This window comes from Micromonospora sp. TSRI0369 (genome assembly GCF_001905625.1).
Lineage (GTDB): Bacteria > Actinomycetota > Actinomycetes > Mycobacteriales > Micromonosporaceae > Micromonospora > Micromonospora echinospora_A.
In genome coordinates this window covers 406,622-521,964 of the sequence record NZ_LIVU01000004.1, presented here as the reverse complement: position 1 = coordinate 521,964, position 115,343 = coordinate 406,622, and the positions used below count along the sequence as shown (strand labels likewise).

92 protein-coding genes, 4 tRNA genes and 3 pseudogenes (1 of these 99 cut by a window edge) are annotated in these 115,343 nt (G+C 71.8%); 72 read left to right on the top strand and 27 right to left on the bottom strand.

Going from position 1 to position 115,343, the window contains the following annotated elements; translation table 11 throughout:
* Positions 1 to 1,401, bottom strand: partial view of a glycoside hydrolase family 10 protein gene (locus AMK25_RS15350; protein ID WP_073829031.1) — the 5' portion only. It extends 264 nt beyond the left edge of the window; the window shows 1,401 of its 1,665 coding nt (coding positions 1–1,401); it begins with the start codon at positions 1,399 to 1,401; its stop codon lies beyond the left edge, outside the window.
* A gap of 272 nt (positions 1,402 to 1,673) precedes the next feature.
* On the opposite strand from AMK25_RS15350, the gene AMK25_RS15345 reads away from it, so the two are divergent.
* Positions 1,674 to 3,167, top strand: a complete 1,494-nt coding sequence (locus AMK25_RS15345; protein WP_073829030.1) for an amino acid permease — start codon at positions 1,674 to 1,676, stop codon at positions 3,165 to 3,167.
* A 91-nt stretch (positions 3,168 to 3,258) separates the two neighbouring features.
* Here AMK25_RS15345 and AMK25_RS15340 read toward each other — a convergent pair whose 3' ends face one another.
* The 5 genes from AMK25_RS15340 to arfA are packed head-to-tail and all read right to left on the bottom strand — an operon-like array spanning position 3,259 to position 8,956.
* Positions 3,259 to 4,275 (bottom strand): glycoside hydrolase family 43 protein, encoded by a 1,017-nt coding sequence (locus tag AMK25_RS15340; RefSeq protein WP_073829029.1) that lies wholly within the window; start codon positions 4,273 to 4,275, stop codon positions 3,259 to 3,261.
* Positions 4,272 to 5,096 carry a carbohydrate ABC transporter permease gene (locus tag AMK25_RS15335; protein WP_073829028.1) on the bottom strand — a complete coding sequence of 275 codons (825 nt, stop codon included), beginning with the start codon at positions 5,094 to 5,096 and terminating at the stop codon, positions 4,272 to 4,274. Before AMK25_RS15335 ends, AMK25_RS15340 begins: the two co-directional genes overlap by 4 nt.
* A 10-nt stretch (positions 5,097 to 5,106) precedes the next feature.
* Positions 5,107 to 6,069: a carbohydrate ABC transporter permease gene (locus AMK25_RS15330; protein ID WP_073829027.1), complete on the bottom strand. Its 963-nt coding sequence runs from the start codon at positions 6,067 to 6,069 to the stop codon at positions 5,107 to 5,109.
* 6 nt (positions 6,070 to 6,075) lie between these two features.
* A complete protein-coding gene (locus AMK25_RS15325) occupies positions 6,076 to 7,407 on the bottom strand; it encodes an ABC transporter substrate-binding protein (RefSeq protein ID WP_073829026.1) in 1,332 nt (443 codons plus the stop codon).
* Positions 7,408 to 7,444: 37 nt separating this feature from the next.
* Positions 7,445 to 8,956 carry an arabinosylfuranosidase ArfA gene (arfA, locus tag AMK25_RS15320; protein ID WP_073829025.1) on the bottom strand — a complete coding sequence of 504 codons (1,512 nt, stop codon included), beginning with the start codon at positions 8,954 to 8,956 and terminating at the stop codon, positions 7,445 to 7,447.
* 150 nt (positions 8,957 to 9,106) lie between these two features.
* Between arfA and AMK25_RS15315 the strand changes: the two genes are divergently transcribed.
* Positions 9,107 to 10,111: a LacI family DNA-binding transcriptional regulator gene (locus AMK25_RS15315; protein ID WP_073829024.1), complete on the top strand. Its 1,005-nt coding sequence runs from the start codon at positions 9,107 to 9,109 to the stop codon at positions 10,109 to 10,111.
* 139 nt (positions 10,112 to 10,250) lie between these two features.
* Here the strand turns inward: AMK25_RS15315 and AMK25_RS15310 are convergent, their stop codons facing one another.
* From AMK25_RS15310 to AMK25_RS15300, 3 genes and pseudogenes are all read right to left on the bottom strand, one after another.
* Positions 10,251 to 10,976, bottom strand: coding sequence for a BON domain-containing class I SAM-dependent methyltransferase (locus AMK25_RS15310; RefSeq protein ID WP_073829023.1), 726 nt, complete (start codon positions 10,974 to 10,976; stop codon positions 10,251 to 10,253).
* A gap of 701 nt (positions 10,977 to 11,677) precedes the next feature.
* Positions 11,678 to 11,929, bottom strand: a pseudogene (locus AMK25_RS15305) (hypothetical protein); the annotation flags it as partial.
* 38 nt (positions 11,930 to 11,967) lie between these two features.
* Positions 11,968 to 13,605, bottom strand: coding sequence for an ABC-F family ATP-binding cassette domain-containing protein (locus AMK25_RS15300; protein WP_073829021.1), 1,638 nt, complete (start codon positions 13,603 to 13,605; stop codon positions 11,968 to 11,970).
* Positions 13,606 to 13,690: 85 nt separating this feature from the next.
* Here AMK25_RS15300 and AMK25_RS15295 point away from each other — a divergent pair, with 85 nt between their 5' ends.
* From AMK25_RS15295 to AMK25_RS31920, 6 genes are all read left to right on the top strand, one after another.
* Entirely contained in the window at positions 13,691 to 14,461 is a 771-nt protein-coding gene (locus AMK25_RS15295; RefSeq protein ID WP_073829020.1) for an ROK family protein, read from the top strand.
* 87 nt (positions 14,462 to 14,548) lie between these two features.
* Positions 14,549 to 14,911: a tetratricopeptide repeat protein gene (locus AMK25_RS15290; RefSeq protein ID WP_073829019.1), complete on the top strand. Its 363-nt coding sequence runs from the start codon at positions 14,549 to 14,551 to the stop codon at positions 14,909 to 14,911.
* Positions 14,912 to 14,970: 59 nt separating this feature from the next.
* The gene (locus AMK25_RS15285) at positions 14,971 to 15,225 is read left to right on the top strand and encodes a Smr/MutS family protein (RefSeq protein WP_013288724.1); all 255 of its coding nucleotides are present in this window, start codon (positions 14,971 to 14,973) and stop codon (positions 15,223 to 15,225) included.
* Between the two features lie 375 nt (positions 15,226 to 15,600).
* Positions 15,601 to 15,918 (top strand): hypothetical protein, encoded by a 318-nt coding sequence (locus AMK25_RS32200; RefSeq protein WP_073829018.1) that lies wholly within the window; start codon positions 15,601 to 15,603, stop codon positions 15,916 to 15,918.
* A gap of 139 nt (positions 15,919 to 16,057) precedes the next feature.
* Positions 16,058 to 27,508 carry a LamG-like jellyroll fold domain-containing protein gene (locus AMK25_RS31925; protein WP_143194741.1) on the top strand — a complete coding sequence of 3,817 codons (11,451 nt, stop codon included), beginning with the start codon at positions 16,058 to 16,060 and terminating at the stop codon, positions 27,506 to 27,508.
* Positions 27,508 to 27,915: a hypothetical protein gene (locus AMK25_RS31920; RefSeq protein ID WP_073829346.1), complete on the top strand. Its 408-nt coding sequence runs from the start codon at positions 27,508 to 27,510 to the stop codon at positions 27,913 to 27,915. Before AMK25_RS31925 ends, AMK25_RS31920 begins: the two co-directional genes overlap by 1 nt.
* A 123-nt stretch (positions 27,916 to 28,038) precedes the next feature.
* Here the strand turns inward: AMK25_RS31920 and AMK25_RS15265 are convergent, their stop codons facing one another.
* A complete protein-coding gene (locus tag AMK25_RS15265) occupies positions 28,039 to 28,749 on the bottom strand; it encodes a hypothetical protein (RefSeq protein WP_073829016.1) in 711 nt (236 codons plus the stop codon).
* Positions 28,750 to 28,857: 108 nt separating this feature from the next.
* On the opposite strand from AMK25_RS15265, the pseudogene AMK25_RS33230 reads away from it, so the two are divergent.
* Positions 28,858 to 29,043 (top strand): annotated as a pseudogene (locus AMK25_RS33230) (NAD(P)-dependent oxidoreductase); the annotation flags it as partial.
* 153 nt (positions 29,044 to 29,196) lie between these two features.
* On the opposite strand, the gene AMK25_RS15260 reads toward AMK25_RS33230, so the two are convergent.
* A complete protein-coding gene (locus AMK25_RS15260; protein ID WP_073829015.1) occupies positions 29,197 to 31,593 on the bottom strand; it encodes a M28 family peptidase in 2,397 nt (798 codons plus the stop codon).
* A gap of 368 nt (positions 31,594 to 31,961) precedes the next feature.
* Here AMK25_RS15260 and AMK25_RS15255 point away from each other — a divergent pair, with 368 nt between their 5' ends.
* The 7 genes from AMK25_RS15255 (at position 31,962) to AMK25_RS15225 (ending at position 40,618) form a co-directional block, all read left to right on the top strand.
* A complete protein-coding gene (locus AMK25_RS15255; RefSeq protein WP_241826366.1) occupies positions 31,962 to 33,098 on the top strand; it encodes a PP2C family protein-serine/threonine phosphatase in 1,137 nt (378 codons plus the stop codon).
* Positions 33,099 to 33,118: 20 nt separating this feature from the next.
* Positions 33,119 to 34,861 carry a sensor histidine kinase gene (locus AMK25_RS15250; RefSeq protein ID WP_073829345.1) on the top strand — a complete coding sequence of 581 codons (1,743 nt, stop codon included), beginning with the start codon at positions 33,119 to 33,121 and terminating at the stop codon, positions 34,859 to 34,861.
* Positions 34,858 to 35,310: a response regulator gene (locus AMK25_RS15245; RefSeq protein ID WP_073829014.1), complete on the top strand. Its 453-nt coding sequence runs from the start codon at positions 34,858 to 34,860 to the stop codon at positions 35,308 to 35,310. The genes AMK25_RS15250 and AMK25_RS15245 overlap by 4 nt, the downstream gene beginning before the upstream one ends.
* A complete protein-coding gene (locus AMK25_RS15240; protein ID WP_073829013.1) occupies positions 35,303 to 36,112 on the top strand; it encodes an inositol monophosphatase family protein in 810 nt (269 codons plus the stop codon). The genes AMK25_RS15245 and AMK25_RS15240 overlap by 8 nt, the downstream gene beginning before the upstream one ends.
* Before the next feature lie 184 nt (positions 36,113 to 36,296).
* The gene (locus AMK25_RS15235; protein ID WP_073829012.1) at positions 36,297 to 37,334 is read left to right on the top strand and encodes a hypothetical protein; all 1,038 of its coding nucleotides are present in this window, start codon (positions 36,297 to 36,299) and stop codon (positions 37,332 to 37,334) included.
* A 60-nt stretch (positions 37,335 to 37,394) separates the two neighbouring features.
* Positions 37,395 to 38,927 carry a fused MFS/spermidine synthase gene (locus AMK25_RS15230; RefSeq protein ID WP_198937551.1) on the top strand — a complete coding sequence of 511 codons (1,533 nt, stop codon included), beginning with the start codon at positions 37,395 to 37,397 and terminating at the stop codon, positions 38,925 to 38,927.
* A gap of 71 nt (positions 38,928 to 38,998) precedes the next feature.
* Positions 38,999 to 40,618: a serine/threonine-protein kinase gene (locus tag AMK25_RS15225; protein WP_073829010.1), complete on the top strand. Its 1,620-nt coding sequence runs from the start codon at positions 38,999 to 39,001 to the stop codon at positions 40,616 to 40,618.
* Between the two features lie 73 nt (positions 40,619 to 40,691).
* Here AMK25_RS15225 and AMK25_RS15220 read toward each other — a convergent pair whose 3' ends face one another.
* Complete coding sequence (locus tag AMK25_RS15220; protein WP_073829009.1) at positions 40,692 to 41,360, bottom strand: potassium channel family protein; 669 nt, start codon at positions 41,358 to 41,360, stop codon at positions 40,692 to 40,694.
* Positions 41,350 to 42,684: a TrkH family potassium uptake protein gene (locus AMK25_RS15215; protein ID WP_073829008.1), complete on the bottom strand. Its 1,335-nt coding sequence runs from the start codon at positions 42,682 to 42,684 to the stop codon at positions 41,350 to 41,352. The genes AMK25_RS15220 and AMK25_RS15215 overlap by 11 nt, the downstream gene beginning before the upstream one ends.
* A 106-nt stretch (positions 42,685 to 42,790) precedes the next feature.
* On the opposite strand from AMK25_RS15215, the gene AMK25_RS15210 reads away from it, so the two are divergent.
* Positions 42,791 to 43,930, top strand: a complete 1,140-nt coding sequence (locus AMK25_RS15210; RefSeq protein ID WP_073829007.1) for a glycerophosphodiester phosphodiesterase — start codon at positions 42,791 to 42,793, stop codon at positions 43,928 to 43,930.
* A gap of 366 nt (positions 43,931 to 44,296) precedes the next feature.
* Here the strand turns inward: AMK25_RS15210 and AMK25_RS15205 are convergent, their stop codons facing one another.
* Positions 44,297 to 44,524 (bottom strand): GntR family transcriptional regulator, encoded by a 228-nt coding sequence (locus tag AMK25_RS15205; RefSeq protein WP_073829006.1) that lies wholly within the window; start codon positions 44,522 to 44,524, stop codon positions 44,297 to 44,299.
* 276 nt (positions 44,525 to 44,800) lie between these two features.
* Here AMK25_RS15205 and AMK25_RS15200 point away from each other — a divergent pair, with 276 nt between their 5' ends.
* The 9 genes from AMK25_RS15200 to AMK25_RS15160 all read left to right on the top strand — a co-directional run bounded on the left by AMK25_RS15200 (position 44,801) and on the right by AMK25_RS15160 (position 53,961).
* Positions 44,801 to 46,006, top strand: coding sequence for a substrate-binding domain-containing protein (locus AMK25_RS15200; RefSeq protein ID WP_073829005.1), 1,206 nt, complete (start codon positions 44,801 to 44,803; stop codon positions 46,004 to 46,006).
* Between the two features lie 3 nt (positions 46,007 to 46,009).
* Positions 46,010 to 46,753 (top strand): ABC transporter ATP-binding protein, encoded by a 744-nt coding sequence (locus AMK25_RS15195; RefSeq protein ID WP_030502915.1) that lies wholly within the window; start codon positions 46,010 to 46,012, stop codon positions 46,751 to 46,753.
* On the top strand, positions 46,753 to 47,487 hold the full coding sequence (locus AMK25_RS15190; protein ID WP_073829004.1) for an ABC transporter ATP-binding protein: 735 nt from the start codon (positions 46,753 to 46,755) through the stop codon (positions 47,485 to 47,487). Before AMK25_RS15195 ends, AMK25_RS15190 begins: the two co-directional genes overlap by 1 nt.
* Positions 47,484 to 48,374, top strand: coding sequence for a branched-chain amino acid ABC transporter permease (locus AMK25_RS15185; protein ID WP_073829003.1), 891 nt, complete (start codon positions 47,484 to 47,486; stop codon positions 48,372 to 48,374). Before AMK25_RS15190 ends, AMK25_RS15185 begins: the two co-directional genes overlap by 4 nt.
* Positions 48,371 to 49,480 carry a branched-chain amino acid ABC transporter permease gene (locus AMK25_RS15180; protein ID WP_073829002.1) on the top strand — a complete coding sequence of 370 codons (1,110 nt, stop codon included), beginning with the start codon at positions 48,371 to 48,373 and terminating at the stop codon, positions 49,478 to 49,480. The genes AMK25_RS15185 and AMK25_RS15180 overlap by 4 nt, the downstream gene beginning before the upstream one ends.
* A 135-nt stretch (positions 49,481 to 49,615) precedes the next feature.
* Positions 49,616 to 50,371 carry an SDR family NAD(P)-dependent oxidoreductase gene (locus tag AMK25_RS15175; protein WP_073829001.1) on the top strand — a complete coding sequence of 252 codons (756 nt, stop codon included), beginning with the start codon at positions 49,616 to 49,618 and terminating at the stop codon, positions 50,369 to 50,371.
* 80 nt (positions 50,372 to 50,451) lie between these two features.
* Complete coding sequence (locus AMK25_RS15170; RefSeq protein WP_073829000.1) at positions 50,452 to 52,572, top strand: RecQ family ATP-dependent DNA helicase; 2,121 nt, start codon at positions 50,452 to 50,454, stop codon at positions 52,570 to 52,572.
* A 98-nt stretch (positions 52,573 to 52,670) separates the two neighbouring features.
* Positions 52,671 to 52,901 carry a heavy-metal-associated domain-containing protein gene (locus tag AMK25_RS15165; RefSeq protein ID WP_073828999.1) on the top strand — a complete coding sequence of 77 codons (231 nt, stop codon included), beginning with the start codon at positions 52,671 to 52,673 and terminating at the stop codon, positions 52,899 to 52,901.
* Positions 52,894 to 53,961, top strand: coding sequence for a hypothetical protein (locus AMK25_RS15160; protein ID WP_073828998.1), 1,068 nt, complete (start codon positions 52,894 to 52,896; stop codon positions 53,959 to 53,961). Before AMK25_RS15165 ends, AMK25_RS15160 begins: the two co-directional genes overlap by 8 nt.
* Here the strand turns inward: AMK25_RS15160 and AMK25_RS15155 are convergent.
* A complete protein-coding gene (locus tag AMK25_RS15155; RefSeq protein WP_030502923.1) occupies positions 53,958 to 54,377 on the bottom strand; it encodes a helix-turn-helix domain-containing protein in 420 nt (139 codons plus the stop codon). The genes AMK25_RS15160 and AMK25_RS15155 overlap by 4 nt on opposite strands.
* Positions 54,378 to 54,569: 192 nt before the next feature.
* On the opposite strand from AMK25_RS15155, the gene AMK25_RS15150 reads away from it, so the two are divergent.
* A complete protein-coding gene (locus tag AMK25_RS15150) occupies positions 54,570 to 54,998 on the top strand; it encodes a hypothetical protein (RefSeq protein ID WP_073828997.1) in 429 nt (142 codons plus the stop codon).
* A gap of 8 nt (positions 54,999 to 55,006) precedes the next feature.
* Here the strand turns inward: AMK25_RS15150 and AMK25_RS15145 are convergent, their stop codons facing one another.
* Complete coding sequence (locus tag AMK25_RS15145; protein WP_073828996.1) at positions 55,007 to 56,155, bottom strand: class I SAM-dependent methyltransferase; 1,149 nt, start codon at positions 56,153 to 56,155, stop codon at positions 55,007 to 55,009.
* A 180-nt stretch (positions 56,156 to 56,335) separates the two neighbouring features.
* Positions 56,336 to 58,006 (bottom strand): DEAD/DEAH box helicase, encoded by a 1,671-nt coding sequence (locus tag AMK25_RS15140; RefSeq protein ID WP_073828995.1) that lies wholly within the window; start codon positions 58,004 to 58,006, stop codon positions 56,336 to 56,338.
* A 285-nt stretch (positions 58,007 to 58,291) separates the two neighbouring features.
* On the opposite strand from AMK25_RS15140, the gene AMK25_RS15135 reads away from it, so the two are divergent.
* A complete protein-coding gene (locus AMK25_RS15135; protein WP_073828994.1) occupies positions 58,292 to 58,978 on the top strand; it encodes a ferritin-like fold-containing protein in 687 nt (228 codons plus the stop codon).
* A 46-nt stretch (positions 58,979 to 59,024) separates the two neighbouring features.
* Here AMK25_RS15135 and AMK25_RS15130 read toward each other — a convergent pair whose 3' ends face one another.
* A complete protein-coding gene (locus AMK25_RS15130; RefSeq protein WP_030502928.1) occupies positions 59,025 to 59,252 on the bottom strand; it encodes a DUF3107 domain-containing protein in 228 nt (75 codons plus the stop codon).
* A gap of 65 nt (positions 59,253 to 59,317) precedes the next feature.
* The gene (locus AMK25_RS15125) at positions 59,318 to 59,956 is read right to left on the bottom strand and encodes a TetR/AcrR family transcriptional regulator (RefSeq protein WP_073828993.1); all 639 of its coding nucleotides are present in this window, start codon (positions 59,954 to 59,956) and stop codon (positions 59,318 to 59,320) included.
* Between the two features lie 149 nt (positions 59,957 to 60,105).
* Here AMK25_RS15125 and AMK25_RS15120 point away from each other — a divergent pair, with 149 nt between their 5' ends.
* From AMK25_RS15120 to AMK25_RS33080, 6 genes and pseudogenes are all read left to right on the top strand, one after another.
* Entirely contained in the window at positions 60,106 to 63,138 is a 3,033-nt protein-coding gene (locus tag AMK25_RS15120; protein ID WP_073828992.1) for a hypothetical protein, read from the top strand.
* 38 nt (positions 63,139 to 63,176) lie between these two features.
* Positions 63,177 to 64,175, top strand: coding sequence for an alpha/beta fold hydrolase (locus tag AMK25_RS15115; protein WP_073828991.1), 999 nt, complete (start codon positions 63,177 to 63,179; stop codon positions 64,173 to 64,175).
* A gap of 5 nt (positions 64,176 to 64,180) precedes the next feature.
* A complete protein-coding gene (locus AMK25_RS15110; protein ID WP_073828990.1) occupies positions 64,181 to 65,050 on the top strand; it encodes a DUF3152 domain-containing protein in 870 nt (289 codons plus the stop codon).
* Positions 65,051 to 65,129: 79 nt separating this feature from the next.
* Entirely contained in the window at positions 65,130 to 65,975 is an 846-nt protein-coding gene (locus AMK25_RS15105) for a DUF3152 domain-containing protein (RefSeq protein ID WP_073828989.1), read from the top strand.
* A gap of 41 nt (positions 65,976 to 66,016) precedes the next feature.
* Entirely contained in the window at positions 66,017 to 67,264 is a 1,248-nt protein-coding gene (gene moeZ / locus AMK25_RS15100; RefSeq protein WP_192900125.1) for an adenylyltransferase/sulfurtransferase MoeZ, read from the top strand.
* 130 nt (positions 67,265 to 67,394) lie between these two features.
* Positions 67,395 to 68,264: pseudogene (locus tag AMK25_RS33080) on the top strand (hypothetical protein); the annotation flags it as partial.
* Between the two features lie 1,237 nt (positions 68,265 to 69,501).
* Here AMK25_RS33080 and AMK25_RS15090 read toward each other — a convergent pair.
* Together AMK25_RS15090 and proB are read right to left on the bottom strand one after the other, a co-directional pair.
* A complete protein-coding gene (locus AMK25_RS15090; protein ID WP_073828987.1) occupies positions 69,502 to 70,743 on the bottom strand; it encodes a glutamate-5-semialdehyde dehydrogenase in 1,242 nt (413 codons plus the stop codon).
* Positions 70,744 to 70,817: 74 nt separating this feature from the next.
* A complete protein-coding gene (proB, locus tag AMK25_RS15085) occupies positions 70,818 to 71,975 on the bottom strand; it encodes a glutamate 5-kinase (protein ID WP_052165740.1) in 1,158 nt (385 codons plus the stop codon).
* A 13-nt stretch (positions 71,976 to 71,988) separates the two neighbouring features.
* Between proB and AMK25_RS15080 the strand changes: the two genes are divergently transcribed.
* From AMK25_RS15080 to AMK25_RS15070, 3 genes are read left to right on the top strand one after another with little or no spacing between them, the layout of a single operon-like run.
* Positions 71,989 to 72,303: an MGMT family protein gene (locus AMK25_RS15080; protein WP_073828986.1), complete on the top strand. Its 315-nt coding sequence runs from the start codon at positions 71,989 to 71,991 to the stop codon at positions 72,301 to 72,303.
* Positions 72,304 to 72,335: 32 nt separating this feature from the next.
* On the top strand, positions 72,336 to 73,709 hold the full coding sequence (locus AMK25_RS15075; RefSeq protein ID WP_073828985.1) for an MFS transporter: 1,374 nt from the start codon (positions 72,336 to 72,338) through the stop codon (positions 73,707 to 73,709).
* A 32-nt stretch (positions 73,710 to 73,741) separates the two neighbouring features.
* Entirely contained in the window at positions 73,742 to 75,220 is a 1,479-nt protein-coding gene (locus tag AMK25_RS15070) for a pyridoxal phosphate-dependent decarboxylase family protein (protein ID WP_073828984.1), read from the top strand.
* A gap of 49 nt (positions 75,221 to 75,269) precedes the next feature.
* Here AMK25_RS15070 and AMK25_RS15065 read toward each other — a convergent pair whose 3' ends face one another.
* Positions 75,270 to 76,199, bottom strand: coding sequence for a hypothetical protein (locus AMK25_RS15065; protein WP_073828983.1), 930 nt, complete (start codon positions 76,197 to 76,199; stop codon positions 75,270 to 75,272).
* A 170-nt stretch (positions 76,200 to 76,369) separates the two neighbouring features.
* Here AMK25_RS15065 and AMK25_RS15060 point away from each other — a divergent pair, with 170 nt between their 5' ends.
* Together AMK25_RS15060 and AMK25_RS15055 are read left to right on the top strand one after the other, a co-directional pair.
* A complete protein-coding gene (locus AMK25_RS15060) occupies positions 76,370 to 76,930 on the top strand; it encodes an NADH-quinone oxidoreductase subunit B (protein WP_073828982.1) in 561 nt (186 codons plus the stop codon).
* A 36-nt stretch (positions 76,931 to 76,966) separates the two neighbouring features.
* Positions 76,967 to 78,283, top strand: a complete 1,317-nt coding sequence (locus tag AMK25_RS15055) for a DUF2252 domain-containing protein (protein WP_073828981.1) — start codon at positions 76,967 to 76,969, stop codon at positions 78,281 to 78,283.
* Between the two features lie 31 nt (positions 78,284 to 78,314).
* Here the strand turns inward: AMK25_RS15055 and AMK25_RS15050 are convergent, their stop codons facing one another.
* Positions 78,315 to 79,361 carry a glucose 1-dehydrogenase gene (locus tag AMK25_RS15050; RefSeq protein ID WP_198937547.1) on the bottom strand — a complete coding sequence of 349 codons (1,047 nt, stop codon included), beginning with the start codon at positions 79,359 to 79,361 and terminating at the stop codon, positions 78,315 to 78,317.
* Between the two features lie 102 nt (positions 79,362 to 79,463).
* Here AMK25_RS15050 and AMK25_RS15045 point away from each other — a divergent pair, with 102 nt between their 5' ends.
* Both AMK25_RS15045 and nuoH read left to right on the top strand, forming a co-directional pair.
* Positions 79,464 to 80,300: an NADH-quinone oxidoreductase subunit C gene (locus AMK25_RS15045; RefSeq protein ID WP_073828979.1), complete on the top strand. Its 837-nt coding sequence runs from the start codon at positions 79,464 to 79,466 to the stop codon at positions 80,298 to 80,300.
* A complete protein-coding gene (gene nuoH, locus AMK25_RS15040) occupies positions 80,300 to 81,262 on the top strand; it encodes an NADH-quinone oxidoreductase subunit NuoH (protein ID WP_064446633.1) in 963 nt (320 codons plus the stop codon). The genes AMK25_RS15045 and nuoH overlap by 1 nt, the downstream gene beginning before the upstream one ends.
* Before the next feature lie 150 nt (positions 81,263 to 81,412).
* On the opposite strand, the gene AMK25_RS15035 is transcribed toward nuoH, so the two are convergent.
* Entirely contained in the window at positions 81,413 to 82,459 is a 1,047-nt protein-coding gene (locus AMK25_RS15035) for a glutathione S-transferase family protein (protein WP_443189912.1), read from the bottom strand.
* Between the two features lie 94 nt (positions 82,460 to 82,553).
* On the opposite strand from AMK25_RS15035, the gene AMK25_RS15030 reads away from it, so the two are divergent.
* The 9 genes from AMK25_RS15030 (at position 82,554) to AMK25_RS14990 (ending at position 91,855) form a co-directional block, all read left to right on the top strand.
* Positions 82,554 to 82,976 (top strand): ester cyclase, encoded by a 423-nt coding sequence (locus tag AMK25_RS15030; protein WP_073828977.1) that lies wholly within the window; start codon positions 82,554 to 82,556, stop codon positions 82,974 to 82,976.
* A 73-nt stretch (positions 82,977 to 83,049) separates the two neighbouring features.
* Positions 83,050 to 83,640, top strand: a complete 591-nt coding sequence (locus AMK25_RS15025; RefSeq protein ID WP_241826364.1) for a NuoI/complex I 23 kDa subunit family protein — start codon at positions 83,050 to 83,052, stop codon at positions 83,638 to 83,640.
* Positions 83,637 to 84,179: an NADH-quinone oxidoreductase subunit J family protein gene (locus tag AMK25_RS15020; protein WP_073828975.1), complete on the top strand. Its 543-nt coding sequence runs from the start codon at positions 83,637 to 83,639 to the stop codon at positions 84,177 to 84,179. The genes AMK25_RS15025 and AMK25_RS15020 overlap by 4 nt, the downstream gene beginning before the upstream one ends.
* Positions 84,176 to 84,535: an NADH-quinone oxidoreductase subunit NuoK gene (gene nuoK / locus AMK25_RS15015; RefSeq protein WP_073828974.1), complete on the top strand. Its 360-nt coding sequence runs from the start codon at positions 84,176 to 84,178 to the stop codon at positions 84,533 to 84,535. The genes AMK25_RS15020 and nuoK overlap by 4 nt, the downstream gene beginning before the upstream one ends.
* Positions 84,532 to 86,457 carry an NADH-quinone oxidoreductase subunit 5 family protein gene (locus AMK25_RS15010; protein ID WP_073828973.1) on the top strand — a complete coding sequence of 642 codons (1,926 nt, stop codon included), beginning with the start codon at positions 84,532 to 84,534 and terminating at the stop codon, positions 86,455 to 86,457. Before nuoK ends, AMK25_RS15010 begins: the two co-directional genes overlap by 4 nt.
* Positions 86,454 to 87,959: a complex I subunit 4 family protein gene (locus AMK25_RS15005; protein WP_073828972.1), complete on the top strand. Its 1,506-nt coding sequence runs from the start codon at positions 86,454 to 86,456 to the stop codon at positions 87,957 to 87,959. Before AMK25_RS15010 ends, AMK25_RS15005 begins: the two co-directional genes overlap by 4 nt.
* The gene (locus AMK25_RS15000; protein ID WP_073828971.1) at positions 87,956 to 89,422 is read left to right on the top strand and encodes an NADH-quinone oxidoreductase subunit N; all 1,467 of its coding nucleotides are present in this window, start codon (positions 87,956 to 87,958) and stop codon (positions 89,420 to 89,422) included. The genes AMK25_RS15005 and AMK25_RS15000 overlap by 4 nt, the downstream gene beginning before the upstream one ends.
* Before the next feature lie 149 nt (positions 89,423 to 89,571).
* Positions 89,572 to 90,450: a zinc metalloprotease HtpX gene (gene htpX / locus AMK25_RS14995; RefSeq protein WP_073828970.1), complete on the top strand. Its 879-nt coding sequence runs from the start codon at positions 89,572 to 89,574 to the stop codon at positions 90,448 to 90,450.
* 145 nt (positions 90,451 to 90,595) lie between these two features.
* Positions 90,596 to 91,855 carry an MFS transporter gene (locus AMK25_RS14990; RefSeq protein ID WP_073828969.1) on the top strand — a complete coding sequence of 420 codons (1,260 nt, stop codon included), beginning with the start codon at positions 90,596 to 90,598 and terminating at the stop codon, positions 91,853 to 91,855.
* On the opposite strand, the gene AMK25_RS14985 is transcribed toward AMK25_RS14990, so the two are convergent.
* Both AMK25_RS14985 and AMK25_RS14980 read right to left on the bottom strand, forming a co-directional pair.
* Entirely contained in the window at positions 91,841 to 93,205 is a 1,365-nt protein-coding gene (locus AMK25_RS14985) for an MFS transporter (protein ID WP_083664726.1), read from the bottom strand. The two genes, AMK25_RS14990 and AMK25_RS14985, sit on opposite strands and share 15 nt — an antisense overlap.
* A 92-nt stretch (positions 93,206 to 93,297) precedes the next feature.
* The gene (locus tag AMK25_RS14980) at positions 93,298 to 93,792 is read right to left on the bottom strand and encodes a YajQ family cyclic di-GMP-binding protein (RefSeq protein WP_073828968.1); all 495 of its coding nucleotides are present in this window, start codon (positions 93,790 to 93,792) and stop codon (positions 93,298 to 93,300) included.
* 147 nt (positions 93,793 to 93,939) lie between these two features.
* Between AMK25_RS14980 and AMK25_RS14975 the strand changes: the two genes are divergently transcribed.
* From AMK25_RS14975 to AMK25_RS32415, 22 genes are all read left to right on the top strand, one after another.
* A tRNA-Tyr gene (locus tag AMK25_RS14975) sits at positions 93,940 to 94,023 on the top strand.
* A 577-nt stretch (positions 94,024 to 94,600) separates the two neighbouring features.
* Positions 94,601 to 94,810 carry a hypothetical protein gene (locus AMK25_RS14970; RefSeq protein ID WP_143194739.1) on the top strand — a complete coding sequence of 70 codons (210 nt, stop codon included), beginning with the start codon at positions 94,601 to 94,603 and terminating at the stop codon, positions 94,808 to 94,810.
* Positions 94,811 to 94,855: 45 nt separating this feature from the next.
* Positions 94,856 to 95,338, top strand: a complete 483-nt coding sequence (locus tag AMK25_RS14965; protein ID WP_143194738.1) for a hypothetical protein — start codon at positions 94,856 to 94,858, stop codon at positions 95,336 to 95,338.
* A gap of 730 nt (positions 95,339 to 96,068) precedes the next feature.
* Positions 96,069 to 98,597, top strand: coding sequence for a putative bifunctional diguanylate cyclase/phosphodiesterase (locus tag AMK25_RS14960; protein ID WP_073828965.1), 2,529 nt, complete (start codon positions 96,069 to 96,071; stop codon positions 98,595 to 98,597).
* Between the two features lie 95 nt (positions 98,598 to 98,692).
* Positions 98,693 to 98,765, top strand: a tRNA-Thr gene (locus AMK25_RS14955).
* 25 nt (positions 98,766 to 98,790) lie between these two features.
* Positions 98,791 to 98,863, top strand: a tRNA-Met gene (locus AMK25_RS14950).
* A gap of 130 nt (positions 98,864 to 98,993) precedes the next feature.
* Positions 98,994 to 99,161, top strand: a complete 168-nt coding sequence (rpmG, locus tag AMK25_RS14945; RefSeq protein ID WP_013288652.1) for a 50S ribosomal protein L33 — start codon at positions 98,994 to 98,996, stop codon at positions 99,159 to 99,161.
* A gap of 120 nt (positions 99,162 to 99,281) precedes the next feature.
* A complete protein-coding gene (locus tag AMK25_RS14940; RefSeq protein WP_073828964.1) occupies positions 99,282 to 99,728 on the top strand; it encodes a MaoC family dehydratase N-terminal domain-containing protein in 447 nt (148 codons plus the stop codon).
* Positions 99,729 to 99,732: 4 nt separating this feature from the next.
* Positions 99,733 to 100,125 carry a MaoC/PaaZ C-terminal domain-containing protein gene (locus tag AMK25_RS14935; RefSeq protein ID WP_073828963.1) on the top strand — a complete coding sequence of 131 codons (393 nt, stop codon included), beginning with the start codon at positions 99,733 to 99,735 and terminating at the stop codon, positions 100,123 to 100,125.
* A 127-nt stretch (positions 100,126 to 100,252) separates the two neighbouring features.
* Positions 100,253 to 100,325, top strand: a tRNA-Trp gene (locus AMK25_RS14930).
* 214 nt (positions 100,326 to 100,539) lie between these two features.
* Complete coding sequence (gene secE, locus AMK25_RS14925) at positions 100,540 to 100,950, top strand: preprotein translocase subunit SecE (RefSeq protein WP_073828962.1); 411 nt, start codon at positions 100,540 to 100,542, stop codon at positions 100,948 to 100,950.
* 35 nt (positions 100,951 to 100,985) lie between these two features.
* Positions 100,986 to 101,708 (top strand): transcription termination/antitermination protein NusG, encoded by a 723-nt coding sequence (nusG, locus tag AMK25_RS14920; RefSeq protein ID WP_073828961.1) that lies wholly within the window; start codon positions 100,986 to 100,988, stop codon positions 101,706 to 101,708.
* Positions 101,709 to 101,896: 188 nt separating this feature from the next.
* On the top strand, positions 101,897 to 102,328 hold the full coding sequence (rplK, locus tag AMK25_RS14915) for a 50S ribosomal protein L11 (RefSeq protein WP_073828960.1): 432 nt from the start codon (positions 101,897 to 101,899) through the stop codon (positions 102,326 to 102,328).
* Between the two features lie 86 nt (positions 102,329 to 102,414).
* Complete coding sequence (rplA, locus tag AMK25_RS14910; protein WP_073828959.1) at positions 102,415 to 103,131, top strand: 50S ribosomal protein L1; 717 nt, start codon at positions 102,415 to 102,417, stop codon at positions 103,129 to 103,131.
* Positions 103,132 to 103,213: 82 nt separating this feature from the next.
* Complete coding sequence (locus AMK25_RS14905; protein WP_073828958.1) at positions 103,214 to 104,029, top strand: ATP-binding cassette domain-containing protein; 816 nt, start codon at positions 103,214 to 103,216, stop codon at positions 104,027 to 104,029.
* Positions 104,026 to 104,715 (top strand): hypothetical protein, encoded by a 690-nt coding sequence (locus AMK25_RS14900; RefSeq protein WP_073828957.1) that lies wholly within the window; start codon positions 104,026 to 104,028, stop codon positions 104,713 to 104,715. The genes AMK25_RS14905 and AMK25_RS14900 overlap by 4 nt, the downstream gene beginning before the upstream one ends.
* A gap of 316 nt (positions 104,716 to 105,031) precedes the next feature.
* Positions 105,032 to 105,580, top strand: a complete 549-nt coding sequence (rplJ, locus tag AMK25_RS14895) for a 50S ribosomal protein L10 (protein WP_073828956.1) — start codon at positions 105,032 to 105,034, stop codon at positions 105,578 to 105,580.
* Between the two features lie 54 nt (positions 105,581 to 105,634).
* Positions 105,635 to 106,024, top strand: a complete 390-nt coding sequence (gene rplL, locus AMK25_RS14890) for a 50S ribosomal protein L7/L12 (RefSeq protein WP_073828955.1) — start codon at positions 105,635 to 105,637, stop codon at positions 106,022 to 106,024.
* Between the two features lie 572 nt (positions 106,025 to 106,596).
* A complete protein-coding gene (gene rpoB, locus AMK25_RS14885) occupies positions 106,597 to 110,028 on the top strand; it encodes a DNA-directed RNA polymerase subunit beta (protein WP_073828954.1) in 3,432 nt (1,143 codons plus the stop codon).
* 80 nt (positions 110,029 to 110,108) lie between these two features.
* Complete coding sequence (locus AMK25_RS14880) at positions 110,109 to 113,996, top strand: DNA-directed RNA polymerase subunit beta' (protein WP_073828953.1); 3,888 nt, start codon at positions 110,109 to 110,111, stop codon at positions 113,994 to 113,996.
* Between the two features lie 101 nt (positions 113,997 to 114,097).
* On the top strand, positions 114,098 to 114,466 hold the full coding sequence (locus AMK25_RS14875; RefSeq protein WP_073828952.1) for a hypothetical protein: 369 nt from the start codon (positions 114,098 to 114,100) through the stop codon (positions 114,464 to 114,466).
* 331 nt (positions 114,467 to 114,797) lie between these two features.
* Complete coding sequence (locus AMK25_RS32415) at positions 114,798 to 115,169, top strand: hypothetical protein (protein ID WP_198937545.1); 372 nt, start codon at positions 114,798 to 114,800, stop codon at positions 115,167 to 115,169.
* Here the strand turns inward: AMK25_RS32415 and AMK25_RS32540 are convergent.
* The coding region (locus AMK25_RS32540) for a hypothetical protein (RefSeq protein WP_206744913.1) at positions 115,162 to 115,343 on the bottom strand (182 nt) is incomplete at its 5' end. The two genes, AMK25_RS32415 and AMK25_RS32540, sit on opposite strands and share 8 nt — an antisense overlap.

The window sequence follows — 115,343 nt, the reverse complement described above, 5'->3', positions numbered from 1 at the left end:
GCTCAGGCGTACCCCGTCCGCCTCCCGCTGGGCCTTGGTGACCACCGGGAACAGCAGCGGCTTGCGCGGCAGGTGCGTCATGGTGGGCACCAGCGCCGGGCGGGAGTAGTGCTCGGCCGCGTAGATGTCGGTGGCGCCGAGCCGGTTCGCCCGGACCTGAACCGCGGAGAAGTGCACGTTGCCGAGCACCTCCGGGTACGACCGGTTGAGCGTCAGGTGGTTCGACAGCTCCTGCGGGTTCATCCAGAACGACCCGTACGCCGGGTCACCGCTCTTGTAGTCGGCCTGGCCGATGTAGAGCTGCACCCGCGTGCCGCGCACCTGCTCGGCCCACCACGGCACCAGCCGGGCGTAGTCGGCGGCCGGGTACTGGCCGATGTACCAGTAGAGCTGCGGCACGATGTAGTCGATCCACTCCTCCTTGACCCACTTGCGGGAGTCGGCGGAGATGATGTCGTACGACTGCGAGCCGGTGGTGTCCGAGCCGTTCGGGTCGGCCGACGCGTTGCGCCAGATGCCGAACGGGCTGACGCCGAACTTCACGTACGGCTTCACGGCCTTGATCTTGGCGTTCATCTCCTGGATCAGCAGGTTGATGTTGTCCCGCCGCCAGTCGGCCTTGTCGGTGAAGCCCCTGTTGTACGCCGCGAACGTGGCGTCGTCGGGCACCTGGTGGGTGCCGCTCGGGTACGGGTAGAAGTAGTCGTCGAAGTGCACGCCGTCGATGTCGTACCGCTTGACCGCGTCCATCATCGCGGTCTGGACGAACTCGCGGACCTCGGGGATGCCGGGGTTGTAGTAGAGCCGGCTGCCCGCGACCCCGGCGGGCGGGTAGGCGAAGACCCAGTCAGGGTGCTGGCGGGCCGGGCTGTCCGGGGCCAGTTGCGACAGGTCGGCGCCGGCGCCGCCGGGCGCGGGCATGGAGACGCGGTACGGGTTGAACCAGGCGTGGAACTCCAGGTTGCGCTTGTGCGACTCGTCGACCAGGAAGGCCAGCGGGTCCCAGCCGGGGTTCTTGCCGCGTACGCCGGTCAGGTACTCCGACCACGGCTCGTACGGCGAGGGCCAGAACGCGTCTGCGGTCGGGCGGACCTGGACCACTACGGCGTTGTGGTTGAGCTTCTGGGCCAGGTCGAGCCAGGCCAGGTATTCGGCCTTCTGCTTGGCCACCTGGTCCGGCGCGGTCCAGGAGTCCTTGGTGGGCCAGTCGATGTTCGTCACCGAAGCGATCCACATGGCCCGGAACTGGCGCTTGGGGGTGGCCGGGTCGGTGACGCAGTCGGTGGAGGGGGAAGTGGCGGTGCTGGTGTCGTCGGGTGCGGCCTGCGCCGGCGTGCCGGCGACCAGCGCGCTGAGCAGCGCCGCGGCCAGCGCGGCTGCTCCGAGCCGAGTTGCCTTCATGCGGTGCGGTCCCTTCGTCGGGTCCGGGGGGACGATCGGCGGCGGGTGTGCGGCAAGATTCGCCGCACTGTCCACGCCTCCGGTAGGAAACTTTCATCTATCCGTGCCCGGCGCAAGACCTTGACCGGTGATCGATGTCCCCGGGCCGTCCGACTCGGCCGGATCGTGACGATTCCGATACCTGCGGTGCGGGATTGGAGCGGAAAACGGCTGGGTAGCTAGCCGGCGTCAGACCGCCACCGTGGCGGCCACACGGCGGGGGAGGTGATCAGATGTCGGTCCTGCGTACCAAGCCGATCGGGGACGTGCTCGCCCAGGGCGACGCCGACGGAGAGGACGGCAAACCGGGACTGCGGCGCCGGCTCGGCGCTGTCGACCTGATGGGTTTCGGCATCGGCATCGTGATCGGCACCGGCATCTTCACGCTCACCGGTGTCGAGGCGCGCAACAGCGCCGGGCCGGGCGTGGTGATCTCGTTCGGCATCGCCGGCCTGGTCGCGCTGCTCGCCGCGCTCTGCTACGCCGAACTGGCCAGCAGCGTGCCGACCGCCGGCAGCGCCTACACCTACGCGTACGCGACGATGGGCGAGATCGTCGCCTGGATCATCGGCTGGGACCTGCTGCTGGAGTTCGCGCTCGGCGCGGCGGTGGTGGCCCGCGGCTGGTCCGGCTACCTCGCCGACCTGTTCGGCCTGCCCAGCGCCTGGTTCGCCGAGGAGGGCAGCGTCGTCAACCTCGGCGCGATCGGCATCGTGCTGGTGCTCGGCGTGGTCGCCGTCGTCGGCATCCGCGAGTCCGCCCGGGTCACCAACCTGCTCGTGCTGGTCAAGGTGGCGATCTGCGCCTTCGTCATCATCGCCGGGCTGTTCTTCGTCAAGGCGGCCAACCTCAGCCCGTTCATCCCGTCCGCCGAGCCGGCCGGGGCCGGGGACGACGGCATCAAGCAACCGGTCACCCAGGCCATCTTCGGGCTGGAGCCCTCCGTCTTCGGTTTCGTCGGGGTGCTCACCGCCGCCGCGGTGGTGTTCTTCGCGTACACCGGGTTCGAGGCCGTGGCGAACCTGGGTGAGGAGACCCGCAAGCCCAAGCGGGACCTGCCGCTTGGCCTGCTCGGCACGCTGCTCATCTCCACAGTGCTCTACATCGGCGTCTCGCTCGTCGTGGTCGGCATGGTCAAGTACACCGAGATCGACGAGGGTGCGCCGATCGCGTCCGCGTTCCGGGCGGTAGGCGCCGGCTGGGCGGCGGTGCTCGTCTCCATCGCCGCCGTCGCCGGGCTCACCAGCGTGATCCTGGTCGACCTGGTCGCCATGGGCCGGATCGGCTTCGCCATCGCCCGGGACGGGCTCATCCCGCCCGCCATCGCCAAGGTGCACCCGCGCTGGGGCACCCCGTACCGGATCGCCGGGATCATGACCGTCGCGGTGGCGCTGCTCGCCGGTTTCCTGCCGCTGTCGGCGCTGGCCGACCTGGTCAGCATCGGCGCGCTCTGCGCCTTCACGCTGGTCGCGATCGCGGTGCCGATCCTGCGCAAGCGCCGCCCCGACCTGGAGCGGCCGTTCAAGGTGCCGTTCTCGCCGGTGCTGCCGATCCTCACCGCCGTGGCGTGCCTCTACCTGAGCCTGAACCTGTCGGTGGAGACCTGGCTGCGGTTCCTCGCCTGGATGCTGCTCGGCGCGGTCATCTACTTCGGGTACGGCCACCGCAAGAACCGGCTCGCCCGGCGCGAGCACTCGGACACCCCCGAGCCCGCCCCCACCCCCTGAGGCGGGCCCCCCGAAGGAAGGGCCCCTTCTTAACGCCTGGCGTTAAGAAGGGGCCCTTCTACTACCGGAGGCGTTAACAAGGGGCCCTTCCTTACGGGCAGGGCTGGGCGGACCCGGTGGGGCCCTTCACCACCGGCCTGCCGTCCTCCCAGACGATCTCGTCCAGCCACACCTGCCGGCCCGGGTCGGTCGCGCCCTCCAGGCCCGGCGGCCAGGCGTGGTAGAGCAGCCAGGTACGGCCGTCGTGCTCGACGATCGAGGCGTGCCCCGGCCCGGAGGCCACGTCGTTGCCGCGCAGGATCGGGTTCTCCGGCGCCTTCACGCACGGCCCGGCCGGGCTCTCGCAGACCGCGTACCCCTCGGCGTAGGCGCCCTTGTCGTACGCGTTCGCCGCGAAGAACAGGAACAGCTTCCCGTCGTGCCGGTGCAGGAACGGCCCTTCGATCAGCGTGCCCTCCCACGGCTCGGTCTGCCGCAGCAGCTTCGCCGCCGGGCCGGTCAGCCGCAGCCCGTCCGGGGACAGGCGCTGCGACCAGAGCCAGGTGTCCACACCGATCGCGTTGCCGTCGTTCTTCCACAGCAGCCACAGGCTGCCGTCGGTGTCCCGGAACGGGCTGGCGTCGATCGAGCCGCCCAGGTCCGCCTGGCAGACAAGCGGCCGGTCCGAGTCGTCCGCGTACGGGCCGAGCGGCGTGCTCGCGACCGCCCGGCTCAGGCACTGCCGGCCGGAGGCCCGGTCGGCCACCGTGTAGTAGAGGACGAACCGGTCCGGGGCCAGCTGGATCACCTCGGGCGCCCACGTCTTCCCCGCGTCCGCCCAGTCGGGCAGCGTCGGCAGCGCGTCACCGGCCGGCGTCCAGTCGACCAGGTCGGGTGCGGTGAGCACCGGCACGTTCCGGCCGCCGGCGTTTGTGTGGAACAGGTGCCAGGTGTCGCCGACCCGGATCGCCTGCGGGTCGGGGGCGTCACTGCGGACGACCGGGTTGGTGAACACGCGCGCGTCCTCCGGCGTACTCGACGGGGTTGGTGTGCTGCCGCAGCCGGCGACGACCAGCGCGGCGGCCAGGACCGCCGCCGCGCCGCGTCGCCTCGTTCGCCCGGCGGTCATCCCTTCAGGCCGCTGCGGGACACGCCCTGGATGACGTGCCGCTGGGCGAGCACGAACAGGATCAGCACCGGCACGCTGGCCAGCACCGCGCCCGCCATGATGACGGGGTAGTCGGTCACGTACGCGCCCTGGAGCAGGCCCAGGCCCGCCGGCAGGGTCAGCCGTTCCGGGCTGAACAGTACGTACACCGGCCAGAGGAAGTCGTTCCAGTTGGTCAGGAACGACAGCACCGCGAGCGTGGCCAGTGCCGGTTTCGACAGCGGCAGCAGCACCTGCCGGAAGATCTGCCAGTGGTTCGCGCCGTCCAGCACCGCCGCCTCCTCCAGTTCGGCCGGGATGGAGAGGAAGAACTGGCGCAGGAAGAACACCCCGAACGCGCTGGCCGCGCCCGGCACGATCACCACTGTGAGCGTGTCGATCCAGCTCAGCCGCTCGGCGATGATGAAGTTCGGGATGATCAACGAGGTGGGCGGCAGGAACAGCGTGCCCACGATCAGCGCGAACAGCAGCTTGCGGCCGCGGAACCGCATCCGGGCCAGCGCGTACGCGGCCATCGACGCGGTCACCAGCACCAGCAGCGTGTGCAGGGTGGCCGCGAGCATGCTGTTGACGAACCAGCGCAGCACCGGGTTCGCCGTGTTGTCGATGATCTGCTCGTAGCCGTAGGTGGAGAACGGGTTCGGCAGCCAGCCCGGCGGCACCTGCTGCGCGTCCTCGTACGTCTTCACCGAGGTCAGCAGCATCCAGACCAGGGGGGTCACGAAGATCGCGGTGATCAGGAGCAGTACGCCGTAGCGCGCCACCGCGCGTACGTTCCTCATGTCGTCCCCCTCAGTCTTCCCGGTAGCGGAACAGCCGGAAGTTGACGACGCTCACCACCGCCAGCATCAGCGCGAAGAACACGCTCATCGCGGCGGCCCGCCCGGCGTCGTAGTCCCGGAGTCCCTCGTCGACGATCCGCCAGACCACGGTCCGGGTCTGCTCGCCCGGCGCGCCCTGGGTGATCAGGAACGCCTGCCCGAACACGTTCGCCGACGCGAGGATCGTGGTGGTGAAGACGAACAGCATGACCGGGCGCAGCCCGGGGATCGTGACGTGGCGGAACCGGTCCCAGGCGCCCGCGCCGTCGACCTTCGCCGCCTCGTACAGCTCGGCCGGGATGTCCTGAAGACCGGCCAGGTAGATCACGGCGTTGAAGCCGCAGGTCCACCAGACGGTCACGCCGACCAGCGAGATCCAGGCCCACGGCACGTCGGTCACCCAGGGTGTGTCCGAGGGGAGCCCGACCACGCCGAGCAGCCGGTTGACCAGGCCCAGGTTGGCGTCGAGCAGGAACCGCCAGAGCAGGCCGATCACCGCCACACCCAGCACGTACGGGGCGAAGAACGCGGCCCGGAAGAACGTCCGGCCGGGGAACGAGCGGTTGAGCAGCAGCGCCAGCCCGAGCGGGACGACCACCAGCAGCGGTACGGAGAACAGCGTGAAGATCCCGGTGGCCCGGACGCTCGACCACCAGTCCCCGTAGATCGCCGACTCGCTGGAGAACAGGTCCCGGTAGTTGCCGAGCCCGACGAACGGCCGGTTGGGCAGTTGCAGGTCCCACTGGTGCAGGCTGATCCAGACCCCGAACAGGATCGGCGCCAGGCCGAAGACGCCGAACAGGATCAGGTACGGCGCGAGGAAGAGGTACGGCGTCGTGCGGTTGCCGCGTTCCGTCGCGCCCCGGCGGCGGGTGGGCGCCGCCGGGGGCGGCGCGTTCTCACGCGCCGCCCCGGCCTCGATCACGTCCGCCACGGCGGATCAGTTCCCGTACTTCTTGCGGTTGTCCTCGAGCTGCTTGTTCGCCTTGGCCACGCCGTCGTCGAGCGCCTGCTTCGGCGACTTCTTGCCCAGCGCCGCCTCGTTGAAGGCGCTGTAGAAGGTCAGCATGGTCTCGCCGAGACCGGGCGCGGCCGGCGGGAACGCGGCGTACTCCAGCTCCGGGGCGAGCGCGTTGACCTCGGTGAGGCCCTTGAACTCGCTGCTCTCGCGGACCGCCTTGCGGGCCGGCACCTGCCCACCCTTGGCCCAGTCCAGCGAGTGCTGGCTGAGCCAGTTGATGAACACCTTCGCCCCGGCGGTCTTGTTGGCGTTCGCGGAGCGCTGCTTGACGATGGTGAAGTTGTGCGAGTTTGCCCAGGCGGCCTGCTGGCTGCCGATCTGCGGCAGCGGCGCGACGCCCCACTGCACGTTCGAGCTCTTCTTCAGGTCGTTGATCTGCCAGATGCCGTTCCAGTTGAACGCGTTCTTGCCGCTCTTGAACGCCAGGTAGTCGGCGTCCTGGCCGACGTTCGCCGGGGAGTGGCCCTGCTTGATCAGGTCGACCAGCCAGGTGCACGCCTCGACCGCCGGGTCGGAGTTGAACGTCGCCTTCGCCACCTCGGCGTCGAAGAGCGTGCCGCCCCACTGGTGCAGCAGGCTGTAGAAGGTCATGCCGCCGGTGAACTGGAACGGGCTGACCCAGAAGCCCTGCACGCCCGACTTCTTCAGCTCGGTGAGCGCGGCGGTGTACTCGTCCCGGGTGGCCGGGGGCTTCTCCGGGTCCAGGCCGGCCTTCTGCATGACGGCCTTGTTGTAGTAGAAGCCCAGCGGGTGCATGTCCAGCGGGATGCCGTACCGCTTGTCGTTGTAGAGGCCGCCCTTCCAGACGGTCGGGGCGAAGTCGCCCTCGCTCAGCTCCAGGGTCTTCGCCACGTCGTCCAGTTCGGTGATCGTGCCGCGGGCGGCGAACGTGGCGAGCTGGTCCATGTGCATGACCGCGATGTCCGGGCCGTTGCCGCTGGAGACCGCACCGGGGAGCTTGCTGTAGTAGTCCTCCCACTGGTACGTGATCACGCTGACCGCGATGTTCTGGTGCTCGCTGTTGAACTGCTGGACGAGCGCCTTGAAGATGTCGCCGTCGCCGCCGGTGAAGCCGTTCCACAGCTTCAGGTCCACCTTCGGGCCGGTGTAGTCCTTGCCGCCGTTGCCGGCCGCGCCGGAGCTGTCGGAGCTGCTGCCGCCGCCACAGCCGCTCAGCGTCAGCGTGGCCGCCGCGCCGAGACCGAGGCCGAGCCCGAGCAGGCGCCGCCGGCTCATCTCGTTCTGGATCATGGGTACTCCTTGGGGGACGGGATGGAGTATTGCCTGGTCACAGTGCTGGCACGAAGCGCAGCAGGTTCCAGGAGGTGGCCGGCAGCAGCACGGAGGCCCGGCCGCCGTCGACAGTGGGAGTGGTCAGGTCCCGGGGCGTGACCCGCTCCGGGTCCGCTTCGGTGTTCCTGGCGTCCGGTTCGGTTCCGGCCGCCAACGTGGTGTGCGCCTCGGCCCGCAGGCCGGGCAGGCCGCGCAGGTCCAGGTCGAGCGGAAGGTCCTGCGGGCTCCGGTTGACGGCGAAGACGGCCAGCTCGCCGGTCTCCTCGTCGTGCACGGCGACGGTGTCCAGCGCGGGCACGTCGCCGTACCGGCGGGTCTCGTAGGTGGGGCCGGTGGGCTCGGTCCGCAGCACGGTGCCGCGCGCGTACCGGGCGGTCAGGGCGAACGGGTGGAAGATGCTCTGCCGCCAGGCCGGGCCGCCGTTGCGGGTACGGATCGGGGCGATCACGTTGGCGAGCTGCGCCTGGCAGGCCACCCCGACGCGGTCGGCGTGCCGGAGCAGCGTGATCAGCAGGTCGCCGACGACCACCGCGTCGACGGCTGTGTAGTCGTCCTCGATCAGCGCGGGCGCCTCGACCCAGCCGCGCCGGTCCAGGTCGGCCTGGAGGCGGGACTGGTACCAGACGTTCCACTCGTCGAAGGAGATCTTCAGCTTGCGCTTCTGCCGCAGCTTGGCGCCCACGTGGTCGGCGGTGGCGACGACCTCGGTGATGAAGGCGTCCATGTCGACGGCGGAGGCGAGCAGGCTGGCCCGGTCGCCGTCGGAGGGGTCGTAGTAGGTGTGGGCGGAGATGTAGTCGACGTGCTCGTAGGTGTGCTCCAGCACGGTGGCCTCCCACGCGGCGAACGTGGGCATGCCCCGGTTGGAGCTTCCGCAGGCGACCAGGCTGATCGACGGGTCGATCATCTTCATGGCGCGTGCGGTCTCGGCGGCGAGGCGGCCGTACTCGTCGGCGGTCTTGTGCCCGACCTGCCACGGCCCGTCCATCTCGTTGCCGAGGCACCACAGCCGCACCCCGTACGGCTGCTCGGCGCCGTGCTTGCGGCGCAGGTCGGACAGCTGGGTGCCGCCCGGGTGGTTGGTGTACTCCAGCAGGTCGAGCGCCTCGGTCACGCCGCGGGTGCCGAGGTTGACGGCCATCATCGGCTCGACCCCGGCCTCGGCCGCCCAGGTCATGAACTCGTCCAGGCCGAACTCGTTGGTCTCGACGGTCTTCCAGGCCAGGTCGAGGCGGCGCGGCCGGTCGCCGACCGGGCCGATGCCGTCCTCCCAGCGGTAGCTGGAGACGAAGTTCCCGCCCGGGTACCGGACCACCGAGACGCCCAGCTCGCGGGTCAGGTCCAGCACGTCGCGCCGCAGACCCCGCCGGTCGGCGGTCGGGTGCCCTGGTTCGTACACCCCGCCGTAGACGCAGCGCCCCATGTGCTCGACGAAGGAACCGAAGATCCGGCGGTCCGCCGGCGCGACCCGGAACGCCGGATCGATCGTGAGCTGCGCGTTCGGCACGATGCCAACCTCTTTCCAGTGGTGTTGCCGGTGACCGAGGCCACCCCCCTGTCAGTGGTTTCTACAACGTTGTAAGTGCTCGTGTAAAGAGCTCGTTACGTCGTCGTGACGCGGTACAGTGCGGCCAGCGTTCACCGGGAGGACAGTTCAGTGCGGCACAGGCTCAAGGACGTCGCGGAGCGGGCCGGAGTGTCGGTGAAGACCGTCTCCAACGTCGTCAACGGCTACCAGCACGTACGCGCCGACACCCGGGCCCGGGTCGAGGAGGCCATCGCCGCACTCAACTACCGGCCCAACCTGTCGGCCCGCAACCTGCGCAAAGGGCGTACCGGGGTGATCGCCCTGGCCGTGCCCGAACTCGACATCCCCTACTTCGCCGAGCTGGCCCGGCACGTCGTCACCGCCGCCGCCGACCACGACTGGACGGTGCTCATCGACCAGACCGGCGGCGGCTCCGAGCAGGAGCGAAAGGCCGCCAGCGGCATCGGCGACCACATGATCGACGGCCTCATCCTGAGCCCGCTCGCGCTCACCTCCGACGACCTCGCCGCCCTGCACGGCCTGCCCATGGTGCTGCTCGGCGAACGGGTCGACCACGGGCCCGCCGACCACGTCATGATCGACAACGTGGCCGCCGCCCGGGAGATCACCGCCCACCTGATCGGGCTCGGCCGCCGCCGGATCGCCGCGATCGGCTCCCAGCGCACCCCCGAGGGCGCCAGCGCCCGGCTCCGCCTGGCCGGCTACACCGCCGCGCTGGCCGAGGCCGGCATCGCGTACGACGACCGCCTGGTGGCGCCCGCGCCGGCCTGGCACCGCGCGGACGGCGCCGCCGCCATGCGCAACCTGCTCACCTCAGGGGTACGCCCCGACGCCGTCTTCTGCTTCAACGACACGCTCGCGCTCGGCGCTCTGCGCGCCCTGCACGAGGTGGGCCTGCGCGTGCCCGAGGACGTCGCGGTGGCCGGCTTCGACGACATCGAGGACGGCCGCTTCTCGATCCCGACGCTGACCACAGTCGCCCCCGACAAGGAGCGCATCGCCCGCCTGGCAGTCGAACTGCTCGCGGGACGTCTCGGCCCCGACCGCGACTCCCCACCGCGCGAACTGGTGGCCCCCCACCACCTGGCCCTACGCGAGTCCGCCCCCCTCTAAGCCCTCTTTCAGCCCGCCCTCCTCTGGCCCCCTCTTCGCCGCGTCGATCATGAAGTTGGCGGCGATGTCGATCTCCTGGAGTGCCGCCAACTTCATGATCGACGGGGTGGGTCCGGGGTGAGTTCGGCTCGGTCGGTGGTCAGTCGAAGAAGCGGGCCAGGTGGGACGCGGGTGGGGGTGGCGCGTCCGGGGGCAGGGGAGTGAGGTCGGCGAAGATCGACGCACCGTCGCAGCCGACGTGCAGCGGATACCAGCGCGGCGTGCCCGGTGGGCGCTGACCGCAGATGCCCTTGAACGTCTGCACGTCCAGCAGGCGTACGTGGGTCGGGTCGGCAACCGCGTTGACGTGCCGCCACCAGGGACTCATCACGTGCAGCACACCGCCGGGCCGCAGCACCCGGTGGCACTCGTCGAACAGCGGCAGGAAGTCGATCAGGTGCTCGACGATGTGCACGGCGAAGAACACGTCCACCGAGTCGTCGCGCAACGGCAGCGAGCCGGCGAGATTGGCGACCGCGCTCACCCCCGGCGCCGGATAGATGTCCAGCCCCAGGTTGCCCGGCCACTGCTTGGTCGCGCCGCAGCCCAGGTCGACCACCACCGGCGCCCGCCCGGCCACGGCGACCCGGCACCAGACCCCGAGTACGCCCGACAGCCGGCCGATCAGCTCCCGTACCAGCCGCAACTGCGCCGGGTCGGCAACCGCGCCGGTCAGGTGCGCCACCCCCCTGTCGAAGCGCACCTCGACGGTCGTCCCGCGTAGCCGCTCGTCGTGCCGGACCAGGTCGGCCCACGCCTCGGCGAGAAACTCGTCGGTCTGCCGGAGCCGCTCACCCGAGAGCGCGGTCTGCCCCATCGCCACCATGCGCCACCTCCGGCGGCCCGTTACCCCCATTTCGCCCCAATATGCCCCGCGCCCGCCTGTCCTCCTCCACCCCCGCCCCGCCGCCCGCCCGCGTCCCGCCCCGCCGCCCAACCGCGCCCCGCTCCCGGCCCGCCGCCGCCCTCAGCCCTCCGTCGGCCCGTCCGCCCCGCCTGCCGCCCGTGATCAAGGAGTTTGTGTCACCAGAAGACGCCCCCGAGGACACAAACTCCTTGATCGCAGGGGAGCGCCCGAGATCTTGGAAGATTCCGGCCCTCATAGGGGCACTTTCCTTCCAAGATCTCCCGCGACTCGGGCCGCGGCGCTGATCAAGGAGTTTGTGTGGCGTCGGCGGCGTGGATGGACCCGAACTCCTTGATCGCGCGAAAGGTCATCCGGCCCACCCCGTTGATCAAGGAGTTTGTGTCCTTTTCGACGGCTACGTCGACACGAACTCCTTGATCAACGCCGGTCTCGGGTCGGGGTGTGCTCCGATGCCGGGGGCCCCGGACAGGGGCCCCGTCGATCATGGAGTTGTGGCCTGGGCCAAGCTCGCAAAAGGGGCAGGCGAGGGGCCGCAACCGCAAGATCGACGCGCTAAGGGAAGGGCGGGAGGGCAGGGCACGAGGGGAGGAGGGTCAGGGGGATAGGGTTCGGCGGATGGTGCGGGAGCTGCGCATGCGCTGGCGGGGCTGCGTGGCGGCCGTCTTCGGGCGCTTGAGGTGGTAGCGGTGCAACTCGTTGTTGCCGGGCAGCGACGGGTCCTCGCTCATCGCGACCAGTTCCCAGCCCTGGTCACCGGCCCGGTTCAGGTGGGCCAGCGCGGTGTCGCCGTACGGCGTGACGTCGATCATCGAGCCGTCCGGGCCGTACCAGATGAAGACGACCTCGAACCCGAGGTCGGTCGCGGCGGGTTGACGACGGCGGACCAGCAGCGCGTACTCCCACTTGAGCATGCGCTCATTGTGGACCCGCGCGGCCGGGTCGGCACGGATCAGTGTTCGGCGATCCGTCCGTCCGCGACGCGCAGCCGCCGGTTCACGCTCACCACGTCGAGCATCCGCCGGTCGTGGGTCACCAGGAGCAGCGTGCCGGGATAGGTGGCCAGCGCCGATTCGAGCTGTTCGATCGCGGCCAGGTCGAGGTGGTTCGTCGGCTCGTCGAGCACCAGCAGGTTGACGCCGCGGCCCTGGAGCAGGGCCAGCGCGGCCCGGGTCCGCTCGCCGGGGGACAGCGTCGCCGCCGGTCGCAGCACGTGGTCGGCGCGCAGGCCGAACTTCGCGAGCAGCGTCCGCACGTCCGCCGGGGCGAGATCGGGTACGGCGGCGCCGAACGCGTCGAGCAGCGGCTGGTCGCCGAGGAAGAGTCCCCGCGCCTGGTCGACCTCGCCGACCACCACACCCGGACCGAGTGCGGCGTGACCCTCGTCCAGTGGCAGCCGCCCGAGCAGCGCGGCGAGCAGGGTGCTCTTGCCGGAGCCGTTCGCCCCGGTGATCGCCACCCGGTCGGCCCAGTCGATCTGCAGGTCCACCGGGCCGAGCGTGAAGCCGCCTCGGCGTACCACTGCTCCTCGGAGCGAGGCCACGACGGCGCCGGCGCGGGGCGCGGCGGCGATCTCCATCCGCAGCTCCCACTCCTTGCGCGGCTCCTCGACCTCCTCCAGCCGCTCGATCAGCCGGGCGGTCTGCTTGGCCTTCGCGGCCTGCTTCTCGGTCGACTCGGCGCGGTACTTGCGGCCGATCTTGTCGTTGTCGGTGGCCTTGCGGCGGGCGTTCTTGACGCCCTTCTCCATCCAGGCGCGCTGCGTGCGGGCGCGCGCCTCCAGGCCGGCCTTCGTGTCGGCGTACTCCTCGTACTCCTCGCGGGCGTGCCGGCGCGCCACCTCCCGCTCCTCCAGGTAGGCGGCGTAGCCACCGCCGTAGTGGTTGACCTGCCGCTGGTGCAGGTCCAGCTCGACGATCCGGGTGGCCGTGCGGGTGAGGAACTCCCGGTCGTGGCTGACCACCACGGTGCCGGCGCGCAGGCCGGTGACGAAGCGTTCCAGCCGGTCCAGCCCGGCCAGGTCGAGGTCGTTGGTGGGCTCGTCGAGCAGGAAGATGTCGTACCGGCTGAGCAGCAGCGACGCGAGCCCCGCGCGGGCGGCCTGCCCGCCGGACAGGCCGGTCATCGGGTGGTCCAGGCCGACGTCGAGACCCAGCTCCGCGGCGACCTGCCCGGCCCGCTCGTCCAGGTCCGCGCCGCCGAGGTCGAGCCAGCGTTCCAGAGCATTCGCGTACGCGTCGTCGGCGCCCGCCGCCCCGGCGGTGAGCGCCTCGGTGGCGGCGTCCAGCGCGGCCTGCGCGGCGCTCACCCCGGTGCGCCGGGCCAGGAACTCGCGGACCGTCTCGCCGGGCCGGCGCTCCGGCTCCTGCGGCAGGTAGCCGACGGTCGCCGTGGGTGGGCTGAGCGAGACCGTGCCCTGCTCGCGTGGGACCAGCCCGGCGAGGGTACGCAGCAGCGTGGACTTGCCCGCGCCGTTGACCCCGACCAGCCCCACCACGTCGCCCGGCGCGACGACCAGGTCGAGGTCTTCGAAGAGGAGGCGGTCACCGTGGCCGGCGGTGAGGTCCTTGGCGATCAACGTGGCGCTCATCAGGTGATCAAGCCTACCGGCGCGCGCATCCGGATTACCGTGACCCGCGCTCGCGGCGGCACCGATCTGAGGGAGACTCACAGCCGTGGTGACCACACTGGCGATCGACTGCGGTGGCGGCGGGATCAAGGCCTCCGTGCTGGACGCCGCCGGGACCATGCGCGCCCGGCCGCTGCGCGTGCCCACGCCGTACCCGCTGCCGCCCGGCCTGTTCGTCAAGACGCTGCTGGATCTCGGCGCCCGCCTGCCCACGGCGGACCGGCTCACCGTCGGCATGCCCGGCATGATCCGGCACGGCGTCGTGGTGGCGACGCCGCACTATGTGACCCGCTCCGGGCCGCGCAGCCGCGTCGACCCCGACCTGCTGGCCGAGTGGTCCGGGTACGACGCGCGCACCGCGCTGGCCGAGGCGTTCGGCGTACCGGCGCTGGTGTTGAACGACGCCGAGGTGCACGGCGCGGGCGTGGTCGCCGGGGCCGGCTGCGAGCTGGTGCTGACGCTCGGCACCGGGCTGGGCAGCGCGCTGTTCGACGGCGGGGTGCTGGCCCCGCACCTGGAGCTGTCGCACGCGCCGGTGCGGTGGAACACCACCTACGACACGTACGTGGGGGAGCCGGAACGGCGGCGCCTCGGCGACGCGTTCTGGTCCCGGCGGATCCGGCAGGTGGTGGACGGCCTGCGGCCGGTGTTCCGCTGGGACCGGCTGTATCTCGGCGGCGGCAACTCCCGGCTGATCCGGCCCGAGCAGGTGGCCCGGATGGGCGACGACGTGGTGATCGTCCCGAACACGGCCGGAATAGTCGGCGGTGTCCGGGCCTGGGACCTGGTCGGCGGCCGGTACGACCCCACCGCCTGATCTCCGGCCCGTAGGAACACTCGCGCTCGCGCCGGTGTTGTGTCAGCGTCGGACCAAGGTCTGGCGCGACACGAGGAGGTGGGTCGAGTGGATCTTCTGGCGGAGTACCGGCGGGCGACCATGTTCTTCGAAGCGGGTGACGCGACCGGAGCGGCCCGGCTGCTCGAACCGATCATCGAGGCCGAGCCGGACAACTCCTCGGTCCGGCAGCTGCTGGCCCGCGCCTACTTCCAGTCGGCCCAGCTCAACCGGGCCGAGGTTCAGTTGCGCGCGTTGGTCGACCGCGACCCGAGCGACCACTACGCGCACCACGTGCTCGGCCGCACGCTGGAGCGGATGAACCGGCCGGTGGACGCGTTGCGGCACCTGCGCATCGCGGCCGCGATGTACTCGACGAACACCGACTACGCCACCGCCCTGCGCCGGGTGGAGGGCAAGGTCGGTCGTTGACGGATCACGCGGAAGGGCAGCCCGGGCGGGCTGCCCTTCCGCGTACCTAGGATGGGACCGTGAAGCTCAAGCTCGACCTCCACGACATCTACAACAAGGGCCACGACATCGACCGTGCGCTGCGCGGGATCATGGACGAGGCGGTGGCGAAGAAGGCCACGCTCGTGGAGATCATCCCGGGTAAGGGGTCGGGCGCGCTGAAGAAGAAGGTGCTGCGCTTCCTCGACCAGAAGGACGTGAAGCAGCTCTACCACCGGGTCGAGAAGGACTCGAAGAACTTCGGCCGCCTGTTCGTGCACTTCCGCTGGAAGTAGCCCGGTTGCATGTCGCAGCCGAACGCCCGGTTGTGCAACTCAACACCGGCGCGACGGTCAACGGCCGCCCCGAGCAAGCGTCGCTCCGGCTGTGGCGGATGGAAAGAGGGGCGGCGCGATCGGCGGGCGGGCTTCTAGTATCCCGCGGCGGCCTCTGCCAATGGCCGCCTGGCATCGGGAGGGACGATGAAGCGCCGTCGGGCATATGGGATCGCGGCTGGCGGCCTGGTTGTCGCCGCAGTCCTTGGTGTGATCCTGGTAACTGCGGGTGGCGAGGAGAAGCCCCGTAGCCGTCAGTACGGGGCGTTCACAAGCTGCCTTCTGACAGACGAAGCGGGGATCGGCGGGCCTGCCGCGGCCCCTGCCTGGGCTGGTATGCAGGACGCCTCGCTCGCCAGTCTGACGAAGGTCCAGCATCTCTCCGTAATTGGGGAGCAGACCACTGACAACGCCGGAACCTTCGTCGCAAGCATGGTGCAGTCCCGGTGCAACCTGGTCGTTCTTTCCGGTCAAGCGCCCGGCGCCGCCGCGACGGCAGCCTCTGCCCGCTTTCCCGCGCAGCAGTTCGTCGCCGTGGGTGATCAGCCGAGCGATTCGAGGGCGAACGTGACGTGGGTTGCGGGGTCGCCGGATGCCGTTCGCATCAAGGTCCGTGACGCCGTCCTGGACGCGGCTCGCGCAGCGGAGCGCTGATCGATGCGCTAGCAGATCTTGCCGCGCCGGATGTGCCGCCGGAAGGTCAGGTTTGTCGAGCGCTTCGGCTCTGTTCGCCAAGCTCACCGTCCGCAGATGATTCCTCTTCGTCTATGTGATCTGACGGGGAGATCCAGCGATGTTGCGGAACGTGTTCATTGGTGTTCGGAAGAAGGTCCGTGGGAGACGTTCCGCGAGTTCCTGGGTCCGCCGTATCGGCGTCGCCCTCACCTTCACCCTCGCTCTCTCGGTGGCGGTGCCGCCAGGGGCGGTGCCTGCCGACGGCGCATTCCCGCTGTCGTGGCTCTGGTCCTGGCTGCCGCAGCGCGCGGCGTGGTCTGCGCCCGGGTTGGACGGACCGGCGCAGAAGTCGGCAGGCGGGGCAGCAGGGCGCGATCACTACGCATCGACCGCTGAGACCACTGCTGACGGCGGGGCCGGCGGTCCCGCCGGGCACAGTCCCGCCGCGAACAAGGTGGTCCAGGCGAAGGAACCCGGCGTCAAGCGGCAGACGACGCCGCCGATCGCCGACGGCAAGGGCTTCGACTCGGCCAAGAGCCGACGAATCGCGGACGAGGCCGAGGCGAACGCGGATCTCTATCAGAATCCGGACGGTTCGGTCACGCGCAAGCTGCACGAGTTACCGATCAACTACCGTGCCGACGACGGCGCGTGGCGCCCCATCGACCGCACGCTGGTCAGGTCCGGCACGAGACTGAAGCAGAAGGCCAGCCCTCTCGGCATCGACCTGGCCGCGCGTGCGGACGACCCGCGTCTGGTCACCTTCCGCTTCGCCGCCAACCGGTCTATCTCCTGGAGCCTGGAGGGTGCGGCAGCGGTCGCCCCGGTGACTGCGGATTCGGCTGCTCTCTACCGCTCGGTCCTGCCCGAGACGGACCTCCGGGTGACCACGGGACCCCGTGGGCTCAAGGAGGAGTTCGTGCTGCACTCCCCAACGGCAGCGAACTCCTGGGTCTTCCCGTTGACGATGAAGGGTCTCGACGCGACGGTCGAGCCGGACGGATCGATCGCGCTGCGGGAAGCCTCCGGCAAGACGATCGGCTCGATCCCGGTCGGTTCGATGCATGACTCCTTCATGCAGCCCGGCTCGGGGGAGTTCACCATCTCCCGAGCGATCTCGTACGAGTTGATCGACGTGGCCGGTGGCCGAGCGCTCCGGATGACGGCAAGCCGAGAGTGGCTGCAGGATCCGAACCGGGTATTCCCGGTGACTGTCGATCCGTCGGTCACGAGTGGGTACGACACCACCGCGGACACCTACATGCAGTACGGCGACGACGTCAATCACTCCGGAGAGGACAACCTCGCAGTCGGCACCTGGGACGGTGGCACCCATCGTTCCATCTCGCTGCTCGCGTTCCAGAACTTCGGCACGGCGTTCGACTACAAGAATCTGAGTTCGGTCCGACTCAAGCTCTACCTGACCTGGCAGTACAACTGCACCGCGCAAGAGTTCTCGGTGCAGACCCTGACCCAGCCGTGGAATGCCTCAACCGCCCGTTACGGCGGAATTCCCTATGCCGGTCCAGGGCTGGGGACCACGCTCGCCAAGCTGTCACCCAACTCGGCGCGGGCGTGCGGCAACAAGGGTGCCGACCGTTCGATCGGCGACTGGGTCACGGTGGATCTGCCGGTGTCGACGTTCCAGAGCTGGGCGAACGGCGGGGCCAACTACGGTCTCGCCCTGAACACCAATCAGACGAACAGCCCGCAGTTCAAGCGGTTCACCTCACGGGACGGACCCAACCCGGTATTCACGCCGTACCTCGAGTTGACCTACACCGACAACGTGGCGCCTCAGGTCAACTCGCAGTACCCGTCGCACGGGCATACGGTGAACACGCTCACGCCCGAGTTGATGGCCTACGCGGTCGACCCCGACGCCTTTCCCGCAGCGCTCAGCTTCAATTTCATGCTGTACGACCGCAGCGCCAGCAAGATCGCCGAATCCGGCTGGCAGCCGTACATGAGCTGGTTCGTGCCGTCCGGCAAGCTCAAGTGGAACGAGGGCTACACCTGGACGGTCATCGTCAAGGACGGCAATCTGGCGAGCACCTCCCAGAAGTTGCAGTCCTTCGCCACCGCGGTGCAACAACCATTGACTGCCGGCGGAGTCGGCCAGAACGGTGACCGAGGATTCGATCCCAGCACCGGGAATTACACGTTCGCCTCAACGGACGCCTCGGTGCCGACACCCGGGCCGCCCCTGACGATCGCACGGACCTACAACACCCTGTCGAAGCGCCCCGGATCCTTTGGTCAGGGATGGTCGAGCCTGCTCGATATGCGGATCGTCGATCCGTGGTCGTCCATCAAATCCCCACCGCCTCATCTGAACGTGACCTACCCGTCCGGCGAGGAGGTGGCCTTCGGCCGCAATGCGGACGGTTCCTTCGCGCCGCCCTCCGGCCGGTTCGCCAGCCTGTCGCAGCAGCCGGGCGGCGATTACGAGCTGGTGGACAAGGACGGCACCACCTACACCTTCCGGGGCGGCCTGACGGTGCCCGGGCAGTACGACCTCGTCGCGGTCACCGACAGCAACGGCCGTACGTTGCGGTTGAAGTGGACCTACGTGGACACGGAAGGCCGCCCGACCACGATCACCGGCGCCAACGGGCGGTCGCTGCATTTGAGGTGGTCAACGGCCAGAGGGGTGTACCGACTGCTGTCGGTCAGCACCGACCCGGTCGTACCCGGAGTGCCCGATACCGCTTCCACCTGGACCTACGAGTACACCGACACCCGGCTGACGAAGGTCTGTCCACCGACGTCGGTGGACAAGTGCACCACCTACACCTACACCGCGAGCACCCGCTATCCGGCCACGCTCGAGCGCGCCAACCCGCGTGCCTACTGGCGTCTCGGGGAAACCTCCGGTACGACCGCTGCCAACTCGGTGCTGGAGGCGGCCGGTGCCGAGAGCGGCACCTACAACTCGGTGACGTTGGGCCAGGCCGGCGCGCTGGCCGGGTCGACCGCTAAGGCACCCGGTTTCAACGGCACCTCCTCGCACGTCAGCCTGCCCGTGGCCGACATCGACCAGGCCGGCTACAAATCGGTAAGTCTCTGGTTCAAGATGAACGCCGGTTCCACGGCCGGTGGCACCCTGTTCGCCTATCAGACGAACCCAATCACCTCCGGGCCTACGGCTAACTTCACCCCGGCGCTCTACGTCGGAACGGACGGCAAGCTCCGTGGCGAGTTCTGGACGGGCGCCGTCGAACCGATCACCTCCTACTCCGCGGTCAATGACGGCCGGTGGCACAACGCGACGCTCGTGGGAGACAGGACGAGCCAAACCCTCTACCTCGACGGCTTCCCGGAGGGAACGCTCAACAAGCTGTTGGCAGCGCAGGCGAACCCCGCGAAGTACGTCTATGTCGGTGCCGGCGAGACGAACACCTGGCCGGCGCGTCCCACTAACAGCAAGGGCTTCTTCCCCGGCTCGATCGCCGAAGTGGCGCTCTTCGACCGCGCCCTGAGCAGGTTCGAAGTGAGCGAGCTGGAATCGACCAACATCGAAGCGGCCCCGATCAGCACTGTCGTCCGTGCCTCCGGCAACAGGCAGACGGAGGTGCGGTACGACGGTGACAGCGGACGGGTCAACCAGGTCACCGACGAACACGGCGGGGTGTGGAAGATCGGTGCCGGTACACCGGCCGGCTCCTTCCGGATCCACGCCGGCACCGTCCTCGGCGCCAACCCGGCCGACTACTGGCGGTTGGCCGAGAGCGGAACCACCGAGGCCGTCAACGAGGTCAACGGCGGCGTCGCCCGTTACAACTCAGTCACCCTCGGCACCCCCGGCGGGCCGTTCGACGACCCTTCCCGCGCCGACGACAACACCGCCGTGGCGGCGTTCAACGGAACCTCCTCGTATCTCCGGATGCCGGCGAACGACGTGCCTGGCGCCGGTCCGCACTCGATCGCCATGTGGTTCAGGACGCCGGCGGGTCACACCGGCGGCGGCGTCCTCTTCGGCTCGCAGGTGAGCCCGATCGACGACGGTGGCACACCGGCGAGTGGCTGGAGCCCCAACCTGTACGTCGGCACCGACGGCAAGCTTCGCGGCAAGTTCTGGAACGGGAACAACACCCCGATCACCTCCGCAGCGGCGGTGAACGACGGGAAGTGGCACCACGTCGTACTCGCCGCGTCGGACATCAGCCAGACTCTCTACCTCGACGGCATGGCGGCTGGGACCATCGCCGGCGGCCTGTCGTCGTACGGTGCGGTGAACGCTTATGTCGGTGCCGGGCGGGCAGTCGGATGGCCCGCGGCTCCCACCAACGCGAACGGCTACTACAAGGGCGAGATCGCCGAGGTCTCGTACTACCGCGGTCAGCTCACCGCAGCCGACGCCGGCACACAGTTCGCGGCCAGGTCGAACTCGTCAGGTGCCCTGACGAAGACCTACCGGGTGACTGATCCCAGTGACAAACAACTGACCTACGTGTACGACGTCGCCGATCGAAAGATCCAGGAGACGGACGCACTGGGCCGGACGACCCGTTTCGGGTATGACGCCGCGGGCTTCCTCCGTAGTACCACCGACCCGAACGGCAACGTGACCACCACCGAACACGATCCGCGTGGCAACGTCGTCGCGTCGACAACCTGTCAGGATCGCTCCGAAAACCGGTGCTCCACCGTCTACTACACGTATTCCGTCAACTCCACACCCCCGAGCATGTGGAAGGACGCCGGGCCGATCCTGTCGCCGGGAGACTTCGACGGCGACGGTGCCGCGGACGTCATCTATCGCAACAACAGCGACAAGAACATCTACCTGATGCGCGGCAACGGCCGAGGTGGCTGGCTGACCAGCGTTCCCGCCAAGCTCGGCGGGAACTGGGGCGGCCCCGATCAGATCATCGCTCCCGGCGACTTTGACGGCGACGGCAATCGCGACGTGATCTACCACATGGCCGGCGAGAACAACTTCCACCTGTGGCGCGGCAACGGCAAGGGCTGGTGGGCCTCCGACACCTACAAGCTGATTCCGTCGACCTTCGGGGCGACCGCACAGATGGTCTTCTCACCCGGTGACTTCGACGGTGATGGCAAACGGGACATCTTGTTCCGCAAGTCCACGGACAACAATCTCTACCTGGTGAAGGGCAACGGTGCCGGTGGTTGGTTGACGGGCACGCCGATCCAGGTGGGTACCGGCTGGGGATCGGCTCAAATGATCTTCTCGCCCGGTGACTTCGACGGGGACGGCAAGCCGGACGTGCTCTACCGCAAGTCGACCGACAACGGCCTCTACATTGTGAAGGGCAACGGTGCCGGTGGTTGGCTGACCGGCACGTCGGTACTGGTCAGCGCAGGCTGGACGGACGTCGACGCACTTGTCTCGTCGGGCGACTTCAACGGGGACGGCAAGGCGGACGTGCTTCGGCGCGGGAGCACGGACCGCGACATGTACCTCATGCGTGGCAACGGAAGCGGCGGCTGGGCTTCCGGGACGGCGGAGAAGCTCGGCGCGGGCGGCCCCGATCCGCGCAACGACGTGATGCTGACGATGCGCGACGGGCGATCCACGTCCGGCGTCTCCGACGACCGTTACCTCACCACCTTCGGCTACGACGGGCAGGGCAACCGGACGACGGTGCGGGATCCGCTCGGCCGCACCACGGTCACCTCCTACACCGACGGCTCGACGCCGGCAGAGGGCGGCGGAGTGGTGCCTGCCGGACTTCCTGCCACGATCACCTCGCCGGCCGGAGTCCGTCAGCAACTGTTCTACTTCCCCAACGGCGACCTCGCCCGGACGGTGGACGCGGTCGGCAAGGAAGTCCGCTACACGTATGACGGCATCGGCCGGATCACGGCCAAGAAGGAGATCACCGAATCCTTCCCGGCTGGTCTCGAGACCATCTACGAGTACGACCGGCTCGGCCGCGTCGTGACACAGACCGAACCGGCGACCACCAACCGGGTCACCGGTGCCGTGCACACGCCCGTCACCAGCACGGTCTACGACGACGACGGTTTCGTGCTCTCCGAGACCGTCACCGACACCACCGGAGGGGACGCCTCTCGGACCGAGTCGGCCACGTACAACGCGTTCGGGCAACAGGAGACAGCCACTGACGCCTCCGGGCGCACGACGCGGCTGGAGTACGACTCCTACGGCCGCACGATCAAGGAGATCGGCCCGGACGGCGGCGAGATCCTCACGACGTACGACCCGGCGGGGCAGCAACTGACCACCACGCTTCTCGGCTGGACCGGCGACCCCAACGAGCCCCGACCCGCCCAGGATCTCGTCCTCTCCTCGAAGGAATACGATCCGGCCGGGCGGCTCGCCACCGAGACCGACGCGATGGGCTGGGAGACGCGGTACACGTACACCGACAACGGCCTGACGGCGAGCATCACCCGAAAGGATCCGAGCACCGGCGCCACCTTCGTGGTGCAGAAGACGGAGTACGACGGTGCCGGCAATCCGATCACTGTGATCACGAACGGCGGGGCCTCGACCACCGTCAACACCGTCGACGCGGCGAACCGGGTCACTCGTACCGTTCTCGACCCGGACGGACTCAAGCGCTACACCAACTTCGAGTACTCCCTGGACGACCAGGTGGTGAGCGCAGTCCGTTGGGACCCGGAGGCCACCAGGGAGCGTCGCCAGATGTCGTACGACCCGATGGGTCGTCAGCTGAGCGACACGATCTACCTGGGCTCGAACTCGCCCGTCGGCCGATGGACCTTCGACGGCGACGCCGACGCCCGCCTGTCCGACTCCACGGGCAACAGCCCGCTCAGCCCCAATGGTCCAGTCGAGTGGGGCACCGATCGGGGCGGTCTGGTCGACCTTGCCGGCGCGACCACGTTGCGTGCCAAGTCCCCGGTGGTCGACCCGGCGCGCAGCTTCACCGTGGCGGCCTGGGTCCGGGCCTCTGACACTGTCGGAACGAAGACGGCGGTGTCCGGGCCGGGCCAGGCCGGCTCCGCTTTCGAACTGGGTCTCGACGGCGGCCGTTGGAAGTTCGCCGTGCGATCGGCCGACCGGAATGACGGCGAGGTCGTCACGGCGACAGCGGCCAGCACTCCGCAGGCCGACACATGGACCCATCTGGTCGGCACCTTCGACGCCGCGACGGGAACCATCCGCCTCTATGTCGGCGGCGTGCTGGCGGGCACGACCACCGGAGCGTCGTCCTTCAGCACTCGGCTGCCCCTGCGGATCGGTGCCGGCACGACGGCCGGCGGCCCCACCGGCTTCTGGGCTGGTCAGCTCGACGACGTGCAGCTCTACCAGCGGACGCTCCCCGATGCCGAGGTCGCGCAGGTGACCGCCGGTACGGCTCCGACCGCCACGATGTCAGTCGTACGCACGACCTACGACGTGGACAACGGCGGGCTGGTCCGCGCGACCACCGACCCCACCGGTGCCACCACCGACCACCAGTACGACGAAGCCGGCCGCCCGGCCGTGACGGTGGGGCCGGCGGTCAGTACCGAGACGGGTGGGAACCCGGCGGTGACGGCACGGCCGGTCTCCTACATCGGATACGACACCTTCGGTGAGGTGGCGGAGACCAAGGATGCGAACGGCAACGTCACTGTCAACGACTACGACGGCGCAGGACGGATTGTCGCCACCCACCTGCCCAGCTACACGCCACCGGGCTCAAGTACCGCTGTGCACCCTGTGACGAGCAACACCTACGACGAGTTGGGGCAGCTCAAGACTCAGACCGATACCCGGAACAAGACGACCAGTTACCAGTACGACCAGCTCGGCCAGGTCGCCATGGTGACCGCGCCCGACGGCGGGACGAGCCGTTTCACGTACAACCTGGCCGGTGACCGCCTCTCCACGACTGACCCGACCGGTGCGCGAAACGAGGCCACGTACGACTTCCTCGGTCGTACGGTCACCTCGACCGACATCGTTCGGCAGACCGGATCGAGCCACACCACCAGCTACGCCTACGGTGCCGGGGGCTGGCTGTCCTCGGTGACCTCCCCGGCGGGGGTGACAAGTACTACCACCTACAACGCTGCCGGAGAGTCGATCACCCAAACGGACGGCGCGGGCAAGGTGACGCGGTACGACTACGACTCACTCGGCCGATCGGTACGCACGACCCTTCCCGACGGAACGTACGACACCGTCGGATACGACATGGCGAGCCGGTCCGTGTCGGCCTCCTCCTACCGCGAGGACGGCACCCGCCTGAGGACCAGGTCATGGGCCTACGACCGGGCGGGACGCCCGGTCAGGTCTACCGATGCCCGCGAGAGCACCACCAGCTTCGCCTACGACGCCAGCGGCCGGTTGATCTCGCAGATGGAGCCCATTTCCGCCAGCGACTCCATCACCACGTCGTTCGGTTACGACCTCGCAGGAAACCGGACACGGCTGACCGACGGTCGCGGCAATCGGTTCATCACCACGTACAACACTTGGAACCTGCCGGAGTCTCGAATCGAGCCGGCCACCTCACGATTCCCGGACTTGGCGGATCGCACCTTCACCGTCGCCTATGAGCGGGGCGGGAAAGTCGCCGAGCAACGTGCGCCGGACGGCGTAACCATCTCGAATGGTTACGACGAGGTCGGCCGACTGATCACCCAGACAGGTGCCGGCGCGGAGGCGACGAGTCCGGATCGGTCATTCGGCTACGACCGGGCCGGACGGTTGACATCGGTGTCGGGCACCTCGGGAAGCAACACATTCACGTTCGATGACCGAGGCCTGCTGTCGTCCGCCGAAGGACCGTCCGGCGCGTCATCCTTCACTTGGTCGCCAGACCGCAAGCTGACCACCCGGACCGATGCCGCTGGCGTGACGACCTACGGCTACGACCCGGCGGGCCGGCCGGCGACGGTTTCAAACCCCACGGCGGGTGTCTCCCTGAGCTACACCTACAACTCGCTCTCCCAGGTGGCGACGATCGGGTACGGCGCCGGTGGCAACACCCGCTCGCTCGCCTACGACGATCTGCACCGGTTGACCGGGGACACTCTGAGCACGTCCGCCGGCGCCACCGTGGCCCGGATCGCGTACGGCTACGACGCGAACGACAACGAGACCTCGAAGACGACGACAGGATTCGGCGGCTCTACCACCAACACGTACACCTACGACCTGGCCAACCGCCTGACCGGCTGGGACAACGGCTCGACGCCTGTGGTCTACGCCTACGACAAGTCGGGTAACCGCGTGCAGGCGGGCACAGTCGTCTTCAACTACGACCAGCGCAACCAGTTGACCGGTTCCAGCACCGGTGCCACCTACCGGTTCACCCCCCGTGGCACGTTGGCCTCGGCCACCACGGCGAACGGTGAGACGATCACCTCCACCGACGCATTCGGCCAGGTGAGATCGCAGGGCCTGCTCGGTGGTGGTAGTGAGACCTACGACTACGACGGCCTGGGCCGGCTGATCCGCAGCGGCTTCCAGTACACGGGCACCGGGAACACGCTCGCAGCCGACGGTGCGGCCCTTTACGTCCGCAACATGAGCGACGAGTTGGTCGGCGTGCGAGCGGCGGCGCAGAACCGCTACGCATGGACGGATCTGCATCAGGACGTGGTCGGTCAGTTCGGCGGAGCGGCCACCGAGTTGGTCGGCTCCACGACCTACGATCCATTGGGCCAGCGGATCGGCGGCAATGGAATGCTGGGCAACCTCGGCTACCAGTCGGAGTGGACCAGCTCTTCCACCGGCCGGGTCAACATGTGGTCCCGGTGGTACAACCCGGAGACGGGGCAGTTCGACAGCCGGGACTCGGCCACATTGTCGCCCACGCCGACGTCCGTCACGGCCAACCGCTTCGTCTACGCGGACGACAATCCACTCACGGTCACCGACCCGACCGGTCACTGGCCAAGCTGGAGTAACACCTTCTCCTCGGTGAAGTCCGGTCTGAAGAACACCTGGAATTCCACCACTAGCGCGCTCTCGTCCGCTTGGAACTCCACCACCAGCGCTCTTTCGTCGGCCTGGAACGCAACTACCAACTGGGTCTCGACGCAGTGGGAGCGGACGAAGAGTTGGGCCTCGACGCAGTGGGAGCGGACGAAGAGTTGGGCCTCGAAGCAGTGGGAACGGACGAAGAGTTGGGCGGGCGAGACCTACCAGAAAGCCCGCGACAAGGTCAGCGAGGGCCGGAAATGGTTGGCCGACAAAGCGGCTGAGGCGAAACGCAAGGCCCAGCGACTGGCTGCGAACGTCAAGCAGGCCGGCAAGAACATGGTCACGAAGGTGATGAGCAACAAACTCGTCGCCAAGGCAGTGAACGGGATCGCCGACGCCTACAAGGCCACCGAGAAGTGGGTGCAGGAGCACAAGGCGGAAATCGCCGGGTTCATCGTGGGTGCAATGGTGGGCATCGGTTGTGGAGCACTCATCGGCTGGACCGGCGTCGGCGCTGTCGCCTGCGGCGCGCTCGCGGGTGCGGCGGGTTCCCTCGTCACCGGTTACATGAACGGCGAGCGAGGCATGGACCTCTTCAAGACCACCGCGTTGGGGGCTCTCGGAGGAGCGATCGGCGGCCTGGGCGGAATTGTCGGTGGCCGGCTGGCGTCCGCGGTCGGCGGCCGACTCAGCAATTTCGCCGGTTCGCTCGGCGGGCGTGTGCTGGGGGGCGCGCTCGGGGGTGGCACCGCGGACGGGCTGACCCAGCTGGCGACCACCGGTCGGATCAACACCACCCAATTGGCGCTCGCCACCGGTCTAGGTGCGGTGGCTGGTGGATTCAGCAAGGGCCGCGCGGGCTGTCACAGCTTCGATCCGAGCACCCGCGTCCTGATGGCCGACGGCAGCGTCCGCCCGATCAAGGACGTCAACGTCGGGGACGAGGTCAAGGCAACCGACCCGGTGACCGGCACGACGACCGCCAAGCCGGTCACCGCCCTGCACCTCAACCGTGACCGCGACTTGGCGGACGTGACGGTGTCGGTCCGGGCGGCAAAGGGCAAAGCGGCGACCAGTGTCACCGTGAAGACGACCCAGAACCATCCCTTCTGGGACAAGACCGCCCGCAAGTGGGTTACTGCCGGTGCGTTGGCCGTCGGTGCGACGCTGCTCTCTCTGGGCGCGAGTACCGCAGCCGTCGCCGACGTGCGAAACCACGTCGGCGTCCAGAACATGCTTGACCTCACCGTCGCGGACGTCCACACGTACTACGTGGTTGCAGGCGATACGCCGGTCCTCGTCCACAACTGCGGTGGCAGCACGAATAGTCACCTGTCGGACCTGCCGGTGCATCCCGACATCAACAAGTTCAACGTCCGGGCGGGCGAACTGGTCAACAACAGATTCGAAACGCACGCGCTCAACCCGCACCAGATGAATGGCGGCGAGATTGCCGGGCATGGTGGCGTCAGGAACCTCACGAACGACGAGCTGATTATGCCAGGTGGTCCGCAAGGGGATGACCCGATCAGGGGTGCCCGTGACTGGGGCCCGGGAGACTGCGGGTGTTACCCTGCGTCTCGTGTGTACATCACCGGCGGCCATCATCGAACGGCCGAGGTCGCGAGAAGGGTGAGAGCGGGGGAAATGTCGCCAGACACCTTGATCGAATTTGTGATTTCGCCTCCGTGATGACGTCGTTCAAGTATCTGGTCAGTGGCGAGCAGCGGTTCGTTGCCGTAGTTTTGGCTGGTGAAGACGCTGCTGCCACTCGACTGTGGGTCTGTTTGGCTCCGGAGGGCGTGACGGCCGGAAGTGGCTGGGTCGGCTGTTGGAGTAGTAGCTCGGGGCAGGTGGAAACGGCGCACTCCCTCGGCTGGCTGCTTGAAGCATTGAACGCGGGAGTGGCGCGTGTGGGGCGCGTGGGGCCTTTCGGCGCATTCCTTGATGATCACCTTTTCTTTGATGGGTGGGATGCTTGGGGAAGCGGAATCCCAGCACCGATAGCCGGCTTGGCGCCGGTCGATGTGATGGCGCGCGCGGAGAGTTGTCGGTCGAGCGAGGACCTCGTAGGTAAACTGTTCGGCCGCGAAGTCTGAACCGTCGGCTGACCGATAAAGCCGCCTCCGGGGCGGGCGTCCGATCGACCTTTGCCGATCGGACGGTATGCAAGCGGTCGAACGCGACGCCTTGGAGCAGATCGGCGTGTCCGCCCACCTCGGTCAGGCCGGGGTGAGCACCGTTATGGGGGAGCCGAAGGCGGGTGCCCCGGGGCCGTGCCCGGTGTGGATCAGGACCCGTTTGCCGAGCGGAGCGGCCAGGCGCACCACCACCTCGCGCACCTCGGCGTAGTCCAGTCGGATGCAGTCCCCGTCGTGGGCGACCTCCATCGGCGCGACGAGCACCGCCATGTCCGTCTCGAACACCTCGGCGTCGGGGTAGCCGGCATACTGCCGGGGCGTTCCGACGAACCGGTACGTCAGAGTGCGCCCATCGTTCGCGAGCACGGCCTCTTCGTGATGAAAAGCTCCCACGCCGGATGGCCGCCACGTCATCCGACGCTCGAAGCCCGGATCCATGGCGATGAACGGCCATCGCCGGTCGCCGGGGTGCATCATCCACGCCGGGAGTTCGCGTACGCCTCGATCGGTGGCGAACGGTCCGTCGGTTCGGATGATGTTCGCCAACGGTCTCTGCGCCCCGGTCTGCACGTCACGGCAGTAGTCGACGGCGGCCGGCACAATCTCCGGTGGTAACTCGGACTCCGGAACGCCAGGGGCGTCGAACAACGCCCGCCACTGCGTGTCCGCCATCAGCCGGTCGAGTGCCGTGACGCCCATCGCTGTCAGCACGATCGGGCGCGGCTCGTGGTGAACGGGAAAGCCGTCCCACATCGCCAGCACCTGCCGCACGTGCTCCACATCGGTCGGCACGTCGTCAGCCTAGCCACTTTCTTGTGGGTACTTGTCGCCGCGCGCGGCAGTGACGAACCTGGTTGTGGGCGGAGGCGGTCATCGCTGCTCGACATCGTCTGGACCGCGATGGCGGGTTCCGTGCACGCGCTGGCGGTGGCCAGGGCGAAGGGCGTCATGGCCCGGGAACTCGCGCCATTCGCCACGGGTAGCGCGGCGATCTGCCGCCCATCTTTGAGGAGGGCGCGGCGGAGGTAGAACGAGCACAACGCGGGAGGTTTCCCCGGCGACGGCAATCCGATCACATCCGCCGAGTCGTCCATGGCCCACATCGTCCAGACGTCCGAGGCGCACGGGATCAACGCCGGGGTGCTGGGCGGCGCTGACCCACAGCCACCTCGCCGAAGTGGCGGTATCCCGGCGTGGGGATACCGCCACTTCGGCGAGGTGGTGTCGATCAAGCGGCGGTCAGAGTGGGTACGTGCGCGCCACCGCCAGCATCTCCGAGCTGTGCGACCCGACCACTCCCACACCCTCCGGCCGGGGCCGGAACCCGGGCACCGCCGACAGCCCGTCACTGGCGTCCATCGCGCGCACCGAGACGGCACCGCCCCGGGGCACGAGCGTCAGCGTCACCTCGACACCCTCCGGCGGCGGGGCGTGGAACACGATCCCGAACCCCCACTTGCCGTCACCCGGCTCGACCGGCACGTCCCGCCCGGCCACCGAGGCGGACCGCACGGTGGCGGTGCTGGTGTCGACGTGCAGCGTGAGCAGGCGTACCTGCCGCTGCGGCACCACCCGCACCCGCAGCACGCGCTGGTCACGCGAGGGAGGGTCGGAGAAGGAGCGGCTGTCGGAGAGCAGCTCCACCTTCGGGGCGGGCAGGGGCGCCGCGGTGGCCGGTCCGCCGCGCAACTCGGTGGCGCCCAGCCCGGGGAAGTCGTCGGCGATCGAGACCGTGCCGTCGACGTAGCCGTCGGTCCAGGGCTGCGGCTTCTCCTCACGGGTGAGCCAGGCCGCCTTGCCGGTGCCCGCGTCCAGCGCGTACATCAGGTGGGTCGGCACGGGGTGCGCGGCGTCGAAGCGGTCCACCGCGAGGCCGACCCCGGCGAGCACCACCGCCGCCAGCGCGGCGGCCGCGGCGGGCAGCGCGCCGAGCCGGCGTGCGCGCAGCGCGAGCAGGCCGCGCTGGCCGCCGGCCCGGGGGTGCAGCAGGTCCACCACCGGGAGTACGGCGAGACCGAGCAGCACCGCGACGAGCGCGGCAACAGCGCCCATGCCCATGCCGAGCGCGGGGAACAGCAGCACCACCGGGGGCAGCAGGATCACCACTGCCACGGCGGCGGCGAGCGTCACCGCGACCACCGGCCACGGTCCGTCGCGCCGGGTGGCGAGCGCCACGAAACCGGCGAGCGCCCCGGCCAGCGCGGGCAGCGTCGTCAGGTACGCCCCGCCGGGCACCGCCACGGCCAGCAGCACGCCGAACACGGCGAGCCAGGCCAGCCCGCCGAACGCCAGCGCGGCCGGGCCGACCCGGCGGCGCAGCAGCGCGTACCAGCAGAACAGCACCGCGGCGGAGAGCGCCACAACGGCGAGCCGGTACCAGACCGGGCGGTACGGGTCGAGCAGTTCGGCGTAGCCGGGGCGGATCGTGGTGATCGCGGCCCAGAGCAGCCACGCGCCCAGCGGCGCCACGACGACCGGCAGCAGGGTCAGGCCGAAGCCGGCGGCGAGCGTGCCGGCGGTGGCCCGGCCCCGGCGGCGCAGGAGCCAGCCGAGCGCGCCGACGGCGAGCAGCGCGGCGACTGCGAGCGGCAGAGTCAGCCAGCCGGGGTAGCTCACCAGCGCGCCGAGCACGGGGAAGTAGGTGTCGTCGTGGCCCGCGTCCAGGTCGCCCAGGTCGGTACGGCCGAACTCGCGGGCCAGGCCGAGCGCGTTGTCGCCGTGCATCTGGAGGCTGCCCCGGTCCACCCGGGCCGGTACGTCGAGCGGGGTGTGGTAGATCGCGCCGCCGTCGATGTACGCCGAGTTCAGGCCCACGAACTTACGGTCGAGGAACGCGGTGAAGTCGGTGTCGTTCGGCAGCGCCCGGTAGATCTCCACCGCGAACGAGGTGCCCACCGGGTGCGGCGCGGCTTTGCCGAACACCTCCACCAGCTTGGCGTTGTTCCGGGACGTCTCGAACATGATCACCGGGCCGGTGGAGCCGCGCGCCTCCAGGTTGAGCACCACCCCGCCGTCGCGGGCGAGCGGGTGGTCGGCGGCGAACCCGGCGGCCCCGCACAGGCACGCCTCCTCCGCGTCGGTGAGCACGAAGACGATGTCGTTGCGGGGACGCGGGCCGGTGGTGAGCGCCCGGGCCACCTCCAGGATCGCGGCGGTGCCGGCGGCGTCGTCGTTGCCGCCCGGCCCGGTCTGCACCGAGTCGTAGTGGGAGACCAGGAACACCTTGCCGGTCGGGTCGGTGCCGGGCAGGCGGGCCACCACGTTGCGGACCCGGGCCAGCGTCGCCCCGCCGGCCGCGCCACTGAGCTGACCGGCCTCGGGCGCGACCGCGTCCTGCACCTCGGTCTGAAGGCCCAGCCCGCGCAGCGTCCCGACCAGGTGCTCGCGTACCCGGTCGTTGGCGGCGCTGCCAGCCACGTGCGGCTCGGCCGCGATCACCTCGACGTTCCGGTACGCCCGGGCGGCGCTGAACTCTCCGGCCGGCGCGTCCGCCGGGCGCGGCGCCGGGGTGGAGAGGCCGACCAGGACGCCCGCCCCGACGGCGAGCAGCGCGACAAGCGCGGCGACGGCGCTGGTCAGCCGGCGGCGGGGCTTGGTGAGCGCCCGGTCGGCGGGGCGGGTGGGGGGTGCGCCCACGGGGACTCCTCGGGGGTGGATCAACGGGGTGGGCATCATCCTGCACCCCCGAGGGCTGCGGTGGCACTCCCCGTCGGTGCGCCGCCGGTGCGACAACAGTTGCCGCGTAACATCGTCTGTCGACCGCGCCGCTATGGAAGTGGACCGGTCACACGCTCCGCCGCACCGGCAAGGTTCGCGTTGTGTGCGACTGTTGTCTGAGTCAGGATCAGCAGGGCATTCGGAAGGAGCCCGACATCACCAGCGAACTCCCGCGACTCGCGGCGGTTACCCGACCGCAGCGGGGTTCCGGCGCATCGGGCGCCGTCCACGTACCGTCGGCCGGGGCGGGGCTGCACGGCGGCGTACCGCCGGGCGAGCGGCTACGGGTGCTGCTGGTCGAGGACGACGAGGGCGACGCCTTCCTGGTCGGCGAGCTGCTCGCCGAGACCAACTCGATGATCGACCTGCTGGTGGCGACCAGTCTCAGCGAGGCCCGGCAGCGGGTGATGGGCGTGGACTGCGTCCTGCTCGACCTGGGCCTGCCCGACGCGCAGGGCCTGGACGGGCTGCGCCGGGTGCTGGAGATGGCCAGCGGCGCGGCGGTCTGCGTGCTGACCGGCCGCTCGGACGAACACCTGGGCATCGTCGCGGTCGCCGAAGGGGCGCAGGACTACCTGGTCAAGGGCCAGGTCGACGGGGTCCTGCTGACCCGGGCGCTGCGCTACGCGGTGGAGCGCAAGCGGGCCGACGAGAACGCCCGCCGGCTGCGCGAGGTGGAGCTGCGCCAGGCCGAGTCCGCCCGCCTGGAGCGTGGCCTGCTGCCGCAGCCGCTGATGACCACCGACGAAGTGTCGGTGCACACGTTCTACCGGCCCGGCCGGCACGCGGCGCTGATCGGCGGCGACTTCTACGACGTGGTGCAGACCCAGCCGGACCGGATCGACCTGATTGTCGGCGACGTCTGCGGGCACGGCGTGGACGAGGCGGCGCTCGGCGTCGAGCTGCGCGTGGCCTGGCGGGCGCTGGTGCTCGCCGGGGTGCCGGACGACGAGGTGCTGCCCGCGCTGGAGCAGGTGCTGATGAGCGAGCGCCGCCTCCAGGAGATCTTCGCGACGGTGGCCACCACCCGGCTCGACCTGGCGTCGGCGCGGGCCACCGTACGCCTCGCCGGTCACCCGCCGCCGCTGCTGCTCAGCGGCGGCACTGTCGCGCCGGTGCCGGCCAAGGGCGGGCTGCTGCTGGGCGTACGGCCGCGGCGCCCGGTCGCCTTCGACCTGGAGTTCGACACCGACGACTGGTCCCTGCTGATGTACACCGACGGCCTCATCGAGGGCCGGGTGAACGGCGGTGACGAACGGCTCGACGTGCCCGGTCTGACCGACCTGCTCGCCGACCCGGCCAACCGGGCGGTGCCGCTGTCCGAGCTGCCCGCCTGGCTGGTGGGGCGCGCCGAGCAGATAAACGGTGGCCCGCTGGCCGACGACGTGGCGATGTTGCTGGTGACCCGCGGTAGCGGTCGGTGAACGGTGACGGGGAGGAACCGGTGAAGGCGTACCAGCAGGGGTGGACCCTGCGGCGGCGGGTGGCCGCGCTGCTCGGCGTGGTCGTGGTGCTGCTGCTCGGGCTGGCCGGCGCGGAGGCGGCGGTCGCCGCGCAGAACCGCCAGAACATCGACGCGGTGCTGCTCAAGACCGGTCCGCTGCGGGTGCAGGCGCAGGAGTTGATGAGCGCGCTGCTCGACCAGGAGACCTCGGTGCGCGGGTACGCGGTGAACGGTGACCGCACCGACCTGGAGCCGTACCAGGAGGGCGTGAAGCGCGAGCAGAGCCTGGCCGCCTCGATCCGCGATCTCTCCGCCGACTACCCGGACGTGCGCCGGTCGCTGGACGTGGTGGAGCAGGAGACCGCGCAGTGGCGGAGCCAGGTGGCCGAGCCGGTGATCACCACGGTCGAGCGGGACGGACCCGCGGCCGGACAGGCGCTGATCACTGATGCGACCCGCCAGCAGTTCGACGGCATCCGTTCGTCGGTGAACACGCTCCAGGACGAGATCCTCACCGTCCGGGAGGAGACCGCGGAGCGGGTCAACGCGACGAGCAACACGCTGGTCGTGCTGCTGATCATCGCCGCGCTGGTGGTGACGACGGCCGGCGTGGTCATGCTGCTCTCGCTGGACCGGATCCTGATCCGCCCGCTGGCCGCCCTGGTCAGCCAGGTGCGCGAGGTGGCCGACGGCGACTACCGGCACCACATCGAGGGGTCCGGGCCGCCGGAGTTCCGCCGCCTCGCCGAGGACATCGACCAGATGCGGATGAAGATCGCCCGGGAGCTGGACGAGGTACGCGAGGCGCGGGAGCGCATCGAGTGGGTCAACAGTCAGTTGCAGAAGCAGGCCGAGGAGCTGACCCGCTCCAACCGTGACCTGGAGCAGTTCGCCTACGTCGCGTCGCACGACCTGCAGGAGCCGCTGCGCAAGGTGGCCAGCTTCTGCCAGCTCCTCCAGCGGCGCTACGCCGGGCAGCTCGACGAGCGGGCCGATCAGTACATCGCGTTCGCGGTGGACGGCGCGCAGCGCATGCAGCGGCTGATCAACGACCTGCTGGCGTTCTCCCGGATCGGGCGGTTGACCACCGGCTTCACCGAGGTCGACCTGAACAAGGTGATGGGCGACGTGGCGGGGCAGACCGAGGCGGCCGTGCAGTACGCCGACGCGGACCTGACCTGGGGCGAGATGCCGACCATCCGCGGCGAGGAGCCGCTGCTGACCAACCTGCTCGTCAACCTGGTCAGCAACTCGGTGAAGTTCCGCCGCCCCGACGTGCCGCCGAAGGTGCACGTGTCGGCGCGGCTGGTGGACGGCGAGTGGGAGATCAGCTGCCAGGACAACGGCATCGGGATCGAGCCGGAGTTCGCCGACAAGATCTTCGTGATCTTCCAGCGGCTGCACTCGAAGGACGCGTACCCGGGCACCGGCATCGGGCTGGCCATCGTCAAGAAGATCGTGGAGTATCACGGCGGCCGGGTCTGGGTGGACACCGACGCCGGCGAGGGCACCACGATCCGGTTCACGCTGCCCGCGCTGGAGGCCGACATCGAGGCCGCCCGGGCGGCGGAGGCGGCGGCGGACGAGGACGCGCAGGACGCCGCGGAGCCGGCCGAGGCGCCGGCCGCCGAGGATGACCCGGCGGCCGTCGGGCGGCAGCCGGACGGCGAGGCACGCGAAGAGCCGCCCGCGGAGGCGGACCGACACGGTACAAACGGTGGCATGAAGGAGACGGTGGGATGACCGCGCCCGCGGACGGCAAGAGCCCGATCGAGGTCCTGCTCGTCGAGGACGATCCGGGCGACGTGCTGATGACCCAGGAGGCGTTCGAGGAGCACAAGCTCCGCAACCGTCTCACCGTCGTCTCCGATGGCGCCGAGGCGCTCGCGTACCTGCGCCGCGAGGGCCAGTACGCGGACGCGGTGACGCCCGACCTGATCCTGCTCGACCTGAACCTGCCCCGGCGCGACGGCCGGGAGGTGCTGGAGGAGATCAAGAAGGACGGGGACCTGCGCCGGATCCCGGTCGTGGTGCTCACCACCTCGCAGGCCGACGAGGACATCCTGCGCAGCTACCAGCTGCACGCCAACGCCTACGTGACCAAGCCGGTGGACTTCGAGCGCTTCATCTCGGTGGTCCGCCAGATCGACGAGTTCTTCGTCAGCGTGGTCAAGCTGCCTCCGCGTGGCTGACCCGCTGCTGGACGATGTCGGCACGCTGCTGAAAGAGGCGGCGGCCAAGGTCGTCGTGCCGTTGTTCCGCCGGCTCGACGCGTCCGACATCTCCGAGAAGGCGCCCGGCGAGGTGGTCACCGTCGCCGACCGCGAGGCCGAGGCGCTCATCTCCGAGGGTCTGCGTCAGTTGCTTCCCGGCTCGGTGGTGGTCGGCGAGGAGGCGGTCGCCGAGGACCCGGACCTGCTGCGGCACCTGCGCGGCAGCGGTGACGTCTGGCTCGTCGACCCGGTCGACGGCACCTCCAACTTCGCCGCCGGGCGGCGGCCGTTCGCGCTGATGGCGGCGCTGCTCACCGACGGCGCACCGGTCGCCTCCTGGGTGTACGACCCGCTGGACGGCACGATGGCGGCGGGCCGGCTCGGCGCGGGCACCCGGCTGGACGGGGCGACGCTGCGGACGCCGCAGGCGGAGCCCCGGGTGGGCGCGTTGCGCGGCACCGCGGCGACGAAGTTCCTGCCGCCGGACTTCCGCCGCCGCGTGGAGGAGGGCGGGCGCCGGATCGGTGAGCTGCTGCCCGGCCAGCACTGCGCCGGCCGGGAATACCTGGACATACTCACCGGCGCGCAGCAGTTCGTGTTGTTCTGGCGCACCCTGCCGTGGGACCACACCCCCGGCGCGCTGCTGGTGCGGGAGGCCGGCGGCGTGGCCCGCCGGTTCGACGGCGCCGACTACCACCCGGCCGACGAAGGCAAGGGACTGCTCGTGGCGGCGAGTCCGGAGGTCTGGGACGAGGTGAGCGCCGCCCTGCTGGGCGGTTGAGCGGCGCTGCGCGACGGCCGCAGCACGCTGCGTCGACGTCAGCCGCCGTTCGCGGTCGCCGGCCTGGCGAGTCGCGCGTGTTCCGGTATCGTGACCGGCGGTCTCCGCCAGCAGGCCGCCACCCGGCGCCGGCGGAGACGCCGCTCGGTGTACGGGGGCCGGCGGTCGACGGAAGGACCATCACGTGCCAAGGACCAGCTCTACCGGCCGGCGCGCCCGGCGGTCGCTGCTCGCCGCGCTGGCCGCGCTGGCCGTGCTGCTCGGCTCCGGCGTGGCCGCCGGGCCGGCCGCCGCCGTACCCAGCCCGAACGCCCCGAACGAGGGCGGCAGCAAGCAGCTGCGGGCGGCGCTCGAGGCCGCGGCGAAGGGCCACATCGAGGCCCAGAACAAGCTGGAGAACTCCAAGCGCCGGCAGAAGGCGCTCGACGCCCAGCTCAAGGACATCGAGGTACGCCTCGTCGGGCTCAGCGCGCAGGCCGGCGAAGTGGCCGCGCAGTCGTACCGGATGGGCCGGCTGACCGCGACGTCGATGCTGCTGGCCAGCGCCGACCCGAACGACTTCCTCAAGCGCGCGGCCGAGCTGGACGTGATGGCCCAGCGGGACAGCAAGCGGCTGCGTGAGCTGGCCGACGCGAAGGCGCAGGCGGCCGAGGCGAAGCTCGCCCTCGACGCCGAGGTGCGGGAGCAGGCCAAGCAGGTCGCGGTGCAGGCCCGCAAGAAGAAGGACGCCGAGGTGGCGCTGGCGAAGGTCAGCTCCGGCGCCGGGTCCGGGTTCAACGGCACCTCCTCGTCGGCGAAGCCCGCGCCGCGCAACTCGGACGGCTCGTGGCCGTCGGAGTCCTGCTCGGTGGACGACCCGACGCCCGCGTCCGGCTGCATCACGCCGCGCACGCTGCACATGCTCCAGCAGGCCAAGGCGGCCGGTTACAAGCGCTACGCCTCGTGTCACCGCAGCGGTGGCGGCGGCGAGCACCCCAAGGGCCGGGCCTGCGACTTCTCCGCCGCCAGCGGCGGGTTCGAGGACAAGACCGCGACCGGCGGCGACAAGGCTTACGGCGACAGCCTCGCCGCCTGGGCGAAGAACAACGCGAACCGGCTCGGCATCATGTACGTCATCTGGTATCGGCAGATCTGGATGCCGAACACCGGCTGGCGGGCGTACAGCGGCGGCGGCAGCCCGGCTGCGGACCACACAAACCATGTTCACATCTCGATGTATTGACGCGGCCCGCCGGCGGCGCTGCGTACCATCGCCACGGTGAGCAGCACATCGTCCGACGTCATGGCGGAACCGGCGGCCGACGCCCCGGTTCCGCCGCGGGCCCTCCCCAACGGGCTCGCCGCGTTCCTCGTCTTCTTCTCCAGCGGCGCGGTGCTGGTGCTGGAGACCGTCTCGTTGCGCCTGGTCGGCCCGTACGTCGGGGTGACGCTCCAGGTGACCAGCTCGGTCATCGGCATGGCGCTGGCCGCCATCGCGTACGGGGCGTGGTTCGGCGGGTGGCTCGCCGACCGGCGTGACCCGCGCACCCTGCTCGCCCCGGCGCTGGTGCTGGCCGGCATCGCCACCGCGGTCACCCTGCCGATCGTCAGGTACGCCGGTGAGGTGTTGCGCGGCGGCGCGGCGAGCGCGGTGCTCCTGCTGACCGCGCTGACGGTGGTGCTGCCGGCGGCGCTGCTGGCCGGGATCACCCCGCTCGTGGTGAAGCTTCAGCTCGCCGACCTGCGCCGCACCGGCCAGGTGGTGGGCAAGCTGTCCAGCATCGGCACGCTCGGCGGCATCACCGCCACGCTCGGCACCGGCTTCGTGCTGGTGGCCGCGCTGTCCAGCTCCGTCATCGTGCTGGGGCTCGCCGCCGCGCTCGGGGTGACCGGGCTGGCGCTCGGCGTCTGGCTGCGACGGCAGGCCGGCGCCGGCGGGCCGTCCACGCCGGGCCGGGTCAAGGCCGCGCTGGCGTTGCTCGGTCTCGCCGCCGCCGGGCTCACCGCGGCGGCCCCGAACCCGTGCGACGTGGAGACCGCGTACCACTGCGCCCGGGTCGAGGTGGACCCGTCGTGGCCGCAGGGGCGCACGCTCTACCTCAACTCGGCCGAGCACTCCTACGTCGACCTGAACGAGCCGAAGCACCTGAAGTACGCGTACACGCAGTGGATCGGCCTGGTCGCGGACGTGGCGCGGCCGGCGAAGCAGCCGATGGACGCGCTGCACCTGGGCGGCGGCGGCTTCACCGTGCCGAACTACCTGGCCGCGACCCGGCCCGGCACCGACAACCTGGTGTTCGAGCTCGACGGCGGGCTGGTCGAGCTGGACCGGCGGGAGCTGGGCCTGCGCACCGGCCCGCGGATGCGCGCCGAGGTGGGCGACGCGCGGGTGCTGCTGCGTGACGAGCCGACCGACAGCCGCGACTTCATCGTCGGCGACGCGTTCGGTCACCTGGTGGTGCCGTGGCACCTGGCCACCCGGGAGATGGCCGCCGACATCCGGCGGGTGCTGCGCCCGGACGGGATCTACGTGCAGAACGTCATCGACTATCCGCCGGGCCGGTTCATCCGGGCCGAGCTGGCCACTGTGAAGGCCGAGTTCGCGCACGTCGCGCTGATCGCGCCGCCCGGCGCGATCGACGGGGAGCAGGGCGCCAACTTCGTGATCGTCGCCTCGGACGCGCCGCTGCCGCTGGCCGCGATCCCGCCCGGGCTGAAGCTGCTGCCCGAGCGGGCCGAGCTGATGGACGAGGCGCGGGTGACCGAATGGGTGGGCGACGCGATGGTGCTCACCGACGACTACGCGCCGGTGGACCAACTCCTGGCGACCGCCTGAACGGGTGACTTTCCTGACCGATTCCGACCGCTGAGGTGTACCGGGGCCCACTTCGGGCAACAGGACCGACCATGGGTGGACCGGTCAGGAACGGCGTACAACTGCTCGGCGAGCGATACCGGCTCGTCGAGCAGTTGGGTGCGGGCGGCATGTCGGTCGTCTGGCGCGGTTACGACGAGGTGCTGGGCCGGCAGGTGGCGGTCAAGGTGCTGGCCTCGCGGCTGGCCAGCGACAAGGCGTTCCGGCACCGGATCCGGGTGGAGGCGCAGGCCGCCGCGCGGCTGTGCCACCCCAACATCACCAACGTGTACGACTACGGCGAGTCGGTCCAGGTCGGGCTGACCGTGCCGTACGTGGTCATGGAGCTGGTCGACGGCGGTCCGCTCAGCGGGCGGCTCGGCCGCGACGGGCAGCTTCCCTGGCGGGAGGCGATGACCATCGGCGCGGAGGTCGCCTCGGCGCTGGCCGCCGCGCACGCCCGCGGCGTCGTGCACCGGGACGTGACCCCGGGCAACGTGATGCTCACGCCGACCGGCGTGAAGGTCGTCGACTTCGGCATCTCGGCGCTGGTGGGGGAGAGCGACAAGGGGCCGGACGGCGCGCTGCTCGGCACGCCCGCGTACCTGGCGCCGGAACGGCTGGACAACGGGCACGTCTCGCCCGCCACCGACGTGTACGCGGTCGGGCTGCTGCTGTACCGGATGCTCACCGGCCGCCTGCCGTGGCAGGCCAGCACCACCACCGAGATGCTGCGCGCGCACATGTACCGCGACCCGGACCCGATGCCGCCGGTGCCGGGCCTGCCCGAGCCGGTCGCCGCGCTGGTGCAGCGGTGCCTGGCCAAGCGGCCCGAGGACCGCCCGGCCACCGCCGAGGTGGCCCGTACGCTCGCCGAGGCGGCCGGGATCGCGGCCGTCGTGCCGGTGTCGCCCGCGTTCGGCCGGCTGGACCCGGCGCTCGCCGAGAACGCCGGCACCACGATCCTGCCCTGGTCGGCGGAGACCGACGCGCTGCCGTTCTCGGTGGTCCGCACCCGCACGAGGCGGGCGGTGGCGCGGCGGCGCAAGGTGGAGGCCGGGGTGGCCGCCGTCGGACTGATCGCGGTCACCGCCACGCTGTGGGGGCTGACGTCGCGGAGCCCGGCCAGCGGCGGCGTCGAGCCGACCGAGGCGCGGATGAGCCTGCCCGAGCCGACGCCCTGCGCTGTCGACTACTCGCTGCGCCGTGACACCGGCAAGGAGTTCGCCGCCGAGCTGACGCTCACCAACACCGGCGACCGCGAGCTGCGGGGCTGGACCATGAACTTCACGTTCCCCGGCAAGCAGACGGTCACCACGTCCAAGCCACTGGCGCGGCAGGCGGGGCGTACCGTGTCGATTCCCGCGCCCACCGCGACCCCGGCGCTGGCCCCCGGCGCGTCGGCGAAGCTCACGCTGGCCGGCCGCTACACCGGGAGCAACACGCTGCCGGTGGCGTTCACCGTCGGTGGCAAGAGCTGCGACGTGCAGGTGTCCGGGATCGCCGGCTCGGCGCCCACCACCGCGCCGCCGGTGAAGACGCCGGTCAAGCCGGCCACCAAGTCCACCGCCAAGAGCGGGCCGGCGAAGGCGAAGCCGGCGCCGCCGAAATCGAAGCCCAAGGCCGCGCCGAAGCCCAAGGGCAAGGAGAACGGCAAGGGAAAAGCACAGTAGACCGGCCGAAGGGAGGTGGGCCCGGCAAGGGCAAGGGTCCGAAGAAGGCCTGACGATCGGGTCGGCGCCGTCATCACGTCAGCGCGGAGAAGCGCTGCACCTGGGAGATGCCGCCCTCCACGATGAGCACGCTGTCCGCCGTCAGCACCGTGTCCGGTCCGACGTACCGGAACGGTTCCCCGGCCTGCTTCTCGCCCACCACCATCACGCCGTACCGGTCCTGCGGCGCGATGTCGCGCAGCGCCCGCCCGACCAGCGGCGCCGGCACCTTGATCTTGGCGATGGCGAAGTCGTCGTCGAACTCGATGAAGTCGAGCATCCGGCTGACGATCAGGTGCGCCACCCGCTCGCCGGTCTCCTGCTCGGGGAAGACCACGTGGTGTGCGCCGACCGAGTGCAGGATCTTCGCGTGCTTCTCCGAGGTGGCCCGCGCCCAGATCTGTGCGATCCCCAGCTCGGCCAGGGCCAGTACGGTGAGCACGCTCGCCTCCAGCGACGCCCCGATCGCGACCACCACCCGGCCGAAGTCCGCCAGCCCGAGCTGGCGCAGCACCACCTCCTCGGTGGTGTCCGCCTGCACCACCCGATCCAGGTCGGCCGACCAGTGCTGGACCCGGTTCGGGTCGTGGTCGATCGCCAGCACCTCGTAACCGAGCCGGGACAGGGACTCCGCCAGGCGCGAGCCGAACCGGCCCAGGCCGATCACCGCGATGCCGGTCTCCTCCGGATGTCTAGCCGACAATGGGTTGCTCCTCCGGGTAGCGGTACAGCCGTCGACGGGTGTTCAACGCGATGGCCGAGCCGAGCGTGAGCGGCCCGATCCGGCCGATGTACATGAGCGCGGTCAGCACGTACTGCCCGGGCGGGGAGAGCTGCCCGGACACCCCGACGGTCAGTCCGGTGGTGCTGAACGCGGAGGTGACCTCGAACAACGCGGCCGAGAACGACACGTGCGAGGTCAACCCGATCAGGCCGACCGTCCCGCCGGCCACCAGCGCCACGCTCAGCAGCGCCACGGTCAGCGCCTGCCGCTGGCTGGCCGCCGCCACCCGGCGGCGCCCGACGGTGGTGTCCAGCTCGCCGCGCAGCTCGGCCCAGATGGCGAAGCCGAGCAGGAAGAACGTGGAGACCTTGATGCCGCCGGCGGTGCTGGCGCTGCCGCCGCCGATGAACATCAGGCCGATCAGCATGGGGTAGCTCTCGTCGGTGAGCCGCCCGACGTTTATGACGTCGAAGCCGCCGGTACGGCTCAACGCGATCTGGGTGAACGAGGCCAGCAGCTTGCCCGGCACGTCGAAGGTGCCGATCGTGAACGGGTTGCCCCACTCGGCCATCAGCAGGTAGGCGACGCCGAAGACGGTCAGCACCACACTGCCCCAGATGGTCAGCTTCGTGGCGACCGCCCAGCGCGCCGGCTGCCGCCACTCGCGTACCGCCTCGAACAGCGCCGGAAAACCGAGGCCGCCGATGATCGCGCCGATGCTGAGCGGCAGCGCCACCCAGCCGTCGCGGGAGAACGCGATCAGGCCGTCGGAGTAGAGCGCGAAGCCGCCGTTGTTGAACGCCTGCACCGAGTGGAACACCGCCGACCAGAGCGCCCGGCCCGGCCGGTAGTCGTACGCCAGGAACAGGCGCGCGGCGATCACCGCCGTCATCAGGGCCTCGGTGACGAAGACGGTGGCCGCGATGCGCAACAGCAGCCGGCGTACGTCGCCGAGGCCGAACTCGGCGGTCTCCGCCTGCACGAGCAGCCGGTTACGCAGACCGAGCTGACGGGACACCGCCAGGATCACCAGCGACGCCCCGGTCAGGATGCCCAGACCGCCGAGCTGCGTCAGCACGGTGATCATCACGAGCCCGAAGCCGTTCCAGTAGTTCGGCGTGTCGGTCACCGCCATCCCGGTCACCGACACCGCCGACGTGGACGTGAACAGCGCGGTGACGAACGGGGTGTACCGCTGCTGGCTCGTCGCCCAGGGCAGCATCAGCAGACCGGTGCCGACCAGGATCACCGCCAGGAACCCCAACGGCACCAGCCGTACGGGCTTCCGGAGCAGGCGGCGCATCCCGTCATCTTCCGTCCCGAGATTCACCGGCAGGTCAGGAACCGACCAACTGGCGGTCAACCACGCCCGGTCTGCTGTGCGTACCCATCGACGACAGGAGACGGCGTTGCGACGTACCCTTTCCGCCCTCGGCGTGGCCGGCGCGCTGCTCGCGGCGGCCGCTGTGCTGGTCCCGGCCGTGGCCGCCCAGGCCGGCCCGGACCACCGCGCCGCCGGCCCGGACACCCGCGCCGAGCAGGCTCGCGCCCTCCAGCGGCCGATCGTGATCGGCCACCGCGGCGCGAGCGGCTACCGCCCGGAGCACACCCTGGAGGCCTACCGGCTCGCCATCCGCCAGGGCGCCGACTTCGTCGAGCCGGACCTGGTCTCGACGAAGGACGGCGTCCTGGTCGCGCGGCACGAGAACGAGATCTCCGGTACGACCGACGTGGCCGCCCGCCCCGAGTTCGCCGCCCGCAAGGCGACGAAGACCATCGATGGGGTCACCGTCACCGGCTGGTTCACCGAGGACTTCACGCTGGCCGAGCTGAAGACGCTGCGGGCCAAGGAGCGGCTGCCGCAGGTGCGGGTCGCCAACACCGCGTTCGACGGGAAGTTCCAGATCCCGACGTTCCAGGAGGTCATCGACCTGGCGCGGGCCGAGTCGAAGGCCCGGGGCCGGACCATCGGCGTATACCCGGAGACCAAGCACCCCACCTACTTCGCCTCGATCGGCCGCCCGCTGGAGGAGCCGCTGGTCGCGGTGCTGCGCCGCAACCGGCTCACCCACCGCGCCGACCCGGTGTTCGTCCAGAGCTTCGAGACCGCCAACCTGCGCAAGCTCCACAAGATGATCGACGTACGGCTGGTGCAGCTCATGGACGCGAGCGGCGCGCCCTACGACTTCGTCGCGGGCGGCGACAAGCGGACGTACGCGGACCTGGCCACGCCCGCCGGACTGGCCTGGATCTCCCGGTACGCCGACGGCGTCGGCCTGAACAAGAACCTGATCGTGCCCCGGGACTCCGCCGGACGGCTGCTCGCGCCGACAGCGGTGATCCGCGACGCGCACCGGCAGAAGCTGGTGGTGCACGCGTGGACGTTCCGGGCCGAGAACCAGTTCCTGCCGGTGGACTTCCGGATCGGCGCCGACCCGAACGCGCGTGGGGACATCACGTCCGAGTACGAGCTGTTCTTCGACCTGGGCCTGGACGGCGTGTTCAGCGACCACCCAGACACGGCGGTTGCCGCCCGAGCCGGCCGCTGACCCTGCTCTCTTTTCCGGGGTGCCCGCCGATCCGGCGGGCACCCCGTCCACGTGCTCGGTTCCGTCGCGCTCGCCCGCTCCCGAGATCTTGGTACGAAACGGCCCCCCGAGGGGCCATCCCGTACCAAGATCTCGGGCCGCTCCATCGATCTTGGACTTGTGGTGCCTCGCGTAAGCCGCGAACCGGGCATCTGAGGCGCCACAACTCCAAGATCGGCGGGGCGGGCGGGGCGGGCGGGGCGGGGCGGGGACGGGCGGGGTGAGGGGTGCGCTCGGCGGGGCTCGGCGGGGCGGGGCGGGCGCCACCTCGGGGAAGTGGCTGCTTCCGGGCGCGATGATGCCGCCACTTCGGCGTAGTGGAGTTGATCAGGCTGGCGGTTCGGCTACGTAGGTGCCTCGGCCGGGCTGGCCGGTGATCAGCTCGCGATCGTGCAGCAGCGACATCGCACGGTAGGCCGTGTTCATGTGGACGCCGTAGGTCTCGGCCAACTCGCGGGTGGAGGGCAGCCGGTCGCCCGGCTTCAGCTCGCCACTCTTGATCTTCGCGGCGATGTCGTTGGCGATACGGCGGAACGGTGCTTCTGCTGTGGGCATGGTGGGACTCCGGTTGGTCCGGCGAATCCGGTCCCGTCCTGCCTACACGGGCACTGCGACCCGGCGCGCGATGGCGTGGGACGACATTCCCGGCGAGGTGCGCGTGGTGGGTGTGGCCATCCCGGGTCGGTGCGGTTACGTGTCGATGTCCGGCGCTGTAACGAGCGGCCACCCCGTCCTGGGCACTTGTGTGCGCCGACCACATAGCCCGTGGGTGACGTCACTTCTAGCGTGAGCCGACAACTGACATTCCTCCTGTCCTCACCTGGAGTCGCAATGACGATCCGGCACACGCGACGGGTGTTCCTTACCGCCGCCACCTCGGTGGCGGTCGCTCTGGCCGCCACGGCCTGTGGCAGCCCGCAGGACACCGCATCCGGCGGCGGCGATGACGCCGCCCCGGTCAAGGTCGGTCTGGTCTACTCCCAGTCCGGCCCGCTGGCCAGCTACGGCAAGCAGTACATCGAGGGCTTCAAGGCGGGCCTCGACTTCGCCACCAAGGGCACCGGCAAGGTCGGTGACCGCACGATCGAGGTGACCGAGGCCGACGACGCGGGCGACCCGGCCAAGGCCGTGTCCGCCGCGAAGGACCTGATCGGCAAGGGTACGAAGATCATCGCCGGGTCCACCTCCTCCGGGGTGGCGCTCCAGGTCGCGCCGATCGCCGCGCAGAACAAGGTGCTGTTCATCTCCGGTCCGGCCGCCACGGACGCGGTGACCGGCGCGAACAAGTACACGTTCCGCTCCGGACGGCAGTCCTGGCAGGACGTGGTGACCGCCCGGTCGTTCATCGGCGACGCGGGAGGCAAGAAGGTCGTCGTGTTCGCGCAGGACGGCGCGTTCGGCGACGCGAACGAGGCCGCCGTCAAGGCCGTCATCGGGGGCGCCGGCGCGAACGTGAGCAGCGTCCGGGCCCCGGCCAGCGCCACCGAGTTCACGCCGTTCGCCAGCCAGATCAAGGCCGCCAAGCCGGATCTGCTCTTCGTCGCCTGGGCCGGCACGACCGCCGGCGCCATGTGGCAGACGCTCGACCAGCAGGGCGTCCTCGCCTCCACCACTGTCGTCACCGGCCTGGACATCCGCGCCTCGTGGCCGACGTTCGGCGCGGCCGGCAGCAAGATCTCGTTCCTGTCGCACTACTTCGACGGCGCCAGCGACACCGAGGCCGCGAAGGCCGCGAAGGCGAAGGTGCCGGGCGGCACGCTCGACCTGTTCCACCCGGACGGGTTCGCCGCCGCGCAGATGGTCGTCCGCGCCGTGCAGGAGGGCGGCGACGACGTGGAGAAGATGGTCAAGGCGCTTGAGGGCTGGGAGTTCGAGGGCGTCAAGGGCACCATGAAGATCCGCGCCGAGGACCACGCCCTGCTCCAGCCGATGTACCAGGCCAAGCTCTCCGGCAGCGGCACCACCTTCACGGCGACCGCGCAGAAGTCGCTCACCGGTGACGAGAGCGCGCCGCCGGTCGCGCAGATGAAGGGCTGACCGATGCTCGCCACCCGCGGTCTGACCTGGCGGATCGGTGAGGTCGCCATCGTCGACTCCGTCTACCTCGATCTGGCGCCGGGGGAGTTCCTCGGCGTGATCGGGCCCAACGGCGCCGGCAAGACCTCCCTGTTCAACCTGATCACCGGCCTGCGCCGGCCCACCGAGGGCACGGTTCTGCTGGACGGCGCGGACATCACCGCGCTTCCGCCGCACCGGCGTGCCCGGCTCGGACTGGGGCGTACCTTCCAGGCGTCCTCGGTCTTCGGCTCGCTGACCGTGCGGGAGAACGTCCGGCTGGCCGTACAGGCACACCGGGGTGGCTCGATGAAGCTGTGGCGGCGGGCGGCGGCCGACCGGGAGGTGGCCGCCGCCGCCGACGCGGCGCTCGACCGGGTCGGCCTGCACCACAGGGGTACGGCGCTCGCCGGCACCCTGGCCCACGGCGAGAAGCGCAAGCTGGAGATCGCGCTGCTTCTCGCCGGGGAGCCCCGCGTGATGCTGCTGGACGAGCCGATGGCCGGGGTCAGCGCCGAGGACGTGCCCGAACTCGTCAGCGTGATCAAGTCGCTGACCGGCGACAGCGGCCGGGCGGTCCTCATGGTGGAACACCACATGGACGTGATCCTGGAGCTGGCCGACCGGATCGCCGTGATGCACCACGGCGCGCTGCTGGCGTGCGACACCCCGGAGACCGTGATGGCGAACGCCACCGTGCAGGAGGCGTACCTGGGGGAGGCCCTCTGATGACCGAACCTGTCCTGTCCGTGGCGGACCTGTCCGTGCGGATCGCCGGGCTGCACATCCTCCAGGGCGTGTCGTTCGAGGTCGCGCCCACCGGCGTGACGGTGCTGCTCGGGCGCAACGGCGTCGGCAAGACCACCACGCTGCGCGCGATCGTCGGACTGACGCCGCGCGGCGGCGAGGTGCGCGGCAGCGTACGCATGGGGGCGCGCAGCCTGCTGGCCCGCCCCACCCACCGGCTGGTCCGCGACGGCCTCGGCTACGTGCCGGAGGACCGCTGCGTCTTCGCCGGGCTCACCGTCGCGGAGAACCTGCGGCTTGCCGAACGGCGCGGTGTCGCGCCCGCGTACGACAAGGTCTTCGCGCTTTTCCCGGAGCTGGAGCGGCGCGGACGGCAGCGGGCCGGCTCGCTGTCCGGCGGGCAGCAGCAGATGCTCGCGATCGGCCGGGTGCTGCTCAACGACAACCGGCTGCTGCTTGTCGACGAGCCGACGAAAGGGCTGGCGCCGAAGGTGGTGACCGAGGTGGCCGAGGTGCTGGAACGGGTGGCGGAATCCGTGCCGGTGCTGCTGGTCGAGCAGAACCTGGCGGTGGTACGGCGGCTGGCGACCGACGCGGTGGTGCTCTCCGCCGGCAAGGTCGCGTGGACCGGCGACGCCGGGGAGCTGTTGCTGGAGACCGCGTTGACGAAGTCGTTGCTCGGTGTGGGTTCTGGCTCCGGGGAGGTGCACGCGTGAACACCGTGGTTCTGCTGACGCTGACCGGGCTGGGCCTGGCGGCGCTCTATTTCCTCGTCGCCTCCGGCCTGTCCCTGGTGTTCGGCCTCGCCGACGTGCTCAACTTCGCGCACGGGCTGTTCCTCGGCGTCGGCGCGTACGCGACGTGGTGGGCCTCGGGCAACCTGCCCGGCGCCGGGCCGGACGGGTTCGGCTTCGTGCTCGCTGTCGTCTTCGGTGTGCTGGCCGGTTCGCTCGTCGCGGTGCTCGTGGAACTGGTGCTGATCCGGCCGCTCTACTCCCGCACCATCGAGCAGGTGCTCGTCACCGTCGGCCTGTCGCTCGCCGGGGTGGCGCTGCTCCAGGCCACCTGGGGCGCCGACCCGCGGCCGTTCCCGCGCCCGGACTGGAGCCGGGATGTCACATCGGTGGTCGGCGCCCAGGTGCCGAACGCCGGGCTGCTGCTGATCGTCGCCGCCGTCGTGGTGCTCGGCGCGCTGCTGGCGTTCCTGCGCTGGACCCGGTACGGCCTGATCATCCGGGCCGGGGTGGAGAACCGGGAGATGGTGACGGCGCTCGGCATCGACGTGCGCAAGGCGTTCACGCTGGTCTTCGCGATCGGCGGGGCCGCCGCCGCGCTGGCCGGCGCGCTCGGCGGCGTCTACTTCGGCACCGTCTCGCCGGGGCAGGGCGGCTCGCTGCTGATCTTCGCCTTCATCGTGGTGGTGATCGGCGGGATGGGCTCGGTGGTCGGGTCCGCGTACGCGGCGGTCGCGGTGGGGCTGCTGCAACAGTTCGTCAACTACTACGGCACGTCCGGGCTGGGCGACCTGTGCGTGGTCGGTCTGCTCGCCGTGGTGCTGCTGCTGCGTCCGCAGGGCCTGGCCGGAAAGGTGGCTCACGCATGACCAACTCGGTGGTCGACGCGCCTCCGGCGCAGGTGCCCGACGAACTGACCCCCGGGCGTTCCCGCTGGCACGGACTGCGCCCGTACCTGCCGCTGGTCGCGCTCGTGGTGGCGGCGATCCTGCCGTACTCCACACTGCACCTGCCGGGCATCTTCGAAGGGCCGCTGAACTCGCCGGGAACGCTGCAACTGCTCGCCATCTGCCTGGTCTTCGGCGGGCTCGCGGCCGGCTACGACCTGCTGTTCGGGCGTACCGGAATGCTCTCCTTCGGGCACGCCCTCTACTTTGCCGCCGGGGTCTACGGCACGGACATCCTGGTCACCAAGGCCGGGCTGCCGCTGTGGCAGGCCGCCGTGCTCACGGTGATCGGCGGGACCACGCTCGCCGCGCTGCTCGGCGCGGTGGCGCTGCGTACGGTGGGCATCGCGTTCGCCATGGTGACGCTGGCGTTCGCGCAGGTCGGGGCGATCCTGGTGGCCCGCGACTTCGGCGGCCTCACCGGCGGCGAGGAAGGGCTGCCGCTGGACGTCTCAGGGCTGCCGTCGGCGCTGGTTGGTGTCACCAACACGGTGAACCTGTACTGGCTGGCGCTGGCGTACCTGGCCATAGTGGTCCTGGTCGTGCACCGGGTCAGCGCCTCGCCGACCGGGCGGGTGCTGGCCGGGCTGCGCGACGACGAGCGGCGCATCGGCGTGCTCGGGCTCGACCCGTACCGGTTCAAGCTGGTCGCGTTCACGCTCGCCGGCGGGCTCGCGTCGGCCGGTGGGGTGGTCTACGTGCTGATCGTCGGCGGCGCCAGCCCGCACATCACCTCGTCGGAGCTGACGCTGTCGCTGCTGGTCATGGTGGTGCTCGGCGGACCCGGTACGCGGTGGGGGCCGGTGCTGGGCGGCGTCCTCTACATGTACCTGGACCACCGGCTCACCGCGTTCGGCAGCAGCGATGCGGTGAACAGCCTGCCCGCGTTCCTCAGCCACCCGCTGAGCCAGCCCCTGTTCGTCCTGGGCACGGTCTTCATCCTGGCCGTCTACTTCTTCCCCGGCGGCCTGGCCAGCCTCCGCTCTCGCCTGACCCCCGTCCTGACCGCCCTCCGACGCCCTCGCTGACCTCGCTGACCTCCGCCACGCCCCGGCGATCATGAAGTTAACGGCGCGACACGCCGTGTCCGGCCGCGCTAACTTCATGATCGACCGGGGCAAGGTCGTGGCGGGGCCGGGCAGGACGCGCGGAGGGGAGCGGTCATGGGGGAGCGGGAGCGGCGGCTGGCCGTGGTCAGTGGGGGTGGGACCGGGATCGGGGCGGCCGTGGCACGGGGGCTCGTGGGCGACGGGTTCGACGTTCTCGTGGTGGGGCGGCGGGGTGACGTGCTCGACTCCGCGGCGCGGCGGATCTGTGCCGAGAGTGGGCGGGACGGGGCGGTCACCGCTGTCGTTGCTGACCTGACCGACCCCGGTCAGGTCGGCGCGGTGGTGGACGCCGTCGGGGAGCGCGCCGTGGACGCGGTCGTCAACAACGCCGGTGGCTACCTGGGCGGGTCGACCGACTCGCTCGCCGGGGTGGCGGACTGGTGGCGGGCCAACCTGGACGCCAACGTGCTCACCGCCGTACTGCTCACCGAGGCGCTGCTGCCCGCCCTGCGCCGCCCCGGCGGCCGGGTGGTCCTGCTCAGCTCGATCGCCGCGCAGCGCGGTGGCGCCGGGCCGTACTCGGCCGCGAAGGCCGCGCTGCACGGCTGGGCGTACGACCTGGCCGCCCAGCTCGGCCCGGACCAGATCACCGTCAACGTGGTCAGCCCCGGCTACGTGGCCGAGACCGAGTTCTTCGGCGACCGGATGACGCCCGAGGGGCACGCCAAGCGCGTGGCCGCCACGCTCGTCGGCCGGGCCGGTGTGCCGGACGACATCGCGGCTGCGGTCAGCTACCTGGTCGGCCCGTCCGCCGGGTACGTCACCGGGCAGGTGCTCGGCGTCAACGGCGGTTCCGTCCTCGGCCGCTGACACGCGGAAGGGCCCCGTGTGGCCGCCGCCCAGCCGCCCGAGCCGCCGGTGACGTCCGCCGTCCCTGGTAGAAATGCCGGATGAGCCAGGATCGGACGGCCGTACGGGAACGCGCCGAAGCGGTACTGCGACGGCTGGCGGGTGACCACGCCCGGCTGCGCGAGGACCAGTGGCGGGCCATCGAGGCGCTCGTGATCGACCGGCGGCGGGTGCTCTGCGTGCAGCGCACCGGCTGGGGCAAGTCGGCCGTCTACTTCGTGGCCACAGCGCTGCTGCGCGAGGGCAACCAGCACGGGCCGACGGTGATCGTCTCGCCGCTGCTGGCGCTGATGCGTAACCAGGTCGAGTCCGCCGCCCGCGCCGGCATCCGGGCCCGCACCATCAACTCGGCGAACCTCGACGAGTGGGACGAGATCACCGCGGAGATCCACGCCGGGGCCGTCGACGTGCTGCTGATCAGCCCGGAGCGGCTGAACAACCCGGACTTCCGCGACGGCGTCCTGCCGAAGCTGGCCGCCACCACCGGGCTGCTGGTGGTGGACGAGGCGCACTGCGTCTCCGACTGGGGGCACGACTTCCGCCCCGACTACCGGCGGCTGCGCACGTTCCTGGCGAACCTGCCCGAGCGCACCCCCGTGCTCGCCACCACCGCCACCGCCAACGCCCGGGTCACCCAGGACGTGGCCGAGCAACTGGGCGACGCCCTGGTGCTGCGGGGCACGCTGGACCGGGAGTCGCTGCGCCTGGGCGTACTCGATCTGCCGAGCGCGGCGCACCGCCTGGCCTGGCTGGCCGACCACCTGGACCGGCTCCCCGGCTCGGGGATCGTCTACACGCTCACCGTGGCGGCGGCCACCGAGACTGCCGACTTCCTGCGCGGCCGGGGCTGGTCGGTCGCCTCCTACACCGGGCAGGCCGAGGACGCCGACCGGCGGGCCGCCGAACAGGACCTGCTCGACAACAAGATCAAGGCGCTGGTCGCCACCAGCGCGCTCGGCATGGGCTTCGACAAACCCGACCTCGGCTTCGTGGTGCACCTGGGCGCGCCGCCGTCGCCGATCGCCTACTACCAGCAGGTCGGCCGCGCCGGCCGGGCCGTCGAGCACGCCGAGGTGCTGCTGCTGCCCGGTGTGGAGGACGCGGCCATCTGGCGGTACTTCGCCTCGCTCGCCTTTCCGCCCGAGGAGCAGGTCCGCGCCGTGCTCGCCGCGCTGGACACCGAGCGGCCGATCTCCACCCAGGCCCTGGAACCGGTGGTCGACCTGCGCCGGGCCCGGCTGGAGCTGATGCTCAAGGTGCTCGACGTGGACGGCGCGGTCCGCCGGGTGCGCGGCGGCTGGCTCGCCACCGGCGAGCCCTGGGTCTACGACGAGGCCCGGTTGCGGCGCGTCGCCGACGCGCGCGCCGCCGAGCAGCGGGCCATGCGGGAGTACGCCTCGACGTCCGGCTGCCGGATGCGCTACCTGCGGGAAGGGCTGGACGACACCGGGGCGGCCGACTGCGGGCGGTGCGACAACTGCGCCGGGCCGCTGTTCGACGCGGCCGTCTCCGACGAGGCGCTCACCGCCGCGCAGACGTTCCTCGGGCGCCCCGGCGTCACGATCCCGCCGAAGAAGCTCTGGCCGACCGGGTTGGACGCGGTGGGCGTACCCCTGAAGGGCCGCATCCCCCCGGCGGAGCAGGCGCTGCCCGGCCGGGCCGTGGGACGCCTCTCCGACCTGGGGTGGGGCGGGCGGTTGCGCGGGCTGGTCGGGCCGGAGGCGCCCGACGGCCCGGTGCCCGACGACGTGGTGACGGCAGTGGTCGAGGTGCTGAAGGCGTGGGCGCACGGCGACGACCCGTGGCCCCGGCGCCCGGTGGGCGTGGTCGCGGTCGGCTCCCGGACGCGACCGCTGCTGGTCGGCTCGCTCGCCGAGCGGATCGCCGCCGTGGGCCGGCTGCCGCTGCTCGGCCACGTCGTCCCGGCCGGTCCGTCCGGCGGCGGCGGGCCGCGAGGTAACAGCGCCCAGCGGGTACGCACGCTGCACGACGCCTTCCGCCTGCCGGACGAGCTGGCCGACGCGCTGCCGGGGCTGGAAGGGCCGGTGCTGCTGGTGGACGACCTGGTCGACTCGGGCTGGACCATGGCCATGGTGGCGCGGCTGCTGCGCCGGGCCGGCGCGCCGGACGTGCTGCCGCTGGCGCTCGCGGTGGCTGCCTGACCCGTCGCGGATAGTTCCCGGCCCGGCCGGAATGCGAGCGTCGCCACCGTCGGCGGACCGTCGGCGGACCGGCCCGTGACCGGCGGTACCGTGGGGCCATGACCGAGCAGCTACCCGTCGTCCAGACGTACACCGTGACCGGGATGACCTGCGAACACTGCGTCCGGGCGGTGACCGAGGAGCTGTCCGCGCTGCCCGGCGTCGAGGAGGTCCGGATCGACCTGGCCGGTGGCAAGGCCACCGTCACCAGCGACGCCCCGCTGCCTGTCGAGTCGGTCCGCGCCGCCTTGGACGAGGCGGGTTACGAGCTGGTCGGCGGCGGTGCCTGAGTCGTCGTCCGTCACGTCCGGCCCCGACGTCGTCCCCGACGACGCCGCGGCCGGCGCGACACCGCCCGGCCACGCCGCGGGTTCCGGTGACGCCGTCCGGTCCGGGGCGGCTGCGGCCGGCCCGGTCGCCGTGGATCGGGAGACGCTGCGACTGGCCCTGGTGGTGGGCGGCCTCGTGCTCGCCGTGCTGCTCGGCTTCGGGCTCGGCCGGCTGAACGCGCCGGCTGCCCCGGCCCGGTCCGGCGGCCCCGCGGCGAGCGGGACCACCGCGGGCGACGGCGGCATGCACGCCCACGCGCCCGGCGCCGGCGCGCACACCCACGACGGCGCCACCGTCACCCAGGGCGGCGGCGACGGCGCGGCCGGGCTGTCCGTCACCTCGGCCGGTTACACGCTGGTCCCGTCGAACGCCGAGCTGACCGCCGGCCGTTCCGGTGAGCTGCGCTTTCAGATCCGCGACGACAAGCGTCGCGCGGTCACCCGGTTCGCCGTGGTGCACGACAAGCCGATGCACGTGATCGTGGTGCGCCGCGACCTGAGCGGCTACCTGCACCTGCACCCCACGATGGCCGCCGACGGCACCTGGTCGGTGCCGCTCGGCCCGCTCGACCCGGGCTCCTGGCGGATGTACGCGGACTTCACCGCTGTCGCAGACGACGGCGGCCAGGTCGCCGTGGTGCTCGGCGCCGACCTGGCCGCGCCCGGCGCGTACCGGCCCCGGCCGTTGCCCGCCGCCGCCACGTCGGCCACTGTCGACGGGTTCACCGCCGCCTACACGGGCACCCCGGAGGTGGGACGGTCGGTGCCGCTGCGGTTCCGGATCACCGGCGCGGACGGCGCGGCAGCGCCGCTGGAGCCGTACCTCGGCGCGTACGGGCACCTGGTCGCGCTGCGCGAGGGCGACCTCGGCTACCTGCACGTACACCCGGAGCCGGTGCGTGACGGCGACGAGGTGACGTTCTGGCTGACCGCGCCGGGGCCGGGAAACTACCGGATGTTCCTGGACTTCCAGGTCGGCGGCGTGGTGCGGACCGCCGAGTTCACGCTGACAGTGGCCTAGCCGGCGCGGCGGACCGGGCGGCGGGCCAGGTAGCGGAGCAGGTCGCGGATGTGGTGCTTCTCCTCGGCGGGCACGCTCGGGTCGGCCAGCCGATCCAGGATCACCCGTACGTCGGCCTCCACCGGACCGTCCTCGGCGCCCCGGCGGCGCGGCACCGGCCCGGCGTCGGGCAGGCCCAGCGCGCGGAACGCGGCCGCCACGGGCAGGTCGAGAGCGGCGCAGAAACCGCGCACCTTGGCGAGTTCGGGGTAGTCCTGCCAGTCGCCGGCCAGCCAGCGGAACACCGTCGAGCGGCCGACTCCGGTGTGGGTGGCCAGATCGGTGACCGTCCAGCCGCGTTCCTCGCGCGCGTCGTCAATGGCCCGGCGTACGAAGCGTGCGAAGGCCATCTGCGGCGAAACGTCTGCCGAACCCATCCCTTCGGATCTGTCCCCTTCCGCCGGTGGCCCGGCTCTGCCGATCGAGCCTAGTACGCCGGGGCGCAGAAGTAACTGACTGATCGGTCCGGAGATCTCGTCGGCGGGACTCGACGACTGCGGAAGCCTGCTTCGGGTAATGCGCTTCGGGTAATAGGCTGAGGGAACCCTGAGAGTCGATGGAGGAGAAGCATGGCCGAGCCGGACCGTCCCGTACCGCATCGCCCCGGCGCGGTGAGCCTCTTCTTCGTAGCCAAGGCCGGCGTGTTCGCGCTCGGCTTCTGGATCTGGCTGCTGGTCCTGGCGGTACGGGGAAGCGAGGCGACTGGCGTACACCTGATCGCCGCGACCGGCGCGATCTGCACCACGCTCGCCGCGGTGGTGCTCGGCGCGCGGATGGCGTTGCAGCGCAACGCCGCCCTCCGGCATGCCGAGCTGAAGCGGATGCTCGTCGACATCTCGTGGAACGCCTTCGCCGCCGCCGGCAACGCCGAGCAGCCCGGCGGAAAGGTGGTGCCGTTCCCGGCCGCGTCCGAGGACGGCGAGCGGCCCGCCAACCGTGGTGAGCGCGTGTCGGTGCTGGACCGGGGCGACCGTAACCGGGGTGACCGGGGGCGGTAGCGCGGCCCTCAGGCCCGCTCGGCCAGCAGCGTCTCCAGCCGGGGCGTCATACCCCACCGGTCGACCAGCTCGCGATACTCGGAACGCTGCCCGTCGGTCGGCGCGCCGGCCGTCCGACGTGCCCGGATGAGCAGGTTGCGCGGCGTGTGCTGGGAGTCGACGAACTCCACCACCTCGGCGCGGTATCCGTGCAGGCGCAACAGCCCGGCCCGCAGGGCGTCGGTCAGCACATCGGCGAACCGCTCCCGGAGGATGCCCTGCCGGGTCAGCAGCTCGTACGGCTCCGGCGCCGGGCGCGTCCGGAGTTGGGCGGCCAGGTCGTGGTGGCAGCAGGGCGCGGCGAGCACCCAGCGGGCGTCCCAGCGCACCGCCCGGGCCAGCGCCTCGTCGGTGGCGGTGTCGCAGGCGTGCAGCGCCAGCACCAGGTCCGGCGCCGGCTCGACGGGCGCCTCGGCGATGGTGCCGGCCACGAAGCTGACCCGGTCGGCCCAGCCCAGCCGCTCGGCCAGCTCGGTGTTGCGGCGGCGCTGGTCCTCGCGCACGTCCACCCCGACGAGCGTCACGTCCAGGCCGCGCCGGACCAGGTAGCGGTAGGCGGCGAAGGTCAGGTACGCGTTGCCGCAGCCCAGGTCCACCACCCGCAGCGGGCCGGTGAGGTCGTCGGGCAGTGTCGCGGCCAGCGCGCGCAGGAACGCGTCGACCTGCCGGCGCTTGGCCGCCGAGCCGCCGATCTCCCGGAAGAGGGGATCACCCGGGTCGAGCAGCCACTCCTTGGCCCGGTCGTGCCGCTCCGGCTCGCCACCGGTACGGCTGGCCGCCGCGCGGTGCACCTGCGCCTCACCGGACTTCGTGACCCGGAGCTGGAGTGTGGCGTCGGTGGTCTCGACGTGCCAGTTGCCGAACGGCTCGGCGAGCAGTTCGTCCACTGCGGCGTCGGCCTCGGTTCCCGGTGCCACGTTGCGGGTGTGCGGCCGGGACCCGTCGGAGGTGGCGATCTGCAACCGGGGGCCGCTCTTGAGCGCGACCGGGCGCAGTTCCGCGCGTACCACCGAGGGACGCTGCCCACGACGCCGCCCGGCGGCCACCGCCCGGGTCAGTCCCGGCGCGAGCAGCAGCGCCCGTACCTCTGACAGCGCCGAGTCCAACGGCTCCGGCATCCCTACCTGCCTCTCCAGGCTCTCCGCCCACCCCACCGACCTGGTTGATCATGAGGTTGGCCGTACGCGAGCACGGCGTGTCGCGCCGTCAACTTCATGATCACCGCATGGGTTCGGCGGTCGTGGGACGGGTACGGCCTCCGGGACCGTGGTCCGGGAGGCCGTTTCCGTCGGTGTGGGTCAGTCGGCGTTGCTGGCCTCGGCGGGCGCGCCGGCGCTGCCGCCACGGCGGCGACGACGGCGACGCGGCTTGGTGGACGCCTCGCCCTCCCCGGTCGCCGGTGCGGCGGCCTCGGCCGCGCCCTCGGTGCTGATCACCGCGGTCGGCTCGCCGGCCACCGCCTCGCCGGCCCGGCGACGCCGCCGCCGACGCGGCGTACGGGTCGCGTCGCCGTCTCCGCCCTCGGCCTCGGGCTGCCCGGCGGGCGCGTCCCCGCCCTCGCTCGCGCGGCTCCGACCGCGGTCACCACGGTCACCGCGGTCACGGTCACCGCGCTCGCGGCCCCGGCTGTCGCCGCGCCGCGCGCCCCGGCGTGCCCGGCCACCGCCGCCCAGGTCCTCCTCGACCTCGGCGGACAGACCGGCACGGGTGCGCTCGGCGGTCGGCAGCGTGGCGCTGACGTCCGTCGGGATGGCCAGGTCGGTGTAGAGGTGCGCGGAGGTGTGGTACGTCTCCGGCGGCTCCGGCATGTCCAGCCCGAGCGTCTTGTCGATGATCCGCCAGCGGGGCATGTCGTCCCAGTCGACGAACGTCACAGCGACACCGGTGGCCCCGGCCCGGCCGGTACGGCCGATGCGGTGGGTGTAGGTGTCCTGGTCCTCGGGGCAGTCGTAGTTGATCACGTGGGTGACGCCCGTGACGTCGATGCCCCGGGCCGCCACGTCGGTGGCGACCAACGTGTCGATCTTGCCGGCCCGGAACGCCCGCAGCGCCCGCTCCCGCGCGCCCTGGCCCAGGTCGCCGTGCACGGCGGCCACGGCGAAGCCACGGAAGTCGAGATCCTCGGCGACCCGGTCGGCGGCCCGCTTGGTGCGGGTGAAGATCATGGTCAGGCCGCGGCCCTCCGCCTGGAGGATGCGCGCCACGATCTCGACCTTGTTCAGCGAGTGCGTGCGGTAGGCGAGCTGCGTGGTCTGCGGGGACGGGCCGGTCTCGGCGGTGTGCCCGGCGTGGATCGTCACCGGCCGGCGCAGGAACCGCCGCGACAGCGCGACGATCGGGTCCGGCATGGTGGCCGAGAACAGCATGGTCTGCCGGTCCTCCGGCAGCATCGCCAGGATCTTCTCGACGTCGTCCAGGAAGCCCAGGTCGAGCATGCGGTCGGCCTCGTCGAGGACCAGCGCACGGACCCGGTCGAGCCGCAGGTGCTTCTGCTTCTGCAGGTCCATCAGGCGGCCGGGAGTGCCGACCAGGATCTCGACGCCCTTGCGCAGCGCCTCGATCTGCGGCTCGTACGCCACGCCGCCGTAGATCGGCAGCACCCGGACGCCCCGGGTGCGGCCGGCGGCGTCGAGGTCCTTGGCGACCTGGATGCCCAGCTCGCGGGTGGGTACGACGACGAGCGCCTGCGGGACGCCGTCGCTGCCCTCGGACGGGGCGAACACCCGCTCCAGCAGCGGGATGCCGAAGCCGAGCGTCTTGCCGGTGCCGGTCGGGGCCTGCCCGATCAGGTCGACGCCGCGCAGCGCGATCGGCAGCGCGTACTCCTGGATGGCGAAGGCGCGGGTGATGCCGGCGGCGGCGAGCGCCTCGACGGTTTCCTGCCGTGCGCCGAGCGCGGCGAACGTGGGTGCCTCCGGGGGGACCGGAGCGGTGGGGGCCAGTGGCTGGCCGGAAATCTGCTCGCTCATGTGGATGTGGGGGTGCCCTCTCGTGGTGCGCCCCTCATGTCCTCAGGGCGCGTTCGGTGTGTGGCGCGGGCCACGCGGTCGGGGGCGTATCGCCGAGCCGGACCGGGCCGCACGCGCGTCGGGGACCGGCCTTGATCAGCGAAGCTGACCGAATCGGTGCCCACGGCAACTGTCTCATCCTACCTGAACGGCCCCTGAGCCGTCCCGATTCCCAGGTGGTGGCCGTGCACGCGGGGCGGCTCGATGTGACTTGAGTCACAGCTCTGGCGCCGGTAGCCTGCGCTCGTGGCCGCCCCCGACCCCGCCGCGACCGGCTCTGCCGTCGCCGGTCCCACCGCCCCCGATCCCGCCGCGACCGGCCTGTTCGGGCTCGTCGCGTACGGCGAACTGCTCGCCTTCGACCGCCTCGCCGCCGACGCCCGCCTCGCGCCCGACCTGGGCCGCCGCGCCGCGCTCAGCGAGATGGCCGCCGCGGAGATCGCGCACTACCGCTGGCTGACCGACCGCCTCGCCGGGTGGGGCGTCACCCCGGAGGAGGCGATGGCCCCCTACGTCGAGGCGCTGCGGGCGTACCACGACTCGACCGAGCCGCGGGACTGGGCGGAGGCGGTGACGAAGGCGTACGTGGGTGACGCGATCACCGACGACTTCCTGCGCGGGATCGCCGGCGGGCTGGCCGGGCCGGAGCGCGCGCTGCTGCTCGACGTGCTGCACGACTCCCGGTACGCCGAGTTCGCCGCGGCCGAGATCCGGGCCGCGATCGAGGCCGATCCACGGGCCGCCGGCCGGCTCTCCATGTGGGCCCGGCGGCTGCTGGGTGAGGCGCTCTCCCAGGCCGGACGGGTCGCCGCCGCCGACCGGGGCGCGCTCGGCGCGTTGATCGGCCGGACCGGCGGGGACGTGCCGGGGCTGCTGCGCCGGCTGACCGAGGCGCACACCGCGCGGATGACGGCCGTCGGGCTGAACAACTGAGCCGCCGTGGCGGGAGGCCCGCCACGGCGGCCGGTGCCGCGGGAAATCAGCGAACGGTGAACCCGACCGCGCGAGGCGAGGCCTCGGCGATCTCGACGTAGGCGACCTTGCCGACCGGCACGATGACCCGCCGGCCCTTCTCGTCGGTCAGGGAGAGCGTGCCCTCGCTCCTGGCAAAGGCGTCGGTCACGATCTGCTCGATCTCGGCCGGCGACTGCGCGCTCTCCAGGACCAGCTCCCGCGGCGCGTACTGCACGCCGATCTTGACCTCCACTGTGCCTCCTCAACTGGGGCGAAAAAGCCACCGTGGGAAGGCTATCCGATCCGGCGGCCCGATGTTCAGGCTGACTCGCCTTGCAGCGGGAAGCTGGCGATGCCACGCCAGGACAGGGCCGCGACCAGCGCCTCGGCCTCCGCCTTGGGCACCTGCCGGCCGCCGGCGAGCCAGAACTGGGCGGCCGTCTCGGCGGCGCCGACCAGGCCCGAGGCGAGCAGCTCGGCGTGCGACCGGCTGACCCCGGTGTCCGAGATGATCGTGTCGGTGATGGCCGCGATGCAGCCCTGCTCGACCCGCTCCACCCGTTGCCGCACCGCCGGGTCGTTGCGCAGGTCGGACTCGAAGACCAGCCGGAACGCCTCGCTCTCGTGGTCGACGAAGTCGAAGTACGCGCGGACCGCGGCGCTCACCCGCTCCTTGTTGTCGTTGGTGCCGCTCATCGCGTCCTGCACCTTGGCCACTATCGCGTCACAGTGCGTGTCCAACAGCGCCAGGTACAGCTCCATCTTCCCCGGGAAGTGTTGGTAGAGCACCGGCTTGGAGACCCCGGCCCGCTCAGCGATGTCGTCCATCGCGGCGGCGTGGTAGCCCTGCGCGACGAACACCTCCTGAGCAGCGGCGAGCAGCTGCTTACGGCGCGCCGAGCGGGGCAGGCGGGTGGGCCGGCCGGCGGTCTGTGCACCGTTCCCCACTGCGGTCATGGGATCCTCCGAGTATCTGCGTACGAGCCGGCACGTATCACCCGAACCGGTGCGGGTTCGTGAACCCGTCGCGGAATTGGCCCGCCGCTGTAACTTATCGCCACTGTCACCACACGGTAGCCTCAGCGGGGGCGACCAAGGAGCGCGCGGTGAGTGAAACAGGGCAACCCGGAGCCGCCACCCCGGGAGAGCACGGCGACGGGACGGGCCGGCAGGACGAACCAGCCCGTACCGGCGGCGGTTGGGCGCCCCCGCCGAACGGCTGGTCCCGTGGCGCTCCGGCGCCCGGCGGCTGGCCCTACGGCGATCTCGGCGGCTGGGCCGCCTCCTCGCCTCGGCACGGTGACCTGCCGGCTCCGCTACCCGGCCAACCGGAGCCGAGCCCGGTGAACGGCCGCCACGTCAACGGCGTGCATCACGCCGGGGAGGAGCCGCGCGTGACCCGCCAGGCGCCGGTCAGTGCCCCGCCAGCGGACGAGCCGCCCCGGCAGAGCGACGGCGAGCGGCTGGCCGTGCCGGCCCCGCGACCGGCGCCCGCGGTCGAGCAGCAGGTCAGCCCGGCGGACGCCGCCGGGTCCCGGCATGCCGTCGACGACCCGGCCGCCGCGCCGCGCTGGGCCGAGAGCGGTCCCACCTCCGCGCCGCCGGCCCTGCAGGTACCGCCGGTCGGCGCCGCCGCCTCCGGCTTCGAGGTGCCACCGGGTTTCCACGCGCCGAACACCGAGTCCACCCCGTCGCTCTCCCGTGGCTGGGCCGACCGGCCACCGGCCGAGCCGTCCACCGACGCGGCCGGCCGTTCTGCGCAGCCAGCGGGCGACGTCCGCCCATCGGACGGGCCGCCGAGCCCCGCCGAGCCCCGGGCCGCCGCCGACTCCCGGGAGCCGGTCGCGGACGACCCGGGCGCCGGCGAACCGGACTGGTCCGGACCGTCCTGGAACCGCCCGAGCTGGGGCGACGGCTGGGCTCCGCCGTGGGCCCGCACCGACGAGCCACCGGCGCGCCGGGCCGCCGAGCCCGCCGACCGGCGCGAGCGGGAGGACGACACCACCGGCCGCCGCGCGGGCCATGACGACCGCGCCAGCTGGGACGACCGTGCGGGCCACGACGACCGCGCGGGCTGGGACGACCGTGCGGCCCGCGACGAGCGCGCGGCCGAGTGGGCGCCCGAGCCGGTGCGGCCGTACATGCCGGCCCGCGTCGAGCCGCCGTCCGGCTACGAGCCGCCCCGGCCCGAGCCGGTACGGCCGTACGAGCCGCTGCGCGCCGAGCCGGCCGCCGGACCGGAACCGACCCGGCCGTACGCGCCGGAGCCGCCGCGCCCGTACGAGTCCGAGCCGGGGCGTCAGCACGAGCCGGGCGCCGGTCCGGAGCAGGCGCGGGAGGCGACCCGGCCGTTCCGGCTGGCCCGGGGTGACGCCGAGCCGCAGCAGGGGTACGAGCGACCCTCGTGGGCCGGACCGCCGGTGCCTGTCACGCCGGTGAACCCGGGCGCCGGTCCCGAGCCGGCGAGCGCGCCACCCGCGCCGGCCGGCGGGTACACCCCGACGTTCCCCGGGTACCCCGCCGCACCCGCCGGGCCGCCGCCCACCGCCGCCCCCGTGGCCAACCCCGCGACCCGGGCCACCGGCGAGCCCGCCGACGGGCCCCGGCAGCCGCCGGCCGCCCCCGCCCGGCCGATCTCGGGCGTCCCGGCCCAGCCCACCTCAGGGGTTCCGGCCCGGCCGATCTCCGGTGTCCCGGCCCAGCCCACCTCCGGCGTGCCGGCCGGGCCGATCTCCGGCGTCCCCGCCGCGAGCGGCGCGGCGCACGCCGACCGCACCTCCGCGCCCCAGCCGGCGAGCGCGCCTCCCTACGCAGCCCGCCGGTCCGCGCCGGAACCGGTACCGGCCGCCGACGCGGCCGCCGAGCCCCGACCGGAGGAGCCGGCCCCCGTGGTGCTGCCGCAGCGCGTCCCCGCCGAGCCCGACGTGCCAGTCGTGCCGGAGCCGCCGGCAGTGGAACCGTCCGCCGAGACCCCCGAACTCGCCCGCATCGCCACCCACCTGCGCCGGGACGACGAGCCCGCGCCGCTGCGTGAGCGTCCGGAGGGCTTCGACGTCAACGCGATCCTGGACGCGGTCCGCGAGGTGGCCGGCGTACGCGACGCCGCGCTGCGCCGTACCCCGGCCGGCGCCCACAGCCTCCGGCTCGACCTGGCCGACGGCGCGGACCCGGCCGAGGTCAGCCGCCTGGTGGCCCGGCTGCTCCAGGAACGGATGGGCCTGGCCGCGGCGCCGCAGAACCTGCCCGGCGCGCCGGTCGCGCCGCCGCCGGCCCAACTGCGCCGCCGGTCGGCCCGACTGGACCGCGCCGGTGAGGCACGCGCGGGCGAGGGCCGGTCGCCCGGGCCGATTCACGCCCGCGCCCTGCCGGACGAGACGCGGACGGCAGCGCCCGCGCCCCGCAACGGTGACGAGCCCGGACCGGCCGGGGACGAGACGCCGGCGCGTACCGGTGTGGTGCGCCCGGCCGCGAACCGCTCCGGTGAGGGGCGGTTCGGCGGGACGGACCGCGCCGCGCGTCCGGCCGACGCCCCGGCCGACGGCGACGAGCCGCCGCGCCGCCGCCGGCAGGCCACCCACCGGGGCCGGGCCGCTGTCGACGAGACGTCGCTGGCCGCCGCGCCGACCGGCATGTCCACCGGCAGCCCGGTGACGCTCGGCACCTCGTACTCCGGCGGGCAGATGACCACGACGGAGACCGCGCCGTCGCGACCGCTCGACACCGGTGGCGCGCCGGGCCCCCGGGTGGTGATCGAGCACGTCCTGGTGAGCACGTTCGGCCTGGACGCCACCACGGAGGTCCGCCTGGTCGCGGGCGACCGGACGGCCGAGGGCCACGCGACCGGGCCGGCCGTCGACGGGTACGTGCTGCGGCTGTGCGCCGTGGCCGCGGCCGCCGCGGTGGACGAGCTGCTCGGCCGGGGTGTCCCGGCCGGCGAGCACGGCCGGTGCTTCGTGGAGCACGCCGCCGTGGTGCCGTTCGGCAACTGCGAGGTGGCGACCGTGGTCGTGCTGCTGGTCTGCGACGGCTGGGTGGAGCAACTGGCCGGTTCGGCCCTGGTCGCCGGGGATCCCCGGCAGGCGGTGGTGCGGGCCACGCTGGCGGCGGTGAACCGGCGGCTGGAGGCGCTGCTCACCTGAACGGTGTGCGGTACGGCGCGGGCGGGGAAACTGGAGACATGAAACGCGCCGCACTCTGGCCGGAGCACAGCCTTCCCGCGCACGAGGTCCCGCCGCCCTGGCCCGGCCGGCACGTCCGGATCGACGGCACGCTCGTGCACGTCCGGGAGACCCCTGCGACCGGGCCCGGCGCGGAACCGGCGCTCTACGTGCACGGCCTCGGCGGGTCAGCGCAGAACTGGACCGACCTGGCCGGCCTGCTCGCCGGCCGGCTCGACGGCCAGGCGATCGACCTGCCCGGCTTCGGGCGCAGCGAGCCCGGACCGCGCTACACCATCCCGGCCTTCGCCGAGCGGGTGATCCGCTGGATCGAGCACACCGACCGGGGGCCGGTGCACCTGTTCGGCAACTCGCTCGGCGGCGCGATCTCGGTCCGGGTGGCGGCGCTGCGCCCGGACCTGGTCCGCACGCTCACCCTGATCTCGCCGGCCCTGCCGTTCCTGGACTTCCGGCGTTCGTTGCAGGGGCGGATGCTTCCGCTGCTGGCGATCCCCCGGGGCGAGCGGCTGGCCGCCTGGCGGCTGGCCCAGTTCACCCCCGAGGTGACGGCGCAGCAGGTGATGGAGGCGTGCGTGGCGGACCTGACCCGGATCAGCGAGCAGCGCCGGCAGGAGGCGATCGACGAGATCCGGGTCCGGTACGAGGCCGCGCACTATGCCGCCGCGTACGTGCGTACCTTCCGGGGCCTGGTCGGCAGTTTCCTGCGCTCGTACCTGCCGGGGGAGGGCGCGCTCTGGCGGCAGGCGGCGGCGGTGCGGGCGCCGGCGCTGGTGGTGGGCGGACGGCAGGACCGCCTGGTCGACGTCCGAGTGGCGCCGCAGGCGGCCCGCGTGATCCCGGACAGCCGGTTGCTGATGCTCGACGGCGTCGGGCACGTGGCGCAGCTGGAGGTCCCGCGGACGGTGGCGCGTGCGGTGCTGGGACTGCTCGGCGAGACGCCGTCGTCGCCGGACGCCGGTGCGGGGGAGAGCGGAACGGGGCGCGACATGGCAGGCTGAGCCGGATGCCCAGCTCACGCCCTCCCCGCACCGCCCGGTCCCGGGCCGCCGCTCGTCCTGCCTGGCGCTCGGCCCTCGTGGTGTGCGCCTTCCTCGCCGTCGCCGCGGTCGGCGTCGGCGCGGCGCTGCAACTGCCGTCGGCGGGGGCGGGGACGCGCGTCACCGACGGGTTCGTCGCCCAGCCTCCGGCGCTGACGAGGGCGCCGTCGTCGGCGCCGAGCGTCGCCCCACCGCCTCCGGTGACGCCCAGTTCCCCGGTGCCGCCGGTGCTGACGCTCTCCGACCCGGGGCCGGCGAAGGGGCGGGGCAGCTTCGGCTACGACGACCGGACCGGCGGCGTGCTGGGCCGCTCCGGGCCGCTTCACCGGTACCGGGTGGCGGTCGAGAACGGCTCGGGTGAGCAGGCCCACGACTTCGGCGAGGCGGTGCGGCGGGCCCTGGCGGGCCCGGGGAGCTGGGTGGACGGGGGCCGGCTGCGGTTGCGGCAGGTCGGGCCGGGCAGCGGGTACGACTTCACGATCTACCTGGCGACCCGGGAGACCGCGCGGCGGTTGTGCGGCGCGGGCGGGATCGACATCCGCGTGGGCGGCGTGCCGTACACCTCCTGCCGGGTGCCGGGCAAGGTGGTGATCAACCTGGACCGGTGGCGGACGTCCGCGCCGCATCTGGTCGCCGCCGGGATGACGCTCGACGACTACCGGCTCTACGTGATCAATCACGAGGTGGGCCACCAGCTCGGGCACCGTCACGAGGGGTGTCCGAGGGCGGGGCGGGCCGCGCCGGTGATGCAGCAGCAGACGCTCTTCCTCAACGGCTGCCACCCGAACCCCTGGCCCTACGTGGGCGGGAAGCGGTACGCCGGGCCGAGCCTGTGATCACCTCGGTTGTGAAGAAGATTCGCGGCATAGGCGGCAAAAGCAGCTAAATGCCCGAATTGCATGGCACGCTGGTGTCATGACCTCGTCGTCCCCTTACGACATGCCTGCCGAGCCGCGCCGCCGACCGCCGCCACGTCACCCGGCCGAGCGTCCCACCCTGCGCCGCATGCGACGCCGTCGCCGCCGTTCGGTGCTGCTGCTGGCGATGCTGCTGGCCGCCGGCAGCGGAGCGGTCGGCATCACCCGCCTGAACGCCCCCGGGCCCGGCGGGACGTCGCTCGCGGCCCAGCCGTCGCTCGCCCGCGGCGCCGCCGAGGCCGACGTCCCGGCCGCGCCGCCGACCGGCTACCCCACCGCCGGCCCTGGCACGTTCGCCGTGGCCCAGAGCCGATCCCCGGTACGCGGACACGACGGGCCGCTGAGCCGCTACCGGGTCGAGGTCGAGCACGGTACGGGGCAGGACGCCGACCGGTTTGCCGCCACCGTGGACGCGGTGCTCGGCGACCCGCGCAGCTGGATCGCGTCGGGGGAACTGCGGGTGCAGCGGGTGCCCGAGGCGGCCGCCGCCGACTTCACCGTCTACCTCGCCACCCCGGTCACCTCCGAGCGGATGTGCGCCGAGGGCGGCCTGCGCACCGACCGGTACACCTCCTGCCGGCTGCCCGGCCGGGTCGTGCTCAACCTGGCCCGGTGGATGACGGCGGTGCCCGACTACGGCGCCCCGCTGGAGGTCTACCGGACATACGTGATCAACCACGAGGTCGGGCACGAGTTCGGTGAGCTGCACCAGGCCTGCCCCGCGCCCGGCGCGCCCGCCCCGGTGATGCAGCAGCAGACGTACGGCCTGGACGGCTGCCTGCCGAACGCCTGGCCGTACGTCGACGGAAGGCGGTACTCCGGCGAGCCCACCGACGGCGTCTGAGTTATTCCCGGTCCCGCAGTTCGGGCCGAGTGTCCCTCATCATGGCCGATCCCCGTCCGGGCGAGCGACAATGGCGCGGTCACACCGCCGATCCCGGGGAGTCCACCGTGTCGTTGCCCCCGCTCGTCGAACCCGCCGCCGAGCTGACCGTAGACGAGATCCGCCGCTACTCGCGCCACCTGATCATCCCGGACGTCGGGGTGGAGGGGCAGAAGCGGCTGAAGAACGCCCGGGTGCTCTGTGTCGGCGCCGGCGGCCTCGGCTCGCCGGCCCTGCTGTACCTCGCCGCGGCCGGTGTCGGCACGCTCGGCATCATCGACTTCGACACCGTCGACGAGTCGAACCTCCAGCGCCAGGTCATCCACGGCGTCTCCGACGTGGGCCGCTCCAAGGCCGAGTCCGCCGCCGCGTCGATCCGCGAGATCAACCCGCTGGTCAACGTGGAGATCCACAACACCGCGCTGGACCGGGAGAACGTCCGGGACATCTTCTCCCGGTACGACCTGATCGTGGACGGCACCGACAACTTCGCCACCCGGTACATGGTCAACGACGCCGCGGTGCTGCTCGGCAAGCCGTACGTCTGGGGTTCGATCTACCGCTTCGACGGCCAGGCGTCGGTGTTCTGGGCCGAGCACGGCCCCTGCTACCGCTGCCTCTACCCGGAGCCCCCGCCGCCCGGCATGGTCCCCTCCTGCGCCGAGGGCGGCGTGCTCGGCGTGCTCTGCGCGTCCATCGGGTCGATCCAGGTCAACGAGGCGATCAAGCTGCTCGCCGGCATCGGTGAGCCGCTGGTCGGCCGGCTGATGGTCTACGACGCCCTGGAGATGAGCTACCGCAAGATCAAGGTCCGCAAGGACCCGAACTGCGTGCTCTGCGGCGAGAACGCGACCCTCACCGACCTCATGGAGGACTACGAGGACTTCTGCGGCGCGGTCTCCGACGAGGCGCAGGAGGCGGTGGTCGACTCGACCATCACCGCGCTGGAGCTGAAGGACTGGCAGGACTCCGGCAAGGACATCTTCCTCGTCGACGTGCGCGAGCCCGCCGAGTACGAGATCGTCCGCATCCCCGGCGCGACGCTCATCCCCAAGGGCGAGATCCTCTCCGGCGAGGCGCTGGCGAAGTTCCCGCAGGACCGGCAGATCGTGCTGCACTGCAAGTCCGGCGTCCGCTCGGCCGAGGCGCTCGCCGCGCTGAAGGCGGCCGGCTTCACCGACGCCGTGCACGTCCAGGGCGGTGTGCTCTCCTGGGTCAAGCAGATCGACCCGTCCCTGCCGTCGTACTGAGTCGCGTCGATGGGCCTGCCCGGTTCCCCGGGCGGGCCCATCGTGCTTTCCGTGCCCCGTGGCGTGGACAAACGCCTTGTCGCCCGACCCGCAGGTGGATGTCCTCGGCGACCGGTGGGCGGTACCGGCCCTGACCGAGCTACCGAGGCGTAACCGCGGCCGCGCCAGTACCGTCAGGGCCGTGGTGGACTTGGACGCGGCGATCGGATTCGTCGTCGCACACGGAGACGCGGTGGACCGCGCCCGTCTCTCCCGGCTGCGCACCGGCGCTCCGGTGCCGCCCGGCCTGCTCGACGCCGCCGAGTCCGGGCAGGCGCCCGGCGGCGGCTGGCCCGCCGTGCTCGACGGTGAAGTCGCCTCGATCGACGCGACCTGCTTCCGCCTGGCCGAGCTGGACGACCTCGGCGCGCTCGGCCGGCCGGCGGCCCGGCACGCGCTGGACTGGCTCGCCGCCCGGCAACTGCCCGACGGCGGCTGGGACGAGGACCCGTCACTGGCCGGGCTCGCCCCCGAATGGGCCACCCCCGGCGATCCGGAGGCCCGGCTCTACCAGACCGCCAACGCCGGATTCTGGCTGACGGTGGCCGGGCTGGACGCCCGGGCCGCCGGGCCGCTGGACCACCGGGTCGGCGGCGCGTACGCCGGTGTGGTGCAGGCCGCGGCCCAGGCGCTCGCCGCCCAGCTCGCGCCGGACGGGAGCTGGCCGTCCTTCCTGCCCGCCGGCTGGCTCGCCGCCGCGGTGCTGCACCGCCAGCAGATGTACTACGAGTCGGCGCGCATCCAGGCGGTGCTGGCCGACCGGATCCCGCAGATGTCCCCGGCCGACGTGGCCTGGCTCGCCGCCACGCTGCGCCGGGTCGACGTGGGCGAGGAGCAGTGGCTGCTGGTCTCCGCGCGCAGGCGGCTCGCCGAGACCCAGCGCAGCGACGGCGGCTGGGACAGCGACGACGGGCACCAGTTCGACGTGCACACCACGCTGCGGGCGATCCGTGCGTGCCGGCCGAACGCGCCCGAAGCCCCGGTGTCCGGCGCGCCGTTCGTGGCGCCGCGGCCCGCCGAACTGCCCCCGCCGCCTGCGGTGCCGGCCCCGCGCCAGCGCCGGCTCCCCGCATCGGCGAGTCTCGATCCCGACCCGTCGTCCCGCCGGGGCCCCGAGCCTTCGTCCGGTGGCGGCCCCGAGCCTTCGGCGGGCTTCGGCTCTGACCTGCCGTCCGGTCTCGGCACTGACCCGTCGGCCGGACCGGGGATCGCGCCCGCGCTGTCGGCGGGGCCGGACTTGTTTCCGACCCAGGGTCTCGGTTCTCACACGTGGTTCCGTCCGGACGTCGGGTCGGATGCCGCGTCTGGTTCAGTGGAGGAGCCTGATCCGTCGGCCGGCCCTGTGATCTCGGCCGATCCGGACGGCGGGCCGGGTTCGTGGTCCGCCTGGGTCGTCACGCCCGATCTGCTCCCCGACGAGAGCAAGGGGCCTGCTGCGCAGCCGGTGCCGGACCTGGCGCCCGGCCCGGTGCTGCCCGGTCTACCTCCGGCGGTTGCGGTGCCACCGGCCGCCCCGGTGTCCCGGGGGTTGCCTCCGCTGGTCATGCCACCATCGGTGCCCACGGCCCCGGCGCTGCCGCAGCCCGGCACCACCCCGCCGGTCGACCCCGCCACACCGGCAGACGGTGATCCACTCCAGCTCGCTTAGCCCCGCCAGCCGATGACCAGCACCAGTTCGGGGAGGTGGCGGTATCGGAGGTCCTGGGATGGCACCACTTCCCCGAGCTGCCGGCGCTCTGACTAGTTCGGGGAAGTGGTGCTATCGGAGGCGCTGGGATGGCACCACTTCCCCGAGCTGCCGGCGGGCCTGGCCAGTTCGGGGAGGTGGCGGTATCGGAGGCGTTGGGATGGCGCCACTTCCCCGAGCTGGCGGCGGGCTGGCCAGTTCGGGGAGGTGACGCTATCGGAGGCGCTGGGATGGCACCACTTCCCCGAGCTGGCGGGGGCTCTGGGCAGTTCGGGGAGGTGGTGCTATCGGAGGTCCTGGGATGGCACCACTTCGCCGAGCTGGCGGCGGGCCTGGCCAGTTCGGGGAGGTGGCGCTATCGGAGGCGTTGGGGTGCCACTTCGCCGGGCTGGCGGCGGGCTGGCTAGTTCGGGGAGGTGGTGCTATCGGAGGCGCTGGGGTGCCGCCACTTCCCCGAGCTGGCGGCGGCTCTGGCCAGTTCGGCGAGGTGGCGGCATCAGAAGCCAGCTGATCAGCGCAGGTGACCGTCCCCGGTCACCACGTACTTGGTGCTGGTCAGCTCCGGCAGACCCATCGGGCCGCGCGCGTGCAGCTTCTGCGTCGAGATGCCGATCTCTGCGCCGAACCCGAACTCGCCGCCGTCGGTGAACCGGGTCGACGCGTTGACCATGACCGCAGCGGAGTCCACCCGGGCCACGAACTCCCGGGCCGCGCGCTGCGAGTCGGTGACGATCGCCTCGGTGTGCCCGGTGCCGTACCGGCGGATGTGCGCGACCGCCGCGTCGAGCGAGTCGACCACGGCGACGGAGATGTCGGCGGAGAGGTACTCGGTGCCGAAGTCCTCCTCGGTGGCCGGCACCACGGTGTCGGAGTGGGCGGCCACCTCGGGCGTGCCGTGCACTGTCACCCCGGCGTCGGCGAACGAGGCGAGCACCGCCGGCAGGAAGGCGTCCGCGACGTCGCGGTGCACCAGCAGCGACTCGGCGGTGTTGCAGGTGGACAGGCGCTGGGTCTTGGCGTTCAGCGTGACGGCCAGCGCCTTACCGAGGTCGGCGGCGGCATCGACGTACACGTGGCAGTTGCCCACCCCGGTCTCGATCACCGGCACTGTCGACTCCTCGACCACCGCGCGGATCAGCGACGCGCCGCCGCGCGGGATCAGCACATCGACCAGGCCGCGGGCGCGCATCAGCTCCTTGACCGAGTCGCGGGTGCTGGAGTCGAGCAGCTGCACCGCGTCGGCCGGCAGCCCGGCTCCGGCGACCGCGTCGCGCAGCACCTCCACCAGCGCCGCGTTGGAGTGCGCGGCCGACGAGGAGCCGCGCAGCAGCGCCGCGTTGCCGGACTTCAGGCAGATCCCGGCGGCGTCGACAGTCACGTTCGGCCGGCCCTCGTAGACGATGCCGACGACCCCGAACGGCACCCGGATCTGGCGCAGCTCCAGGCCGTTGGGCAGCGTCGAGCCGCGTACCACCTCGCCGACCGGGTCGGGCAGCGCGGCCATCTGGCGCAGCGCGTCGGCGATGGCGGCCATCCGGCCCTCGTCGAGCGCGAGCCGGTCCAGCACGGCCGCGGACAGCCCGGCGTCGCGCCCGGCCGCCAGGTCCGCCGCGTTCGCCGTCAGAACCTCGGGGGTACGCGCCACGAGCGCGTCGGCCATCGCGTGCAGCGCGGCGTCCTTGACGGTACGGGTGGCAGTGGCCAGGGCTTCCGCCGCGTCCCGGGCTCGCCGGGCCTGCTCGACGACGCTCATCGTGCGTACTCCTTCGGAGGTGTTTTAAGGAGGGGCCCCTTATTAACAGACGGGTGTTAATAAGGGGCCCTTGCTTACAGCAGGACCAGGTCGTCGCGGTGGACGACCTCACGTTCGTACGCCGGGCCGAGCGCCGCGGCGAGTTCGGAGGTGGAGCGGCCGAGCAGGCCGGGCAGCTCCACCGCGTCGTAGTTGACCAGCCCTCGGGCCACCGGCGCGCCCGCGGTGTCGACCAGGTCGACCGGGTCCCCGGCGGTGAACGCGCCGTCGACGGCGGTGATGCCGGCGGGCAGCAGCGACTTGCGGCGGCCGACCACCGCCTGCACCGCGCCCGGGTCGAGATGCAGGCGGCCCCGGGGCGCGGTGGCGTGCGCGAGCCAGAACAGGCGCGCGGCGGGACGGCGGCTGCTCGGGTGGAAGTACGTGCCGACCGGCTCGCCGGCAAGTGCCGGCCCGGCCAGCGGCGCGGCGGTGAGCACCACCGGGATGCCGAAGCCGGTGGCGATCCGGGCCGCCTCGACCTTCGTCACCATGCCGCCGGTGCCCACCCCGGCCCGGCCGGCCCCGCCGATGTCCACGCCCGCGAGGTCGCCCTCGCCGTGCACCTCGGTGATGCGGGTGCTGCCGGGGCGGGCCGGGTTGCCGGTCCAGAGCGCGTCGACGTCGGAGAGCAGCACCAGCAGGTCGGCGTCGACGAGCGCGGCGACGAGCGCGGCGAGGCGGTCGTTGTCGCCGAACCGGATCTCCTCGGTGGCCACCGTGTCGTTCTCGTTGACGATCGGCACGGCCTGCAGGTCGAGCAGTTTGCGCAGCGTCCGGTACGCGTTGCGGTAGTGCGCGCGCCGGGTCACGTCGTCCACGGTGAGCAGGACCTGCCCGACGGTGCGGCCGTGCCGGGCGAACGCGGCCGCGTACCGCCCGATCAGCAGGCCCTGACCGACGCTGGCGGCGGCCTGCTGGGTGGCCAGGTCGCGCGGGCGCCGGGGCAGCCGCAGCGGGGCGAGCCCGGCGGCGATCGCGCCGGAGGAGACCAGCACCACCTCGCGTCCGGCGGCGGCCAGCTCGCCGAGCGTGTCGACGAGCGCGTCGACCCGGGCGTCGTCCAGGCCGCCGGTCGCGGTGGTCAGCGAGGACGAACCGATCTTGACGACGATCCGGCGGGCCGATGTGACTGCTTCACGCACCCGACCATTCTGCGCGCTGCGGTCTGTGACGCCGCGGCGCGTTCCCATATCGTGGCAGCTCGTGACACCTGACGAGTACGTCGAGGCTGTGCTGGCACTTGTCGAGCGGATCCCGCCGGGGCGCGCGATGTCGTACGGGGCGGTGGCCGACGCGCTCGCCGACCGTTCGGGGCGGGCGTCGCCGCGGCTGGTCGGCTCGATCATGGCGCGGCACGGGGGCGGCGTGCCCTGGCACCGGGTGGTGAACTCGGCGGGCCGGCTGCCGCCGGGTCACGAGCGCAAGGCCCGGGAGCGGCTGCTCGCCGAGGGGTGCCCGCTGCGCGGGGACCGGGTGGACCTCGCGGCGGCGTCGTGGTCGCCGGACGAGGGGATGTGACGCGGGCCATAACGTGAGTAGCATTCGGCTCCATGACAGCTTCGGGCCTGCCCCGCCGGGTGCACCTCGGATACGCGCTGGGTTCCCTGGTCACCGGCGCGTTCGGCACCGTACCCGGGCTGCTCCTGCTGCCGTACCTCACCGACACGCTCGGCGTCGCCGCCGGGCTGGCCGCGCTGCTGGTGCTGCTGCCGAAGGCGTGGGACGTGCTGGTCAACCCGGTCGCCGGGCGGATCTCCGACCGGACCCGCTCCCGCTGGGGCGCCCGCCGGCCGTACCTGCTCGTCGGCGGGCTGGCGCTCGCGGTGCTGTTCGCGTCTATCTTCGCCGCGCCGTTCGCGAGCGGTCCGGGCGCGGCCGCGTACGTGGCGCTGGCGTTCCTGGCCACCGCCACCGCGTTCGCGTTCTTCCAGGTGCCGTACGTGGCCATGCCGGCCGAGCTGACCGCCGACCCGGCGGAGCGTACCCGGATGATGACCTGGCGGATCGCGGTGCTGGCGCTGGCCATCCTGGTCTCCGGCGCGGTGGCCCCGGCGGTGGTGACCGCCGGCGGCGACGGCGTGCCCGGTCACCGGTGGATGGGCCTGTTCGTCGCCGCGCTCATCGTCGCCGGCACGGTCGGCGTCTTCCTCGGCACCCGGTCCGCGCCGTCGGGGACGGTGGGGGAGAGCGAGCCGAGCCTGCGCGCCCAGCTCGCTGTGGCCACCCGCAACCGGCCGTTCCGGGTGCTGCTGATCTGCTTCGTGATCCAGTCCGCCGGGGTGGCCACCGTGCTGGCCGGGGTGAAGTACTTCGCCGGCCAGGTGCTGCGCGAGCCGGACAGCGGCCCCACGCTGCTGTTCGCCTGCTTCGTCGCGCCCGCGCTGCTGGTCATGCCGCTGTGGTCGCGGGCCGGCGCCCGGCTGGGCAAGCGGACGTCGCTGGTCGCCGCGTCGGTGATCTTCGCGGTGGGCGCGCTGGCCCTGGTCGCCGCGCCCGCTCTGCCCGCCGCCGCGGCCTACGCGGTGGTCGCGGTGATCGGCGTCGGGTACGCGGGCCAGCAGGTCTTCGCGCTGGCCATGCTGCCGGACTGCATCGCGTACGACACCGTGCGCACCGGGCGGCGGCAGGCCGGGGTGTTCACCGGGCTGTGGACCGCCGGGGAGACGTTCGGGCTGGCACTCGGGCCGGGCATCTACGGGCTGGTGCTCCAGCTCTCCGGTTACGTCTCCTCGTCCACCGGTACCGCCGCCGCCCAGTCCGACACGGCACGTCTCGGCGTGCTGCTCGGCTTCACCGTGCTGCCCGCGCTGCTGGTGGCGATCCCGCTGGTGCTGCTGCGCGGCTACACCCTGCCCCCGGCCCAGCTCGCCATCGCGCCGGAGGCCGGGGCACCCGAGGGTGCCGCACCGGCCGCGCGGGCGTGAGCACCGGACCCGTCCACGAGAGGAACCACCCGATGACCGACACGGCAGGCGCCGGCGCGCTGCCCGCACAGGGGATGCCCGCGGCGGACGTACTCGGCGAGATCCGCGCGCTGCGGGACGCCGACCGGCCGACGCACGGCGGGCGGCTGTTCGCGTACGTCTACGACCCCGGCGTGGCCGGTCTGGACGAGCTGGCGCAGGCCGCGTACGCGCAGAGCGCGCACGTCAACGGCCTCGACCCGACCGCGTTCCCGTCGCTGCTGGCGATGGAGAACGCGCTCGTCGGCGCCGCCGCCCGGCTGCTCGGCGGCGGTCCCGGCACCGGCGCGCCGGACGTCGTCGGCAGCGTCACCAGTGGCGGCACCGAGTCGCTGCTGCTCGCCGTCAAGGCGGCCCGGGACGCCCGCCCCGACCTGACCGAGCCACGGATCGTGGCGCCGGCCAGCGCGCACGCCGCGTTCGCCAAGGCGGCGCACTACCTGCGGGTCACGCTCGACACGGTGCCCGTCGACCCGGTGACGCTGCGGCCGGACGTGGCAGCGGTGGCCGCCGCGATCCGCCCGGAGACCGTGCTGGTGGTCGCGTCCGCCCCGTCGTACGCGCACGGGGTGGTCGACCCGGTCGCGGAGATCGCCGCCGTCGCCGAGGCGGCCGGGGTGCGCTGCCACGTAGACGCCTGCTTCGGCGGCTGGACGCTGCCCTGGCTGCGCCGGCTCGGCGCGCCGGTGCCGCCGTTCGACTTCGCCGTACCGGGGGTCACCTCGATCTCGGTGGACCTGCACAAGTACGCGTACGCGCCGAAGGGCGTCTCGGTGCTGCTGCACCGCGATCCGGCGCTGCGCGCCCCGCAGTTCTTCGCGTACGCCGACTGGCCCGGGTACACGATGGTCAACCCGGTGATCGCCTCGACCCGCTCCGGTGGGCCGATCGCCGCCGCGTACGCCACGCTGCGCCACCTCGGCGAGGACGGCTACCTGCGGCTGGCCGCCGCGACCCGGGACGCGGTCGCCGGGCTCGCCGACGCGATCCGGGCCACCCCCGGGTTGCGGCTGATGGCCGAGCCGGAGACCACTGTCGTCTGCTTCACCAGCGACGATCCCGGGCTCGACCTGTTCGTGCTGGTCGACGAGCTGACCGCGCGTGGCTGGCACACCCAGCCCCAGCTCACGTACGCCGATCTGCCGGCCAGCGTGCACCTCACGGTGACCGCGGCGGTGGCGCCCCGGGTGGCCGAGTTCGGCCCGGCGCTGGCCGAGGCGGTCGCGGCGGCCCGCGCCGCCGGGCCGGTCGTGCTGCCGCCGGAGCTGCTGGCGCTGGCCGGCAGCCTCACCCCGGAGGCGCTCACCCCGGACCTGGTGGCCGGGCTGGCCGACGGGCTCGGCCTGGCCGGCGGCGCCGGCGCGCCGGACCGGATGGCGGTGGTCAACACGCTGCTCGACGCCGCGCCGGCCCGGCTGCGGGAGCGGCTGCTCGCCGAGTTCGTCGGGTTGCTCCAACGCCCTGCCTGGTGACGTGGACGCGGCCCGCACGGTCTCCGGGCGGGCCGCGCCGTGCGGTGCCTCAGCCGGCCGCGCTGATGCTGAACGTCGTGGTGTTGTCCGCCGGGTCGACGTCCCCGACCGGCTCGTTCACGTAGCGGGCCTCGACGGTGAACGCGCCGCTGCCCAGCGCGCCGGCCGGCGTTCCGGCCGTGGCGCGCAGGACGACGTCGAACGTGCGCTCCTCGCCGGGCACGAACCGGCCGCCCGGGACGTCGAACGAGTCCGGGAAGCTGGGCAGGTCCTGCGGGTCGGTGCTCCACACCTCGACCCCGGCGGGCAGGACCGCCCGCGCGGCGAGCCGGAACGACGGCGCGTCGTTGCCGTAGCGCACGGTCACCGGCATCCGGCCCAGCAGGCTTCCGTCGGCCTGGCGGGTCAGCGTCGCGTCACCACCGCTGACGGTCAGGTCCGTCTCGGTGGCCTGCCGGTAGACGCGCGGCGCGCGGACGCTGCCCGAGGCCGACCGGAACACGGTCGGGAAGGAGTCGCGGTCCGCCACCCGGGTGCCGCCGCCCGGCACCACCGCGATCGAGCCGCCCGGCGCGATCATCGGGTAGGCGCGCGCTGTCGTCCAGACCTGGAAGTTGAGCCGGAGGGCCCGGCTGTCGCCCGCCGCGACCCGGCCGCCGAAGCTGCTGATGACCCGGCGGTTGTCCACCAGGTCCTCGGTGAACCACGGCGTGCCGTCGTCGAGGCCGATGAACGAGGCGCCGGCCGGCTCGGTGATGAGCAGGTCGGCGACGCCGTCGGCCCGGCCCCGGTTGCTGATCGTCGCGGTCAGCGTGCCGACGTACCCCCGGTCGGTGGGCGTCAGCACCAGCGGCCCGGTGTCGACGGTCAGCCGTGCCGCCGCGGTGCCGCTCGTGGCGGCGGCGGGGGTGGCCAGCGCGAACAGGGCTGCCGCCCCGGCCAGCAGCGCGGTGGCGACTCGTGCCGTGCGTGTGGTCATGACAGGTCCTCCGTGATCCCCGTGGTGGGCGGCGGTCGTTCCGTCCGCCCGACAGTGATGACACCCGCCGGCCCGGGGGACAGTTGCCCGGGTTCCCTGTCGTGGGTACGACACCGGAACGCTGTGGTTGACTGTCTGCTCGGGGTTCACGGACAGCGGGGAGGTCGGAGATGCAGCTGCCGGGCGTGCTCGGCGAGCCGATCCGGTTCGTGCTGAACTGGGGCCGCCGCTACTCGCTCTGGGTGTTCAACTTCGGCCTGGCCTGCTGCGCCATCGAGTTCATCGCGACCAGCATGGGCCGGCACGACTTCATGCGCCTCGGCGTGATCCCGTTCGCCCACGGCCCCCGGCAGGCCGACCTGATGGTGGTCAGCGGCACCGTCACCGACAAGATGGCCCCGGCCATCAAGCGGCTCTACGACCAGATGCCCGAGCCGAAGTACGTGATCTCGTTTGGCGCCTGCTCCAACTGCGGCGGCCCGTACTGGGACTCCTACTCGGTCACAAAGGGCGTCGACCAGCTCATTCCGGTCGACGTCTACGTGCCCGGCTGCCCGCCCCGCCCGGAGGCGCTGCTGCACGGCATCCTGCGCCTCCAGGAGAAGATCGCCGCCGAGCAGTCCGGCGTCGGCGGCGTGCCCCGCCCCGACGCGCTCGCCTCCCCGGCGGACGTCACCCCCCGGCCGGTCGAGGCGCTGACCGCGCCACCGGTACGTCCGCCGCTCGGCTGAGCCGTCAGGTGGCGCCGCCGGTCTAGCCTGCGGCTCATGACCGACTTCGCGGAGAAGCGCTCCGCATTCATCATCGGCGTGCTGACCGAGGAGTTCGGCGCGTCCATGGCGATCGACCCGGCGGCGTTCCGCCGTAAGTTCCGCAAGATGGCCGCGTCACCGTTCGCGTTCTACCGGGGCAGCGCGGCGCTGTTCTACGCCGACCAGCGCGGCGACTTCGGCAGCGACCGGTTCCTCGACGAGCGGACCAGCCGGGTGTGGATCCACGGCGACCTGCACGCCGAGAACTTCGGCACCTACATGAACGCCTCCGGGCAGCTCGTGTTCAACGTCAACGACTTCGACGAGGCGTACGTCGGGCCGTTCACCTGGGACCTGAAGCGCCTCGCGGCGAGCGTGGCGCTGATCGGCTACGCCAAGGCCCTCTCCGACCGGGTGATCGGCGAGATGGTCACCGGCTTCGCCGGGTCGTACCTGGCCGAGCTGCGGGCCATCGCGGCCGGCGGGGACGACGCGATCGGCTCGATCACGCTGGACAACGCCGACGGCGTGCTGCGCCGGGTGCTCCAGCAGGCGCGGCTGAACACCCGGGTGGACCTGCTCGCCGCGCAGACCACCATCGACAACTACGAGCGCCGGTTCTCCCTCGGCGACGGCGTGCACGAGATCGACGACGCCACGCGGGAGAAGGTCTGCGCCGCGTTCGCCGACTACCTGCACACGCTGCCGGACTCGACCACCCGGATGCGCCCGGTGGCCACCGGCATCAAGGACGTGGTGCTGCGCAAGGGCGTCGGCATCGGCTCGGCTGGGCTGCCGTCGTACAACCTGCTGCTGGAGGGGCACACCCAGGCGCTGGAGAACGACGTCGTCATCTACATGAAGCAGGCGCAGGTGCCGGCCGTGGCGCGGTACGTCGACGACGAGCGCGTCCGGTCGTACTTCCGGCACCAGGGGCACCGCACCGCCGAGTCGCAGCGCGCGTTGCAGGCGCACGCCGACCCGTGGCTGGGCTTCACCGAGCTGGACGGCGTCGGCCAGCTCGTCGCCGAGGTCTCCCCGTACGCGGCGGACCTCGACTGGGCCGACGTGAACGAGCCGGAGGAACTGGGCGGCGTGCTCGCCGACCTGGGCCGCGCGGTGGCCCGGATGCACTCGGTGGCCGACGACGAGTCCAGCCACGACCTGGTCGACTACTCCACCGAGGAGGCGATAGTCGCTGCCGTCGACGCCGACCCGGACGGGTTCGTCGACTACCTGGTCGACTTCGCCCACCGGTACGGGATCCGGGCGCGCGAGGACCACCAGCTCTTCGTGGACCTGTTCCGCAACGGCCGGCTACCCGGCATCTGAGGGCGCGGGGCGCCGGCGGCGGCGCCCCGCCTCACTGCGTGAAGTCCAGCACCGCCTTGATGTCCTCGCCGGTGCGGGCGTACGCCTCCCGGTAGTTCAAGACCGGTACGCGGCGGGTGATCAGCGACGTCAGCCAGGACTGGTCGGCCTGGGCGAGCGCCTCGGCGGCCAGGTCCCAGTGCCGCCGGCCGGCGTTCACCGAACCGAACACCACGTTGTTCTCCAGCACCAGCTCCCGATTGAGCGCCCCGGCGTCGAAGTTGATGGTCCGGCCGCCGCTGGACACGCCGGTCAGGCAGACGATCCCGGTGGGCGCGGCCTTGCACATGGCGTCCAGCACCACCGTCGGCGCGCCGGTGCACTCGATCACCACGTCCGGTTTCACGTCCAGCTCGGTCACCGACGACGTGTGGTACGTGGCGCCCAGCGCCCGGACCAGGTCCGGCTTCGGCCCCGTCGTGTTGCGGTCCAGCACGTGCACCGACAGCTCACGCTGGCTGCCGAGCAGCGCCGCGAGCAGGCCGATCGGCCCCGCTCCGGTGATCAGCACGCTCTTCGGCTTCCACTCGGCGCGGAGCCCGATCCGCTCGATGTGGTCCCACGCCTTCGCCACCACGCTGGCCGGCTCCAGCAGCATGCCCACCGACGCGAGAGCCGGGTCCAGGCCGACGGCGAACTTGGGCTGCAGCCGCCAGCGTTCCCGGGCGAAACCGGGCAGCCCTTTGATGCCGTGCTCGGTGTACTGCCCGTTGCGGCACATGTCCCACTCGTCCACCGCGCAGTTCGCGCAGGGCACCGGGTCGGGGTGGCGGACCACGCCCGCCACCAGGTCGCCGGGCTGCAACGTGCCGGTCGGGTCCTCCAGCACCCGGCCCAGCGACTCGTGCCCGAGCACCAGCCGCTCCTGGCCCGGCGGCGCCTCGCCGTACTCGCCCGCGACGATCTCGTGATCGGTGCCGCAGACGCCCACCGCCAGCGCCTCCACCAGGATCGCGCCCTCCTCGGGCGCCGGCTCGGGCCAGTCGTCGACCAGCCGCAGCGAGTCCGGGACACCGGGGGTCACAGTCACAGCGAGCACGTACCTCATCTTTCCGCGCGCTCCCGCCGCCCGTCCGGCAAAGCGACGATCCCGCACGGGCGGCCCGACCCGGTCCGCAGCCGTCGGCCATAGGATCAGCGCATGACTCCGGAAGAGGTCGGCCGGCGGGTGGTCGAGCTGCTCGCGCCCGTGGCGGCCACCGCGTCGGTCTCCGGCGGCCAGGGGTACGCGCGCGCCACCGTCGACGTACCCCCGGCGAGCTGGGCGGACGCGGTGCGTGCGGTGCGCGACGACGCCGAGCTGGGTTTCGACTTCCTCGACTGGCTCTCCGCGGTGGACGAGCTGGCCGACGGCTTCGACGTGGTGCTGCACCTCTGGTCGGTCCGGGGCCGGCACGGGTTGCTGCTGCGCACCCGGGTCCCCCGCGACGCGCCCGTCGTCGCCTCGGTGGTCGACCTGTTCCCCGGCGCGGCCTGGCACGAGCGGGAGACCCACGAGATGTTCGGCATCGACTTCGCCGGCCACGGCGAGCTGCGGCCGCTGCTGCTGCCGCCGGAGTTCGAGGGGCACCCGCTGCGCAAGGAGTTCGTCCTCGCCTCCCGCGTCGCCAAGCCGTGGCCCGGCGCCAAGGAGCCGGGCGAGTCGGAGGCGGGCGGCGGCCGTCGGCCGGTCCGGCCGCCGGGCGTGCCCGCGCCGGGTGAGTGGGGCACGACGCCCACGCCGGCGGGTGCGGCGGGCGCCGGTGAGGGCCCCCGTGGGGGTACGCCGGCCCGCCCGGCCCGGGAGCGCCCGGCGCGGCCCTCTCCGGGGGAGCGTCCGGCGCGTGCTGCCCGTCCTTCGGCCGCTGAGGGCGCTGCCGGGTCCGCTGCTGCTCCGGCGGTCGATGAGGCGGGTCCGCTCGGTCGGCCGCTGCCAGGGGAAATTCCGACCGGTCCGCCCCGTCAGCAGCCGGACCCCGACGCGGCGGGGGAGAGCTGATGCCGGACTGGTTGGAGCTGGTCCTGCGCGTGGCGGGCGTGCTCGTCGCGTTCCTCACGCTGCCGCTGATCGTCGGCCAGGCCGAACACAAGGTGATGGCGCACATGCAGGGCCGGCTGGGCCCGATGTACGCGGGTGGCTTTCACGGCTGGGCGCAACTGGTGGCCGACGGCATCAAGTTCGTGCAGAAGGAGGACGTCACCCCGCGCGACGCGGACCGGCAGGTCTTCCGGCTGGCGCCCGCGGTGGCGCTGGTGCCGTACCTGCTCGTGCTGCTGGTGATCCCGCTCGGGCCGGGTGACCTGGTCGCCCAGCCGTTGGACATCGGCCTGTTCTTCGTGCTCGCAGTGGTGGGCGTCGGGGTGCTGGCCGTGCTCATGTCCGCGTGGGCGTCGGCCAACAAGTACAGCCTGCTCGGCGGGCTGCGCGGCGCGGCCCAGTTGCTCGGGTACGAGCTGCCGCTGGTGCTGGCCGCCGCTTCGGTGGCGATGGCGGCCGGCACGCTCAGCCTGTCCGGCATCGTGGAGGCCTGGCAGCCGTGGTGGCTGCTCTGGCAGGCGCCGGCCATGGTGATCTTCTTCGTGGCGGGGCTGGCGGAGATCCGCCGCCCGCCGTTCGACATGCCGGTGGCCGACTCCGAGCTGGTCTTCGGCTACATGACCGAGTACACCGGCCTGCGGTTCGCGTTCTTCCTGCTCGCCGAGTACGTCGGCATCGTGGTGATCGCGGCGCTGACGACTGTGCTGTTCCTCGGCGGCTGGCAGGGTCCGTTCGCCGACGCGCAGCTCGGCTGGCTGTGGACGCTGCTGAAGGTGTTCGCCGTCGCCTTCGTGATCATCTGGCTGCGGGTGAGCTACCCGAGGCTGCGCGAGGACCAGCTCCAGCGCCTCTGCTGGCTGGTCCTGGTCCCTCTGGCCCTGGCCCAGCTCGTCCTGACCGCCGCAGTCCGCCTGGCCCTGTAACCCTCCCGCCCCGCCCCTCGCCCTTCCCTCCCCGCCCTCTCCCCGTCGATCTTGCGCTTTCTGCCCCGACGAAAGGGGCATAGTGCCCAGGTTTGGGGCGCGAAGTGCAAGATCGACGCGGCGAGAGAGGGCGGGGGCGGGAGGGGCGGGTCAGCGCAGGGGGGTGTGGGACGGGTCTACTCGCTCGGACGGAGCGGGGGGCGGGGGTGGGGTGCCGTCGCCGAAGGGGCGGCCGCCCAGCTTCTCCCGGCCGTGCGGGGTGAGCCAGTTGCTCAGGTCGGGGCCGAGCGGCACGATCCCCGTCGGGTTGATGTCCAGGTGGACCTCGTAGTAGTGCCGCTTGATGTGGTCGAAGTCGATGGTGTCGCCGAACCCGGGCGTGGTGAACAGGTCCCGGGCGTACGCCCACAGCACCGGCATCTCGCTGAGCTTCTGCCTGTTGCACTTGAAGTGCCCGTGGTAGACCGGGTCGAAGCGGACGAGCGTGGTGAACAGCCGTACGTCCGCCTCGGTGATCGTGTCGCCGACCAGGTAGCGCTGCCCGGCCAGCCGCTCGCTCAGCCAGTCGAGCCGGTCGAACAGCCGGTGGTACGCCTTGTCGTACGCCTCCTGGCTGCCGGCGAAGCCGCACCGGTAGACGCCGTTGTTGACGTCCGCGAAGACGACAGCGTTCACCTCGTCGATCTCGGCGCGCAGCGGTTCCGGGTAGAGGTCCGGCGCGCCCGGCCGGTGGTGCTCCGTCCACTCGGTCGACAGGTCCAGGCTCATCTGCGCGTAGTCGTTCGTCACCACCTGCCCGGTGGGCACGTCGACGAGCGCCGGCACGGTGATGCCGCGCTCGTAGCCGGGGAAGCGGGCGAAGTACGCGTCGGCCAGCCGCTCGATGCCGAGTACCGGGTCCTTGCCGTCCGGGTCCAGGTCGAACGTCCAGCTGCGCTTGTCGTGGGTGGGCCCGGCCACCGCCATCGAGATGGCGTCCTCCAGCCCGAGCAGCCGCCGCACGATGATCAGCCGGTTCGCCCAGGGGCAGGCCCGGCTGACCGCGAGCCGGTACCGGCCCGGCTCCACCGGCCAGCCGTCCCGCCCGTCGGCGGTGATCCGGGTGGCGATGTAGCGCTGGTCCCGGGTGAACTCGCCACCCGGTTCCACGTACTTGCCGCCGGTTCGGTCCAGGACCTCGTCGTCACTGCCGCCCACGCCCACCTCCGAGTTCGCTTTTCGCTCCCATCATGGTCGCTCCGGCGGCTCCCGGCAGGTCGAGCGCGTCACAAAGGGGCATAGGCTGCCCGCCGTGACCGATGTGGAGACGGCGGCCCGGCGTTTCGTCGCCGACGTGTGGAACGCCGGACGCGAGGAGAGCGCGTACGAGCTGGTGGCAGCGGAGTGCCCGGGCCTGGGCGGCACCGGACCGGCGGCGATGCTGGCCTGGCACCGGGACCGGCGGGCGTCGTTCCCCGACCTGCGCTACAAGATCGTTGACGTGGTGGCGACCGGCACGCGGGTGGCCGTGCGCTGGCGGGCCGCCGGCACCCAGGCGGGCCAGTTCGGCCCGGTGCCGCCGACCGGCCGGGTGGTCAGCTACTCGGGCGCGACGTTCCTGCGCTTCGACGACGACGGCCGGATCGTGGACGTGTGGAGCGTCAACGAGCTGTTCCAGGTGCTCCAGCAGCTCGGCGTGGAGATGCTGCCCCCGCTCACACCCGGCGAGGCGTGATCCGGTCGCACGCCCGGGCCAAAGCGCCGGGTGGTGGTCGCGCGCGCGGGGGTCACAGGGCAGGATGGGCGGCATGAGCGAGCACGGTGGAGTGCCCGGCGGAGGTCTGGTCAAGGGCCTGGCGGTCACGTTGAAGACGATGACCCGCCGCTCGACCACCCAGCAGTACCCGGATGTGGCGCCCGAGCTGCCGCCCCGCTCCCGTGGCGTGATCGCGCTGCTGGAGGAGAACTGCACCGTCTGCATGCTCTGCGCCCGCGAGTGCCCGGACTGGTGCATCTACATCGACTCGCACAAGGAGGAGGTGGCGGTGCCCGGCGCCGCCCGTCCCCGCCAGCGCAACGTGCTCGACAAGTTCGACATCGACTTCTCGCTCTGCATGTACTGCGGCATCTGCATCGAGGTCTGCCCGTTCGACGCGCTCTACTGGTCGCCGGAGTTCGAGTACGCCGAGTACGACATCAAGGACCTGCTGCACGACAAGGACCACCTGGGCGAGTGGATGGCCACCGTCCCGCCGCCGCCGGCCCACGACCCGCTCGGCGACCCCTCCAAGGAGGAGACCACCGCCGCCCGGAAGGCGGCGGGTCCGTCGGCCCGTCCGGCTCCTTCCCGGGTACGCCCCGACGCCGCCACCGATCCGGGCGGAGGCGCTGCCTCATGACCGGTGCGGACGTGCTGCTGCTCGCGCTGGGCGCGGTGGCGGTGGGCGCCGGCGCGCTGGTGGTCGCCACCCGGCACCTGGTCCGGGCCGGGTTGTGGCTGGTGGTCTGCCTGGGCGCGCTGGCGGGTGACTACCTGGTGCTCACCGCCGAGCTGGTGGCCTGGGTGCAGGTGCTCATCTACGTCGGCGCGGTGGTGGTGCTGCTGTTGTTCGCGGTGATGCTGACCCGCGCGCCGATCGGGCCGTCGGACGACCTGGACCGGCCCGGCTGGGCCGCCGCGCTGGTCGGCGGCGGCAGCGGACTCGGCCTGGCGGTGCTGCTCATCGACGCGTTCCGCTGGTCCCGGGTGGACCTGCCCGCCGCGGGCACCGCCGAGCGTATCGGCGAGCAGGTGTTCCGCTCCTGGGTGCTGCCGTTCGAGGTGCTGTCGGTGCTGCTGCTGGCCGCGCTGGTCGGCGCGATCGTGCTCTCCCGCCCCGACATCGGCAGCCGGTCCGCCGACGCCGCGCAGCCCGCCGACGAGGGCGGGCGCCAGTGAGGCCGGTCATCCCGTACGTCACCGCCGCGCTGCTGTTCGGCCTCGGCGTGTACGGCGTGCTGCGCCGCCGAAACGCCGTCCTGGTGCTGATGGCGGTGGAGTTGATGCTGAACGCGGTGAACCTGGTGCTGGTCACCGCCGACACCACCGTCAAGGCCGTGCTGCCGCACTCCGGCCAGGTGTTCGCGCTGTTCGTGATCGTGCTCGCCGCCGCCGAGATCGGTGTCGGACTGGCCATCGTGCTCCAGCTCTACCGGCTGCGTGCCAGCGTCACAGTCGACGACGTGCCGCTGGCCGAGCCGGCGCCCGCGGTGACCCCGGCCGAGCGGCCGGATGCGGAAGGAGCGGTCCGGTGAGCACGCCGACGTTGTGGCTCGCGGCGGTGCTGCCGGCCGCGCCGCTCGTCGCCGGCCTGCTCGGCCTGCTGCTGCCGCCGGCGCCGCACCAGGACCGGGCCTCGGCCCGGCGGCTGGCGGTCGCGCTGGGCGTGGCCGGGGCAGCCGTGTCGCTGCTGGCCGCGCTGGCGCTGCTGGTCCGTGTGGACGCCCCGGTCGAGGCGTCCACCACCTGGGTCGACCTGGGCGGGCTGCGGGTCACGCTGGGCCTGCGGCTGGACGGCGTGGCGGTGCTCGTCGCGACGGCGGTCGCCGCTGTGGCGCTGGCCGTGCAGGTCTACTCGATCGGCTACCTGCGCCGGGGCCCGCACGACGATATGGACGTCGACCACCGCTACCCGCCGTACGCGGCTCAGCTCAGCCTCTTCACCGCCGCCATGCTCACGGTGGTGGTGTCCGGTGACCTGATCATGCTGCTGGTCGGCTGGGAGGTGATGGGCATCTGCTCGTACCTGCTCATCGCCCACGACCGGCGGCTGCCCGAGGCGCCCGGCGCGGCGGTGAAGGCGTTCCTGGTCACCCGCGTGGGTGACGTCGGGTTCCTGCTCGGCATCGCGCTGCTCGGCGTGGGCGCGGGCAGCTTCCGGATCGCCGACGTGCTGGCGCACGACTACGGCACCGGCACGCTCACCGCCGCCTGCCTGCTGCTGCTCGCCGGGGTGGCCGGCAAGAGCGCCCAGTTCCCGCTGCACACCTGGCTGCCGGACGCGATGGCCGGTCCCACGCCGGTCTCCGCGCTGATCCACGCGGCCACCATGGTCGCGGCCGGCGTGTACGCGGTGGCCCGGCTGTTCCCGCTGTTCGAACGCGCCCCGGCCGCGCTCGCCGTACTCGGCGTGATGGCCGCGATCACGATACTGCTCGGCGCGTTCGCCGCCACCGCCCAGGACGACATCAAGCGGGTCCTCGCCTGGTCCACGGTCTCCCAGATCGGCTACATGACCGGCGCGCTGGCTGTGGGCGCACCGGCTGCCGCGCTGTTCCACCTGCTCACCCACGCCGCGTTCAAGGCGCTGCTGTTCCTCGCCGCCGGTGCGGTGATCCACGCCGTCGGCACCACGCTGATGTCCCGGATGGGCGGCCTGCGTACCGGCATGCCCGTGACGTTCTGGTGCATGGTGGTCGGCCTGGGCGCGCTCGCCGGCGTACCCCCGCTCTCGGGTTTCTGGAGCAAGGACGGCGTGCTCGCCGCCGCGGAGGCGGCCGCGCTCGACGGCGCCGGGCCGACAGCGGCCTGGGTGGGCTGGCTGGTCTGGCTGGCCGGGCTGGTCGGGGTGGCGGTGACCGCCTGGTACGCGACCCGGCTGCTGCTGCGCACCTTCCTCGGCGCGACCCGCACGCCGCTGCTGCGCCCGCACGACCCGCCCGCCCTGCTGCGCTGGCCGGTCCTGCTGCTCGCGGTTCCGGCCGCGCTGCTCGGCCTGGCCGCATTCGCGCCCTGGTTCGCCGACCGCCTGCGTGTGCCGGGCGACGACACCGGCGAGGCGGTCGAGCTGGTGCACCTGGCGCCGAACCTGATCCTGCCGTTCCTGCTGCTGCTCGTCGGCGCGGGCGTCGCCTGGGCGGGCTGGCGCCGCGACCCGGCCGCCGACCCGGCCCGCTTCCTGGGTCCGCTGCGGCCGGTCTTCGCCCGGGCGTTCCGGCTCGACGACGTCCAGCACACCCTCGTCATACGCCCGACCGGCGCGTTGGCGCGGGTCGTGCGTACCGGTGACGAGCTGGGCGTGGACGGGCTGGTCGAGGGCAGCGGCCGGGCGGCGGTCGAGGTGGGCGGCGGGCTGGCCGCGCTGCACCGGGCGGCGCTGCCGCGCGCGGCGGCCGGGGTGCTGGCAGGCGCGCTGCTGATCGGCCTCGCGGTCGCGCTGATCGGAGTGACCTCATGACGTTCGGGCAGGTCCTGCTGGTCGCCGTGGTCGCGGTCCCGGCGCTCGGCGCGCTGGCCACAGCGGTGGTGCCGGGCGACCGGGCCGGCCGGGTGGTCGGCACCGTCGCCGCCGCGCTGACGCTGCTGGCGACGCTGCCGCTGGTCGGCGGCGACCACGGCTGGTTCGGGTACGGGCCGCGTCCGGCGGTGCAGCCCTGGCACCAGGTCGACCTGCAGTGGGTGCCCGGGCTCGACCTGCGCTTCCACCTCGGGGTGGACGGCATCTCCTGGCCGCTCGTGGTGCTGACCGCGCTGCTCACGCTGCTGTGCTGCGCGTACACGCTGTGGCGGGTGCCGCCCGGCGGCGGCAGCGGGCGGGCGCTGGTGGCGTTGCTGCTGGTGGTCGAGGTGGGCATCCTCGGCACCTTCCTCGCGCTCGACCTGGTGTTGTTCTTCCTGTTCTTCGAGGTCGTCCTGCTGCCGATGTACGCGGTCATCGCCGGCTGGGGCGGCGCGGACCGTCGGCGCGCGGCCCGCAAGTTCGCGCTCTACACGCTGTTCGGCTCGGTGCTGCTGCTGGTCGGCGTCTACGTGGTGGTGGCCGCCGCGGGCACCGCCGACCTGGTCGCGCTCACCGGCGGCGCAGGGCTGTCCCGGGGCACCCAGCTCGCCGCGTTCACGCTGCTGGCGCTCGCGTTCGCGGTGAAGAGCCCGCTCTGGCCGCTGCACTCGTGGCTGCCCGACGCGCACACCCAGGCACCAACTGTCGGCAGCGTGATCCTCGCCGGGGTGCTGCTCAAGATGGGCACGTACGGCATGATCCGGGTCGCTGTGGGGGTGGCCCCGGAGGGCGCCCGCTGGGCCGCGCCGGTGCTCGGCGTGCTCGCCGTCGCCGCGATTCTGATCGGTGGCCTGGTCTGCCTGGCGCAGGACGACCTGAAGCGGCTCATCGCGTACTCCAGCGTCGGGCACATGGGCTTCGTGTTGCTCGGGATCGCCACGCTCACCGCCACCGGGCTCCAGGCCGCGCTGATCGGCAACATCGCCCACGGCGTCATCACCGCGCTGCTGTTCTTCCTGGCCGGCGCGGTCAAGGACCGCGCGCACACCGGCTCGCTGGCCGAGTTGTCCGGGCTGCGGGAGACCGCGCCCCGGCTGGCCGGGCTGCTCGGCTTCGCGGCCGTCGCCTCGCTGGGGCTGCCCGGCCTGGCCGGGTTCTGGGGCGAGGCGTTCGCCGTGGTCGCCGCCGTGCAGCGGGGCGGCCCGCTCTGGCTGACGCTCGCCGTGCTGGCCGCGCTGGGCGGGGCGCTGACCGCCGCCTACTTCCTGCGGCTGCTGCGCCGGGTTTCGCACGGGCGGCCCAGCCCGGCGGTGGCCGGTCTCGCACCCGGCGTGGCCGGCGCGGAACTGACCGCGTGGGCGCCGCTGGTGTTGCTCGCGCTCGCGGTCGGCCTGGCCCCGGCGCTGGTCCTGTCCTACGCCTCCGGCCCGGTGGAGGCGCTGCTGGGGGTCGTCCCATGAGCCTGGTGCAGCCTGTCGACAACGTGGCGATGCTGCCCGCGTACCTGGCGGCCGGCACCGCAGTGCTGGTGCTGCTGGTCGACCTGCTGGTGGCGCGGCCCGCCGTCACCGTCGCCGTGGCGGCGCTCGGCGCGACCGGCACCGCCGTGGGCGCGGCGCTCGTCGGCGCGGGCGACACCCGGCGCACGTTCTGCGTCGGCGACGACTGCTCCTGGGTGTGGAACGGCCGGGCCGCACTGGTCGGGGCCGTGATCGCCCTGCTCACGCTCGGCGTGCTGGCGCTGTCCGGCCCGCTGCTGCGCGCCGGGCGCACCCCGGTCGGCGAGTACTGCTTCCTGCTCGCCTGCGCGATGACCGGTGGCGTGGTGCTCGGCGCCGCCGGTGACCTGATCACGCTGATCGTGGCGCTGGAGACGCTGACGCTCCCGCTGTACGTGCTGGTCGGCCTGCGCCGGGGCAGCCTCGCGGGCGCCGAGGCGGCGGTGACGTTCTTCGTGGTGAGCGTGGTCGCCACCACTGTGACGCTGCTCGGCGCGGCGCTGCTCTACGCGGTCACCGGCACGCTGCACCTGGACCGGCTCGGCGCCACCCTGGCCGCCCGCGACGACCTGACCGACCTGCCGCTGACCGGCGTCGCGGTGGCGCTCGTGGTGGCCGGGCTGGCGTTCAAGGTCGCCGCGGTGCCGTTCCACGCGTGGGCCCCCGCCACGTACGACGGCGCGCCGCTGCCGGTGGCCGCGTACCTGTCGACCGCCTCGAAGCTCGGTGGCGTGGTGGCGCTGCTGGCGGTGGTGCAGCGCGCGCTGCCGGGCGACATGACCGGCCCGGTGCTGGCGGCGCTGGCAGTGCTGACCATGACCGTCGGCAACCTGGTGGCGCTGCGCCAGCGGCGTACCGTGCGGTTGCTGGCCTGGTCGTCGGTGGCCCAGGCGGGGTACATCCTGGCCCCGCTGGGCGCGCTGGCGCTGGCCGCGGGCCGCACCGGCGACGCGCGGGCGGCCGCGTACGCGGCAGCAGTCGCGTACGCGATCTTCTTCGTGCTGCTGGAGCTTGCGGCGTTCGCCGCTGTGGTGGCGTTGCGCCCGGCGGACGGTGACGGCGGCACGCTGGCCGACCTGCGCGGCGCGGCGCGGCGGCACCCGTGGGTGGGCGGCGCGTTCGCGCTGGCCCTGATCGGGCTGGCCGGCCTGCCACCGGGCCTGGCCGGGCTGTTCGCCAAGGTGACAGTGGTACGCGCGCTGCTGGCCGGGCACGCGGGCTGGCTGGCGCTGGTGGTGGCGCTGAACGCGGTGATCGGCCTGGCGTACTACCTGCGGCTCACCGCCTCGCTCTACGCGACGCCTGCGGGCGCGGCGGTGGTCCGCCCCGCGCGGACCGTGGCGCTGGCGCTCGGCGTGGCCACCGTGGCGGCGGTGGTGATCGGCTTCGCACCGCAGCTGGTGCTGGACGTGGCGGCGCGCTGACCGGTTCGTGCCCTGGTGGGCGACCGCTTCAGCGTGTGCACAGCAACATCCAGCCAACTTTCAGCCATGAGCCGGATGGTTGACGGGTACCGGTGTGTTGAACCGGTCAGCGGGCCTCCCGCAAGGGTCCGTGCACCGAAGGAGAGATCGTGCATCACAACCGTCTCAAGACCGCAGCGCTGCTCGGCCTGTTGACCTCGCTGATCCTCGCGATCGGCTACTGGTTCGGCGGTAGCGGCGGTCTCGTCATCGCCGTCGTCATCTCGTTGCTGATGAACGGCGTCACCTACTTCTTCTCCGACAAGCTCGCACTGCGCTCGATGAAGGCGCAACCGGTCACCGAGGCACAGTTCCCCGAGCTGTACCAGATGGTGCGGGAGCTCTCGACGCTCGCCGGCAAGCCGATGCCCCGCCTCTACGTGAGCCCGACCTCGCAGCCCAACGCGTTCGCCACCGGCCGCAACCCGGAGAACGCGGCGGTCTGCGTCACCCAGGGCATCGTGGAGGTGCTGGACTACCGGGAGCTGCGTGGCGTGATCGGCCACGAGTTGTCGCACGTCTACAACCGGGACATCCTCATCTCCAGCGTCGCGGCCGGCCTGGCCGGCATCATCACGATGCTGGCGAACCTCGCCTGGTTCATCCCGCTGGGCTCGTCCGACGACGAGGACGGCCCGAACCCGGCCGTGCTGCTGCTCACGCTGATCCTCGGCCCGATCGCCGCCACGGTGATCCAGCTCGCGATCAGCCGGAGCCGGGAGTACCAGGCCGACCAGTCCGGCGCCGAGCTGAGCCGCGACCCGCTGGCACTGGCCAGCGCCCTCCGCAAGATCCACATGGGTACGCAGGCGCGCCCGCTGGCGCCGCAGGGCCAGCTCGCCAGCACCGCGCACCTGATGATCGACAACCCGTTCAAGCGGGGCGGCGGCATCGCCGCGATGTTCGCCACCCACCCGCCGATGGAGCAGCGGGTGGCCCGCCTGGAGCAGATGGCCCGCAACTCCGGGCCGGTGCAGTTCCAGCGCTGACCCGCAAGTACACACCACCGCGCCCGCGCCCGCGTCCCACGACGCGGGCGCGGTGGTGTGTCCGGGCACAATGCGTTTCCCCCGGCCATCACGCGCCGTTAGGGTCGAAACGTCTCCCGCTCATTACTCCCATGGAGGTCTGACAGTGGCCGCACTGCGCCAGTACCAGGGCGTCTGGCGGATCCCCGGCGCGCCGATGCTGCTGGTCCTCGGCATCATCGGCCGGCTCGGGATCGGCATGACCCCGCTGGCGCTGCTGCTCGTCGTCGAGCAGGTCACCGGCCGGTACTCCCTGGCCGCCGTCGCCGGCGGCATCTACGCGCTCTCCGGCGCCGCGCTCAGCCCGATCGCCGGCCGGATCGCCGACCGGGTCGGCCCCACCCCGGTGCTGCTGGCCACCGCGCTCGCCCACCCACTCGCCCTGATCGGGCTGCTCGTCGCCACCCGCTCCGACACCGGCAACCTCGCGCTGATCTACCTGGGGGCGGGCCTGGCCGGCGCCACGTACCCGCCGCTCACCGCCGCGATCCGGGGCGCCTGGAACGACCTCACCGCCCCCGCCACCGGCCGGGCCCACCTGCGCAACACCGCGCTCGCCGCCGAGACCACCCTCTTCGAGGTCGTCTTCGTGATCGGCCCCCTGCTGGTGGCCGGCTTCGTGCTGTTCGCCGACGCCTCCGCCGCGCTCGTCGGCGCCGCCGTGGTCACCCTGATCGGCACCGGCGCCGTCGCGTTCGGCCAGGTCATGCGGGGCTGGCGCCCGCACTCGCGCGAGCATCACGCCCGGGGCCTCGGCCCGCTGCGGATCGGCGGCTTCCCCGCGCTGCTGCTCTGCGTCGCCAGCCTCGGCATTGCGTTCGGCGCCTCCGGCGTCATCGTCCCGGCCTTCGCCGGGAACTCCGGCGCCGCCGACCCGGAGAGCCTCGCCGGGGTGCTGCTCGCCGTCTGGGGCATCGGCAGCGCCATCGGTGGTTTCTGGTTCGGCGTACGCAAGCCCGCCGCCAACATGACCCGCCAGTTCGCCTGGCTGCTCGGCGCCGTGGCGGCCAGCTTCGCCGTCTTCGCGGTGATGCCCGGCCCGGCCGCGCTCGGCGTCGCGCTGGTGCTCGGCGGCGCGGCCATCGCCCCCGCGCTCACCCTGGAGAACACGCTGGTCGGGCGGATCACCCCGGCCGGCATGCTGAACGAGGCGTACACCTGGGTGGTGACCATGTCGGTCGCGGCGAGCGCCGCCGGCGGCTCGATCGCCGGACTGATCATCGACCACGCCGGCGGCGTGTCCTGGGCGTTCATCTTCGCCGGGGTGGCGGTCGCCGTCGGGGCCGCGGTCGCCGCGCTGCCCGCCGGGCCGATCGCCCGGGCGGAGGCCACAGCGGTACGCACCGAGCAGTCACTTGCTGCCTGACCTCGCCGTCAGCCGCACCCGGTCCTGGCCGGGACCGGTCTCCTTGGGGCGCCTCCCCGGCCGGTGCCGTGCGGTGAACCCGGCCGTCAGCAGGCCCAGCGCGAGGATCGCCACCGCACACGCCAGCAGCGTGGGCCGTGCACCGAGCAGCGCCGTCGCCGGACCGCCGAGCATGGTGCCCAGCGGCACCGACAGCACCAGGAGAGCCCCGTTCGCCGCCAGTACGCGAGGCAGGTCGGCGGCCCCGGCCCGACGCTGGAACAACGCCGTCGCGGTCGGCTGGTAGGGGGCCCAGACCAGCCCGGCGAGCGCGAACGCGGGCAGTGACAGCACCACCGGTGCGCCCAGGCCGAGCGGCAGCAGCGCGGTGCCGAACAACGCCACGATGCCGGCGAGCGTGGTCCGCGGCGGCCACCCTCGCAGGTGCCCGGTGAGCAGCCCGCCGAGCAGCGAGCCGACGCCGAACGCGGTGTAGTAGGCCGCGAGCGTCCCGGCGGAGGCGTGCAGGTCGTCGGTGACGTACACCGGCATGGCCACGTAGAACGGGCCGAAGAGGAAGAAGAACGCGAAGGACAGCGACAGGAGCCCGAGCAGCGACCGGTCCCGCGCGATGATCCGGAACCCCGACGCCGGCTCGTTCCTGTGGGCGTCTTCGTCTCTGTGGCGGTCCTCGTCTTCGCCTTCGTCGCGGTCTTCCCGTTCGTGGCGGTCTTCCTGTTCCCGGCGGACGGCGCCGTCCCGGCGGGCGGCCGGGACGACGAGGCGGTAGCTGACGGCCAGCACGGCGAAGCTGACGGCGTCGATCGCGATCACCCACACCGGTCCGACCCCGGCGATGAGGAGCCCGGCCAGCGGCGGGCCGACGATTGTCGCCGCCTGACCGAACACCCCGAGCAGCGCGTTCGCGGCCAGGTGGTGCCGCTGCGGCAGAAGCTCCGCCACGAGCGTGAAGCGACCGGCCGACCCCCACGGGTGCAGCAGCGAGGAGACCGCGAGCAGAGCGACGTACAGACCGGCGTCCAGCACCCCGGCGAGGTGCGCGACCGGAATCGCGCCGAGCGCCGCCGCCCGCACGCCGGCGTCCCAGCCGGCGAGCTGAGCGCCGCTCCGCCCACCGAGCCACCGGCCGAGCAGCACCGTGCCGGCCGCTCCCGGCAGCGTGTACGCGGCCACCGCGAACGCCGTCCAAGTGCCGCGCTGCCCGTCCGGGGCGAGTTGCAGTGCCAGCCACGTCACCGCGACCAGGGCTAGCCCGTCCCCGAGCGCGGAAGTGGCGAGGCCTGGCAGCAGCCGGCGCAGCACGGGATGGCCGAGCACCGGCCGGTAGGGGAGGAGCACCGCGGGGGTCATGAATCCCACCCGACCCCACGCCCGGCCCTCGGATCAACGAAGTTGCCTGAGGGCAGAAGGCCGGCCGCCGCGCGGCGGCCGGCGGCCCGGTACTACCGGTAGTTGGTGAACTGGAGGGCCAGCCCGAAGTCCTCGCCCTTGAGCAGCGTGATGACGGCCTGGAGGTCGTCCTTCTTCTTGCCCGTGACGCGGAGCTGGTCACCCTGGATCTGCGCCTGCACGCCCTTCGGGCCCTCGTCGCGGATCTTCTTGCTGATCGCCTTGGCCTTGTCCGAGTCGATGCCCTGCACCACCTTGGCGTCGATCTTGAAGATCTTGCCCGAAGGGCGGGGCTCGCCGGCGTCGAGCGACTTCAGCGAGATGTTCCGCTTGATGAGCTTCTCCTTGAAGACCTCGAGCGCGGCGCGTACCCGCTCCTCGGTCTCCGCCTGGAGGCTGATCGCCTCCTCGCCCGACCAGGTGATCTCCGCGCCGGTGCCGCGGAAGTCGAACCGCGTCGAGAGCTCCTTCTCCGACTGCCGGAGGGCGTTGTCGACCTCCTGCCGGTCGACCTTGCTCACGATGTCGAACGACGGGTTCGCTGCCATGCTCATGCTCCTGCTGTCCGGCGGTCTGTCCTGGTCCGTCCCCCGCTGACCAGCGTGGGACCTCCTGACGGTACCCGGTTGCGGCAGGGCAGGGGGCAACCGCTATCCTTGCTTCCGCCGCCGCGTTGCGACGCGGTGGTGTGCCCTGGCGGGTTGCCCGAGCGGCCAATGGGAGCGGACTGTAAATCCGTCGCGAAAGCTTCAGAGGTTCGAATCCTCTACCCGCCACCAGGTGCAGATACGGCCCCCGACCAGCAGGAATGCTGATCGGGGGCTGTTGTCGTTTGTCCGGCCTGTCCGGCTGAGTCCAGCCGTTGACAACTGGTCGGGGGCAGGTCGATCTGACCCGCGGAGGGCTCTTCCGGGCCTGCGACCGCTGGGGTTGGTGGCCTGGATCCAGTCTGGCGGAGGCCGTGCGTGTAGCGATCGGCTGAGGGGTCCGCGGTGAGGTGTCGCCGGCTGTGGGAGAGAGACCGGGGGCAAGCCAGTCCCGGGTTGGACTGGCGCGGCAGCCGGAAGCCGGAAGCCCTGATCGTCGACGAGGCCGACCGATTCGGCTTCCGTACTGCCTGGCCGTGATCGTGCCGCCGGCCGGATTAGCGTCATGCGACCGCCTCGCTCTGGCTGAATGCCAGCGTCCCGCCGACCGAGGCCGCCCGGTGCCCGGGCCACGGCGTCGCCGTCCTGCTCCGCGTCTACGCCAACTGCATCGACGGCGGCGACGACACCATGAACGACAAGATCAGCGACGCCCTCGGATGATCCACGGCACCCGTCCGCGCGCTCGACTGGGCAGGATGTGCGAGTGATGACAGGAATGCTCGGCCTCGTGCTGCTGGTCGCGCTGGGCTCGGTTGCGGCTTTCGCCCTGGTGTACGTGGTGGTGTCGCTCTGGCGGTTGGTGAGGCGTGGGGTCGCCTCCTTGCCGCGTGCTTTGAAGTCTCTGACGATCGAGCCGTCGCCGGGAGGGGCCTTCAACGACTCCCGGGACGTGTGGCCGATGCCGAAGGACGACTGATCGGGGATGTACTCGGTTGACCGGGAAGCTGTGGAGGATGAGCCGTTGAGCACCGAGCATGGCAAGGCGCTGACCAGAACGGCCGTCCGACTCTGTCGCCGAGGTCTAGCGCTGGCTGCCGTGGCACTTGCCCTCGCTGGCTGCGCTGACTCAACCGAGCAAGGTCGACAGGAGGCCAAGGACATGGCGCTGCGGGCCGCGGAGGTCTATACCCGCGACGCCGAGGTCGCCGCGATCAGTCGCACTGAACTGGGCGATGGATCCGTGCGTTACTTGCGCGGGCATCTGGCACGGTCAAACGAACAGGTGTTGGACTCCTGGAGCAGGTCCGGCATGGCCAAGTCGGGTCCGGTGGTCGGCTGGGTGGACGTTGCGCTTACCCGTACGTCGTCTGACAGCGTGTTCTCCAAGGGTGCCACGGTGACCACCTGCATCCGCTTCGAGGTGTCCTGGTCTGACCGTAACGGCGCCCAGTACTCGCACCACGTCAAGGACTGCCCAGCGGACATGTCGCCGCCGGCCCAATAGCCAGCACCGTGCCCACCCGTGGCCACAGTCGCGCGACAGCCGGGGTGTCTGACCATGGTGGGCGGCTGGTCGACGAGAGGTCTTCGAGGCGTCGAAGGTGAACGCCGCCCGCGATCGGGGTGGGCGTCCGGCGCCGACACCCGGCCGGCTGATGATTCACTCGGTTCTCCTGGCGTGAAACCTTGCCTCAGCCATCGATGATGGTGGAGGCTGTCCGGGGACGGCCGAGGGGAGCGCCGACGCTATCTACTGTGGCCGTGGCCGGGTATCGACTGGCTGACGGGTGAATCAGGCGCTAAGCGTGGTTTACGCGCGAAGTCGTTGTGCGCGCCTTCCGTAGCGGCTGCGGGGCTGATCGTGACGGTATGCTGGGCCGGAGGGTGAGCCGCGCCTGTCGAACGGATGATTTCCCTGCCACTGGCCCTGCACAAGGGCTTGCGCAGCTTTTGCGCGTGAGCGGGGTGTGGCACGATCGTGGAACCTTCACGATGGTTGTAACTCTCCCGACAGGAGCAATCATGTCTGGTCGTAGGCTGGGCCGGCTGTTTGGCTCGCTCCTCCTCGTCTCCGCCGCCTTGGGCGTTTCGGTAATCAGTGCGAAGTCCGGCCTGGGTGACCTCCGGCTCCTCGACTACGTCTGGGTCTGAACGCCGACCCGGGCTGACGTCCACGGAAGCTGGTGGGCCCTGCCCGCCGGGCAGGGAGTGGTACCCACCGGACAGGGAGTGGGATGAGCGGGCGAGACAACCCGAGGCGTAGACCCTCCGAGGACGCCTGGATAATCACCGCACCGCTCGCCCTGGTGGCGGTGGCTTGTTCGACAGTCACCGGACTGATCGCGAAGCCACCCATCGGCGGGTGGCTTCCGGCGGTGCTGCTCCTGGCGCTGATGATCGTCGCCAGCGGGCCGGTCGTCGGGGTGGTCATCCGGAGGCAGTCGCTCGGGATGACGCTCACCGAGCTGCCGTTGGTGCTCGCCTTCTACTTCCTGCCGCCGCTCACCGTCGTCCTGATCTACACGCTGTCCTCGCTCGTGACGCACCTGCGTCACCGGTTGTCGGCGCCGAAGCTCTGGTTCAACGTCGCGCGTGCCGCTGCGGGCACGTCGGTCGGCGCCCTGGTGCTGACCATCCTGCCGCCGACCGAAGGCGTGGGCCCCGCCACCTGGCTGGGCCTCTGCCTCGCGGTGGCAATGGTGATCCTGGTGAGCCTCACCTCGATCGCCGCGGTCCAGACGCTGCTCATCGGGTGGCACGCCGGCCGGGAGACGTTCCGCGCGCTGCGTTCGGGCGTGCTGACCAACGGCATCAACGTGTCGGCCGGCCTGATCGTGCTGATGCTGCTGGAGCAGTCCTGGTGGTCCCTGGTGCCGCTGGCCGCGCTGGCCGCGGGGCTGGTGGCGGTCTACCGGTCGTACACCGAGTTCTTCCAGCAGCACCGCACGCTCAGCGGCATGTACGAGCTGAGCCGGGCGATCTCGGCCAGCGGCCAGGACGGCACGCTCGCGGACGCGCTGCTGGGCCGTGTCCGCGGGCTGATGCAGGCGGAGTACGCGACGTTGTGGCTGCCCGCCCAGGGCCGGCACCCGGAGACCCTGCTCACCGCGCGGGTGGACGACCCTGGCCTGCTGGACACCGCCCCGACCGGCGTGGAGCTGCGCCAGCGGGCGATGCTGAAGGCCCGCCCGGTCACTGTCGGCCGTGGCGTGTGCAGCGATCCGGAGTTCCGGGCGAGCCTGGCCGAGCAGGGCGTCAAGGACACGATCATCGTCCCGTTGCGCTCGGGCCGGGTGGTGATCGGGACGCTCGAGGTGACCAACCGGCTGGTCGACCCCTCGCACTTCACCTCGCGCGACGTCGCGGTCCTGGAGACGGTGGCGGCGCACGCCGCTGTCGCCCTGGAGAACTCGCGCCTGGTCGACCGGCTGCGGCACGACGCCGACCACGACACGCTCACCAAGCTGCCCAACCGGCGGCGGCTGACCGCCGCGGTGGCCGAGGCGGTGAAGATCGGCGCGCCGGGCGAGGTGGTCGCGTTGCTCCTCTTCGACGTCGACCGGCTCCGCCAGGTCAACGAGTCGCTCGGCCACGCCGCCGGGGACAAGGTGCTCGTCGAGGTGGCCGAGCGCCTGCGCGCCTGTGCGCCGTCCTCGGCGCTGGTCGGCCGGGCCGGTGGTGACGAGTTCCTGGTGACGCTCCGGTTGGAGAGCACCGAGGCGGCCCTGGAGCTGGCGGCCCAGCTCCGGGAGCAGATCCGCGACGAGATGGTCTTCGACGCGCTCACCGTGGACGTGGACACGGTGGTCGGCGTGGCGGTCCACCCGGACCACGGCAGCGACGCGGTGGCGCTGTTGCAGCGCGTCGACCTGGCGGCCAGCGCCGCCAAGTCGGTGCCGGGCAGCGTGCAGCTCTACAGCCCGGCGCTGGAGTCGAGGTCGCTGCGCCGGCTCGGGCTCGCCGGCGACCTGCAGCGGGCTCTGGACGAGGGTGCACTGGAGGTCTACTTCCAGCCCAAGGTCACGCTGCGGGACCGCCGCCTGGTAGGCGTGGAGTGTCTGGCCCGGTGGGAGCACCCGGCGCACGGCACTGTCGTGCCGGACGACTTCGTGGCGGTGGCCGAGCACACCGGCCAGCTCGGCCGGCTCACCGAGTTCGTGCTCAGGGAGAGCCTGCGGCGCAGCCGCGACTGGAGCCACGGCGAGCAGCCGCTCTCCGTCGCGGTCAACCTCGCCGCGCGTACGCTCACCGACCAGCACTTCCCGGCGCTGGTACGCGATCTGCTGGCCGAGTACGACGTGCCGCCGCAGCGGCTGACCCTGGAGGTCACCGAGGCCGGTGTGCTGGACGGCGCCGAACGTCCCATCTCGACCCTGCGCAGCCTCCGTGACCTCGGTGTCCGCCTCTCGGTGGACGACTTCGGCACCGGCAACTCGTCCCTGGCCCAGCTGCGCCGGCTGCCGGTGCACGAGGTGAAGGTGGACCGGTCGTTCGTGCAGGGCATGGCGACCGATCCGGGTGATCTGGCGATCGTGAACGCGGTGGTGACGCTCTCCCAGCAGTTCGGCCTGGCGGTGGTGGCCGAGGGCGTGGAGAGCGAGCTGATGCTGGAACTCCTGCAGGACATCGGCTGCGAGATCGGCCAGGGCTTCCTGTTCAGCCGTCCTCTGCCGTACGAGCGGCTGGAGGCGTGGTTCGGCGCCCAGGTCGACCCGGAGACGGTGGTCGCGGGGGAGCTGCCGCGGCTGCGAGTGGTGCCCTGAGCAGGGGCGACACCTGCCTGGGGGATCCGATTTCACCTCGGCGACGCGGTCGTGTACTGTTTCCCCTGCGCGACACCCCCGGGGTGATCGGGCAGGCCCCCTTAGCTCAGTCGGCAGAGCGTCTCCATGGTAAGGAGAAGGTCTACGGTTCGATTCCGTAAGGGGGCTCAGAGGGTCCGGCTGGACCCGCCACGGCGGTGTAGCTCAGATGGTAGAGCAAGCGGCTCATAATCGCTGTGTCGCCGGTTCAAGTCCGGCCACCGCTACTCTCGTCCTCCGGGTACACCCCGGTGGTCGGTGGGACGGGCGCCACAGGGCGCCCACTTTGCATGTCCGCGTCGTCAGCGCGTAGGCTGGCACGCCGTAGTTGTTCCTGAGCGAGGAAGGCACTCCGCCGTGGCGAAGGCGACCGATGTTCGGCCGAAGATCACTTTGGCGTGTGTGGAGTGCAAGGAGCGCAACTACATCACGCGCAAGAACCGCCGTAACGACCCGGACCGCATCGAGCTGAAGAAGTTCTGCCCCCGGGACGGCAAGCACACCGTCCACCGCGAGACCCGCTGACCGCGACCGGCGCTGCCGGTCCGCACCAGCTTTCTCGAACGCCGATCCACCTGACGGGTGGCCTCCGGGCCGCCCGACCGGGCGGATCGGCGTTCGTGTTTTGCGTGTAGGTTCGGCGGCATGTCCCTGGACCCGTCCTTCGTCGGCCGGACGTACCCGCCGACCGCCCCCTACCAGGTGGGCCGAGAAAAGATCCGCGAGTTCGCCACCGCCATCGGCGCGACCGATCCGGCCCATCACGACCCGGAGGCGGCCCGGTCGCTCGGCCACCCCGACGTGGTGGCCCCGCCGACGTTTCCGGTGGTCGTCACGATGGCCGCGAGCCGGCAGATCGTCGAGGACCCGGCGCTCGGCGTCGACTACAGCCGTGTGGTGCACGGCGACCAGCGGTTCGCGTACACCCGGCCGGTGGTGGCGGGGGACGAGCTGGTGTGCGTGAGCACGATCGAGGAGGTCACCAGCCGGGGCGGGCACGGGTTCCTGACCACCCGCACCGATGTGAGCACGGTGGACGGCGAGCCGGTGGTCGCCGTCTGGTCCAAGATCGTCGTACGCGGGGAGGCCTGAGGACATGGAGCTGCCCACCCAGACGTACCGGGTGACCCGCGCGGACCTGGTCCGCTACGCGGGCGCCTCGGGCGACTTCAACCGGATCCACTGGAGCGACCGCGTCGCCACCGCCGTGGGGCTGCCGGGCGTCATCGCCCACGGCATGTTCACCATGGCCCTGGTCGGCCGGGCGGTGGCCGGCTGGGCCGGCGCGCCGGACGCGGTGGCCGACTTCGGCGTCCGGTTCACCCGCCCGGTGGTCGTCCCGGACACCGACGAGGGCACCGAGATCGAGGTGTCCGCGGTGGTCAAGGAGGTCACCGCAGAGGGTCTGACCAGGCTCGACATCACCGCCACCTGCCAGGGCGAGAAGGTGCTGTCGCAGGCCCGGGCACTGATCCGCACGACGCGCTGAGGGCACGCCCGACGCGCGAGGGGCAGACCGGTTGGGAAAGTCGCACGACTACCCGTACACTGGTCCGCCGTGGGGCAAGTGACCCCCGCTCGGCACTGTGTGTCCGGGTGGAGGTGAGTTGCCGCACAGGGGTGTAGCTCAATTGGCAGAGCAGCGGTCTCCAAAACCGCAGGCTGCAGGTTCAAGTCCTGTCACCCCTGCGCCTCAGGCCTGACCGTTCCGTGGGTCGCGCCGCCCTCACCGGCGGCGTCCGGCCCGTGGTGGTGGCACCGGTGGGGTGGTTCCGAGGCGCTCGGGCCCTCCTGGCCGGTCCGCCGGCCGCGGCCCGTCGCGGGACGGTTGGTCCGGCCGGCGTGACCAACACGCCGCGCACGCCGCCCGGCGTGCGACCCCATATCCCGCACGGAGGGCGAAGTGGCCAAGAGCAAGCGCCGCGGCGAGGACGACGGCGACGAGCGTCTGAACGACGACGCGACCGTCGACGGCGTGGCCGACGACGACGTGGCCGACGGCGACGACGCCACCGACGCGGATGAGCCGGTCTCGCGGGGCGGCACCGCGACCCGTAAGCGGGCGCAGGCCGAGCCGGCCGAGGGCCGGAAGACCCGTAAGGACACCGAGCGGATCGGGCTGTTCGCCCGCATCGCGCGGTTCTTCCGCGAGGTCGTGGCAGAGCTGCGTAAGGTCATCTGGCCGACCCGCAAGGAGCTGCTGACCTACACCGCCGTGGTGGTCACCTTCGTCGCGGTGATGCTGGCGATCGTGGCCGGCCTGGACTACGGCTTCGCCAAGGCGGTGCTGTGGGTCTTCGGCGAGTCCAGCTGACCTGCGGACAGCGATACTGACGGAAGTGAGCGAGCGTGCCTGAGTACGACGAGACCGCCGGAACCCCGGACGAGCAGTCCACGGTGGCGACGGCGGCCAACAACGAGTCGGTCGAGGCCGCCAGCGAGCCGGAGTTCCCGACCACCGAGCCGGCTCCGGACGAGGACTTCGACCCGGTCGCCGAGCTGCGCCAGAAGCTGCGCTACGCGCCCGGCGACTGGTACGTGGTGCACTCGTACGCCGGCTACGAGAACAAGGTCAAGACCAACCTCGAGACCCGGATCACCTCCCTCGACATGGAGGACTTCATCTACCAGGTCGAGGTGCCGACCCGGGAAGAGGTCGAGGTCAAGAACGGCAAGCGGTCGCAGGTCCAGGCGAAGGTCTTTCCGGGCTACATCCTGGTCCGGATGGAGTTGACCGCCGAGTCCTACTCCTGCGTCCGGAACACCCCGGGGGTCACCGGCTTCGTCGGCGCGACCGACCGGGCCGACCGGCCGGCGCCGCTGAGCCTCGACGAGGTGCTCAAGTGGCTGGCCCCGGCGGTCGAGACCGAGCAGAAGAAGGCCAAGCCCGAGGTCAAGGTCCTCGACTTCGAGGTCGGCGACTCGGTCACCGTCACCGACGGCGCGTTCGCGTCGCTGCCGGCGACGATCAGCGAGATCAACGCCGATCAGCAGAAGCTCAAGGTGCTGGTGTCGATCTTCGGCCGGGAGACGCCGGTCGAGCTGAACTTCAACCAGGTCGCCAAGATCTGACGTACGTCGGCACCGGCGGCCCGCCCTCTCCGGGGTGGCCGCCGGTGCGCCGTTTCGCCGCCCGCCGACCCTCGGCGCGGAGGGTGGCCGACGGCTGCGCTACCCTAGAACGTCGGCTGTCCGCACCGTGCTGACCGTGCGCGCCCGCGGACCGGTGAGAATCCCAGTTCCAAGCCCCAGGAAGAGACATGCCTCCGAAGAAGAAGCTCGTCAAGACGTTCACGCTTCAGCTGCCGGCGGGCCAGGCCACCCCGGCGCCGCCGGTCGGCCCCGCGCTCGGCCAGCACGGCGTGAACATCATGGAGTTCTGCAAGTCCTACAACGCGCAGACCGAGTCTCAGCGGGGCGACATCGTCCCCGCCGAGATCAGCGTCTACGAGGACCGCACGTTCACCTTCGTGCTGAAGACCCCGCCCGCCGCCCGGCTGCTGATCAAGGCCGCCGGTGTGCAGAAGGGCTCGGGCGTCCCGCACAAGGAGAAGGTCGGCTCGGTCACCCGCGCCCAGCTGCGTGAGATCGCCGAGAAGAAGATGGCTGACCTCAACGCCAACGACATCGAGCAGGCCGAGAAGATCATCGCCGGCACCGCCCGGTCGATGGGCCTGACCGTCGCCGACTGATCTCGGCAGCACCCGCTCCACCCGATCTGTTCGTGGGAGGGCCGCGAGTGACGCGCGCCCGCCAGAGACCACAGGAGTCACCAGAAATGCAGCGCAGCAAGAGCTACCGCAAGGCCGCTGACGTCATCGACCGGTCGAAGCTCTACACCCCGGTCGAGGCCGTCAAGCTGGCCAAGGAGACCACCAACGTCAAGTTCGACGCCACGGTCGAGGTCGCGATGCGCCTCGGCGTCGACCCCCGCAAGGCGGACCAGATGGTTCGCGGCACGGTCAACCTGCCGCACGGCACCGGTAAGACCGCCCGCGTGATCGTCTTCGCCGCCGGCGCGAAGGCCGAGGAGGCCGTCGCCGCGGGTGCGGACGAGGTGGGCACCGACGAGCTCGTCGCCCGGATCCAGGGCGGTTGGCTGGACTTCGACGCGGCGATCGCCACGCCCGACCAGATGGCCAAGATCGGCCGGATCGCGCGGATCCTGGGCCCGCGCGGCCTGATGCCGAACCCGAAGACCGGCACCGTGACCATGGACGTCACCAAGGCCGTCTCGGACATCAAGGGCGGCAAGATCACCTTCCGGGTGGACAAGCACTCCAACCTGCACCTGATCATCGGCAAGGCCTCGTTCTCCGAGGCCCAGCTGGTCGACAACTACGCCGCGGTGCTGGACGAGGTGCTGCGCGCCAAGCCGTCCGCGGCCAAGGGCACGTACCTCAAGAAGGTCACCCTCACCACCACCATGGGCCCGGGCGTCCCGGTCGACCCGAAGGTCGTGAAGAACGTGCAGGAGGCCTCGACCGAGGCCTGAGCACCAGCACGTCCCGAACGGGGCTCCGCCACCAGGTCGTGGCGGGGCCCCGTTCGTCTGTCCGTTGTGGCACTCTCGGCGCATGCGGCTCGACGGCGCGTGGTTCCGCTATCACCGGCACGGCCCGTGGGTGCTGCGGCAGGTCGACGTCGCCATCGATCCGGGCGAGGTCGCTGTCGTGCTCGGCCGCAACGGGGCCGGCAAGTCCACGTTGCTCCAGCTCGCCGCCGGGGTGCTGCGCCCGACCCGGGGCCGGGTCGCCGACCGGCCGCCGGTCGTCGGCTGGGTGCCGGAGCGCTTCCCCGCCGACCAGCCGTTCACCGTCGGGGCCTACCTGACCGCGATGGGCCGCGTCGCCGGTCTCCGTGCTCCGGCCGCCGGCCGGGCCGTGCGCCACTGGGTCGATCGCCTCGGCCTGGCCCGGTTCCACGACGTCCGCCTGCCCCGGCTGTCCAAGGGCACCGCGCAGAAGGTCGGCCTGGCGCAGGCGCTGCTGCGCCCGCCCGGCCTGCTGGTGCTCGACGAACCCTGGGAGGGGCTGGACGCCGCCGCCCGTGAGTCGGTCCCCGAGATCATCGGCGAGGTGCTGGCCGCCGGTGGCGCCGTACTCGTCAGCGACCACCGGGGCGAGACCGTCCGGCTGCCCGGCGCCCGGCACTGGTCGGTCACCGACGGCACGGTGACCGAGCAGGCGCCGTCCGCCGGCGCGGCCGTCGCCGTGGTCGAGCTGGCGGTGCCGGCCGCCGGGCTGGCCGCCGCCGTCGCCCGCCTGCGCGCCGACGGCCACCAGATCCTCCGGGTACGCGACCACGCCGTCCCGCCCCCGGCCACGCACCCGGTCGGCGCCGAGGCCGGGGACTCCGGCCGCCCCGGGCCGGCGCCGGAGGTGGCCCGGTGATCGCGCTGGTCCGGCTGCGGCTGGCCGGGTTCCTGCGTACCGGACGGGCGCTGGCGCCGGTGCTGGCCGGCCTGCTCGTCCTGGGCGTCCTCTACGGCGGCGGCCGGGCCCGGCCGGCGGAGGCCTACGGCGCCTCCGCCGTCGTCCTGTTCCCGGTGCTGGCCTGGCAGACCAAGATCCTGCTGGACGTCGAGCCCGACGTGCAGCGTCGGCTGGCCCGGGTGGTGGCCGGGCCGGCCCGGGAGCGGGCGGCCGGGCTGCTCGCCGCGCTGGTGGCCGGGCTCGCCGTGGTGGTGGTCGCGCTGGCGCTGCCGTGGCCGCTCGGCGGGGTGACCGCGGCCGCCGGGGCGGGGGAGCGGCCGGCCCTGGTGGGGGTGGCGCTCGGGCTCTGGGCGCACCTGCTCGCCCTGCCCGCGGCGGTGGCGCTCGGTGCGCTGGCCAGCCGGGCGGTGACCCGCAGCGCCGGCTACGGGGTGGCGGTGCTGGTCACCGGCGCGGTCGGGGTGGTGGTGCTGGGGCTCTCCGGCTCGGTCGCGCCGTGGCTGGCCCCGCCGGTGATGGCGACCGCGCGGGCGGTCACCGGGCCGGTCGCCGCCGGCGCCGGTCTGCTGCTCACCGGCTGGGCGGCGCTCTGGGCGGCGGTGGCGCTCACCGGCTACGCCTGGGCCCGCCGCACCCGGGCCTGAGCCGCGGTGACCGGGAGCACAGGGGGCGATTTGGCGCTCCGGTCCCGGTCGCGTAACCTGGTGCGGTAGTTCCACCCAGAGACCGCTGGTCACCGTGCTCCGGCACGGTCGAAGGTTCCGCGACGACGGGCGACCCGCGCAGGGCGGTAAGCGTAATTCGGTGTCATGCACGGTCCGCCGACTGTGCCAGTGCCGCCGGCCCTCGCCCCGCGCGCCCTGCGCCGGGGCTTTTTCGTTGTCGTGACGCCTCCGCCGCCGTCGTCGAGCCCCGGCTCGTCGCCGGCGTACCAGCTCCGAGTAACGAGAGAGGAGGGACATGGCGGACAAGCCGATCCGGGCCGACAAGGCCACGGCCGTCGCCGAGCTGACCGAGAGCTTCCGCAACGCGGGAGCGACGGTGCTCACCGAGTACCGCGGGCTCACGGTTTCGCAGCTCACCCAGCTGCGGCGCTCGCTCGGCAAGGAGACCAGCTACATGGTCGCGAAGAACACGCTTGCCAAGCGTGCCGCGGCCGATGCGGGCATCTCCGGCCTCGACGAGCTGTTCTCCGGTCCTACCGCGCTGACTTTCGTTTCGGGCGACGTCGTCGAGGCGGCGAAGGGGCTTCGCGACTTCGCGAAGGCCAACCCGAAGCTCGTCATCAAGGGCGGTGTCTTCGAGGGCAAGGCCATTTCCGCGGCCGAGGTCACGAAGCTCGCCGACCTGGAGTCCCGCGAGGTGCTGCTGGCCAAGCTGGCCGGCGCGATGAAGGGCAACCTGAGCAAGGCCGCGGCCCTGTTCCAGGCGCCGCTCTCCAAGGCCGCCCGCGCGGCGGCCGCCCTGGCGGACAAGAAGCGCGAGCAGGAGGGCGCCGAGGCGGCCTGAGGCCCTCCCGGCGCACCACATTCTTAGTTTTCACGTTTAGAAAGGACGCCAGACATGGCGAAGCTCAGCACTGACGAGCTGCTCGACGCGTTCAAGGAGATGACGCTGATCGAGCTCTCCGAGTTCGTGAAGCAGTTCGAGGAGACCTTCGAGGTCACCGCGGCCGCTCCGGTCGCCGTGGCCGCGGGCGCCCCGGCCGCCGGCGGCGGCGCCGCCCCGGCCGAGGAGGAGAAGGACGAGTTCGACGTCGTCCTCGACGCCGACGGTGGCAAGAAGATCCAGGTCATCAAGGTCGTGCGTGAGCTGACCGGCCTGGGCCTCAAGGAGGCCAAGGACCTGGTCGAGGCCGCGCCGAAGGCCGTCCTGGAGAAGGTCAACAAGGAGACCGCCGAGAAGGCCAAGGCCAAGCTCGAGGGCGAGGGCGCCAAGGTCACCATGAAGTGACCTTGCTCCACCTGACGCGCGTCCGGCTCACGTGAGCCGGGGCACACCGCGTCGCGGCGGGCGGTGATCCGGAATCGGATCGCCGCCCGCCGTGTTGGTGGTCCCGGACGGCAGCGGTGTGAACAGGGCGTACGACGGCCCGTGTGCCAGCCGGTCAGTGGCGTCTGTCGGTAGCCCGTCGGTGGGAAAGACACCCCGACCGGTAACCGGCCCTTGACGCGGCACCGACCTGCCAGGCACGCTGGCATCAGCAAGACTTTCCGCGCTTGCAACGGCCGCCTCTCGGGTAATGGCAACGGCAGCACAGCCGCCGCGGCACCCGAGCGGACCGGCAGGAGCGTCGCGTTCCGAGCGGCCCGGACGACCCGGTTTTCCGAGGTCCCAGGGCTTGTTCCGCGACGACCTGCGGGGTGGGCTGGACAGCGGTTAGCCTTTCGGCTACACTGCTAGTTTGCGCTGCCTTCCGACTTGACCCCTGCTCGGAAATGTCCGTTTACGGATATTTCTGGTGGGGTCATTGGAGTGCACGCGTACCAGCCGTTCTGCAGCACCGGTCCTCGGAAGGACGCATCTTGGCAGCTTCCCGCCCTGCGAAGACCAGTCGTACGTCGAGCGCTTTCGCGCCCCGCCGAGTTTCTTTCGGTCGGATCACCGAACACCTCGAGGTCCCCAACCTCCTCGCCATCCAGAACGAGTCCTTCGACTGGCTCGTCGGCAACGAGGCTTGGCAGGGCCGGTCGGCGGACGACCCGCACGCACGCTCGGGTCTCGCGGAGATCCTCGACGAGATCAGTCCCATTGAGGACTTCTCCGGCACCATGTCGCTCTCCTTCTCGGCTCCGCGCTTCGACGAGGTCAAGGCCTCGATCGAGGAGTGCAAGGAGAAGGACCTCACCTACTGCGCGCCGCTGTTCGTGACCGCGGAGTTCACCAACAACACCACTGGCGAGATCAAGAGCCAGACCGTGTTCATGGGTGACTTCCCGATGATGACGCCGAAGGGCACCTTCATCATCAACGGCACCGAGCGCGTCGTCGTCAGCCAGCTCGTCCGCTCGCCTGGCGTCTACTTCGACAAGCAGCCGGACAAGACCTCCGACCGCGACCTCTCCAGCGTCAAGGTCATCCCGAGCCGGGGTGCCTGGCTGGAGTTCGACATCGACAAGCGCGACACGGTCGGCGTTCGCATCGACCGTAAGCGCCGTCAGGCCGTCACCGTCCTGCTCAAGGCCATCGGGTGGTCCGCGGAGCGCATCCGCGAGAAGTTCGGCTGGTCCGAGCTGATGATGACCACGCTCGAGAAGGACCACATCGCCGGGCAGGACGAGGCGCTGCTCGACATCTACCGGAAGCTCCGCCCTGGCGAGCCGCCGACCCGTGAGAACGCCCAGACCCTGCTCGACAACCTCTTCTTCAACCCGAAGCGGTACGACGTCGCCAAGGTCGGGCGCTACAAGTTCAACAAGAAGCTCGAGCTGGACGTGCCGATCACCACCGGCACGCTCACCGAGGACGACATCGTCGCCACCGTGGAATACCTCTGCCGGCTGCACGCCGGTGAGGAGGGCTACGAGGCCGACGACATCGACCACTTCGGCAACCGTCGCCTGCGTACCGTGGGCGAGCTGATCCAGAACCAGGTCCGGGTGGGTCTCTCCCGGATGGAGCGGGTCGTCCGCGAGCGGATGACCACCCAGGACGTCGAGGCGATCACGCCGCAGACCCTGATCAACATCCGCCCGGTGGTGGCGGCGATCAAGGAGTTCTTCGGTACATCGCAGCTGTCCCAGTTCATGGACCAGACCAACCCGCTGGCGGGTCTGACCCACCGGCGCCGGCTGAGCGCGCTCGGCCCGGGTGGTCTGTCCCGTGAGCGGGCCGGCTTCGAGGTCCGGGACGTGCACCCGTCCCACTACGGCCGGATGTGCCCGATCGAGACGCCGGAAGGCCCGAACATCGGCCTGATCGGCGCGCTCTCCACGTTCGCCCGGGTCAACCCGTTCGGCTTCATCGAGACGCCGTACCGGAAGGTCATCGACGGTCGGGTCACCGACCAGATCGACTACCTGACCGCGGACGAGGAGGACCGGTTCGTCAAGGCGCAGGCCAACGCCCCGCTGAAGTCGGACGGCACCTTCGCCGAGGACCGCGTCCTGGTCCGCCGTAAGGGCGGCGAGACCGAGGACGTCCCGCCGGGCGCCGTGGACTACATGGACGTGTCGCCGCGGCAGATGACCTCGGTCGCCACCGCGATGATCCCGTTCCTGGAGCACGACGACGCCAACCGCGCGCTCATGGGCGCGAACATGCAGCGTCAGGCGGTGCCGCTGGTCAAGGCCGAGGCCCCGCTCGTGGGTACGGGCATGGAGTACCGCGCCGCGGTGGACGCCGGTGACGTGGTCGTCGCCGAGGTCGGTGGCGTGGTCGAGGACCTCTGCGCGGACTACATCACGGTTCACCAGGACGACGGCCACCGCCGGACGTACCTGCTGCACAAGTTCCGCCGCTCCAACGCCGGCTCCTGCGTCAACCAGAAGCCGGTCGTCTTCGAGGGCGACCGCGTCGAGGCCGGCCAGGTCATCGCCGACGGGCCGTGCACCGACGAGGGCGAGATGGCGCTCGGACGCAACCTGCTGGTGGCGTTCATGTGCTGGGAGGGCCACAACTACGAGGACGCGATCATCCTGTCGCAGCGCCTCGTGCAGCAGGACGTGCTCACCTCGATCCACATCGAGGAGCACGAGGTCGACGCCCGGGACACCAAGCTCGGCCCGGAGGAGATCACCCGCGACATCCCGAACGTCAGCGAGGAGATGCTCGCCGACCTCGACGAGCGCGGCATCATCCGGATCGGCGCCGAGGTCGTCCCCGGCGACATCCTGGTCGGCAAGGTCACGCCGAAGGGCGAGACCGAGCTGACCCCCGAGGAGCGGCTGCTCCGCGCGATCTTCGGTGAGAAGGCGCGCGAGGTCCGTGACACCTCGCTGAAGGTGCCGCACGGCGAGACCGGCACGGTCATCGGTGTGCGTACCTTCTCCCGCGAGGACGGCGACGAGCTGCCCCCGGGCGTGAACGAGCTGGTCCGGGTCTACGTGGCCCAGAAGCGCAAGATCCAGGACGGTGACAAGCTCGCGGGCCGCCACGGCAACAAGGGCGTCATCTCCAAGATCCTGCCGATCGAGGACATGCCGTTCCTGGAGGACGGCACCCCGGTCGACATCGTGCTGAACCCGCTCGGTGTGCCGTCCCGGATGAACATCGGCCAGGTCCTGGAGACCCACCTCGGGTGGGTGGCCAAGACCGGCTGGAGCGTGGACGGCGACGACGAGGAGTGGAAGCGCCAGCTCCGCTCGATCGAGGCGCACGAGTCCGAGCCGGACACCAACGTGGCCACTCCGGTCTTCGACGGTGCCCGCGAGGAGGAGATCTCCGGTCTGCTGGCGTCGACCCTGCCCAACCGGGACGGCAAGCAGCTGATCGGGCGTACCGGCAAGGCGCAGCTGTTCGACGGTCGCTCCGGCGAGCCGCTGCCCGACCCGATCGCGGTCGGCTACGTCTACATCCTGAAGCTCAACCACCTGGTCGACGACAAGATCCACGCCCGCTCGACCGGCCCGTACTCGATGATCACGCAGCAGCCGCTGGGTGGTAAGGCGCAGTTCGGTGGCCAGCGCTTCGGTGAGATGGAGTGCTGGGCCATGCAGGCGTACGGCGCCGCCTACGCCCTGCAGGAGCTGCTGACCATCAAGTCCGACGACGTCCTGGGCCGGGTCAAGGTCTACGAGGCGATCGTCAAGGGCGAGAACATCCCCGAGCCGGGCATCCCGGAGTCGTTCAAGGTGCTGCTCAAGGAGCTGCAGTCGCTGTGCCTCAACGTCGAGGTGCTCTCCAGCGACGGCGTGGCCCTGGAGATGCGCGAGACCGACGACGAGGTGTTCCGGGCCGCGGAGGAGCTGGGCATCGACCTGTCCCGGCGCGAGCCGAGCTCGGTCGAAGAGGTCTGAGGCGGTGATCCGGGGGCCGGTTCGCCGGCCCCCGGTTCCGCCCGTTAGCTAGCAGTACAGACGACGACATAGGGGACATAGTGCTCGACGTCAACTTCTTCGACGAGCTGCGCATCGGCCTCGCCACCGCTGACGACATCCGTCAGTGGTCCCACGGCGAGGTCAAGAAGCCCGAGACCATCAACTACCGCACCCTCAAGCCGGAGAAGGACGGGCTCTTCTGCGAGAAGATCTTCGGTCCTCAGCGGGACTGGGAGTGCTACTGCGGTAAGTACAAGCGGGTCCGCTTCAAGGGCATCATCTGCGAGCGCTGCGGCGTCGAGGTGACCCGCTCCAAGGTTCGCCGGGAGCGGATGGGTCACATCGAGCTGGCCGCTCCGGTGACCCACATCTGGTACTTCAAGGGCGTGCCGAGCCGGCTGGGCTACCTGCTGGACCTCGCCCCGAAGGACCTCGAAAAGATCATCTACTTCGCCTCGTACGTCGTGACGAGCGTGGACGCCGAAGCGCGTCACCGCGACCTCTCGACCATCGAGAACGAGATCCTGGCCGAGAAGCGGCAGGCGGAGAACAGCCGCGACTCGGAGATCGAGAAGCGGGCCGCCAAGCTGGAGGCTGACCTGGCCGAGCTGGAGGCCGAGGGCGCGAAGGCGGACGTCCGGCGCAAGGTCAAGGAGGGCGGAGAGCGCGAGATGCGCCAGATCCGCGACCGGGCCCAGCGCGAGATCGACCGCCTCGACGAGGTCCTCGACACCTTCCGCAAGCTGGAGCCGAAGCAGCTGGTCACCGACGAGCTGCTCTACCGCGAGCTGCGCGACCGCTTCGGTGAGTACTTCACCGGCAGCATGGGCGCCGAGGCGATCAAGGCCCTGGTCCAGAACATGGACCTTGGGGCCGAGGCGGAGAACCTGCGCGAGACCATCCGCTCCGGCAAGGGCCAGCGGAAGATCCGCGCGCTCAAGCGGCTCAAGGTCGTCGCGGCGTTCCAGAACACCCGGAACTCGCCGCTCGGCATGGTGCTGGACTGCGTCCCGGTCATCCCGCCGGACCTGCGCCCGATGGTGCAGCTCGACGGTGGCCGCTTCGCGACCTCCGACCTCAACGACCTGTACCGGCGTGTGATCAACCGGAACAACCGCCTCAAGCGGCTGATCGACCTTGGCGCGCCCGAGATCATCGTCAACAACGAGAAGCGGATGCTCCAGGAGGCCGTCGACGCGCTGTTCGACAACGGCCGTCGCGGTCGTCCGGTCACCGGCCCGGGTAACCGGCCGCTGAAGTCGCTGTCCGACATGCTCAAGGGCAAGCAGGGCCGGTTCCGCCAGAACCTGCTGGGCAAGCGCGTCGACTACTCCGGCCGTTCGGTCATCGTGGTCGGCCCGAAGCTCAAGCTGCACCAGTGCGGCCTGCCCAAGCAGATGGCGCTGGAGCTGTTCAAGCCGTTCGTCATGAAGCGGCTGGTCGACCTCAACCACGCGCAGAACATCAAGTCCGCCAAGCGGATGGTCGAGCGGCAGCGGCCGGTCGTGTGGGACGTGCTGGAAGAGGTCATCGGCGAGCACCCGGTGCTGCTGAACCGCGCGCCGACCCTGCACCGTCTGGGCATCCAGGCCTTCGAGCCGCAGCTGGTCGAGGGCAAGGCCATCCAGATCCACCCGCTGGTCTGCACCGCGTTCAACGCCGACTTCGACGGTGACCAGATGGCGGTCCACGTGCCGCTGTCCGCCGAGGCCCAGGCCGAGGCACGGATCCTGATGCTGTCGTCGAACAACATCCTCAAGCCGGCCGACGGCAAGCCGGTCACCATGCCCACCCAGGACATGGTCATCGGTCTCTACCACCTCACCCACCTCACTGCTGGGGGCAAGGGCGAGGGCCGGGTGTTCAGCTCGGACGCCGAGGCGCGGATGGCGTACGACAACGGCGAGCTGCACCTGCAGGCGCCGGTCCGGATCCGGCTGCGCGACGTCGTCGGTGTGGACAACGGCGCCGGCGCCGAGCCCTGGACCGCCCCCGAGGGCTGGACCGAGGGCGAGCCGGTGACCGTGGAGACCACGCTGGGCCGGGTCCTGTTCAACGAGACGCTGCCCCCGGGCTACCGCTTCGTGAACTACGAGATCCGCAAGGGCCAGCTCTCCGCGATCGTCAACGACCTCGCCGAGCGCTTCCCGAAGGTGGCCCTGGCGGCCACCCTGGACGGGCTCAAGGAGGCCGGTTTCCACTGGGCCACCTGGTCCGGCGTCACCATCGGCATGGAGGACGTCATCGCTCCGCCGCGCAAGCGGGAGATCCTGGAGCGGTACGAGAAGGAAGCCGACCGGATCGACAAGCAGTACCAGCGTGGTCTGATGACCGCCGAGGAGCGCCGCGGCGAGCTCATCGAGATCTGGACCAAGGCGACGAACGAGGTCGCCAAGGAGATGGACACCGCGCTGCCGCAGGAGAACCCGCTGTGGAAGATGATCCACTCGGGTGCCCGCGGTAACCTGCTCCAGCTCCGGCAGATCGCGGCCATCCGTGGTCTGGTGGCCAACCCGAAGGGTGAGATCATCCCGCGGCCGATCAAGGCCAGCTACCGGGAGGGTCTGTCCGTACTGGAGTACTTCATCTCCACGCACGGCGCCCGGAAGGGTCTCGCGGACACCGCCCTGCGTACCGCCGACTCGGGTTACCTGACCCGGCGTCTGGTGGACGTCTCGCAGGACGTCATCATCCGCGAGGAGGACTGCGGCACCGACCGTGCCATCCCGATGCAGATCGGTGAGCGGATCGACGGCAAGCTGGTCGTGCACGAGCACGCCGAGACCAGCGTGCACGCCCGGACGCTGGCCGACGACATCAAGGGGCCGGACGGCACCGTGGTGGCCCACCGCGGCCAGGACATCAACTCGATCCTGGTGGACGCGATCGTCGCGGCCGGGACGGAGACGGTGCGGGTGCGCAGCGTGCTCACCTGCGAGTCGAAGCTGGGCGTCTGCGGTGCGTGCTACGGCCGCTCGCTGCCGACCGGCAAGACCGTGGACGTCGGCGAGGCGGTCGGCATCATCGCCGCCCAGTCGATCGGTGAGCCGGGTACGCAGCTGACGATGCGTACCTTCCACACCGGTGGTGTCGCGGGTGAGGACATCACCCAGGGTCTGCCCCGTGTCCAGGAGATCTTCGAGGCCCGGGTGCCGAAGGGCAAGGCGCCCATCGCCGACACCCCGGGTCGCATCCGGATCGAGGACGGCGAGCGGTCCCGCAAGATCGTGGTCATCCCGGACGACGGCAGCGACGAGATCGTCTACGACAAGATCTCGAAGCGGGTCCGGCTCCGGGCGCACGACGGCGACCACGTCGAGGTCGGCGAGAAGCTCACCGAGGGCACCATCGACCCGCACGAGCTGCTGCGCATCCTCGGCCCGCGCGCGGTCCAGGTCCACCTGACCCAGGAGGTCCAGGAGGTCTACCGCTCGCAGGGTGTGCTCATCCACGACAAGCACATCGAGATCATCATCCGCCAGATGCTCAAGCGGGTGACTGTGATCGACTCCGGCTCGACCGAGTTCCTGCCGGGCGTGCTGGTCGACCGGGCGCTCTTCGAGTCGGAGAACCGCCGGCTCGTCGGCGAGGGTGGCGAGCCCGCTGCCGGTCGCCCCGTGCTGATGGGTATCACCAAGGCCTCGCTGGCCACTGACTCCTGGCTGTCGGCGGCCTCCTTCCAGGAGACCACCCGGGTGCTGACGGACGCGGCGATCCACGCCCGCAGCGACTCGCTGATCGGCCTCAAGGAGAACGTGATCATCGGTAAGCTCATCCCGGCCGGTACGGGCATCAGCAAGTACCGCAACGTCCGGGTCGAGCCGACCGAGGAGGCGAAGGCCAAGGTCTACTCGATGACCGGCTACCCGGAGACCGACTACGGCTTCGGGCCGGCCAGCGGCCAGGCGGTTCCGCTGGACGACTTCGACTTCGGGTCGTACCGCTAAGCACCAGGAAACGACGAGGCCCCCGGCAGCAGCCGGGGGCCTCGTCGCGTCCGGGCCGGCTTGCCGGGACCCGGGGAACCGGTTCGGGGCATGATGGAGGCATGACGACAGTGCCCGGGCCGGCGCCCGTCGTGCCGCAGGGGCACCGCCATCCGCACGACCCGGAGCCGGTCCGCTCCACCAAGGCCCGCGCCGTCTTCGCGCTCGGCCTGATCGGCGCGCTCACCGGCCTGTTCGTCGGTGGCGCGGTGCCGGCCACGATCGCGCTCACGCTGGCCCGGCAGGCACGCCGCGAGGCGTACGCGTCGGGTGGTTATCTCACCGGCGGCGACTGGCTGCGGCGCGGCGAGCAGATGGCGCGGACCGGGCTGGTGCTGACCGCGGCCGCGGTGGTCGCCGCGGTGGTGATCGGCGTGGTCCGGTACGCCGACGGCTCGTTCGGCCACGACTTCGCGCCGAACTTCGACTGACCGGGCGGGGGAGCGGACCGCGCCCGTCCACCCGGCCGTGACCCGCGACGGTAGCCTGGCCGGTGTCCGCCGGGTGGCGGGCGAGTGTGGACAGGAGGAACCCGTGACGGAGCCGGCCGCGCCGGGAGGCGACCCGAACCGCCCCGGGCCGTACCCGCCGGGTTCCGCGTCCGCGCCGGCGCACCTCCCGCACGGGGCGTACCCGGGGAATCCGCCGGGCCACGGCGGCGGCTGGCCGGCTCCGGCGAGCGCGCCGGGCCACGGGGGCTGGGGACCGGCGTTCCCGCCGCCGCCGGCCGAGGCGCCGCGACCGCCGAAGCGGGTCGACGCGGTGCCCGGTACGCCGTTCGGCGTGGTCCACCTCGACGTGCCGCCGGTCACCTCCGGGCTCGCCATCGGGTCGTTGATCGCCGGGATCGCCGCGATCGGGGTCTCTCTTCTGGTCTTCTGCTTCGGGATCGCCGGGCCGGACTACGGTGGCGCCTGGGCGGCCGGCGCGTTCACAGTGCTCGGCGCGCTGATCGGGGTCGGCGCGGTGGTGGCCGGGCTGCTCGCCCGTCGGCAGATCCGCCGGCCGGCGCCGCCGCCGGCGGTCCGGTTCACCGGTGCCGGCCTGGCGGTGGCCGGGCTCTCCTGCGGCGGCGTGGGGCTGCTGTTCAGCCTGATCGGGCTCGGGCTGGCCCTGGTGGTGCAGATCACGTGAGGTCCTCGGTGGGGCCGGTGCGGCCGGTGACCTGCCACGACCGGTATGTCCGGGTGCCCGGAGGCTGGGCGGTGTCGGGGCCGCCCGGTCGCCCGGCGGACGAGCCGGTACACTTGTCACTGTAGGTGCCCGTCATGGGCGCGTCGGCAACCCGGAGATCGGCCGGCGGATCGC

Bases quoted from the DNA above. Each gene is read 5' to 3' on its own strand.
- AMK25_RS15345 (WP_073829030.1), top strand. From the start codon at position 1,674: ATGTCGGTCCTGCGTACCAAGCCGATCGGGGACGTGCTCGCCCAGGGC.
- AMK25_RS15340 (WP_073829029.1), bottom strand. From the start codon at position 4,275: ATGACCGCCGGGCGAACGAGGCGACGCGGCGCGGCGGCGGTCCTGGCC.
- AMK25_RS15335 (WP_073829028.1), bottom strand. From the start codon at position 5,096: ATGAGGAACGTACGCGCGGTGGCGCGCTACGGCGTACTGCTCCTGATC.
- AMK25_RS15325 (WP_073829026.1), bottom strand. From the start codon at position 7,407: ATGATCCAGAACGAGATGAGCCGGCGGCGCCTGCTCGGGCTCGGCCTC.
- AMK25_RS15310 (WP_073829023.1), bottom strand. From the start codon at position 10,976: ATGGTGGCGATGGGGCAGACCGCGCTCTCGGGTGAGCGGCTCCGGCAG.
- AMK25_RS15300 (WP_073829021.1), bottom strand. From the start codon at position 13,605: ATGAGCGCCACGTTGATCGCCAAGGACCTCACCGCCGGCCACGGTGAC.
- AMK25_RS32200 (WP_073829018.1), top strand. From the start codon at position 15,601: ATGCAGGACGCCTCGCTCGCCAGTCTGACGAAGGTCCAGCATCTCTCC.
- AMK25_RS31925 (WP_143194741.1), top strand. From the start codon at position 16,058: ATGTTGCGGAACGTGTTCATTGGTGTTCGGAAGAAGGTCCGTGGGAGA.
- AMK25_RS31920 (WP_073829346.1), top strand. From the start codon at position 27,508: ATGACGTCGTTCAAGTATCTGGTCAGTGGCGAGCAGCGGTTCGTTGCC.
- AMK25_RS15245 (WP_073829014.1), top strand. From the start codon at position 34,858: ATGACCGCGCCCGCGGACGGCAAGAGCCCGATCGAGGTCCTGCTCGTC.
- AMK25_RS15230 (WP_198937551.1), top strand. From the start codon at position 37,395: ATGGCGGAACCGGCGGCCGACGCCCCGGTTCCGCCGCGGGCCCTCCCC.
- AMK25_RS15225 (WP_073829010.1), top strand. From the start codon at position 38,999: ATGGGTGGACCGGTCAGGAACGGCGTACAACTGCTCGGCGAGCGATAC.
- AMK25_RS15215 (WP_073829008.1), bottom strand. From the start codon at position 42,684: ATGCGCCGCCTGCTCCGGAAGCCCGTACGGCTGGTGCCGTTGGGGTTC.
- AMK25_RS15205 (WP_073829006.1), bottom strand. From the start codon at position 44,524: ATGCCCACAGCAGAAGCACCGTTCCGCCGTATCGCCAACGACATCGCC.
- AMK25_RS15200 (WP_073829005.1), top strand. From the start codon at position 44,801: ATGACGATCCGGCACACGCGACGGGTGTTCCTTACCGCCGCCACCTCG.
- AMK25_RS15195 (WP_030502915.1), top strand. From the start codon at position 46,010: ATGCTCGCCACCCGCGGTCTGACCTGGCGGATCGGTGAGGTCGCCATC.
- AMK25_RS15190 (WP_073829004.1), top strand. From the start codon at position 46,753: ATGACCGAACCTGTCCTGTCCGTGGCGGACCTGTCCGTGCGGATCGCC.
- AMK25_RS15180 (WP_073829002.1), top strand. From the start codon at position 48,371: ATGACCAACTCGGTGGTCGACGCGCCTCCGGCGCAGGTGCCCGACGAA.
- AMK25_RS15175 (WP_073829001.1), top strand. From the start codon at position 49,616: ATGGGGGAGCGGGAGCGGCGGCTGGCCGTGGTCAGTGGGGGTGGGACC.
- AMK25_RS15170 (WP_073829000.1), top strand. From the start codon at position 50,452: ATGAGCCAGGATCGGACGGCCGTACGGGAACGCGCCGAAGCGGTACTG.
- AMK25_RS15165 (WP_073828999.1), top strand. From the start codon at position 52,671: ATGACCGAGCAGCTACCCGTCGTCCAGACGTACACCGTGACCGGGATG.
- AMK25_RS15155 (WP_030502923.1), bottom strand. From the start codon at position 54,377: ATGGGTTCGGCAGACGTTTCGCCGCAGATGGCCTTCGCACGCTTCGTA.
- AMK25_RS15150 (WP_073828997.1), top strand. From the start codon at position 54,570: ATGGCCGAGCCGGACCGTCCCGTACCGCATCGCCCCGGCGCGGTGAGC.
- AMK25_RS15145 (WP_073828996.1), bottom strand. From the start codon at position 56,155: ATGCCGGAGCCGTTGGACTCGGCGCTGTCAGAGGTACGGGCGCTGCTG.
- AMK25_RS15140 (WP_073828995.1), bottom strand. From the start codon at position 58,006: ATGAGCGAGCAGATTTCCGGCCAGCCACTGGCCCCCACCGCTCCGGTC.
- AMK25_RS15125 (WP_073828993.1), bottom strand. From the start codon at position 59,956: ATGACCGCAGTGGGGAACGGTGCACAGACCGCCGGCCGGCCCACCCGC.
- AMK25_RS15115 (WP_073828991.1), top strand. From the start codon at position 63,177: ATGAAACGCGCCGCACTCTGGCCGGAGCACAGCCTTCCCGCGCACGAG.
- AMK25_RS15110 (WP_073828990.1), top strand. From the start codon at position 64,181: ATGCCCAGCTCACGCCCTCCCCGCACCGCCCGGTCCCGGGCCGCCGCT.
- AMK25_RS15105 (WP_073828989.1), top strand. From the start codon at position 65,130: ATGACCTCGTCGTCCCCTTACGACATGCCTGCCGAGCCGCGCCGCCGA.
- moeZ (WP_192900125.1), top strand. From the start codon at position 66,017: ATGGCCGATCCCCGTCCGGGCGAGCGACAATGGCGCGGTCACACCGCC.
- AMK25_RS15090 (WP_073828987.1), bottom strand. From the start codon at position 70,743: ATGAGCGTCGTCGAGCAGGCCCGGCGAGCCCGGGACGCGGCGGAAGCC.
- proB (WP_052165740.1), bottom strand. From the start codon at position 71,975: ATGGGAACGCGCCGCGGCGTCACAGACCGCAGCGCGCAGAATGGTCGG.
- AMK25_RS15075 (WP_073828985.1), top strand. From the start codon at position 72,336: ATGACAGCTTCGGGCCTGCCCCGCCGGGTGCACCTCGGATACGCGCTG.
- AMK25_RS15070 (WP_073828984.1), top strand. From the start codon at position 73,742: ATGACCGACACGGCAGGCGCCGGCGCGCTGCCCGCACAGGGGATGCCC.
- AMK25_RS15065 (WP_073828983.1), bottom strand. From the start codon at position 76,199: ATGACCACACGCACGGCACGAGTCGCCACCGCGCTGCTGGCCGGGGCG.
- AMK25_RS15060 (WP_073828982.1), top strand. From the start codon at position 76,370: ATGCAGCTGCCGGGCGTGCTCGGCGAGCCGATCCGGTTCGTGCTGAAC.
- AMK25_RS15055 (WP_073828981.1), top strand. From the start codon at position 76,967: ATGACCGACTTCGCGGAGAAGCGCTCCGCATTCATCATCGGCGTGCTG.
- AMK25_RS15045 (WP_073828979.1), top strand. From the start codon at position 79,464: ATGACTCCGGAAGAGGTCGGCCGGCGGGTGGTCGAGCTGCTCGCGCCC.
- nuoH (WP_064446633.1), top strand. From the start codon at position 80,300: ATGCCGGACTGGTTGGAGCTGGTCCTGCGCGTGGCGGGCGTGCTCGTC.
- AMK25_RS15025 (WP_241826364.1), top strand. From the start codon at position 83,050: ATGAGCGAGCACGGTGGAGTGCCCGGCGGAGGTCTGGTCAAGGGCCTG.
- AMK25_RS15020 (WP_073828975.1), top strand. From the start codon at position 83,637: ATGACCGGTGCGGACGTGCTGCTGCTCGCGCTGGGCGCGGTGGCGGTG.
- AMK25_RS15005 (WP_073828972.1), top strand. From the start codon at position 86,454: ATGACGTTCGGGCAGGTCCTGCTGGTCGCCGTGGTCGCGGTCCCGGCG.
- AMK25_RS15000 (WP_073828971.1), top strand. From the start codon at position 87,956: ATGAGCCTGGTGCAGCCTGTCGACAACGTGGCGATGCTGCCCGCGTAC.
- AMK25_RS14985 (WP_083664726.1), bottom strand. From the start codon at position 93,205: ATGACCCCCGCGGTGCTCCTCCCCTACCGGCCGGTGCTCGGCCATCCC.
- AMK25_RS14980 (WP_073828968.1), bottom strand. From the start codon at position 93,792: ATGGCAGCGAACCCGTCGTTCGACATCGTGAGCAAGGTCGACCGGCAG.
- AMK25_RS14970 (WP_143194739.1), top strand. From the start codon at position 94,601: ATGACAGGAATGCTCGGCCTCGTGCTGCTGGTCGCGCTGGGCTCGGTT.
- AMK25_RS14960 (WP_073828965.1), top strand. From the start codon at position 96,069: ATGAGCGGGCGAGACAACCCGAGGCGTAGACCCTCCGAGGACGCCTGG.
- AMK25_RS14940 (WP_073828964.1), top strand. From the start codon at position 99,282: ATGTCCCTGGACCCGTCCTTCGTCGGCCGGACGTACCCGCCGACCGCC.
- AMK25_RS14935 (WP_073828963.1), top strand. From the start codon at position 99,733: ATGGAGCTGCCCACCCAGACGTACCGGGTGACCCGCGCGGACCTGGTC.
- rplK (WP_073828960.1), top strand. From the start codon at position 101,897: ATGCCTCCGAAGAAGAAGCTCGTCAAGACGTTCACGCTTCAGCTGCCG.
- rplA (WP_073828959.1), top strand. From the start codon at position 102,415: ATGCAGCGCAGCAAGAGCTACCGCAAGGCCGCTGACGTCATCGACCGG.
- AMK25_RS14905 (WP_073828958.1), top strand. From the start codon at position 103,214: ATGCGGCTCGACGGCGCGTGGTTCCGCTATCACCGGCACGGCCCGTGG.
- rplJ (WP_073828956.1), top strand. From the start codon at position 105,032: ATGGCGGACAAGCCGATCCGGGCCGACAAGGCCACGGCCGTCGCCGAG.
- rplL (WP_073828955.1), top strand. From the start codon at position 105,635: ATGGCGAAGCTCAGCACTGACGAGCTGCTCGACGCGTTCAAGGAGATG.
- AMK25_RS14875 (WP_073828952.1), top strand. From the start codon at position 114,098: ATGACGACAGTGCCCGGGCCGGCGCCCGTCGTGCCGCAGGGGCACCGC.